Origin of the sequence: Flavobacterium chungnamense (genome assembly GCF_039539165.1) — a bacterium.
Taxonomy (GTDB): Bacteria; Bacteroidota; Bacteroidia; order Flavobacteriales; family Flavobacteriaceae; genus Flavobacterium; species Flavobacterium chungnamense.
The window spans coordinates 1-115,343 of sequence record NZ_BAABCS010000015.1; the positions used below are offsets into that span (position 1 = coordinate 1).

Consider the following 115,343-nt stretch of genomic DNA (forward strand, 5'->3'; position numbering starts at 1 on the left):
TTCAACACTATCTATTTCCGATTTGCCTTACTTTCTTTTTCTTTGTCTTGTCTTGTGGACAAGACGGCTGTCAATTCAATATGTCTATGAACGTGTCATTCTTTTTTGTGTCGCATCTCTCTCGATTAGCGGGTGCAAAAGTACATCTTTTTTCTTAACTCGCAAGTAAATCGAAAAAAAATATTTTTTTCTTTTTCCTTACTCAATTATATCAAAAAACTTATTCGTTTTGCGGATGGCATAGGTAAAACCTTTATCTATTCCTTGCAAATCTTTTTTTAAGTTTTTTTCAGTATTTATTAAAGAACGTCTGCCTTAATGCGGGTGCAAAAGTAGTCATCTTTTTCAATCTCGCAAACTTATTTAAACCCTTTTTTAAAACTATTTTTTAATACACTGGTTTTGTGATTGTTGTTAAACAAAGTTTTTTCTATCACTTATTGAAAACGGCCACTTTAAACATAAAATCTTTTGAAAAGCCTAAATCTATTCAATACAAAAACAACCTAGCCCCGATTGAAGCAGTTACCTTGTAACGCGGAAAGCAGGAATACCGACCGCAAGAAAGCGCTGATGGTTCGCTTCTAATTAATCAAAACGAATGGTTTTGGCAGGAGATATTTTAGTTATTAAGTAGGAAGGGATTAACAAAACCAACAAACAGACAAGGACTGTACCTATATTAAGAGCAAGGATATAGAGTATATTAATTTCTACAGGCGCTACATTTACATAGTAACTTTCTGGATTTAGTTTAATTATTTCAAATTTCTTCTGAATAAGCAACAATCCTATTCCTATAGTATTACCCCAAAACAAGCCTCTTAGAATTAGGTATAAAGAATTGTATAGAAATATTTTTCTTATTGACCAATTATCTGAACCAAGTGATTTTAGAATTCCTATCATTTGAGTTCTTTCTAATATCAAGACAAGCAATGCTACTACCATATTAATAGTAGATACGATTACCATTATAATAAGAATAACAATAATGTTAAAATCGAATAGTTTTAACCAGTCGAAAATACAATAATATTTTTCTACAATAGTTTGAGAATTAAGGGTTGAAGATATTTCTTTGTAAACTTGCTGACCTTTTTCGTCTATTTTGGTAAAATCATCAACAAAGACCTCAAATGAACCAACTTGACTGGTGCTCCATTTATTTAGCCTTTGAATGTGACGAATATCTCCTATTATATAAGTAGCATCAAATTCCTGAAAACCTGAATTATAAATTCCTACAATTTTAAATCTTCTACTTTTTGGCAACTTATTATCTCCTTCGTTTAGAAAAAAAGTATTGAAACTATCGTATAATTTCAATTTTAATCTGTTGGCTAAATATTGTGAAATTAAAACTTCTTCGTTTAAATTACTTTTTAGATTGGGCAATCCACCTTCAATTAAATACTCTTCCAAGTATTCCCATTTGTAATCTTTACCAACTCCTTTGAAAGTTATTCCTTCAAAATCTGTTTCGGTTCTAATTATTCCTAACTTGGTTGCAACTGCTTGAATATGATTTATACCTTCAACAGCATTGAACTTTGGATAAAACTTTTGGTTTGTAGAAACAGGCTCTATACTACCATCCGATTCATTTCCGTTAAAATTAGAAATTATTATGTGTCCGTTAAATGCTGATACTTTTTGGCGTATTTTTTGTTGTAAACCTATTCCTGTCGCTATTGAAACAATCATCATAACAATACCTATTGCAATAGCAGATATGGCAATTTTTATTATTGGAGCAGAAATACTACTTTTATGGTCTTTAGCAGTAATTAGTCTTTTGGCAATGAAATGTTCTAAATTCAAAAGTTTGGGTTTTGTTGCAAAGATATTTCTTTTTAGGACAAAGAGACAAAGTTAATTTAAATTATAAAATGATGAAATACTTATTATCGACTTGTATTATTTGTTTGGGATACCTAACAATATCTTCCTCATGCGGATTAAATAGACATTTTGAAAATTCAAGAAGAAATACTGAAAAAGAAGTAACTAATTCATCAATAAAAACTGGAGCCGATAGATATACTTTTTATTTACCTTTGTTAAAAGAGAAAAAAATTGGTGTAATTACAAACCAAACTGGAATTTTATCAAATAATGTTCATTTAGTTGATTTTCTTATCGAGAATAAAATTAGCATTCAAAAAATATTTGCTCCAGAGCATGGTTTTAGAGGAACTGCAGATGCAGGTGAACATATTATAGATGGAAAGGATTCTAGAACAGATTTACCGATAATTTCACTTTATGGAAATAACAAAAAACCAAAACCTGAACAATTAATCGGAATTGATGTAATGATTTTTGACTTACAAGACGTAGGAGCACGATTTTACACCTATATTTCTTCTCTACATTATATAATGGAAGCTTGTGCTGAAAACAATATAGAATTAATGATTTTAGACCGACCAAATCCTAATGGAACTATTGTTGATGGACCGATTTTGGAAAAAGAATTCACTAGTTTTGTTGGAATGCATCCAATACCTTTATTACATGGAATGACTATTGGTGAGTATGGAAGAATGATAAATGGTGAAAAATGGTTGAAAAATGGAATTCAATGTAACTTAAAAGTTATACATTGTGCAGATTACAATCGAGAAATGAACTATAGTTTACCTGTGAAACCCTCTCCTAATTTACCAAATAACCAATCAATAAACTTATACGCAAGTTTGTGTTTGTTTGAAGGAACAAATGTTAGTGTTGGTCGTGGCACGGAAATGCAATTTCAGATTTATGGTTCGCCATTTTTACCTAAAAGTGATTTTAGCTTTACTCCTATTCCAAATTTTGGAGCTAAAGAACCTATTTATAAAAACCAATTATGCTATGGAGAAAATTTAACTTCTATTCCAAAAGTAAATCAATTGGAGTTGAAATGGTTGATTAAAGCCTACAATTCGACTTTGGATAAATCTAAATTCTTTAATGATTTCTTTACCAAACTAGCAGGAACTAAAAAACTACAACATCAAATAATTGATGGTGTTTCAGAAATTGAAATCAGAAAATCTTGGGAGAAAGGGTTGAATGATTTTAAGGAAATGAGGAAGAAGTATTTGATTTATAAGTAGAAAATAGAGAAAAGAATATAGAAAATAGACTTCTAAAGTACTATTTTCTCTTTCATTTTTTCTACAATATTATATGCTGCTGGACAGATTTCAACATTCTTCAAAGTCAAATCAGATATCTGTTGGAACTTTTTTCTATCAGTATGCGGAAATTCTCGACAAGCTTTTGGACGCACATCATAGATAAAACATTTGTTATCTGATTCTAAAAACGTACACGGAACACTTTTTAAAACATAATCTTTGTCTTCGTCAATACGCAAATATTGATCAATAAATTGCTGTGGTTTTTGCCTAAAATGCTTTGAAATTCGCTCAATATCAGCTGAAGTAAACAGTGGTCCAGTAGTTTTGCAACAATTGGCACATTCTAAACAATCGGTTTTTTTGAATTCGACATCATGTAAATCTTGCATTACATAATCTAAATTTTTAGGTGCTTTCTTTTTCAGCTTATCGAAATACTTTTTGTTTTCGTTATGCTTATCTTTGGCAAGTTTTCCGAGTTCGTTTAATTGAGGCTTTAGCATTTAGTTTGATTTCTGATGCAAATTTAAACAACTTGAAACGTTAAACCTGAAACTTTACAAAAATGTTAGATTTATTTGGAAAAGCCATTCTCGATTTTCAAACCAACAATTCGCCTGAAGACATTATTACAGAAACCAACATATCGTCAGCTGATGAAATGGATGTTGCTTATCTTTTTCGTTCCTATAAAGAAATGCCGAAATTAGAAAAGAAAGCACTTCAGCTTAGTAAAGGTAAAGTTCTTGACGTAGGTTGTGGCGCTGGTAGTCATAGTTTACATCTTCAAAACACCAAAAAACTAGAAGTAACTTCCATCGATATTTCCGAAAATGCGATTCAAGCGTGTCAACTTCGAGGTTTGAAAAATGCTAAAGTTGAAAATATTTTGGATTTGAAAGTGTATTCTGAAGGTCATCAGAATAAATATGATACTATTTTATTATTGATGAACGGAACAGGAATTTTCGGAACATTAGCAGAAACTTCTAAATACTTGTTAAAACTAAAAAGTTTATTGACTCCAAATGGTCAAATTCTAATAGATTCTTCAGATATTATTTATATGTTTGATGAAGATGACGATGGTTCTAAATGGATTCCTGCTAATGGTTATTACGGCGAACTAATCTTTACTATTTCTTATAAAAACCAAACTGAAAAAGCATTTCCGTGGTTGTATTTGGATTATAATACGCTACAAAATGCGGCTTTCGCAAACGGTTTGCAATGCGAATTAATTGAAGAAGGAAAACATTTTGATTATTTGGCGCGTCTTTTTTAGAAGCTAATCCTACAATTCGTTGACTTGAATCAAATCGGTAGTTTTGATAATATCAGTAATCGCTTGGTAAAGAGCATTTAAATCTTCTTGAGAATTATACACATTAATCGAATAACGCATATAAATCTTATCATTCAAAGGCATAATTGGAATTTGGATTTTATATTTGGTATACAACAACTCTTTCAATTCCATAGGTTTTTCGGTTCTAATAGAAATACTTGCCATTTGACCAAAAAATTCCTCCGAAATTGGACATATTGGTTGTGTTCCAACCAAATCACAAAAACGTTGGTAATTATCTAAAACTATTTTTTTACAAGCTTTCGCCTTTTCTTTCCAATTGTTTTCTTCCAAAAACTGAATCACTTTAGGTGTACACAAATACGCCGAATGATCATTTGTACCTTGATATTCGTGATAATCTAGAAATTGACTATCGCTTGGCACTAAACTTTCGTAACCCCAACTTACTACTAATGGGTCAACATCGGCTTGAAATTCTTTTTTTACATATAAAAACGAACTTCCTTTTGGAGCCAACATCCATTTATGCAATGTTCCTGTATAAAAATCGGGATTCAATTCTTGAATATTCAAATCTATATGACCTGGAACATGAGCGCCGTCAACAATAGTAATTAATCCAAGTTGTTGTGCTTTATCGCAAATTTCTTTCACTGGAAAAATCAATGCCGTCGAACTTGAAATCTGATTCAAGAAAATTACTTTTGTGTTTTCATTATATCCTTTCCAGAATTCTTCTATAATTTGTTCTTTAGAAACAATGGGTAAGGAAATTTCTTGACGAATATATTTTGCTCCTGACTTTTTGCAATAGAAATTCCAAGTTCTGTCCATTGCTCCATACTCGTGATTGGTTGTTAGTATTTCATCACCAACTTGGAGATTCAAACTTCTCATTATGGTATTAACAGCAAAAGTTGGATTTGGTGTAAAAAAGAAATCTTCTGCATCACAACCTACAAATTTTGCTAGGGGTTTTTTGGCTTCTTTCAAATAAACAGGCAACTTCTTCTGAATAAAATGCACCGGTTCTTGCTCCAACTCCAATTGCAATCGTTGAAATTCTTCAAAAATAGGTTTTGGACAAGATCCAAACGAACCGTGATTTAAAAAAATAATGTTATTATCTAAAAGAAATTGTGATTTCATGTGTGTAATTTTATTCTTCTTTGGTTTAAAGGTTAATTGGAAGTATGTAACTACATCTCACTTTAGCTCCATTTTGTTCTGCCGGCAGCCACTTTTTACAATTTTTAAGAACTCTAACAACTTCATCACCAGTGCCATGACCTATATCTCTCAAAACTTTAACATCAGTAATTGAGCCATCTTTTTCGATAACAAAACTAACAATTACTTTCCCAGCTAATCCCTTTATATTGGGCACTTTATAATTTTTTTGTATGTACAAATAGAACTCTGACATTCCTCCAGGATATTCTGGTCTTACATCTAGTCCAGCAGAATTATATATTAAATTATCATCTTTACTATTTAATTTTTCTTCTGAACTTGAAAATTCATTTTTATCAATGTTTATATCTACAACATCATCTTTAAACCACATAGTTTTTGTTAAGCCTTTTACTTCTTTATTAGAAAAAAATAATTTCATTTTGTAACAAACGAATAAATTTTTATCCTTTTGATTAGACAAATCCCATTTTATTGCATTTTGTAAAACAAAAGCTATCTCTTTTTCAGCTTCTAAATTTGAACAAAAACTAACTTTTATGTGATTCATTGTACCATCATTTCCTAAAACAAAACCAATTATTACATCTTTTTCATTTTCAACTTTTGTATAATCGATAGTATTTGATAAATATTCATAAAACTTTTCTACGCCACCATTATTATACAAAGGTTCAACGGGTTTATATTTACTATAATCTTCTTGTCCAAAAATAAATTGACTTATCAATATAGTAAATAAAAAGATTGCTTTTCTCATAGATTTAAAATTTTGTTAGTTGATAAAAATAAAAAAATTCCAAACAACGAATGTCATTTGGAATTATATTTTAATTGAATCAACAATTATTGCATATATTTCATCATCATTGATTGAATTTCTCCTTGCAATTCCATCATTGATGCTTGAGATTTTTCCATGATTGCTGGAGCTTTCTCCGACATTTTTTTTCCTACTGGACTTTCATAAAAGGCTAACATTGCTTTAATATCCTCTTTTGAATATTCTTCCATGTAAATTTTTGCAGTTAAATCGTTAGCTTTAGCTATTAAACCATCAAACTCAACTGAAAAAGCTGCTTGTTTATCTTCAGGAATATTTGCTAAAATTTGTTTTTTATAAGAACTAAGCCCAGAGCCACTTCTTTCAATTACTTTCAATACATCTTTTTTGAAAGCTTCATCAACAGCTTGAGAGAAACCAAATTGAGCTACTAATAGCAAAGCGAACGTTAAAATAAGTTTTTTCATTTTTTTTGTGGTTTTAAAATTTTTTATAAATATATAATTTTTCAATTATTGTGCCAAAATAAATTTGATTAATTCTACACAATTTATAAGTTGTTTGATTTTCAAAAAAGTTACAAAAAAATAAGTTTTTTATTTTTATTCAGGAGGAGTGCTAATATTTATGGGCAAAGTAAATGTAGATTTTACATTTTTACCATCCTTCTTCGCTGGAGTCCATTTACCAGAAGTTAACTTTAATACACGGATCAATTCTTCTGCTGTTCCATGTTTTAAATCCTTAACAATTTTAAAATCACTTAAAGTTCCATCCTCATTTATAGTAAAACCAACAATGACCTGTCCTTTTAAATTTGGAACATCTGGTGTGTTATAATTCTTCTTTAAAAAATTATAAAACTTACTCATTCCTCCTTGAGTTTTATTATTTATAGAATCAGAAGGAAACTCATTTAATGGTTTATCTACTTTATTTGTATCCGTTTGTTCAGTTCTGTTTGAAAGCTTAAAGTCTAATGGAAACTTTATTTCAACACTTATGGATTTTCCACCACGTGTTGCTGGATCCCATTTTGGAGCACTTCTTAAGACTCTTACAATCTCGGTAGCAGTCTCAACATCTACAAATTGAACCACTTTAATATTTTTAATCTCACCAAGTTCATTAACTGTAAAAGCCGTAACCATTCTTCCCGGCTTGCTAACTTTAGAAAAATTAAAGTTTGCGTTTATATAATCATAAAATTTATCTAAACCACCTCCATTGAATTTAGCTTCTATTCTGTCTCCATTCAAATAGACTTCATCTTCTCCTCCAATTTGAGAAAAAAGACTTGATGAAAACAGTAAAAAAAGTACAATCCATTTCATTTTAAGGAATATTCAAATATTTATGAGTTTGCAATGAAACCCTCCATTTCGGATTTTTCATCACATAATCTACAATAAGCGGAGTCATTTCATCTTTTTTACTCCATTCTGGTTGAAGAAAAAGAATTGCATTTGGGTTAACTTTTTCTGCTTGTTCTTCGGCAAAAATAAAATCGTGTTTGTTGTAGATAATTACTTTAAGTTCATTAGCAATTTCATAGGCGCTTTCAACTGGCAACTTGTTTTTCTTGGGAGAAAGGCAAAACCAATCCCAAGTTCCTGTAACTGGATAGCATCCTGAAGTTTCAATATGAACACGAAGATCTTGTGATTTCAATTTTTGAGTAAGCGGATTCATATCCCAAGTTAATGGTTCTCCTCCTGTAATCACAACTGTATCTGCATACTTTTTGGCATTAGCTACAATGACATCTGTTGCTGTTGGAGGATGAAGTTCTGCATTCCAACTTTCTTTTACATCACACCAATGACAACCTACATCGCAACCTCCAATTCTTATGAAATAAGCTGCTGTTCCTGTATGAAATCCTTCGCCTTGTATAGTATAAAATTCTTCCATAAGCGGAAGCATTTCACCTTTATCGACAGCTATTTGTATGTTTTTTTCTAACATTTTTATTAAAAATACCTAAAAGATTTTGGAAATCTGTTAGTATAAAAATTATTTCTCTCTTATATAAATATCAATTGGCACACCAGAAAAATCCCAATTTTCACGAATTTTATTTTCAAGAAAACGTTTGTAAGCTTCTTTTACATATTGTGGCAAGTTGGCAAAAAACACAAACTGTGGTGTTGGAGTTGGCAATTGCATACAATATTTAATTTTTACATATTTTCCTTTCAATGCTGGTGGCGGATGATTTTCTATAATTTTCAACATATAATCGTTGAATTTTGAAGTAGAAATACGTTGTGCTCTGTTTTCGTATACCTTTACTGTTTCTTCTAATGCTTTCAGTAAACGTTGTTTTGTTAATGCCGATACGAAAATAATTGGCACGTCGGTAAAAGGTTGTAATTGTTCACGGATTTTTGCTTCATAATCGCGAGTAGACATGGTATCTTTTTCTACCAAATCCCATTTGTTTACAAGAATTACAACACCTTTTCTGTTTTTCTCAGCCAACCAAAAAATACTTTGATCTTGACCTTCAAATCCTCGTGTAGCATCTATAATAAGAATACATACATCTGAATGTTCGATGGCACGCACTGAACGCATTACAGAATAAAATTCTAAATCTTCTTTAACTTTGGTTTTTCGTCTAATTCCGGCTGTATCAACAAGATTGAATTCAAATCCGAAACGATCAAACTTTGTATCAATTGCATCACGCGTTGTTCCTGCAATATCTGTTACAATATATCTATCCTCACCTATTAATGCATTTATGAAACTAGATTTTCCTGCATTTGGACGGCCAACAACACAAAAACGTGGTAAAACGATTTCTTCTTTAGTTGGTTCTGGTTTTACTGGAAAAGCATCAATCAATGCGTCTAACAAATCACCTGTTCCACTACCTGAAATACTTGCAAATGTGTAATATTCGCCTAATCCTAGGTTATAGAATTCAACAGCGTCTTTTTCACGCATGGAGTTATCTACTTTATTTACGGCTAATAAAACTGGCTTTGTAACCTTACGAAGTAATTTTGCAACAGCATCATCCATTGGAGTAATTCCTTCTTCTACATCTACAACAAAAATAATAACATCTGCCTCATCAATGGCTAGTTCTACTTGTTTTCTAATTTCTCCTTCAAATACGTCGTCACTTCCTCTAACGTATCCACCGGTATCAATTACGGAAAACTCTTTTCCGTTCCATTCGCTTTTACCATAGTTTCTATCTCTGGTTACACCAGAAACTGAATCTACAATAGCTTCTCTTCTTTGTATCAGCCTATTGAAAAGGGTTGATTTCCCTACATTAGGTCTTCCTACTATCGCAACAATGTTATTCATAATGATTTTAAAATAAGCTGCAAAGGTACTACTAATTTTATTTTTTCTTACCTTAGTATGGTTGTAATACTAAAAAAACTATGTTTTAAAGAATTTGAATGTTAAAATTTAAGTAATGGAATTGGATAATACTATCGTGCTTCGTCCACGATTTCAAAAAAATGTTTCCATGTCAATGAATGAAATTATTGAACATGCAACAAAAATTAAAGAAGAAGTTAAAAATGATTATCGAGTAAAAATATCAGATCATCATATATTTTTATTCATCACTTTAGCCAAACGAAAGTATTATTCTCCACATTTACATTTGGAATTAGAAGAAAAAGAAGATAAAACAACACATGTAAAAGGACTTTTTGGACCAGACCAAACAGTTTGGACTTTCTTTATGTTCCTACATTTCTTTATTGCTGGTGTTTTTTTAGTTTTTATGATGATTGCATATTCGCATTGGACATTAAAACAATCTACTACTAATGACTTTGTAATTATGGGATTGATGGTAGTTTTTTGGTTTGCATTGTATTTTCAAGCTAGAGTTAACAGAAAAAAATGCCAACCTCAAATGCACAAACTTGAAGAATTAACCAACAGAATTTTGAAAGATAAAATTTAAGACTACTTTTGATTATATCCGAAACGTCTTAATTGAAATTGACTATTTCTCCAGTCTTTATTGACTTTTACAAACATTTCTATGTGAATTTGTTTTCCGAAGAATTTTTCTAAATCTTCACGAGCTTGCATTCCGACACGCTTTAGTGCCGCACCTTTGTGACCGATAATAATTCCTTTTTGAGTGTCACGTTCTACCATAATAACGGATCTAATTCGAATGATTTTATCATCTTCAATAAATTCTTCCGTTTCAATTTCTACTGCGTATGGGATTTCTTTATCGTAGTTTAAAAGGATTTTCTCGCGAATGGTTTCGTTCACAAAAAAACGTTCTGGTTTGTCCGTCAATGCATCTTTAGGATAATATGCTGGTGATTCTGGAAGAAGTTCTAAAATTCTTGCAAAAACTTCTTTTACATTGAAATTTTCTAAAGCTGAGATTGGATAGATTTCAGCATTTGGTACTTTCGCTTTCCAAAGATCGATTTGTTCCTCTAATTGCTCTTGATCTGATTTATCTATTTTATTAAGTAACAGTAAAACTGGGATTTTGGCATGAATGATTTTATTAAAAAAGGCTTCGTCTTTAAGCTCTTTTTCTCCAATTTCAACCATATAAATTAAGACGTCGGCATCTTCAAAGGCAGATTTAACAAAATCCATCATTGATTTTTGCATTTCATAAGCAGGCTTGATAATCCCAGGAGTATCAGAAAGTATTACTTGAAAGTCATCTCCGTTTACAATTCCGAGAATTCTATGACGAGTAGTTTGAGCTTTTGAAGTAATAATTGACAATCTTTCACCAACGAAAGCATTCATTAATGTTGATTTTCCAACGTTTGGGTTACCAATAATATTAACAAAACCTGCTTTATGTATCATGTTTATTTTTTAAAATTACATTTAATCTACCAAATGTCCACTGGACATTCTCCTCTTAATATCAAATCTATAATGTTTACAAAACCGGCTTTGTGTTACATTTATTTTAATTTAATTTGTTGCAAAGGTAGTCATATCAAGCTAATAGTAGAAATAAAAGATTTTTTTAATTTTTTTGTTGCGAGTATCGATATTCGTTGTATATTTGCACTCGAAACATCGCGGGATAGAGCAGTAGGCAGCTCGTCGGGCTCATAACCCGAAGGTCACAGGTTCGAGTCCTGTTCCCGCTACTAAGAGAAGCCATTCTGAAAAGAGTGGCTTTTATTTTTTAGCAAAAAATTATTTATGAAAAGAGTTGTTGAGTACAGAAAGTTACTTGAAGTTGACAAAAATGTAACTTTAAAAGAATTAAAAACCATTTACAGAAACAGTATGAAGGATTCACATCCTGACAAATTTGTAAATGATGAAGAAGGAAAATTAGCTGCGGAAGAAAAAAGTAAAAACATCATTAATGCCTATCATTTTTTGGTAAGTATCTCAAATGAAACTGTTGAAAAAAATCTTCCTGAATACCAAGACACTATCAATAATCATAATATTCTTGATTATTATTTCGAGAAACAAACTCTTTTTGTAACTCACGTTAATGGTGTTTCATATGAATATATTGGTGTTCCAAAAAACGTTTACATAAAAATGGTGAATTCTGAATCGCCTAATCGTTTTGCAAAACGTCACATTTATGGAAAATTCATTTACAGAAAAGCTGGAGAAGGAACTGAAGATTAATTTTCGATTCATATTAGAATAAAAAAATATATATTTAAAAATAAATATTAGAAAAAACCTTAACGAATATTCACTAAGGTTTGATTATATAAAAATATTTTTATTATAACTATTATTATTCTTCTGAAGCTACAGCTTTATCTTTATCCATTACTACTTTTAAAGTAGACGCTACACAATATTGATCAACCATAGTTAAACTTAACATATCTTTTTTAGCTAATTTTCTAGACACAAGTCCATTAAAGTTATTGTAAGAAATATTCATTTCTGTCAAATTAGATAATTTTTCTAAATTTAATGGCACTTGACCATTCATTTTATTATCAAAAAGACTTAAACTTTCTAAAGCAACTAAATTTGAAACTAAACTACTTAACTCACCAGAAAATTTATTGCTGTTTAATTGAAGAACTCTAAGTGATTTGATATTATACAATGATTCTGGTAAATTACCTGAAAACTCATTATTGTAAAGAGATAAAACTTGTAAATTTGTTAAACAACCAATTGTACTTGGCAATTCTCCAGTTAAGCTATTCATAAACAAATGAATCTCTTTTAATGAAACTACTTTAGTCAATTCTGATGGAAATGAACCCGACAATTTATTAAAAGAAAAATCAAGAACTTGAAGTGATTTTAATTCACCAAGACTCGTTGGAATTGAACCCTCAATATTATTTTTAAACAAGTTTAATTTTTGCAAAGATTTCAAATTTGATAATTCATTTGGCAATTTACCGGACAAATTATTATTTGACAAATCAATAGCAACAACTTTATCGTTAATCACTTTAACACCAAACCATGTATTCACAGGACTATTAAGATTCCATTTAGTAACCCATTGTTCTCCATTAGTTGCTTTGTTTAAACTAATTAATGCATTTTTTTCAAGCATAGAAACTTCTGCAAACATTGTTGCTGAAAAGAAAAAAGTAACTAAAAATGTAATTGTTGCTTTCATGATGGTTTGTTTTATTGAGATGTAAAACAATTAAATTTATCGTTTATAAGCAAATAAAATCGATGAAATGCATTATCTTTTATAATTTTAATATATTTTATAAATTTTATCTTACAAATAATATTTATTTTTTAATTTGTCTTTTTTTATATATTTGTTATATTAACCAATAAATATATTAATTATGGAATTTAATTTTTACGCAGTTTTTGCTGCAGCATTTTCTAGTTTAGTTGTAGGTTTTATTTGGTATAATCCAAAAGTTTTTGGAAGCATTTGGATGAACGAAACAGGAATGACCGAAGAACAAGCCCAAAAAGGAAATATGTTGAAGATTTTTGGATTGACATTTGTTTATTCATTGATGCTTGCCTTTTTGATGTCAGCCCTTGTAATTCATCAGTTTGGAGCATTAGGTATGATTGGAGGTCCTGATTTTATAGCAACAGCAAAACCATCATATGCAGCTTTTATGGCTGATTATGGTGACAATTTTAGAACTTTTAAACATGGAGCATTACATGGATTTATGTCGGGACTATTTTTAGGACTTCCGATTATTGCTATCAATAGTCTTTTTGAGCAAAAATCATGGAAATATATTGCTATTACAGCAGGATATTGGACCGTTATAATGACAGTAATGGGAGCCATCATCTGCGGATGGAAATAATTTAACATTTATTTATAATCGAATCGCTCTACTTTTGTGGAGCGATTTTTTATTGTGAAAGGACTTACTTTTAAAATATACAACCACATTAGAGAACTTCCAAATAATTGGGATGATGTAGCTGTATCCAATGTTTTTCTTCAAACACATTATTTAGAAGTTTTAGAAAAATCTGCTCCAACGAATATGCAATGTTTTTATATTGGAATATTTGAAAATCAAGAACTTATTGGTGTATCCTTGGCTCAATATTTAGACTTGAATAAGTTAGAATCTTTTGGAGAACGAGATAAATGTTTTAAGACATTTATCAGAAATTTTATTTTTAAAAACTTTGCTTCACATACTTTATTTCTTGGAAATAATATGATTACTGGTCAAAATGGTTATGCTTTTTCTAAAGAAATTGATTTTGAGCACATCAGTGAAATTTTAATGGAATCTGCTAAAGAGATTACTACTTATTTCAAGAATAAAAAAATTAAAATTCATTTGGTTTCATTTAAAGATTTCTATGAACATTGCTCAGTTGAATTGAAAAAATTTAGTCTGTCTAATACATACGAGTTTAATACGCAACCTAATATGATTTTCTATTTGGACAAAAAATGGAAAAATAAAGAAGATTATATTGCTACATTTTCTAAAAAATACCGTGATCAATATAAACGAGCTCACAAGAAATTTGACGGAATACATGTTAAGGAATTGAACTTAGATGAAGTTATTTTACATGAAGAAACCATATATGATTTGTATCATTATGTAGCTAAAAACGCACCTTTCAACACCTTCTTTTTGGCAAAAAATCACTTTTCTACAATGAAGAAGCAATGTCAAAATCACTTTCTGATATTTGGTTACTTTCTGAAAGATAAATTAGTTGGATTTCATACAATTCTTCTCAATGGCACTGTATTAGAAACCTACTTTTTAGGTTATGATTCGCAAGTTCAAAAAGAAAATATGCTGTATTTGAATATGCTTTACAACATGACAGAATATGGCATTGAAAAAGGTTTTGAAAAAATTATTTTCGGCAGAACTGCTTTAGAAATAAAGAGTTCTATTGGTGCAATTCCTATAAACATGTCGGGTTTTATTTATCATAATAACAAATTGATAAACAAATACATAGAATACTTTTTTAAGAAGTTAGAACCTGAAGCGGAATGGCAAATGAGACATCCTTTTAAGGAAGTTGGAAGTACGAAGTTAGAAGTACGAAATACAAAGTACGAAGTACGAAATACGAAGTACAATTTAAAAAGTTTTGAGTTTTAAACTGAAGAGTAGAATTAGCTTCTTAAAATCTACTTATTGTTTTGATTTTTTGAATTGATGAAAAGCGTAAAACCCTAGAGTTAATTCACCAACGGTTCCTAATAAAAATATTGTTGATGGAATTCCGTCGAAAATAATGCTTACTATTCTTCCGAAAGCTAAACCAAACATGAATAGAAAGTTAGAAATTGTAGCCGTTTGCCAAAATTTTTCCTTTATAATTCCGACAAACCATAAGAATGAAAAAGCATTGTAAACTCCCATAATTGCTTTAAAAATATTATGCTCATCAATGGTTTTTACTTTTACGTCAAAAAACAAATCTGGTTTAAAACCATATACAAATGCTACAATCATTACAATAAAAATTGAAATCGTTAAATGCAGATTTATTGGTTTTACAAAGTTGTTCATATTTGATTACATATTATCTAGTTCACCTTGAACTACTTCCCAATCTTCTAGCAATTTATCTAATTCGGCTTTTTTCTTGTTGTATGCTATAAAAAAATGGGCGTCTTCCAAATGCTTATCATAATTGGAAGCCAATGCTTTATCGTCATTTTGAATGTCTTTTTCGAGTTGTTGAATTTGACTTTCTATTTTGCTTAATCGATTTTGAAGTGACTTGTTTTTCTTTTGATCTTCATAAGAAGTTTTTGAATTTTCTTTTGGAGCTTCTTTTTTAGCAACATCTTTTTTCTCTACTTCGCGCATGTTTTCCATGTTACGTTGTTCTAAGAAAAAGTTAATATCGCCAAGATATTCTTTGATTTTTTGGTCTTTAAATTCGTAAACGATGTTTGACATTCCTTGCAAGAAATCTCTATCGTGAGAAACTAATAACAATGTCCCTTCATATTTTTGAAGTGCTGCTTTAAGCACGTTCTTAGACTTTATATCCAAGTGATTTGTAGGCTCATCCATGACCAAAACATTGATGGGTTGAAGCAATAATTTACACAAAGCCAATCGGTTACGCTCACCTCCTGAAAGTACTTTTACCTTCTTTTCTACATCATCACCACGAAACAAGAACGAACCAAGCATATCACGAACTTTAGAACGATTAGTGTCAGTTGCAGCATCTTCCATCGTTTGTAGAAGAGTGATCTCACCATCAAGATATTCGGCTTGATTTTGAGCAAAATAGCCTACTTGAACGTTATGACCTAATTTGATTTCACCTTGGTATTCAAACTCATTTACAATTGCTTTAATAAAAGTAGATTTCCCCTGACCATTTTGACCAACAAAGGCAATTTTACTTCCTCTTTCAACTAATAAAGAAATGTCTTTCAAAATGACCTTATCTCCATATGCTTTAGTTACATCTTCGGCTTCAATAACGACTCTTCCTGGAACTTTTGAAACTGGAAAAGAAATATTCATTACAGAATTATCGTCTTCATCTACTTCAATACGCTCAACTTTATCTAATTTTTTTATTAATGATTGCGCCATAGATGCTTTAGATGCTTTGGCACGAAATTTCTCGATTAATTTCTCTGTTTCTTCAATTTTCTTAGCTTGATTTTTTTGAGTTGCTAGTTGCTTTTCACGAATTTCATGACGCAATTCTAAATATTCAGAATAGGGTTTGTTGAAATCGTATGCTTTACCTAAAGAGATTTCGATTGTCCTATTGGTTACATTATCTAAAAACATTTTATCGTGGGAAACGATTACGACAACACCAGAAAAGTTTCTTAAAAACCCTTCTAACCAGATGATACTTTCAATATCTAAGTGATTGGTTGGCTCATCGAGAAGCAATATATCATTAGATTGCAAAAGTAGTTTTGCTAATTCAATACGCATTCTCCAACCTCCTGAAAAAGTATCGGTTTGGTCGTTAAATACCTCTCTTTTAAAACCTAATCCTAATAGAATTTTTTCTGTGTCACCAACATAATTATAACCACCAAGTAATTCAAAACGATGCGTATAATCAGATAAATCTTCGATTATTTGACCGTACTCTTCACTTTCATAATCGGTTCTTGTAACTAGAAGATGATTGATTTCTTCGAGTTTTTTTTCTACATGTTTAATTTCAGTAAATGCTTCGTAGGCTTCTTCAAGAACTGTTCTTCCATGTTCAAAATCGATATCTTGACGAAGGAACCCCATTTTAATTTCTTTTTCAGTAGCAATTTGACCTGAATCAGGTTTAAAATCACCAGCTAAAATCTTAAGCATTGTAGATTTTCCAGCTCCATTTTTTCCAACAAGACCTACTCTATCGCCTGAACCTAGGCGAAAGGTTACTTCTTCAAAAAGATATGAACCACCAAAAGAAACCGATAAATTGTGAATATTAAGCATATAATTTGTTACAAATGTTACATTAAGAAAAGTACAAAGATGTACCTTTGCTAAAAATTTTTGCAAATGTTAAAAAAAGGAACCGTAATAAATAGCATTTTAACAGGAAGTTGTCCAAAATGTCAAGAAGAAAGTATGTATGTGGAAAAAAACCCCTATAAATTAAAGACTATTTACAAAATGCATGAGACTTGTAGCCATTGCAAAACTCAATATGTAATTGAACCTTCTTTTTTCTATGGTGCAATGTATGTAAGTTATGGATTAACTGTTGCAATTGGCGTAGCAATATTTGTGATAACAAAATTAATTTTAGGATTATCTGTAAAGGTTTCTTTTATTTCACTAGGTATTGGAATATTTCTTTTAATGCCAGTTACAGCTAGACTAGCTAGAAATATTTACATCAACATGTTTATTCATTTTGACAAAAATTGGAGACAAAATTCTTGATTCTCAAGATATCAATATTTTTATCAAGAGGAATTTGATTTTCAATATGATTATATAAATTTTTAGCCATCGCTGGTGCAAGCATAACACCTCTTGTTCCTAATCCGTTTAAAACATGTAGATTTTTATGAACAGGATGGGTTCCAACTAAAGGTCTTCTGTCCTTAACAGTAGGACGAACACCTGCATAATGTTCTATCACTTCGAAATCGCATGTAATTAATTCTTTCAGATTGTCTATTAATTCTTTTTTAGCTGATTCGGTTGGAATATTTGTTTTGTCTTCCCAATTGTAAGTTGCCCCAACCTTATATATATCATTTCCAATAGGAAGAACGAAAATAGACGATTTCATGATTACTTCTAAATTCAAATTAGGCGCATTAATAAGCAATAATTCACCTTTAGTTCCGTCTAATGGTAATTTATTAAAAAATGGATTTAAAAGCATCCCAAATCCTTCAGCGAAAATAATATGTTTTGCTTTTATATCCTGATACGAAATAAATTCCTTTTCAATAACCAAACATGAATAATCAAAGGTATGCTCTAAGTAGGAATTTTGATTAATAAGAAACTGTTTGTATGAATCGACTAATAAATTTGTGTCGACATAACCAGAATATAGAACTTCACCAAAATTAAAAGGTGAAGGAATTGAATTCCATTTCTTGGTGATTAAATTAGTTGATAGAAACTTTGAAAGATTGGGTTTATCTGAAGCAGTGAACCAATTGTTTTGTTCTTCTACAGAATAAAATTTACGCAAAAGCGGTAGTTTATAATCCAGCTTAACCTGCAGCTTTTTTTCAAGATTTGCATAAAAGTTGTATAATAATTCTAATTGTTCTGAAGCTTGCCAAACCTCACTAAAGCGCTTTAAAATAACTGGATTATATAATCCTCCAGCAATCCTTGTTGAATTGTGAGATTGATTGTTTACAACCAAAATAGTTTTATTATTTTGAAGTGCAATTTCAGAAAAAGCAATACCTGCAAGACCAGAGCCAACAATAATATAATCTAACATAAAAAGTTACTTAGAGATTGTAAAGATAAATAATGGACATAAAAAAACTCTTATCTTTCGATAAGAGTTTTATATTATTTGAAAACTAATATTAGTAGTTCCACATGTCTTGTTCGAAATTACGAATCTTCTCTTTAACTCTTTCTGATTCTAATAATTGCATTTGTGCATTATCTTTCATGTAATCTTGAATAGTTCTGTCACCATAAACATTTTCTTCTTTGTAAATAACACCACTAAAGCGTCTAGAATTTAACAAATGGTCAAACGTTAAAGGCATTGCAGAATTTTTATCATTAAATGCTTTAGCTTCATGCAATACATCTCTTATTGATGGGAAATAAACCCAAAACAAATCAATTGTATCTGTATTTCCTTTAGCCTTGTCTCTTGCTTCAATTGCAATTGGACAAATTGCTAACAATCTATACTTTAATTCACTTTGACGCTTATCAAAATACCAGAAACCTTTAATTCTATATCCTGAAACATCTTTAGCACTTAAAACAGTTTCATTTATAAATTCAGCTGATAAAACTTTTGCTCCAGATTTGTAATCATCATAATAGTTATTAAATTCGTCAATACCAGCTTGAGTAGTATCTCTATATTTAAAAACAGATTCAATATCTTTCAAAGATTTTTTTGCATTAAAATAGTCATCACCATAAACTTCAGTAATTTTCCCTGATTTAATACCATTCAAAAGAACTTGAAAAAGTGATCTTCTTTCTTTACCAACAAAAGCAGTATCAATAGGATAATACAATGGAAAATTGATTCTTTCATCAACATCAATTAACTCCCAAGTAGTCTTACCCATCAAAACATCTCTGTCATGAACATAACCATAAGGTAGAGGTTTGTCATTATCAGACTCAAGTTGAGCAGCTGTTTTTTTACCTATCTCATCTGGTGTTTTAGCATTCAATAAATTGGATTGAGCAGAAGCAACATAAGTCCCTGCAACACTAAAAACAACTAACAAAAAGTTTTTCAATTTCATAATTTTTATTCTAAGTTATCTAAGTAGGTTTATAACGACAAACTTAAATTTTTATTGTATTTCGTAAATAGCTGGTGCTGCAGTTTTCATAGCAACACTTACACCACTAACTCTTGTTTTTATATCAGATACTGTGATTTGATCACCAGCCTTAGCTCTTGCTAAAGCAGCTTTACATCTTCCGTCAACTTTGTTTCCATTAACAACAATAGAAGCTTGACCTGGAACTTTAAATGCAAATTGAGTAACTTCAAAATTTAAATCATAAACAAAATCTGGTAACATTGCTCCAATAGTAGAAGCTTCTAAACGAGATTTAGCTCCTTTTTGGTATCCTGGAGTTCCTCCAATAGAACCAGCTGGTGCAGGTATGTTTTTAATTCTGAAAACTTTTTTATCAGAAACCACTTTACCATCAGTCATTTTTCCTGAAGCTGTAACAGTTACTTCCGTTCCAGCACCTGGAGTTAAATTATATTTACCTTTTCCTCCTGCTGAAGAAACACCAGGACCAGAAGCAGTTACATTGTTATCACCAATACCTGCAAATGAAATTGTAAGTGGATTTGGTAAACCTCTGTAAACAACATTCATCTTATCAGCAGAAATGTTAGCTGAATTCGGACGAGGCACAACAACGTATTTACCTGTAAATTTAAGTGGAATAGTTTTACCTTCTTCAACAAAAGTAAATTGACCACTAAGATTTTGCTCACCCACAGCACCAGCTGTAGTAGAAATGATAGCTTGTCCATTTACAAGTTTACCAGGTCCTTGGAAAGAAGTTGGTTTTGTATTTTCATCATAACGTCCTAAAACAACTTTACCAGTAACTGGCTCGCCTTGGAAATAAACATTTTTATCAAGAGCAACAATAGCTTGATAATTACTATAAGATGCAGCTTGTACCGCAGCTTTACCTAAAGCAGCACTAATAACATCAGATTCAGCTTTTTTTGCATCATTTTGCCAAGCAGTAAGTTTAGCTAAAGAAGCAATTGCTGGAAATCCTTTAAAGTGATAATCCAAATATTTAATTTTCACACCTTCTTTATTCGTAACTGGAGAAACATCAAATTTACCTGTAATTTCTTTTAAAATTGCAGCATATTTTTTTTCTCCTCCTAAAGCGCTATTAATTTCTGATTTAAATGCCTCAATTGCAGTTATAACTTCATTACCTCTTTTAGTATATCCATCACCTGTAAACCAACTATGATCTAAGTTATCAGCTTTATCCATTGCCTCATATGGTAATTTTCCGCCTTCTGACTCAACACCTTTAAGTACTTCAGCTTTTAAAGTACCAACAAAATCATAGAATTTCTTTGTAGCAGCTTCAACTTTGTGAGCAGTTACAGCAGCAACAGCAAACTGACCTTTAGCTTCAGTAGCTTTAGTGTCAAGAGCAAGCATCATTTGCTCATTAGTTTGTGTAGCAGATGCATTAGCTGCATCAAATTTTTCATTCATCAAACCGAAAGCCGAAAGGACTTCTTTTGACATATTCATTGCCAACATCGCGATAAAAACCAGATACATCAGGTTAATCATCTTCTGTCTAGGGGTTAATTTTCCTCCTGCCATTTTTTCTAATTAGTTTTAATTGTTAATTTAATAAAATATAGTTAAAAAAACTAATTATCCTTTATTACTCATTGCAGATAACATTCCACCATAAACATTATTCAATGTAGACAAGTTAGAAGTTAGTGATTGCATTTGATCTTTTAATTTTAAGTTGTTTTCAGCAACTTCATTATTAATTTGTGCATTTCTTTCAGCGCTTTGTAATTGAGCTTGGTATAAACCATTTAAAGCTTCCATTTGAGAGGCAGCTTTACCCATTTCTTCTGCATATTTCTTTTGACCAGCCATAGCATCTACAGTTGGAGAAATTGATTTTGCAGCACCTTCAAAGTTTTTAATGCTATTTCCTAAGCTAGCCATCAATTCACCATCGATTTTAGCTTCTTTCAACATATTATCTAATTTTTGAGAAAGTAAACCTTGTGCTTCTTTAGGATCTTCTTTTTTAGCTGATTTTGGTTGTGCTTGTCCACCTGCTAATTCAGGATAAACTAAAGACCAATCTAATTCTGCCGGTGGTGTTTCAAATGCAGATAAAGCAAAAATTAATGCTTCTGTTAATAATCCAATTGTTAACATCACAGTACCTGTTAAAGGTCCTAATTCAAAGTGAGCAATTTTAAATAATGCTCCAACAATTACAACTGCTGCACCCATACCATAGGCGAAATTCATAACTTTAGGTGATAATAATCCCATAATAATAATAATTTAGTTAGTTAAGTTTAATATAATTAAGTTAGTTAAAATACAATTTATCTTTTAATCTTTCCGTTTCCGGTTGTTTGAGTTCCCATGTAATCTTGAACAGTTCTGAAACCAATATAGCTTCTTGCTGTGTCTTGATATTCGAAATCTCTAGTTCCTACTTGAAGGAAGTAAGCAACATCTTTCCATGAACCTCCTCTAACAACTTTACGTTTGTTAGAAGTATCAGGAACATTTGGATTCATTGTTGAAACATACTCGTAAGCTGATGCATCATAAGATGAATCTGTCCACTCTGATACGTTTCCTGACATATTGTAAAGGTTGTATCCATTTGGCTCATAAGATTTAGCTTCTACAGTATATAATGACTGGTCTGCTGCGTAATCTCCACGATTAGGTTTGAAATTAGCCATAAAACATCCTCTGTCATTTTTAGTATAAGGCCCTCCCCAAGGATAATTACCTGATTCAAGACCACCACGAGCAGCATATTCCCATTCTGCTTCTGTTGGTAAACGGAATGAATTAATCAAATCTCTTCCTTTTTTCTTTTTAACGTAAATATTTTTGTTCAACGTTCTCCAAGCACAAAATGCTTTTGCTTGTTTCCAGTTAACTCCAACTACTGGATAATCTCCATAAGCTTGGTGCCAAAAATAATCGTTGTGCATTGGCTCGTTATATGAGTAAGAGAAATCTTTAATCCAAGTTGTTGTATCAGGATAAACTTTAGTATTTTCAGTTTTGATGAATTTACTTCTTTTTCCAACTTTAGCTTTAGCAGCAGCTTGGATGTCCATCCATGAATAGTGGAATTTCAATTTATCAACATCAATTGTTCTTAAACCATTGAATGATTCAGCAACTGGCAAATACATTGTATCCATTACCTCTACATAATATTCGTCTGGATATTTTTTTGTATCAGTAATCAATTTTGTCTTTTTATTTAATCTTCTTCCAGCATAAGGATCATCAGTAGTTCCAACGCTATAATAGTTCTCATACATGTACTTATCGTATGGAGTCATTTTAGCTGGATCTTGATCTGCAAAAGCGAAATCACCAATGCTACCTGCATTTTTTCCACCTTTACCTGAACCTGGTTTTTGACCAACTTCATCAGCAAGAATAGCTAAACGCACTCTAATAATAGAGTCCTTAACCCATTCAACGAATTGACGGTACTCGCTATTAGTAATTTCTGTTTCATCCATATAGAATGATCTGACAGTTACTGTTTTAGTTGGAGCATCTTGAACATTAGCTAAATCATCATCTGATTTACCCATAATAAAAGCACCACCTGGAACTAAAGTCATTCCGTATGGTTTTTCTGGATGCCATTTTTTTCCTTTTACTCCTACTAATTCTCCTTTGTCGTTAGACTTACCACAGCTAACTAGTAGTGTTAAAACAGATGCAAATGCAATGAACTTCTTCATATTAATTTGGGTTAATTATGTATTCTTATTTTAAGGGCGTAAACCTATCTATTATTTTTGAAAAAAACAATTATTTATATCTTAAAATTTTATTTTCTTGACCAAAAATACAATTATATATTTATTGACAAAATAAAATAATCGACAAAATGCAAATAATTGCGTTTATTAACGCTTTTTTGTTGTTTTTATATTTTTTTTCTTACAAATTTTATGTTTATAAGATTTTATAAGATTTTTATTTACAAAAACTCTTATAAAATGCTCTTACGTTGTGCTTTCCACCAACGCTCGGGAAACTCTTGGTTGCAAGCTGCCAAATAATCTTCGTGAGAACATGGTAATAACGTATTCTTTTTTAATTTATTGTGAGTATTTGCAAAAAATGGTATTTCAATCCACCAACGCTCTGTTTTATCACTTTTAAAAAACACAATATCCTCATCTTCAAAAGGAACTGTGTATTTTATGTAATTTTCTTTGCTTCCAAATGGATACTCATTGGAACGATAATGTATACCTTCAATAAAATACCAAATTATTTGAGCAATCAAAACTGATTCTTGCTTAGTATCATTGTGATTAAAAACGCCCAAACAAGAAACTTTATCACTAATTCCGGCATATCTAGACAAAGAACATATCTCTTTACCATTAAAACCATTTGGTTGAAAATTAGTAAAATTTCCAGAGTCAGATGATTTTACAGAAGTTAAATCGAAACTTACTAAATCGGCATCCCGAAAAACTGGTTCTGCAATTAAAATATTATTACAAACTTCTCCTAAACGATAAGCATCAAAGAATAATTTCTCCATCAAATCTATTTCTTCTTGCGAGTTGTAATAGGTTTGATAGCCAATATTACTATAATTGAAAAGATTATTTGGTTCTTCAATAATTATTTTAGACAAATAAGACTCTGAGCTAATTAAAGTTTCTTGTTTACCTAAATCGAATTTATTATCAATGGAAACCAAATTTACCATTTGTTCTAAATCATCATATCCTCGATACATTGCATAGGTTAAATCTTGTGAACCGCCAATAACAATAGGAATTACTTTATTCTTAACTAGTTTAGAAACTACTTTTTGCAATGCAAAGTAGGTGTCATCGGTTGAATTTCCTGCTAAAATATCACCTAAATCGGCAATAGTTTTACTCCAATTACCAGGAAATAAGCTATATAATTCTCTTCTTACATTAGATAAATCAACTTCTTTCGAATCTTTTCCACGATTTTCAAGAACTCCTATTATAGCAATATTAACTTTTGAAATATCTGGAAACTCCGCTTCAGTATGAAACACAACTTTACTAGACAAATGCTGAGATGACAATTGCTTAATATCAATAATCAAATCATTATCTAAAGGTGCAAGAAAATCGAATTCCATTTATTATTTCTTTTTGGTAGTTGTTTTTTTTGCTGGTGCCTTCTTAGCTGCAGGCTTTTTTGCAGGTGTTTTTTTGGCAATCATTTCTTGAACTTCAGCTAAAGTCAATTTTGAAGCATCAACATCTTTACTCAATTCAATTTTGATTTTACCTTTAGTAATTTCGCTTCTTCCCCAACGTGCTTTTTGAACTAAAATCCCTTCAGCTTCCCAATTGTGGATTACTTTATCGATATTTTTTTGAAGTTTGTCTTCAATTAATTCTTCAATATCATTTTGAGATAAATTATCGAAATTATATTTTTTTGAAACATTAATAAATATTCCATTCCATTTAATAAATGGTCCGAATCTTCCTGTTCCTTTTTGAACACCTTCGCCTTTGTAAACTGCAATTGGAGCATCCGCTTGTGTTTTTTCATCAATTAAAACCTTAGCTCTTTCTAAATCTACATCAAGTGGTTCTTCACCTTTTGGAAGTGAAACAAATACTTTCCCAAAACGTACAAACGGTCCAAAACGTCCCAAACTTACTTCAACCTCTTCACCTTTATAAGTTCCTAATGCTTTTGGAAGCAAAAATAAATTCAATGCTTCTTCTAAAGTAATATTTCCGATATTTTGTTCTGGACGTAAACTTGCAAATTTTTTATCTTCATCATCGCTATCACCAATTTGAGCCATCGCACCAAATTTTCCTAAACGAACCAAAACCGTTTTACCTGATTCTGGATGCTTTCCTAAAATTCTTTCACCACTTTCTCTATCGGCATTGGCTTCGACATCTTTAACATTGGGATGAAATTTATCATAAAACTCCTGCATCATTTTGGTCCAATTGATATTTCCTTCTGCGATTTCGTCAAAATCTTGTTCGACTTTGGCAGTGAAATTGTAATCTAATATTTTTTCAAAGTTCTTAACCAAGAAGTCTGTTACAATATTTCCAATATCGGTTGGAACTAATTTTCCTTTATCTGAACCTGTATTTTCTTTTAGAATTACATCCGATACTTTTCCTGATTGTAATGTCAATTGTGTATATTTTCGTTCTTGACCTTCAAGAGTTCCTTTTTCTACATAGCTTCTGTTGATGATTGTAGAAATAGTTGGTGCATACGTTGACGGACGACCAATTCCTAATTCTTCCAATTTTTTAACTAAAGAAGCTTCTGTATAACGACTTGGCGGACGAGAATAACGTTCTGTAGCCGTGATATAATTATTACTCAATTTTTCATTGACTTTCATTGCTGGCAACATTCCTTCTTGCTCTTCTTCATCCTCATCATTTCCTTCAAGATATACTTTCAAGAAACCTTCAAATTTAATAACTTCTCCAGAAGCTGTAAAAACCTCTGAATGATTGTTTGCCTCAATTCTCACATTGGTTCTTTCCAATTCGGCATCACTCATTTGAGAAGCTAATGTTCTTTTCCAAATTAAATCATACAAACGCGCTTGCTCTCTATCGATATTTACTGTATGACGCGACATATCCGTTGGACGAATGGCTTCGTGAGCTTCTTGTGCTCCTTTACTTTTATTGGTAAACGTTCTCGGTTTTGAAAACTCTTTTCCGTAAGATTTTATGATTTCTGCCTGAGCTGCATCCATTGCTTCTTTGGAAAGATTAACCGAATCCGTTCTCATGTAAGTAATCAATCCAGCTTCATACAAACGTTGTGCTAATTGCATGGTAATTCCAACTGGAAGATATAATTTACGTGCTGCTTCTTGTTGTAAAGTTGAAGTTGTAAATGGTCCTGTTGGAGATTTTTTAGTAGGTTTTGTTTCCAAATCCCCTACTTTATAATTGGAACCGATGTTTTTGTTTAAAAAATCTTCGGCTTCTTTTTTAGTATTAAAATTCTTTGGAAGTTTAGCTTTAAAAGCTCTTCCTGCTTCGTTTACAAATTCTGCCACAACAGAATAACTTGCAACTGGTTTGAAATTTTGAATTTCTCTTTCGCGTTCTACAATTAATCTAACTGAAACTGATTGAACTCTTCCAGCAGATAATCCACCTTTAATTTTTCTCCATAAAACTGGCGATAATTCGTATCCTACTAATCTGTCTAAAACTCTTCGCGCTTGTTGAGCGTTTACTAGATTGTAATCAATTTCTCTAGGATTATCAATGGCTTTTAGAATGGCATTTTTGGTAATCTCATGAAAAACAATTCTTTTAGTTTTGTTTTTATCTAATTTTAATTCTTCTGATAAATGCCAAGAAATTGCTTCTCCTTCGCGGTCCTCATCGGAAGCTAACCAAACCATATCGGCATTTTTAGCTAAACCTCTAAGCTTTGTAACAAGTGCTTTTTTATCAGCTGAAACTTCGTACTTTGGCTTGAATCCGTTTTCGACATCTACTCCTATCTCTTTGGAAGGCAAGTCGGCAATATGACCATAACTTGATTCGACTTGATAATCGCTACCAAGAAATTTTTCGATGGTTTTTGCCTTTGCTGGTGACTCTACTATAACTAAATTCTTTGCCATTATGTATTTTGTTTGTTCGGCAAAAGTATATTTTTTTTTTAGATTTTTAGTTTTTGAAATCATTTTTAAAAATTGCAAGTATAAAAATGGAATGAATTTTAGCCCTGATTACCTCACAAAATGTTTGATTTTTAACGGAGTTCTGTGAATGTTTCACATTTGAAATGGAAATCCTTTTCATTTGTTGCCTGAAGCAAACTCGAAGGCAACAAATGAAAAGATTGCAATGAAATGCAGGAATATGGATTGCTGAAAAATCCCAAACCATTCGCTACTTAATAAAAGAATGTTAAACATTATCTGCCATCTTGTCAGATTTTGTAATTTAGTATTATCTTTGTAATCCGATTCAATCGAAGATTATTTTATGGAAAAAGAAATTGATGAAAAAGCACAAGGACAAAGTTTAGTTCTTGAGAATAAACCTGAAAACACAAAGAAACTTTATATTGAAAGTTATGGTTGCGCTATGAATTTTTCTGATAGTGAAATTGTTGCTTCAATCTTGACAAATGAAGGTTATAATACTACTCAAATATTGGAAGAAGCCGATTTGGTTTTGGTAAACACATGTTCTATCAGAGATAAAGCCGAACAAACTGTTAGAAAACGTTTAGAGAAGTACAATGCTGTAAAACGTGATATTAATCCAAAGATGAAAGTTGGTGTTTTGGGTTGTATGGCAGAACGATTGAAAGAACAATTTCTTGAACAAGAGAAAATTGTTGATATGGTTGTTGGTCCTGATGCTTACAAAGATTTACCAAATTTACTAGCCGAAATTGAAGATGGTCGCGATGCTATAAATGTAATTTTATCTAAAGAAGAGACTTATGGTGACATTTCGCCTGTGAGATTGAATTCTAATGGTGTTTCTGCATTTGTATCTATTACTCGTGGTTGCGATAATATGTGTACGTTTTGCGTTGTGCCTTTTACTCGTGGTCGCGAAAGAAGTCGTGAACCACAGAGTATTATGATGGAAATTCAGCAACTTTGGGACACTGGTTATAAAGAAATTACGCTTTTAGGTCAGAATGTGGACAGTTACGTTTGGTATGGTGGCGGATTGAAAAAAGATTTTGATAAAGCAACCGAAATGCAACAAGCTACAGCAGTCAAATTTGAACAATTGTTAGAAATGGTTGCTGTTGGTTTTCCTAAAATGCGCATTCGTTTTTCGACTTCCAATCCACAGGATATGCACGAAGAAGTGCTGCACATCATTGCAAAATATCCAAATATTTGTAAACATATCCATTTACCTGTTCAATCTGGAAGTAATAGAATATTGAAAGAAATGAATCGACTTCACACACGTGAAGAATATATGAGATTGATAGACAATATAAAATCAATAATTCCGAATGTCTGTATTACACAAGATATGATTGCTGGTTTTCCAACAGAAACAGAGCAAGATCATCAAGATACCTTATCATTAATGGACTATGTAAAATATAGTTTTGGATACATGTATTCGTATTCAGAACGCCCTGGAACTTTGGCTGGAAGAAAACTGGAAGACGATGTTGCTGAAGAAACTAAAGCAAGAAGATTACAAGAAATAGTTGATGCTCAAAGAACACACAGTGCTTTTAGAACGCAAGAGTTTTTAGGTCAAACGGTAGAAGTTTTGGTTGAAAAAACCTCTAAAAAATCGGAAAATGATTTGTCTGGAAGAAATTCACAAAGCATAACTGTTGTTTTTCCTAAAGAGCATTATAAAATAGGCGATTTCGTAAATGTAAAAATAACGAATTGCACAAGCGGAACTTTGATTGGTGAAGCCGTTGAGTATAGTGAAATGAATTAAAAAAGTTAGCCACAGATTATTCAGATATAAATCTGTTAATCTTTGGCGAAAAAAAAATATGGAAACAGTACAATCTATAAAACAGCGATTTGAAATTATTGGAAATGATCCAAAGCTAAATCGTGCAGTAGAAAAAGCTATTCAAGTTGCTCCAACTGATATTTCGGTGTTGGTCGTTGGAGAGAGTGGCGTTGGAAAAGAAAGTATTCCTAAAATAATACATTCGCTTTCACACAGAAAACATGGTAAATATATTGCTGTAAATTGTGGTGCCATCCCAGAAGGAACAATTGATAGTGAACTTTTTGGACATGAAAAAGGTTCGTTTACTGGTGCAACAGGAACGCGTGAAGGTTATTTTGAAGTTGCTGATGGCGGAACCATTTTCCTTGATGAAGTTGGTGAATTACCCTTAACCACTCAAGTTCGTTTGTTACGTGTATTAGAAAATGGCGAATTTATAAAAGTAGGTTCATCACAAGTTCAAAAAACCAATGTTAGAATTGTAGCTGCGACTAACGTAAACATGTTTGATGCCATCGAAAAAGGAAAATTTCGTGAAGATTTATATTATCGTTTGAGCACCGTTGAAATTGGACTTCCTCCATTGCGCGAACGAAAAGAGGATATTCATTTGTTGTTTAGAAAATTTGCTTCCGATTTTGCTCACAAATACAAAATGCCAGCCATAAAACTAGATGATGATGCTGTAAAATATTTACTAAATTATCGTTGGGGTGGAAATATTCGTCAGCTTCGAAATTCAGCTGAACAAATATCGGTTTTAGAAACCAAAAGAGAAATTTCTCTTCAAACATTAATATCTTATTTACCACAAGAGGGAAGTCAATTACCGAGTGTTATTGGTGGAAAAAAAGCTGAAAATGATTTTTCTACCGAAAGAGATATTTTGTACAAAGTGCTTTTTGATATGAAAAGTGATTTGAATGATTTGAAGAAATTGACTTTAGAATTGATGAAAAATGGTGCAAAAGTGCAAGACATCAATCCAAATTTGATTCAGAAAGTATATGGAAAATCTGATGAAGAAACATTTTTTGAAGATCAACGGCGAAATACAATAATTCCAAAAGCAGAAGAAGTTGAGCAAGAAGAATTTGAAGATGACGAAGATGACAACAACTATTTATTTGCAGAAACTGTTGAAGAAGAAGAAATTTTGAAATTGGAACAAAAAGAAATTGAGCTCATCAAAAAATCTTTAGAAAAAAACAAAGGAAAAAGAAAAGCAGCAGCTGATGAATTAGGGATTTCTGAACGAACATTATATCGAAAAATCAAACAATACGATTTGTAATTCATTATAAAAGGATTAACAATTATTGAAATAAAAAAATATATCTTTGGCTTTTTAAATTCTGATGAATAAACTAAAATACATAGCATTCCTTCTTGTTGCATTGACTTTAAATAGTTGTGGACCCTACAATTTCACTGGTACTGGGCCAATTGACGCAAAAACAGTTCAAGTAAACTATTTTCAGAATAATGCACCATTAATTGAGCCAGGAATTGAAAGAACTTTTACTATCAAATTACAAGAAATATTACAAAACCAAACAAACTTAAATCTAACCAATAATAGTGGCGATTTACTTTATGAAGGTGAAATAACACAATATAATATCACTCCAATGACAGCTACGGCTGATCAAAAAGCGGCTCAAAGTAGACTTTCTATTACAGTTAATGTTAGATTTGTAAATAAAAACAAAGAAGCTGATAATTTTGAAAAGACTTTTTCTTTTTTTGTTGATTTTGATGCCTCTGAAAACCCAACAGGTGCAAAATTGAATACATATTTAGATGAAATTTTCACTAGAATAACACAAGACATTTTTAATGAATCTCTTGCTAAATGGTAATAATAAAGTTAGTAGTTATAAATGTATATTCATTACTAAACTTGAAAACTGAAAAAATTGAACTTAACTGACTACACCTACTTAATCAATAAACCCGACGCCATAAATGAGCGACACAATATTGCTTTAGAAAAAATTATTGAGGAATTTCCTTATTTTCAAAGTGCTCGAGTTTTGCGATTAAAACACTTGTACAATCAAGACAGTTTTAAATATAATTATGCTTTAAAGGTAGCAGCAGCATTTACTACAGATAGATCTATTCTGTTTGATTTTATAACATCAGACAATTTTGTAACAGTTCAAAATGGTTTATATGACCAAAAAGTTGCCGAATTATTAAATATTGATGTAGTTGGCAGCGAAATTGTTGAATATTCAAGCACAGCTGAATCTGTAAACTCTTTAGAGCAATCTATATTATCATCTATTGCTAAAGCATCTCCTGAAGAGGAAAGTATTAAAGAAAAATTAGAAATTGGAAAACCTTTAGAGTTCACAAAAGAAGAAAAGCATTCGTTTCAAGAATGGTTACAACTTTCAAGATTGAAACCAATTGAAAGAAAAGAAACACCAACAGAAGCAGAAATTGTTAGGAAGAAAAAATTGGAAATGATAGATAAATTTATTGAATCAAATCCGAAAATACCACCTGTAAATAAAGAAAGTAATCCAGTAATATCAATATCTATTACTGAAGATAAATCCTATTTAATGACTGAAACTTTGGCAAAAGTTTACTTAGAACAAAAAAAATATCAGAAAGCAATTCAAGCTTATGAAATATTAATTTTGAAATATCCAGAAAAAAGTAGTTTCTTTGCAGACCGAATTTCGGATATTAAGAATTTACAACAAAACAATAATAGTTAAGCAATGAGCACATTTTCAATTTTTTTAGTATTAATAACAATCGTTTGTTTCTTATTAATCATAGTAATCATGGTACAAAACCCTAAAGGTGGTGGTTTATCTTCAGCTATTGGAGGTTCACAACAATTAGGTGGTGTACAAAAAACAACAGATTTTTTAGACAAAAGTACATGGGTATTAGCAGGATCATTAATCACATTAGTTTTATTATCTAGTTTAAGTTTCACAGGAACTTTAAGCGATAACAAAAGTTTAATTGAACCAGCCGCACCACAAACAGAAGCACCTAAAACTGACAAAGCAGAAACTCCAGCCGCTAGCACTACTACAACTCCTACAAAACCTGAAGCTACACCTACAACTCCAGTGAAAAAATAAGAAATATATTATCAAAAAAAATCCCGACTCGTTCAAAAACGAAGTCGGGATTTTTTTTGTATAAACTTTACTAAGTACTATTATTTACATTTTTTATATGATTAAATTGTCAAGATTAAACAACAATAAATCGTCATACAATCTGTCAACTTTCAGTACCTTCGCTGAAAAATTGTCAGTTTTTAATCAATGGCACAATTTCTGACTATAAAATAGCAATATTAAAATTTTAATTAATACAAAATATACGAATTATGGCATTAAACATTAAACCGCTTTCAGACCGCGTAATCGTGGAACCAGCTGCTGCCGAAACACAAACTGCTTCTGGAATTATAATTCCCGATACAGCCAAAGAAAAACCTCAAAAAGGAACTGTTGTTGCAGTTGGAAACGGAAAAAAAGACGAACCAATGACTGTAAAAGTTGGTGATACCGTTCTTTATGGAAAATACGCGGGAACCGATTTAAAACTTGATGGAAAAGATTATCTGATCATGAGAGAAGATGATATTCTTGCAATAATTTAAATGTAAGAGGTACGAAGTTAGAAATACAAAGTATTAAGTTTTTAAAAATAAAATAAAATGGCAAAAGATATAAAATTCGATATTGAAGCACGTGATGGTTTAAAACGTGGTGTTGATGCACTTGCAAATGCAGTAAAAGTAACGCTTGGACCTAAAGGAAGAAATGTAATAATTTCAAAATCATTTGGTGGACCAACAGTAACAAAAGATGGTGTTTCTGTAGCAAAAGAAGTTGAGTTAAAAGACCCTTTAGAAAATATGGGCGCTCAAATGGTTAAAGAAGTAGCTTCAAAAACTAACGATTTAGCTGGAGATGGAACTACAACTGCAACCGTTTTAGCACAAGCAATTGTAAAAGAAGGATTAAAAAACGTTGCTGCTGGAGCAAATCCAATGGATTTAAAACGTGGTATAGACAAGGCTGTTGAAGCTATTGTAAAAGATTTAGGAAAACAAGCACAAGAAGTTGGTTCTTGTTCTGAAAAAATAAAACAAGTTGCCTCTATTTCTGCTAATAATGATGAAGTTATTGGTGATTTAATCGCTACAGCTTTTGGAAAAGTTGGAAAAGAAGGTGTAATCACTGTTGAAGAAGCAAAAGGAACAGAAACTTATGTTGATGTTGTAGAAGGTATGCAATTTGACAGAGGCTATTTATCTCCATATTTTGTTACCAATCCAGAGAAAATGAATGTAGAATTAGAAAATCCTTACATTCTTTTATATGACAAAAAAGTGTCTTCTCTTAAAGAATTACTTCCTGTTTTAGAACCAGTTGCTCAATCTGGAAAACCATTATTGATTATTGCAGAAGATGTTGACGGAGAAGCTTTATCAACTTTGGTGGTAAATAAATTGCGTGGCGCATTAAAAATTGCTGCTGTAAAAGCACCAGGTTTTGGAGACAGAAGAAAAGCAATGCTAGAAGATATTGCAATTTTAACAGGTGGAACTGTAATTGCAGAAGAAAGTGGTTACACACTTGAAAATGCAACATTAGAAATGCTAGGAACAGCCGAAAAAATTGCAATTGATAAAGACAATACAACTATTGTAAATGGTGCGGGAAATGCTGATTTAATTAAAAACAGAGTCAACCAAATCAAAGGTCAAATGGAAACTACGACTTCTGATTATGATAAAGAAAAATTGCAAGAACGTTTGGCTAAATTAGCTGGTGGAGTTGCAGTTCTTTATGTTGGAGCTGCTTCTGAAGTTGAAATGAAAGAGAAAAAAGACAGAGTTGATGATGCTTTACACGCTACTCGTGCTGCTGTAGAAGAAGGTATTGTTGCTGGTGGAGGTGTTGCTTTATTAAGAGCAAAAGCATCTTTAGCATCAATTAAAGCTGACAATGCTGATGAAGCTACTGGAATTCAAATTGTTTTCCGTGCGGTTGAATCGCCATTGCGAACTATTGTTGAAAATGCTGGACTTGAAGGTTCTGTAGTAGTAGCAAAAGTTTCTGAAGGAAAAGGTGATTTTGGTTATAATGCAAAAACTGACGAATACGTAGACATGCTAAAAGCCGGAATTATTGATCCTAAAAAAGTAACTCGTGTAGCTCTTGAAAACGCTGCTTCTGTTGCTGGGATGATTCTTACTACTGAATGTGCATTAATCGACATCAAAGAAGAAAACGCAGGTGGTGGAATGCCAATGGGTGGCGGAATGCCAGGAATGATGTAATTCATAAGTAAGAAGTACAAAATACGAAGTACGAAGTAATAAAAATAAAAAATCCGTCTTGTTGAAGAACTTGACGGATTTTTTTATTTAATAAATTTAATTTCTCTTTTTCAAAAACTTCATTAAGACCGGAATTGTTGTCACTAAAACTATCCCAATAACAATATATTCAATGTAATGTTTTAAATCAATATTAAACTGTGATAAGAACAATTCATACAAATAATGACCTGCAAAAATCATAGTAAACGACCAAAGAATTGAACCCAAAACATTGTAAAACATAAATTTCTTCTTTTCCATTTCTACAATTCCAGCAACTACAGGGGCAAAAGTTCTTACAACTGGTAAAAATCTTGCAAAGACAATCGCTTTTGTTCCATATTTATCAAAAAAATCTTTTGATTGAAACAAATATTTTTTCTTAAAAAAGAAACTGTCTTCTCTTTTAAACAAATAACTTCCACTTTTCTTTCCAAACCAATAACCTACCATGTTTCCTAAAATTCCCATTACTGAAACCAAAGCTGCTAAAAAAGAAACATCCAGAAAATCACTTCCAGTTGATAGTTCTTTCATCAACAACTGACTGTAAATTCCACATAAAAAAAGTAAACTATCACCTGGTAAAAAGAACCCTGCTAATAATCCGGTTTCGGCAAATACAATAAATAAAACAACGTAAAGTCCAATTTTTATTCCACCAAATTCTAATAGAATATAAAATTCTGGGTTAAGAAGTTGTTTCCAATCGAAATCATTCATAAAATGTGATAAATAAGTTAGTTTAGTTTGAGCACGTGAAAGTAACGATTATTTATTTAAGAGGCAATCTTATTCGCTTTTTTGACTTAAATATAACATAATCATCATTCTTTATACATTCTAAAAAATACAAAATAAAAACTCTCTAATTTCTTAGAAAATTTTTATAATCTATTTTCTTTCATAATGGCAACAACTATGAAGATTTTCATAATCCTCAATAGTAGCTTTTACTTCATCTGTATCATGTCCAACCTTTGCAATGGCTTTTTTAATATCTAAAACTGAACATTTCTCTTCGTTGATTATTAAATGTAAAATGTTATCATCTAAATGATATTCGGCACTTTTAACTCCTTTCACCGAAAACGCAGCTTTTTCAATTCTTTTTTTACATAAATCACAATTACCTCCAACTTCAATTTCGTATTTGGCATTTTTATTTTTTTTGTCTTGAGCTTGTGTTGAAAGTGTTACAAATAGCAATATCATTCCAATTAATATGTTCTTCATAATTTAATATTTTTATAATTATTTTATTTTAAATCTTAATCCTGCATAATACATTTGTCCAAAAATTGGAGCATAAACTATAGATGTGTCAAAATGCGTTCCAAAAGGATTATGCTCACCTAATATTGCATTTTGTTGTCGATAATTCCCAATATTTTCACCTCCAATATAAACTTCAAAAACACTAGAAAATGTTCGTGTAATTTGTGTATTCATAACAGAAAATGATGGTGAAAACTCTGGCAATCTATCATTAACTGGATTTGTTGACGTTGCTGGTAATTGTTGTTTCCCTAACCAGTTCCATGTAAAATCAAACTTCCATTGCTTTCCTTTTTCCTGAATGTGCGTTTCATATTCTAAATTGCCAAAAAACCTATGCTTTGCCTGAAGTGGCCTTTGAAAACTACCTGATAAATAATCGGTTGAAATATCATAATATTTGTAAGCTGTTCTTAAATTAAAGTGCTTAATGATTTCATAATTAAAATCTATTTGCAAACTATTAGCATAAGAAGCACCTTTTAAATTGTAGAATAATACTTGTTGCGGACTTTGCATCACGTCAACTATAGCTTGATTTTGAAAATCAGTTCTGTAAAAATCTAAAGTAATGTCGGCACTTTTACCAAATAACGTGAAATTTTGAGTAAAACTTATTCCGTAATTCCATGCTATTTCAGGATTTAACCCATAGACTCTTCCATTTGAATCTAAAACAGAAAAAACTCTTGAACTTCCAAAAAGCTGTTGATTTTCAGCATAAATATTTGCTGCACGTTTACCTCTTCCAGCAGAAAATCTAAAAACCGATTTTTCCCATGGATTATATCTTACGTGTAATCTAGGCGTAAAAAAAGCACCTAACCTATTGTGGTAATCAAATCGTCCTCCTAAGATGTAACTGAACTTATTGTTGTTATCAAAAGTATATTCGAAGAAAGCACCAACTGAATTATCAATTCTACTTAAATCAGATAAATTTACAAATTCAGAATACTTATCATATGTAAAATTCAAACCTGTTGCAAACTTGTGCATGGTATTATCTATTATCGAATTAAAAATTAAATTAGAATAGTAACTTTGCTGCTTGATATTGTATTGATTTAATCCGAAATAAGATTGTTGATTGTGATTGCTAAACGCATTTTGAAAACCAATACTTTGATACGGCATATCTTTAAAAACATAGCCAATTTTTGAAGTGAAATCAAAACGTTCTGTATTAATTTCTGAACCCCAATAATTGGTTGTCAATTTATCTCTCTTTGGATTGAAATCTAAATCGCCAGTCTGTTTTTCATCTTTCATAAATTTGAAATTAATAAATGAAACCCAACCAGTCTCTGGATTTGTATATTGCCAACGATTTACCAAATTAATCTGCCTTCCTAATGGATTATCTAAGAAATGGTCATGATTCATATCGTTTTTGGCAACCCTTGCATTTCCATGAATGTAGAAACTTGTAGCCCATTTATCAGTAATCTTTCTGTTGAAATGAGTATTCAATTCGAATCTAGAATCTGTTGAACCATAAGCATTAAGATAAAAAGGAATATCTTTCATTGGCTTAATAAGCTCTGTATTAATTTGACCCGAAATACTTTCATAACCATTTACAACACTTCCAGAGCCTTTTGTAATTTGAATACTTTCAACCCAAGTTCCTGGCGTAAATGACAAGCCATAAGCCTGTGAAGCACCTCTAACTGAAGGAATGTTTTCCTCTGTAATCATAAGATAGGGTGAGGTTAAACCCAACATTTTTATCTGTTTGGTTCCTGTCAAAGCATCTGAAAAATTTACATCAATTGATGGATTGGTTTCAAAACTTTCTGCTAAATTACAACAAGCTGCTTTAAGCAACTCTTTACTTGTAACTACCGAAGTATTGGCTGTTTTTGTAAATGATTTTTTTATTCCTTTTTGCTTGATATCAATTTTTACTTCATCTAATTTTTCTTGTGAAAATATAGCCGTAAAAACAAACAACATTAGCAATAATGTTATTTTTTTCATTGTTTAAAATTTAATCGTTATTCACATAAAATTTGATTTCTTATAACAAATAAGAAACCTAATGAATTTAGATTAAATCAAGCGTAAAAAGTGTATTGACAATAAAGTTGATACAATGGTGGTGCATTTGAATCACAATAATAAGTAAGGTATTGAGATTCTATACTTCTCTCTACTGAGTCAAAATAAATTTGTTTGAAAGATGTTGTATAAAAAAACATATCAAAATCAAAAGAAATTGATTTGAAAGCAAATTTTTCAGAGTTGTCTTTAAGATTTACTTCTTTATCTGAACAACACTTTTTATGGGTTACTTCTTTTTTTGCACAGCAAGATTTTTCCTTTTTTACAGGCATCTCGCAAACTTCCTCATCAGAAAAAACAGAAGAGATTGCCGCTATTTTCTCACCACAATAATGCACATTGAAAGCCAATCCTGAATTAGAAATCAATACGAAGAAGGCTAAAAGTAACGCTATGTTCTTCTTTATTTGCATGGTGCAAAGTTAATCAATAGTAGATAATTATCTGTAAAAGTTTGTTAAAAGTTTATAATTCAAAAGTTTGAAAAAAATCAAGGCAAATTCTGTTTCATTTTTTTTTGATAATAAAAAGCTGGAATAAAGAGCATTATAAAAATAGGTTGAATAATAAATCTTCTGATGTAAAAAAGATTCATTTTGTTAGTTTCCCCAAATTTTAATAGAACAAAAAAGAAACTCACCATTAAAATGATTCCCAAAATAGAATATAGAAAAATGGAGAACTTAATAATTCTAGCATCATTAAAAATCAATCGAAGTAATCCCAAGGAAATAATGGAGTTTAAATAAAATCTAAATCCTAAACTAAAAAATAATTTTATGGCATCTATTTTAGGCAATGGTAGATTATTATAATTCAATTTAAAATAATCTAAAAATGGATCATAAAAAATTATGTCTTCAAATGCCCTAATGGCAATCAGAAGAATTATCAAAAACAAAACAGCTGAAAACTTCAACTTATTTTTTAATAGATATTGTAGCATAAGAAGAATATTTATTAACCCAAATAACCCAAAGTAAAAAAACAATTCCGTAGATAAATAGCGGAAAGACAACACCATGCAGAATATGCTCATACTTCGGAAAGTGAAATATTGCCATACAAAGCAATGCAATTCGCAACACATTAAAAAAGTGAATTATTATAGTTCCAATTAATATAAAGGTCAATGTTTGCTTAAATTTTCCAGTAAATGCAATTACAAAACTTATAAATAGAATCATTACACTCACAGCATTACAGCCTTCAATAATTCTTGCAACCCATTTATCATGATAAAAAAGTTTTACACTTGATTCTTTCAAATTGGGAATAGTGTATGAATTATCATCAAAAATTGAAAGCATTTTTTGAGATTGATTGGCTACAATTTGTGTAAACCCATCAACTTCAAAGCTTTTCTCATCAAATTGATTTAAATAACTTTGATACAATAGCGTCAATACAAAATAAGAAAGTAAAAACTTGGCTAAAAAAACTAAAAATGGTTTAAACTGAACTATGTAATCTTTCAAAATATTATTTTTAACAAATTTTAGGTAAAAGTAAGAAATTGCAATGATTACTTTTGCAAAAAAAATAGAATATGAAATTTGATGAATTAAAAATAGAAGTGATTAGCATTCTGTCAAGTGAAAATGCTGATAGAGATGAAAAACTTAAAAGTCTTTGCCAATTTTTATCTGATAATGTTGATTACTATAATTGGGTTGGATTTTATTTTGCCAATCACGAAAACAAAACTTTACATCTTGGCCCATATGTCGGTGCTGAAACAGATCATACTCTTATTCCATTTGGAAAAGGAATTTGTGGTCAAGTAGCTGAATCTAATGCAAATTTTGTTGTTCCAGATGTTGCTGCTCAAGATAATTATATTGCTTGTAGTTTTACTGTTAAGTCTGAAATTGTAGTTCCGTTATTTGTAAACGGAATCAATATTGGACAAATAGACATTGACAGTCATGTAATTGACCCATTTACAGAAAAAGACGAACGCTTTTTAGAATTTGTAAATCAAGAAGTTGCAAAATTATTCTAATCAATACTTTTTTATTTGCCCAATCAAAAAAGAAGATTATCTTTGCACACGAATTAGGAAAATCCTTTTTCATACATAATAATCATTTAATATAATATTGGAATGTATTTAACTAAAGAAACAAAAGCTGAAATCTTCGCTAAACACGGAGGAAAAGCTGAAAACACAGGTTCTACAGAAGGTCAAGTAGCACTTTTCACTTTTAGAATCTCTCACTTAACTGAGCACTTGAAAAAAAATCGTCATGATTATAATACTGAGCGTTCGCTAGTTCTTTTAGTAGGTAAAAGAAGATCTCTTCTTGACTACTTGAAAAAGAAAGATGTTGTAAAATATCGTGAGTTAATTAAAGAATTAGGAATTAGAAAATAATTTCAAATAAGAGGTGCTTTTGCGCCTCTTTTTTTTGGCTTTTATATAAAAAAAGTTTGGTTTTTCATTGGAATACAACAACTACTATCCGACTTACTATCGGGACAAACAACACAACACAACTCTGCTGACAGGCAGAAACCAATGTAAAATTAAAAAGGAAAATTTATGATTCCACAATTATTTGTAGAAAGTATCGATTTAGGTGATGGAAGAAACATCACAATCGAGACAGGACGTTTAGCAAAACAAGCTGATGGTTCTGTAGTAGTAAGAATTGGTAACACTGTAATCTTAGGTACAGTTGTTTCCGCTAGAAAAGCAAGTCCAGGTATCGATTTTTTACCATTGACGGTAGATTATCGTGAAAAATTTGCAGCAGCAGGTCGTTTTCCTGGTGGTTTCTTCAAAAGAGAAGCGCGTCCAAGTGATAGCGAAGTATTAACAATGAGATTAGTTGATCGTGTATTACGTCCGCTTTTCCCATCTGATTACCATGCAGAAGTTCAAGTTATGATTCAGTTAATGTCTCATGATGATGAAGTTATGCCAGATGCACTAGCAGGTTTAGCAGCTTCGGCAGCACTTGCATTGTCTGACATTCCTTTTGAAACTTTAATTTCTGAAGCTAGGGTTGGAAGAATTGACGGTAAATTCATCATCAATCCATCTCGTGCACAATTAGAATTGTCTGATATTGACATGATGATTGGAGCTTCAACTGATTCTATCGCAATGGTAGAAGGTGAAATGAAAGAAATTTCAGAAGCAGAAATGGTAGAAGCAATTAAATTTGCTCACGAACATATTAAAGTACAAATTGCTGCTCAAGAAAGATTGGCGCAAGCATTTGGAAAAAAAGAAGTTCGTACTTACGAAGGAGAAAAATCTGATGAGGCTATTTACGCTAAAGTAAAAGCAGCAGCATATGATAAAATTTATGCTATTGCTAGCAAAGGTTCAGCTAAACACGAACGTTCGGCTGCATTTGATGCTGTAAAAGAAGAAGTAAAAGCATTATTTACCGAAGAAGAATTGGCTGAAAATGGAGATTTAGTTTCTAAATATTTCTACAAAACCAATAAAGAAGCAGTTCGTAATGTGACTTTAGATTTAGGAACTCGTTTAGACGGTAGAAAAACTACAGAAATTCGTCCAATTTGGAGTGAAGTAAATTATTTACCTTCAGTTCACGGTTCGGCATTGTTTACACGTGGAGAAACTCAAGCTTTGGCAACTGCAACTTTAGGAACTTCTAGAGAAGCAAACCAAATTGATTCACCATCAGAACAAGGAGAAGAAAAATTCTATTTACATTATAATTTTCCACCATTTTCAACAGGAGAAGCTCGTCCGTTAAGAGGAACTTCAAGAAGAGAAGTTGGTCACGGAAACTTGGCCCAAAGAGCATTGAAAAACATGATTCCTGCTGATTGTCCTTATACAATTCGTGTGGTTTCTGAAGTATTAGAATCTAACGGTTCGTCTTCTATGGCTACAGTTTGTGCTGGAACATTATCACTAATGGATGCTGGAATTCAAATGATTCGTCCAGTTTCTGGAATTGCAATGGGATTGATTACTGACGGAGAACGTTTTGCTGTTTTATCTGATATTTTAGGTGACGAAGATCATTTAGGAGATATGGATTTCAAGGTAACTGGAACTTCTGAAGGAATTACTGCTTGTCAAATGGATATCAAAATTGACGGATTAAAATATGAAATCATGGAACAAGCATTAGCTCAAGCTCGTGATGGACGTTTACATATCTTAGGAAAAATTCTAGAAACTCTTGATAAACCAAATGCTGACGTTAAAATTCATGCTCCAAAAATTATCATGAGAACCATTCCTGGTAACTTTATTGGTGCTTTAATCGGACCTGGTGGAAAAGTGATTCAAGAATTACAAAAAGCTACTGGTTGCACTATCGTTATTAACGAAGTTGACGAGCAAGGTGTTGTTGAAATTCTTGGAACTGATCCAGATGGAATTGCAGCAGTTTTAGCTAAAATTGACTCAATTATCTTCAAACCAGCAATGGGTGAGGCTTATGAAGTGAAAGTAATTAAAATGTTAGATTTTGGTGCTGTTGTAGAATACACTGCTGCTCCAGGAAACGAAGTTTTATTACACGTATCTGAATTAGCTTGGGAAAGAACTGAAAATGTTTCTGATGTAGTTAATATGGGTGATGTATTTATGGTGAAATATTTAGGTGTTGATCCAAAAACTAGAAAGGAAAAAGTTTCTAGAAAAGCACTTTTACCAAGACCTCCTAGAGAAGAGAAAAAAGACGCTCCAAAAGCGGAATAATTCAAAATTTTCAAAATATAGGAAACCCCAATTCAATTAGTTGATTTGGGGTTTTTGCATTTTCAAAAAAATATTTTAGTGTTAAAATTCAAATACAACATTAAAAATCTAAATATTCTAAATACTTTTACGTAAGAACATTCTTAAAATTTTTAAAATGACTGCAAGAAGATTTAATTTATTGAAATTTAATTTATATTCATTGATATTTCTTGTGACTTATACTTCTCAAAGTCAAAACGATACACCAACATCTCTACATGATTGGTATGACTCTAAAGTTGGCAAAGAAAATTTAGACATTAATAATGGTAAAATACTTCTAAACTACGACATAATTTTAAAAAACAACGACCGGTTTTATTTTCAAAATTACACATTAGGCTCTGTTGTTTATGATAACCAACTTTATAATAACGTTTTATTAAATTATGATATCAATAATGATGATTTAATAATAAAACCAAATGGTGAAAATGACAAAATGCCAATTGTATTGAATAAATCTAAGGTAAACTCCTTCTATGTCAATGGCAAAAACTACATCAATCTTGGTTATAACAAAATCTCAAATAATGAAGTTGTGCCAGGCTTTTATGAAGAAGTATTCCTAAATAATAATATGAATTTTTACATAAGACACATAAAAGACAAAAGACAAATAATCAATGAAAATCTGGTTTTTGATGATTTTACTGAAATTACATCCTATATAATTTTATATAAAAATCAATATTACAAAATCACAAACAAAAAAAGTTTGACAACAATTTTTCCAGAATTAAAGAAAAACATCAATGAATTTTATTCTAATAATAGCTCGTTTGAAAAATCTAATAAGGCTAAATTTTTAGAAGATTTGTTCAAATATTTAAACACAATCATCAAGTAATTTTTTGTATGAGAAAAATAATATTCGCCATTATTCTACTTTTTCAACTTTCAGTTTTCGCTCAAGAGGATAGTAAAAAATATTCATTTGAGTTTAATAATGTTGATTTAAAAACTGCAATTGAATCTATTGAAAAAGAAAGTGATTTCAAATTTTTCTTTCAAGAGGAATGGCTCGAAAACAACAAACAATTAATTACAGGAAATAATAAAAACATAAATATAGAAGAACTTTTAAATCAAATCTTCAACCCAACTGAAATCAATTTTTTCATTGATAAGAATAAAATCATTCTCTCAAAAAATAACATTATTAGAGACAAACTTCCTGATGACTTTTTTGGAAAATCAATTGCAAATGAAATAGAAAATGGTTTAAATAAGCCCGTATTTTACAAAGACAATGACACCTTAAGTAGCAAGCAAAAGAAAAATGATTTTGTAATAGTAATTGGAAAAGAATCTAAAAAATCTGACAAAAAAACATGCACTTTAACCGGCTACTTAAAAGATTCTAAAACCGGTCAAGCTTTGTCTAATGTTTTTATAAAAGTTCAAAATAAAAAAATAAGCACCACAACTGATACTGATGGTTTTTATAAATTAGAGGTTCCCATTGGTATAAATTATATAGAGACAGATTTAGTCAGTCATAACAAAATTGTCAAAAAAATAATTTTATATAATGATGGTACGATGAATATAAAACTTGATGAAAAGTTTAATGTTTTAGATGAAGTTGTAATCAATGCCAAAAAAAGTGAAAATGTTAAATCAGCAATTTCTGGTGTAACCAGTATAGATATTGAAGGAATTAAAAATATTCCTTTAGTTCTGGGAGAAAGAGATATTTTCAAAGTAGCCACAATTCTTCCAGGTGTAAAACAAACTGGCGAAGGTTCTGCTGGATATAATGTTCGTGGTGGAAAGGAAGATCAAAATCTAATTTTACTAGACAATGCTTTAATCTATAATCCGGCACATTTCTTTGGTTTTTTCTCTTCTGTAAGTCCGTACACAACTAAAAAAGCAAACATTTATAAAGGAAGTATTCCTGCTGAATTTGGAGGAAGATTATCCTCAGTATTTGATGTTACTTCAAAAAATGGAAACCCAACAAAGTTTTCTGGCGAAGGTGGAATTGGTCCTGTTACGAGCAATTTAGCTTTGAGCACACCAATAATAAAAGACAAATCAAGCATTTTAGTTGGAGGAAGAGCAACCTATTCTGGGTGGATTTTACGTTCATTAAAAGAAGAATCTTTAAAAAATAGTGAAGCTTCTTTTTATGATGGTATAGTAAAGTACAATCATAAGTTTAATGAGAAAAACAACTTCGAATCAACATTTTATTATAGCCATGATGCTTTCAGTATTTCATCTGATTCTTTATTTAAATATAGCAATCGATTGGTTTCATTAAAATATGAACACAATTTTAATGACAAACACAAGGGAGCTTTATTATTTACTAATAGTGAATATAGATTTTTTATTGATTATCAAGGAAATAACATCCTTACTGCTTTTGATTTTGGATACAAAATAAATGAAAACAATGTTATGATTAAGATGAATTATCTTCTTAATGACAAACATAAAATCAACTATGGTGTTGCATCAAAATTGTATGGAGTAAATCCAGGTTTTTTAAATCCAAAAAGTGATGAATCACAAATACTTCCTGTCAATATTGACAAAGAACGAGGTATTGAATCGGCAGCTTATATTTCTGATAGTTATAAAGTAAGTCAAAAGTTATTAGTTGATTTTGGGTTTAGATATTCTACCTTTTCAGCATTGGGAGCATCCTCACAAAGAATTTACCAAGAAGGAGTTCCTTTAAATGAAGGAACAATTACCGAGGTTAAAGAATTCAAAAAGAATGAAATAATTAAAACTTATGGTGGCTTTGAACCAAGAATAGCTGCTAGATATATCATTGCTGATAATTTTTCTGTAAAAGGTGGTTACGACAAAACCTATCAATACATTCATTTACTTTCAAATAATACTACTCAATCTCCAACAGACACTTGGAAGTTGTCTGATTTGAATGTTAAACCACAAGTTGCAGAACAATTTTCTTTAGGATTATACAAAAATATTTCTGCAAAGGATATTGAAATAAGTTTAGAAGGATATTATAAAAAATCTGAAAATTTCCTTGATTATAAAGTCGCTGCACAACTATTACTAAACGAAAATATTGAAACTCAACTATTACAAGGTAAAGGAAAAGCCTATGGAATTGAATTTCTATTAAAGAAAAATAGCGGAAGATTAAACGGATGGATAGGATATACTTATTCAAGAACTTTTGTGAAACTAGATAGCGAGTTTAATGATGAAAAAGTAAATGGTGGAAATTATTTTCCAGCCAATTTTGACAAACCTCATGATGTGAGCGTAGTTTTAAATTATAGATTTACAAAAAGATACAGCTTTTCAAGTAACTTTATCTATCAAACAGGAAGACCAATAACATATCCAATAGGAAAATACACTTATGGAAATTCTGAATTCACATTGTATAGCGATAGAAACCAATTTAGAATTCCAGATTATTATAGACTAGATATTGGATTTAATGTAGAAGGAACCCATAAATTAAAAAAATTAGCTCACGGTTTTTGGAATATTTCAATTTACAATGTTTTAGGTAGAAACAATCCTTATTCGGTGTTTTTTGTCACTGAAAAAGGCGAGGTTAAAGCTTATAAAACATCTATTTTTGCTATTCCAGTACCAACAATTACTTATAACTTTAAATTTTAAAAATTATGAAAAATTATATATTTAAAATTTTTATACTTGTCTTAACAGCATCCTTTTTTGGGAGTTGCACTGAACCTTATGCACTTCAAACAAAAAATTATGAAGAAGCATTAGTAATAGAGGCTACAATAAGTAACGAACTTAAATACCAAGAAGTTAAAATTACTAAAACCTATAAATTGGAAGAAAATTTTCCAACAATAGTGACGGATGCAGTTGTTATTTTGAAAGATAATCTAGGTAATACCTATGACTTTGCTGAACAAGGAAATAAATATGTTTCAGTGAATGAATTCAAAGCTGAACCAAACAGACAATATCAGTTAAAAATAATTACCGATGATGGAAGAAGTTATATTTCAACAACTGAAGTCCTAACACATGAAACTAGCATTCAAAGTATTGTACCAACAGTAACTAATGTTAATGGAGTAAGAGGTGTAGAAATGATTGTAAATAGTTTTGATCCAACTAACAGTTCAAAATATTACAGATTTGAATATGAAGAAACGCATAAAATAATTGCACCTAGATGGCTACCTGTAAAAGCGGTTGTTACTCCAACACCATCACCAGGTGTTATAGATTTAGTTCCAAGAACTGAAGAAGCTCAATTTTGTTTTACAACAAAAAAATCAGACAAAATAATTTTAACAAGTACTAATGATTTATCTGAAGATAGAGTCATTTTTCCAGTAAGATTTATTAAAGATAGTGACTATACAATTGCAAATAGATATAGTATTCTAGTTAAACAATATGTCCAAAACTTAGCTTCACATACCTTCTACAAGACATTGAAAGAGTTATCTGGATCCGAAGGAATTTTATCACAAAATCAACCTGGCTTTTTCTTTGGTAATATAAAAAGTGTTGAGAATCCTGATGAAAAAGTGATTGGTTATTTTGAAGTTTCATCTGTTTCTTCGCAAAGAATTTTTTTTAATTTTGAAGATGTTTTCCCAAATCAACTACAACCAAAATACCCTTACAAGTGCAATCCAGATCCTCTTTTGGGTAATGATGACCCAGAATTCTTTTTTAAATATTGCTTTTCACCATTTGATTTAAGCTGTGCAGGATATACCGTTTTAAGTGCTTTGGCAAATGGTAGTATGGTATATTTTAACTTTAGTGGTGGCAAATATGAATTATACCCTACTCCTTGCGGAGATTGCACCTCATTTTCATCTAACATAAGACCTACATTTTGGATAGACTAAAAAAAATATTAATTGTGGTCTTTATAATAGCTAGTTCAAATATTTGGGCTCAGAAAGACACACCTACAATTTCAACAAGTGAAACTGTATATCTTCACTTAAATTCAACCTCTTTTGTTTCTGGAGAAACTTTGTTTTATAAATTATATTGCTTAAATCCAGAAAATTACAAAGAAAGCAAAATAAGTAAAGTAGCTTATTTAGAACTTATTGGAGCAAACAATCAAGTACTTTTTAAACATAAGTTATTTTTAAACAATGGAATTACTCAAGGTGATTTTTTTATTCCATCCACAATAAAAACTGGAACTTATAAGCTTTTAGCTTACACCAAATGGATGCAAAACAAATTAGAATCAAAATCATTTGAATCTGAAATTACTATTATAAATCCATTTCAATCTGATTCTGAAAATAAAATAAGTTCAAAAAATAGTATTATAAATGAATCTTTAGAGGTTTTGAATTCTGGAATAACAATTAATTTGGATAAGAAAAAATTTACAATTAGAGAATTGATAAATTTAAAGTTTTCTTTTCAAGATGAGTTTCTAAAAAAAGGAAACTATTCCCTTTCAGTTAGAAAAGTTCAAGACTTACCATCTATCTCAAAAATCAACCCAACTGATTTTAAAAATTCAGATGCTGTCCAAAAAATAGTTCTTGATGAAAACAATTATATTCTACCTGAATTAAGAGGTGAAATTATAAGTGGAAAAATTTCAAGTAAAGATAATTTAAACTCGATTAGCAATATTTCTGTTTCGCTTTCAATTCCTGGAAAATCTTTTACAACCAAATTAGTTAAAACTAATGCTGATGGTAAATTTTATTTTTCTATTGACAAAGCTTATTTTGATTCAAACATAATTATTCAAATAGCAGATAAATCAAAAGATGAGTTTATTTTATATGTCGATGATTCATTTACTTTGAATAAATCAAATTTGAAATTTGAAAACGATTTCAGCCTATCATCCAATTTAAAATCAGTTATTGAAGAACATTCGATTGCTAGTCAAATAGATAATACCTATTACACAAAAAAAGCAGATACACTGGCCAAAATCAATTATCCTACTCTATTTTATGAACCATTTGTAAATGAATATATTTTAGACAATTATAATCGTTTTCCAACGATTAAAGAAACCATTATTGAAGTAGTAAAAGAGGTAAATTATGATAAAAACGATGGTAAGTACTCACTTCGATTAAATGATTATGATCCTAACACTCAAATTAATGAATCTCCATTGGTATTAATTGATGGATTGGTTGTTCAAGATATCAATGAGTTATTTGAGTATAAAGCATCTGATATTTATAAAATTTGCACCATTAATACAGGTTATGCCTATGGGAATAAACTATATAGTGGTTTAATTAGTTTCATCACAAAAAAACAAGATTTTGAAAGTAAACTAAACGGTGATTTTATTGTAAAAAGAAAAATTGAATTACCATTATTAAAGAAAAATTATTTCAAACCAAATTACACTGATAAATCCACCTTAGACAGAATACCAGATTACAGATATCAACTTCTTTGGTTACCAGAATTAGATATAAACGCATCAAATATATCATTTTATACTTCAGATAAAATTGGGAAATTTGAAATTGTTATTGAAGGCTTTTCAGATGAAGGTATTCCTGTGTATTTGAAAAAATATTTTGTTGTTGAATAATATTTATTTTTTACTTTTTTCGTATGCCTAATTGTAGACTGAATTTCATTTAATTTCAAAATTAGAAATCAAATAATAGATATATCTCTATTTAAATCTAAATTTTATTGTTACAAAACAATAAAAATTCATTTACTAGTAATAGATTTTGATTACATCACAATTTATAGCTAAACTGCAAAGACAAACTACTTTTACCAAAATCACCATCAATCCTCTTCGAAAACCAATTATATGGTGTAAAATTATAAGTCACTTGAACTCCAATTCTGCTTGATGTAAGAGAAACACCTTGAGCGGCATACAAACAGCTCAAAGCTTTAGTATTTGTATCAATGCGATACGTGAGATTTCCGTTTTCATCTGTATAATATCCACTATCGTTTTCAGGATTTTCCTTGTCCTCAAAAGAAAAAAAACTAGCTCCAAAAGTAGAACTCCACTCTATCGTTGCGCTTTTTTGAAAAATAGTAAAACCATATAGTTTATTCATTCTAAAAGCTACCATAACACTAATACCTTTTGGCTTGACATTAAAAACTGAATCTTTACCACGATAGACAAAACTATTTTTTATGGTTGGCACCACTATATTAAAACCCAAATCTAATAAATCGTTGTGTTCAATTCTTGTTCTATACCAAAAACCGTATTGCTGAGAGACATCAATTTTTGATTGTAAATTTCCCAAGGGTATTAAAATTCCGGTTTCAAATTTATATCGCTCATATTTTGTGGTATCTTTTACAAACTCTTGGGCGTTAGAGTTAATACAAATAAAAATTAAAATGAAATTTATTATTTTTCTCATAACTTACCAATTTAAAAAAGGCATCGACCTTTTACTATTTATATTCCACAAACCAATTTGCAATCCTTTTTGCTTTTTGGTTTTATTTATAACGCCAAGTTGAACTCCATAAAAATTTTCAGTTTTATTAAATACTCCAATTTGCAATCCGTTATTAATTTCAGAATAATTACTAAAAGACACGAATAATCCGTTTGATTTTTTTGAATAATTTAGAAGAAAACTTCCATGAACACCATTCATGTTTGTTGCATAATTATAAAATCCATTCAATGAAATTCCATTACAAGAATGACTTGTACTAAACAAAGAAAACTGTAAGCCATTATATACAATATCTTCATTTTGATTAGAATGCCCAGAACTAAGACTAATCCCATTAATTGTTGCTGTTGACGACTCAGAAAAACCTCTTCTTGATGGATCATCAAACATAAGTATAAAGATAGATAACGGATTAATTTCGATGTTTAATCCATTAATTTTGCTTAATGTATTTTCGTCACCCATATTGATACCTAAACCAATAGCTATTCCGTTAACCCTTATATCCTTATTACTTCTAGGAGTTAAACTAAAAACCGTTGAACTAATAGAATCATTTTGTGAAAAAACTGATAACGAAACCAGAAATAGAAAAATCAAAAATCTTTTCTTCATAATAATAGTTTTAAAATTATAGTTCAAAATTATTGCGATTAATACAAGTTCAATGGCGATATTTAATAAATAAAATTTATATATTTGTGATTATCACAAATTATGACGAATCAAGAACTACTTTTAAAAGAAATTAGAAAGCAACTTTCAAGTTCAGCTTCCTTAAATGATGAAATTTCTGCTATTCTAAATATTAGTTATGATGCCGCACACCGAAGAGTTTCGGGCAAGAGCAAGTTTTCAATTGATGAAACATTGCTTTTGGCAAATCATTTCAACATTTCGTTAGACAAATTGTTTTTAAAAAAAGATAAAGTAATTGTTGAAAAAACTATCGAAATTACTTCACTAAATGATATGCTTTCCTATTTTAAAAAATCGGCAGAGAGAATTGAACAGTTAGCAAATAAAGAAAGTGTAACCTTATATTATTCTGCAAAAGACATTCCGCTTTTTTATTTTATGGACGGAACAATTATTTCTAAATTTAAAGCCTATGTTTGGTTGACATTATTAAATCCGAATCAATCTAATGTGTCATTTGAGAATTTTATTATTGATGAATCGTTCATGGAACATACGCAAAAGTTGAAAAAAATTTATGAAAAAGTAGCTGTAAAAGAAGTCTGGAACGATACAACAATAAACAGTAGTTTACAGCAAATATTATATTTTTATGAATCAGGCTTACTCAATTTTAAAAGTGCTAAAGCATTATGTTTAGATTTAAAAAGAATTTTGAATTTGATAAAAGACAAATCAAACAAGTCCAATTCGAATTATTCTATATATTATAATGAGTTGATTTTGTTGAATAATAATATGCTTATTGAAACCGATGAAAAACTCACGATGTTCATTCCTTATACATTATTAGGCTATTTTATCACTGATAATAAGGAAAGTTGCAAAAATGTGCATCAGTTTTTCAATCAGCAAATTCTAAATTCTAAAGCATTGAATCAATCTGGTATTAAGGAACAAAACTTATTCTTTAATAGAGCCAACCGAAAAATTGAATACTACATCGAGCGATTAAATAATCAAGTTGATTTACTTTTTTAATGGTTAAATACCTACATTTGATTCATTCAAAACCAAAAAAACATGGAGTTCATTATTTTTATTCTAACGATTTGTATTTTCATTCTATTTAATAATTTTTATAGCTTAAAAAAGGAAAGTAATTTTATTAAATCTATTATTGAAAAATACAGTGAAGAAACGGCAACTTTAAAAAAAGAACTTGCTGAACTAAAAAAATCAATAGAAGGAAAAACAATCGCTTCTGAGCCAATTATTTCTCCAATTGAAGAAGTGAAATCTCAAGAGATTGAGACCGTAGTTCCGCCAAAGACAGAGGTTATTGAAGAATACAAACCTTACTTCACTCCTATTGCAGATGAAGATATGCCAAAACAAGCGACTTCAACTGAGGAAACTCCACAAATTGACGATGCATTTTTAAGTATAAATTCAGAAGTACAAAAAGAGGAACCAATAATTAGTTATAAAAGTCAATCGGTAGCACGAGCAGAAAAACAAGTGGTTTTTGAAGAAAAAGTATATGTAGAAAGTGCGTTTTCAAAGTTTATGAAATCTGCCGAAAAACAATTTGCCGATAATTGGACTGGAATACTAGGAACTGCGATTATGGTTCTTGGAATTGGGTATTTGAGTATTTATACTGCTTTGAAAGTGTCACCATTATTCAGAGTTTTAATTCTGTGGTTGTATGCTGGTTTATTAATTGGAGCCTATTATTTTTTACAGAAAAAAGAGAAATGGACAACAACTGGCTTATGGCTTAGAAGTGCCGGTGCAAGTTTATTTTTGTTTGGATGTTTTGGCGCATCACAAATTCCTGCATTATCGTTTATTTCAAATTCGGTTGCAGCTTATTCCTTGATTGCTTTTGGAATTGGGCTCAATTTATTAATTGGATACATCATTAAAAAGCAAACTTTTTTATCGCTTCATGTAGTTTTGAGTATCCTGATTTTGTGTGTCATACCAGAGAATACACTTACAACTTTTACACTCGCAGCCATTACTGCAACCATCGGAATTCTTTTATCTTATAAAGAAAAATGGGAATATCATTTGCTGATTGTGATTTCTGCTTTCATCATTTTTGACATTTGGTTTAATACTCAAGGAACAAAATTATCGGCAACAGAAAATAGTATTGCAATTCTCGGAATTATTTTGGTGGCAGTAAGTTGTATGATCATGCAATACCGAAATGTCTACGAAAATACTCGATTTGACAAAGCTGCATTTATCACGCATTTAACCAATTGGGTTTTATTTGCCACAGGATTAATTTTACACTCAACAGGAAGCCGATTTAAAACTTTTGTACTTTTTATTGGTGCAATAATTTGCTTTTTCATAGCGTTGAAAGCAAGAAAGAAACAGGTCTTTTGGTTGTATAATTTAGACGGTATGGTGTCGTTTGTTTTACTATCCTTAAGCATCATCATGCTAAACGATTGGAATGTTGGCATTGACATCATTGCATGTGTTTTATATTTACTTATTGTCATTTGCTTGTTTGTGGTTTATAAAGAAAAAGAAGTTTTATTACACAAAATCTTTCTTGGAATCAATCATATTGTGGCTTTAGCACTTTTGATTTTTTCTGTAGCAATGATTAGTAATTCGTTAAATGAAACTAAAACTACAAGTGCTTTGGTTTCAACAATTGTGCTATTAATAATTGCGATTTTAGTTACAATTTATACTTCAATTAAAAAAGAATTTGAATCAATTGATGCTTTCTTTGGAGACAATAATTTAAGTTTAAACGGATTGTTAGCAATTGTATTTTCGATTCTAGTGGTTATAAGAAGTAACGATGTTTTAACACACAATTTATTTGTTTGTGTTTTAATAGGACTTGGGTTGGTTTGGCTTTTATTACAACAAAAATTTGAGAACAATACGTTTGATATTGGCAGAATTATTTTTTATTTGCTGAGTATTTTTGCTGTTATTTTTATGATTAAAATTCAAGAGAAATCGTATTTCGATTTTATTTTTGGAATTGGTTTATTAATCTTGATTGCGTTTAATTGGAAGGTTGAAAACTTCTATAAAAACAATTTCATCATTCGCTTTATTGGCATAATTGGAGTCAATGCATTGTTACTAATTTTGGTATACAAATATTTACCTCATAATCAAATTATTCAAATTTTTAGTTTGTTTGGAATTGCATTGTTAAACCATGAATTTTTATGGTTTAATTTCAAGAAAAACAGTTTGACAACAGAAAATCAATCAGTTTTATACATCTTCTACTATTTCTTTGCAATTGTTGGAAGTTTATTACTTCTATGGCGTTCATCTTTACTTACAAATACCGAAATTGGATTAACTTGTTTAGGAATTTCGACTGTAGAATTATTTGTTTTATTCGCAAATAGAATCAGAAACAAATCGGAAGAAATAACAACTGATTGGAAAAACTTCAATTTCCTAAATTCAGAGTTATTATTGTTTAATACTTTGTTGTTTGGTTTTTCTTGTTTAGATATTGAATATACGTCTGTCTTCTTGTCGGTTTTAGCTTTGCTATCTGGTCTCGGATTTGAAAAGTTTGACGAATTCAAACGCTTCAATAATTACTCATTTGTACTAATGACTGGATGTGTCCTTCTGTCTGTTTTTCTTGCTTTAGACAGAAGTATTATGGATGACAAAACGTTGCTTTACATTACTCAAACTGCAAGTATTATTATTTCAATTGGATATTATTATTTACTGTTTAAAAGCAAAAAAGAAGAAACTAAAAACTACTTAAAAGTACTTCCTTATGTTCAAAATTTATGGCTAATGCTATTGCTTTTCATTCAAGTAGAACTTACTTATCTTCCAGTATTATTTATGCTTTTGGCGTTATTAAATTATTGGTTAATTACAAAAAATGCCGTCAAAATTGGAATTCACTTCGCTCCTATTGTTGCGTTCTTGGCAATAATCATTTCCATATTTTATAGTTTTGACAAACTCAATAATTTTGATGGTTTAGATTGGACCCTTCAACTTGGAAGTGTTAGTTTGGGTGTAATTCTTTCGATTCTATTAAATAAAAAAGAAGAAAATCAATCGTTAAAAACCAACTATCAAATTGTTCTTAATGCCTGGTTGTCAATAATTATGTTCACACAGCTAGAACACAAATGGCTTCCTGTTTTTTGGGTAATAACCGCAATTTTGAATTTATTATTATATCATAAAAAAATCAGTCAAGAAAAAAACATCAGTATTGTTTATTATTTATTGGCTAACCTGCATTTGGGATTTCTGAGTTTCAATTATTTTGAATCCAAATATTTAGCAATTTATTTACTAATTTTTGCACTTTTAGCAGCCTATATTTATTTGGCTTCCAAATGGATTGAAGATTTTAAATTGAAAAACAGTTTATTAATATATCCAGCTACTCTTAGTATTGGATGTTTCTTATATTTTACTTTCGACAAAGGAATTCTAACCTTCTTCTGGATATTGGAAGCTTTGGGATTATTGATTTTAGGAATAATTCTAAAAGAAAAATACTTTAGATATGTTTCATTATCGTTAGTAGGATTGTGTATTATTCGATTAATGTTCTTTGATTTATCCAATGCAGATTTCTTGATTAGAGCAGTTGTTTTACTAGGTGTAGGAGTTGTTTTACTAGTAATGAACAGCTTGTTTAAGAAATACAAAGATCGATTTGAGTAAAATAAAATACTTTGAAGTAAATTAATTTTAAAAAAAATGTAACTTTTTTGTAACTCATAACGTATAACTATCTGAACACTTTAAAGTAAAGGAGAAAAATATACATGAGACAACTTAAAATCACCAAGCAGGTAACCAATCGTGAAACTGCTTCTTTAGACAAATACTTACAAGAAATTGGTAAAGTTGATTTGATTACTGCTGACGAAGAAGTTGAGTTAGCACAACGTATCAAAGCTGGTGACCAACGTGCTTTAGAAAAATTGACTAAAGCTAACTTACGTTTTGTGGTTTCTGTTGCAAAACAATATCAAAATCAAGGACTTACCCTTCCCGATTTAATTAATGAAGGAAATCTTGGTTTGATTAAAGCTGCACAACGTTTTGATGAAACTCGTGGTTTCAAATTCATTTCGTATGCAGTTTGGTGGATTCGTCAATCGATTCTTCAAGCTCTAGCAGAACAATCTCGTATCGTTCGTTTGCCATTAAATAAAATTGGTTCTATCAATAAAATCAATAAAATGTACGCTTTGTTAGAGCAATCTAATGAAAGACCACCTTCTGCTGAAGAAATTGCAAAAGAATTAGATATGACTGTAAATGATGTAAAAGAGTCAATGAAAAACTCTGGACGTCACTTATCAATGGATGCACCTCTTGTTGAAGGAGAAGATTCTAACCTTTATGACGTATTACGTTCAGGTGAATCTCCAAATCCTGATAGAGAATTAATTCACGAATCATTACGTACAGAAATTGAGCGTTCGTTAGAAACTTTAACTCCAAGAGAAGCAGACGTAGTTCGTTTGTATTTCGGATTAGGTGACCAACACCCAATGACTTTAGAAGAAATTGGAGAAACTTTCGATTTAACTCGTGAGCGTGTGCGTCAAATTAAAGAAAAAGCAATCCGTAGATTAAAACATACATCAAGAAGTAAAATCTTGAAAACATATTTAGGTTAATACCTATAACAATAACAACAGTTTCAAAACTGTTCGTTTTTTGATTGATGATTGAAACTCCGGCTGATTACCGGAGTTTTGCTTTTACACAAACTTCAACATTCAAAATTCCAAGTTGAATATTCAACATTCAAAATATTTTTAATTATTGTATCTTTGCAAAACAACAATAAGGTTGAATATTCAATGTTGAACAACGAATTTTGAAATCTTAAAACACAACACAAACTACAAAATGAAGAACACACTTATTGCACCATCAGTTCTAGCAGCTGATTTTGCCAACTTACAACGCGACATCGAAATGATTAACAATTCTGAAGCCGATTGGTTTCATATTGACATTATGGATGGCGTTTTTGTTCCGAATATTTCTTTTGGAATGCCAGTTTTGGAAGCTATTTCTAAACATGCTAAAAAAACAATTGATGTTCATTTAATGATTGTCGATCCAGACCGATACATTAAAACTTTTGCTGATTTGGGTTCCAATATCCTTACTGTTCACTACGAAGCTTGCACACATTTACATAGAACTTTACAAGCCATTAAAGCAGAAGGAATGAAAGCTGGTGTTGCCTTAAATCCACATACCAATGTGAGTTTGTTGGAAGACGTGATTAAAGACATTGATATGGTTTGCATCATGAGTGTTAATCCTGGTTTTGGCGGACAATCATTCATTGAAAATACCTATAAAAAAGTAAGACAACTAAAAGAAATTATCACTAGAAACAATGCCTCAACTATCATTGAAATCGATGGTGGAGTAACTAGTAAAAATGCAGTTCAATTAGTTGAAGCTGGCGCTGATGTTTTAGTCGCTGGAAATTTTGTGTTTAAAGCCGAAAATCCGACAGAGACAATTTCTGAATTAAAGAAAATGACTTCGAAATAAATATTAAATGCTCCGATTGGAGCATTTATTTTTAGTATTGATCGATTAAATACTTTATTAAATCGGTTGTGGTTACAATTCCTACCAAAAGTTCATCGAGAACCACTGGCAAAGCATGAAACTCGCGTTTCGATAATATTTCAGCAACTTCTTTTATTGTGGTGTCTGGAGAAACTTTTACTAAATTTCTTGCCATAACCTGCTCTACAGAAAACATGTTGTAAACCGTTACATCAACTTCTAATTCGTCATCATCAATAGCATCTGCAAAGGAGATACGCAATAAATCGGTGTAACTTAACATTCCAACAATATGATTTCCGCTAACAACAGGAATATGTCTGATTTGATGTTTCTTAAATAAACTTTCTGCTTTAGTCAAATCATCTTTTAGATTTAACTTTATAACATTCGATGTCATTATAGTTGACACTGGTACATTTTTTTTCATAATCATTTAACTTTAAAATAATTGATTAAAGTTACTAATTGATACAAAATATAAACATGACAAAAATCAGATAGTTGATAAAAGATTATTAAGTTTGCACAACATCAAATTTCATGAGTTACGCCTTACTTTCATCACCTTTACAAGGATTTACTGACTTCCGATTTAGAAACGCTCAAAACAAGTATTTTGGAGGCATTGACACATTCTATTCGCCTTACATTCGCTTGAACGGAAAACTAGTTATTAAGTCATCTTATGAGCGTGATTTACTTCCTGAAAACAATAACACGCTAGAATGCATTCCGCAAGTAATAACTAACGATGCTGACGAATTTTTATTTGTTGCAAAATATGTTCAGGAATTAGGTTATAAGGAATTAAATTGGAATTTAGGTTGTCCTTATCCGATGGTGACAAAATGTGGAATGGGTTCGGGATTGATAAAAGAATCTGAAAAAATAGATGCAATACTTAATAGAGTTCATTCCGAATCTGACATTATTGTTTCTATGAAAATGCGATTGGGTTATGATACTACGGATGAAATTCTAGATGTATTACCAATTCTTGATAAATATCCAATTAAAAATATTGCCATTCACGCTCGTATTGGAAAACAACTTTACAAAGGTGGCGTTCATCTTGATGCTTTTCAAAAATGTATTGACAACACCAAACACAAATTGTATTACAATGGCGACATTACTTCGGTGACAAAATTTAGAGAAATGCAAGAACAGTTTCCTTCAATTGATCATTGGATGATTGGAAGAGGATTGATTTCGGATCCTTTTTTGCCAAGTATGATTAAAGAAAACACTTTAGAATATCCTAAAAACAAAATGGAATTGTTTAGTGATTTTCACGAAACACTTTATCAAGGCTATAGCGAATCGTTATCTGGTGCAACTCATATTTTATTGAAAATGCACCACTTATGGGAATACTTCTCTACCACTTTTGATAATCCACATAAAGTTGAAAAAAACATTAGAAAAGCAAAAAGCATTCGAAATTATGAGGAAACCGTAAAAGCGGTTTTTAAAAATGGTTGATTAAAATTGAAAAAATTTACTTTAAAATTAATGCTTATGATTTAGCATTTTACTCACATTTTCATAAAGCTTCGGGAATTCTTGTTTGAACAAATGAGGTGATTCAAAATAATGCTCGATAATAACAGCTAAAAATTCAAACTGATTAGTGTAAGCATAAATTCTAAAATAATCGGAATTGACTAATCTTTCTCTGTTTACAGGATGTTCAACCTCTTTTCGAATTCTATCATACATTCTTGAAAAAATTATGGCGCTTGTATCTTGACTATTCATTCCGTGAAAATGAAGTACGTGAGCAAATTCATGAATTCCGAGATTTAAATTATCGTTTTTAATTTCGTAACCTACTTTGAAATCTTCCCAAGAAAAAACAATAGCTTTCATTCGTGGATTAAACTCTCCTTTGTGATAAGCATCATTAATTTCCGAATAATAAACCGATGGATAAACTATTACTTTATCAATATTGGTGTACAAATAATTTCTCAAACCGAAGGTTAACATTACCGAAGTTGAAGCAATCAAAACTTGAACTTCATCAGTTATAATAAAATCTTCTTTTCCTATAAATTCATATCGTTCAATGAAAGTTGCAACGCGATGTTCGAAGTATTTTTTCTTTTTATCTGAAAGTGAATTGTAATAATCAAATTGCTTGTTTAAAACATAGGATTGATTGGCATCCAATGCTTTAATAGTTGGATAAAAATGAATGTAAAATGGTTTATTGAAAAGCACACCATATTTTTCCTCGATTACTGAATAAACAACAAAGAAAAAAAATGCTGCTACTCCAGCAAAAAGAAGGTAAAGTATAATCAAATGATTTTTGGTTTTTGTGACCGCGAAGGGATTCGAACCCCCAACCCTCAGAGCCGAAATCTGATATTCTATCCAGTTGAACTACGCAGCCAATTTGAAGTATGAGGTACGAAATACAAAGTTTTTCCTCGTACTTTGTATTTCGTACTTTGTACTTATAAATTAAACTAATAATTTTTTAACAATAGCTGAAATAGTTTTCCCTTCAGCTTGTCCGCCGATTTGTGCTGAGGCTAATCCCATAACTTTTCCCATTGATGCGATTCCTGATGCTCCGGTTTCTGCAATGATTTTAGAAACAATTGCTTCTACTTCAGCTTCTGAAAGTTGTGCTGGAAGGAATTGTTCGATTACAGCAATTTGAGCTAATTCTGGTTCTGCTAGATCGGGACGATTTTGCGTTTTATAAATTTCGGCGCTGTCTTTTCTCATTTTTACAAGTTTCTGTAAAATTTTGATTTCGTCAACTTCTGAAATTTCTTCTTTTGAACCTGTTGCAGTTTGTGCTAACAATAATTCTGATTTGATAGCTCTCAATGCTTCCAATGCCACGGTATCTTTAGAACGCATGGCATCTTTCATTACGTCCATTATTTTTGATTGTAAACTCATATTGATTTATGATTTAAGATTAACGATTTTAGAATTTTGATTTTATTCAAATGAATTGCTCTTTAGCCCTGATTGGAACATGTATCCTTTTATTTTGTTGCCTGAGGTTCTCGAAGGCAACAAAATAAAAGATACTGTGGAAAGCAGGAAAATGGATTACAAAAATGCGCAAACCATTCGCTACTGAAATTCTTCAGCATGCATCCAAAAAGCCACACAAAGGTAAAAAAAATAACCCAAAAATTACATGGAACTTTTGGGTTAGATTTAAAGATTAATTTGGGATTAATCCACGTTATCGTGTAGGAATGAATTGTTAGAACGTAACTGAATATCGTCGTTACTATCGGTTCCTAATGACATTCTTGAATTGTTGTTTAGGTTTTGATTTTCTGTTAAATCTACTCCTAATCTTTTGTATGCTGGTTCTCTTTCAAGTTCGTCAACTCTCGATGGATTGTTGTGAAACTTGTAATTGAATTCTTTTAATTTACGTCTTCTTTCGTCAGCACGTAGTTTTAAAGTTTCTTCAATAGTCATTTCCATTGGAGAAATATCATCTGAATGTGTAGCGTAAGTTGGTTTTGCTGGCTCAGCTACTTTCATTGTGAAATTTAATGACTCTTCAATTGGTTCTTCCAACTTAGCAGCTGGTTTAGAACTCAACAAATCGTTTTCAATTTCCATATATTCTTCAAGAGAATATTTGATTACTCCGTTTTGATTTACTTCAGTTACTGGAACAAATTCAACATGTTCGTTAACCTTGATGTCTTTAGTTTCGGCAGATAAATCGAATATAATTCTGTCTTCTTCAATTGTGTTTTCAACTGGCTTAGCAATTGGCAAATCGAAAGAGAATGTAATTTGCTCTTCTTCTTTAGCTACAACTTGTGGCTCAACAACTTTAATCTCGTTTACCGCTGGAGTTGTAAAAGTAAAATCGATATCTTTTATAGGAGAAACGATTTCGAAAGTTACATCTAAATTACGGATGAAGTCGTTCATCGCAATTAGTTCGTTTTCGTTAACTTTTGCTACAACTGGTTCTTGTTTTACTTCATCTTCGATTAATTCGAAAACAATTTTTTCTTCTTTAACTTCGGCAGTTACTTCAATTGGAGTCTCTACCTTCGGTTGAAAAAAATCAACTGGCTTTTGAGTTAAGTCATGAACTAACTTTTGCTCATCTTCTAGTGAATGAATGATTTTTTTAACTTCTGTATTTACGATTTCGTTTTGTTGTTCTACGTTGAAACCTGTTGCAATAATTGTAACTGCAATAGCATCACCATGAGCTTCATCTTCACCAACTCCCATAATAATATTGGCGTTGTGACCTGCTTCAGCTTGAATGTGGTCATTGATTTCTCCGATTTCGTCAATAGTAATTTCATTAGTACCCGAAACGATAAGCAACAATACGTTTTTAGCACCTGAAATTTTATTGTCATTCAATAATGGAGAATCTAAAGCAGAAATAATAGCATCTTTAGCTCTATTTTCACCACTTGCAATCGCAGAACCCATAATAGCTGTCCCACTGTTTGCCAATACCGTTTTAGCATCTTTTAAATCGATATTTTGAGTATAGTGATGTGTAATTACTTCAGCAATTCCGCGTGATGCAGTTGCTAAAACTTCGTCAGCTTTAGAGAAACCTGCTTTGAAACCAAGATTTCCGTAAACTTCTCTTAATTTATTATTATTGATAACAATTAATGAATCTACTTGTTTTCTTAATCTTTCAACTCCTGCCAATGCTTGGTCTTGACGTACTTTTCCTTCAAATTGAAAAGGAATTGTAACAATACCAACCGTTAGTATGTCTCTTTCTTTAGCTAATTGAGCTATTACTGGAGCTGCACCTGTTCCTGTTCCTCCACCCATTCCTGCGGTGATGAAAACCATCTTGGTGTTGCTGTCCAACATTTTTTCAATATCATCGATACTCTCAATCGCTGATTGTTGACCAACGTCTGGGTTTGCTCCTGCTCCTAAACCTTCTGTTAAGTTTACACCCAACTGAATTTTATTTGGCACAGGACTATTTTGTAATGCCTGAGAATCAGTATTACAAACGATGAAATCTACACCTTTGATTCCTTGTTTGAACATGTGGTTGATTGCGTTGCTTCCTCCGCCACCAACTCCGATAACTTTAATAACATTTGATTGATTTTTAGGTAAATCAAATGAGATACTTCCAAATTCTGAGTTGCTTATCATACTATTTTGGTTTTGTTTGATTTTATTCTGTATTCTTGTTTTGTTTTTCTCTCTAAATCTAATATCTGATATTATAAATCTAATATTAAATTATTCAGCGTTGTCTAAGAAATCTTTGATTTTATCAACATACTTATCAAAAAATGATTTTCTGATTTTTCCTTCAGTCGTTTCCACTTCTTTTTCAACTTTATTTTCAATTGGATCTTCTTGTTGTTGTATTACTTCTTGCACTTCTTCAACAACTGGTCTAGCAATTGGTCTTGGCTGCGGAATAGCTTGACTTACTTCTAATTTATAGGCACTTTGCGTATTGTTAGCAACACTATTCATCACTAATCCAACTGCTGTTGCAAATAATGGACTTGAAATATCTTCGCTAGAATTTCCTGCCAAATGTTCGTTAGGATAACCAATTCTAGTGTCCATTCCTGTGATGTATTCCACTAATTGTTTAATGTGTTGCAATTGCGCTCCACCACCTGTAAGAACTATTCCTGCAATCAATTTCTTTCTTGGATCTTCGTGTCCGTAAACTTTTATTTCTGTAAAAACTTGTTCAATAATTTCAACCACACGTGCGTGAATGATTTTAGATAAGTTTTTCAAAGAAATTTCTTTTGGTTCTCTACCGCGTAATCCTGGAATAGAAACAATTTCGTTGTCTTTATTTTCTCCTGGCCAAGCCGAACCAAATTTTACTTTTAATAACTCAGCTTGTTTTTCGATAATTGAGCAACCTTCTTTAATATCTTCTGTAATCACATTTCCTCCGAAAGGAATTACAGCTGTATGACGAATGATTCCGTCTTTGAAAATGGCTAAATCTGTTGTTCCACCACCAATATCGATTAATGCAACACCTGCTTCTTTTTCTTCTTGACTTAAAACGGCATCAGCTGAAGCTAAAGGTTCCAATGTTAATCCAGATAATTCAATTCCGGAACTTTGGATACATCTTCCTACATTTCTGATAGAAGCTGCTTGTCCAACAACAACGTGAAAACTTGCTTCCAATCGTCCACCATACATTCCAATTGGTTCTTTGATTTCAGATTGTCCGTCTATTTTAAATTCTTGTGGCAACACGTGAATAATTTCTTCACCTGGCAACATCGCTAATTTATTCACTTGATCAATTAACAATTGAATGTCTTTTCCACTAATTACTTCTTCTGGATTACTTCTACTGATATAATCCGTGTGTTGAATACTACGAATGTGTTGTCCTGCAATACCAACAACGCAATCATTGATTTTGTATCCTGAGTTTTCTTCCGCCTCTAAAACTGCTTGTTGGATGGATTGAATAGTTTGTGTAATATTATTTACAACACCACGAGCCACACCTAAACTTTTGGCTTTTCCAAGACCTAAAATTTCAAGTTTACCGTACTCATTTTTCTTACCAATCATCGCTACGATTTTCGTAGTTCCGATGTCTAAACCAACTGCAATGTTTTCTCTATTCTCCATATTGTCAACTAATTTGCTCGATACAATATTTATTCTATCTCTACTTTCTTGATTTTCTACTAGAAGTTATTTTGTACAAACAACTTGATGTGTAAATCTCAAATTTATTTTCTTGTAATTATTTAGCATCGTATCTGAAACTGCTTTCTGAAAAAATGCTTTATAATTTTTAAATTTCTTTTCTTCATTCATCATTTTGCCAAACTCGATTTTAAAATCGTAGTTCCTGTTGGTCATCATTAAGCTAGCATCAGGCAAAATTTGCACACCAATGATATTTTTTTTCAAAAATTCATCGTTGTAAATCATCTTCAAAACTTCGGATAATTTCTTCTTGTTTTTGTTGTCAATAACCCCCGAAATTAGCGGTACTCTAGCTGTACTTATATCAGAAAGTGGCATTCTGTTTCCCTCATAATCAATATAGAACGAACCTTCCTCACTAAACACTCTTGCTATGGGTGTTTTTTGTTTCACCACCGCTTTTAAAACACCATCAACACTTACAAAAACTTCTGATTTTTCAACCATAGGATGTTTGTTGATAGAATTTTCCAATTTGTTCAAATTTAAGTCCGATTTTTCAATGGTTTTTACATCTGAACTATTTTCTATTAACAATTTATTAACCGATTCTTGTTTAACAAAATTGTTGTTATCTCCAACAAAAATCACTTCTGATTTCTTTAATTTTCGATGTGAATTTCTATTTGACGTAAACGAATACAGAAAAACTACTAATGCAAACATTAGTATTAATCGGATATTGTTCCATTTTAGAAATTTCATAATTATTTATTTTTTTTCATCCAACTAAAGTTGGAAGTTATTCAGCTAAAGCAGTTTTTATTGATGGTACTAATTCGCCAATATCGCCTGCTCCTATCGTTACAATTATCTTCGCATCACTTTCTAAAATTGTGCCAATTAGCTCTTCTTTTGAAACTAATTTCTTATTATCATTTGTCATTTTAGACATTAACCAAGAAGTTGTTATTCCTTCCATTGGTAATTCTCTTGCTGGATAAATATCTAACAAAAGAACTTCGTCAAATTGCGATAAACTTTTAGCAAAATCATCTGCGAAATCTTTTGTTCTACTAAACAAGTGAGGTTGAAAAATGGCCAAAACTTTTTGATTTGGATACAATTCCCTCACTGCTTGATGTACCGCATTAATTTCTGTTGGATGATGCGCATAATCATCTATATAAACGCGATTTTCTGATTTTATTTGATACGAAAATCTTCTTTGTACACCTTTAAACGTAGCTAAAGCATTAGCAATGGACTCGGTTGGGGTTCCATAAGTTTTGGCCATTGCTAAAGCCATTAGCGCATTCATTAAATTATGATGTCCTGGCAAACCAAAAGCAATATCTGTTATTACTTCTGTTGGTGTTTGAACGTCAAAAACATAAGCACTATTTTCTATTCGGATATTAAACGCTTTAAACGTTGCTTCGTCATTAATTGCTATGGTCAAACCTTCTAAATCCAATCCTTTTGGAACAAATATTTTGGTTTTATCGGAAACTTTATTGGCAAATTCTCTAAATGATTCTTCGATGGCAGAAGCATCGCCATAAATATCTAAATGATCCGCATCCATTGAGGTTACGCAAGCAATATTTGGATGCAAATGCAAGAACGATCGATCAAATTCATCGGCTTCAACCACGGTTATTGTTTTTCCGCTTCCGATTAAATTAGAATGATAATTTTCTACAATTCCACCAAGGAATGCTGTAACATCAGCTCCACTTTCATACATAATATGACCTAAAATACTTGACGTAGTTGTTTTTCCGTGGGTTCCTGCAACAGCAAAACAGAACGTATCTTTTGTAATCAAACCAAGAACTTCAGCCCTTTTTTTAATTACATAATCTCTTTCAATAAAATAATTCCATTCTGAATGCGAAACTGGAACGGCTGGCGTAACAATTACTAAAGTATTTTCTACATAATAATCGGAAGGAATTGCCGCAATTGAATCTTCAAAATGAATGTTCATTCCGCCGGCAATCAATTCGTCGGTTAACATCGTTGGTGTTTTATCGTAACCCGAAACATTTTTTCCAATATTTTGGAAATAACGAGCCAAAGCACTCATTCCGATGCCTCCAATTCCGATGAAATAGACGTTATGTATTTGATTTAAGTTCATATTAAATTTCAATTTCAAAATTCAACTTCAAAATCAATCTCAAAATTCAAAATGTACAATTGATTTTTGAAGTTGCTATTGACATTGTTATTGTATTAGTTTTACTATTTGTTCAACTATATCTTTTGTTGCATTGGGTTTTGCTAATTTTTTCATGTTTTCGCTTAAACTCTTTTGCAAATTCTCGTCGTGAATTAGTTTATTGAAAAGTGATTCAAATTTTTCGTCTAACTCACTTTCTTTTATTAGTAAAGCACCATTTTTATCTACAATTGCTTTCGCATTTTTGGTTTGATGATCTTCGGCTACGTTTGGTGATGGAATAAAAATAGTCGGTTTGCCAACCAAACATAATTCCGAAACAGATGAAGCACCAGCGCGAGAAATCACAAAATCTGCAGCAGCATAAATCAAATCCATTCTATCAATAAACGAAACTACTTGCACATTCTCTGTCTCAGAAAAATGCTTGTAATCTGTCATATATAAATTACCACATTGCCAAAATATTTGCAAGTTATTATTGCGTAAAAAATCAATTTCTTTGGCAATTAGTTGATTGATTCTTCTTGAGCCTAAACTTCCGCCAATGATTAGTAATGTCTTTTTGTTTTCATCCAAATTGAAATAAGACATCGCTTCACTTCTTTTAGAATCAACATCTAAAATATCTTGACGAACAGGATTTCCTGTGAATACAATTTTATCTTTTGGAAAAAATCGTTCTAAATTTTCATAAGCAACACAAATGGCATTAGCTTTTTTACTCAATAATTTATTGGTAATTCCAGGATAGGAATTTTGTTCTTGTATTACTGTTGGAATGTTCAAACTGTTAGCAACTTGCAACAATGGTCCACTAGCAAATCCGCCTGTTCCGATTACAACATCTGGTTTAAACTTCTTAATTATTTTTCGAGATTTCCATAAACTATTAACTAATTTTAATGGAAACATGGCATTCTGCAACGTCAACTTTCTTTGTAAGCCTGCAATCCAAAGTCCTTCAATAGCATAACCTGATTGAGGCACTTTTTGCATTTCCATTTTGTCTTGCGCACCTACAAAAAGGAACTCAGCATCCGGGAAACGCGATTTTAATTCGTTGGCAATAGCGATTGCAGGATAGATATGTCCACCTGTTCCGCCACCACTTAATATGAATTTTAATTTTTTCATTTTTATCTTATTGCCTTAAAAGGCAGTTCAATTTATTTTTTTCGCATTCCTTTTATGGCTAGCATTGGATTTTCCTCTATTGAAAAATCTTCCTCCATTATTTTGCCTTTGATAGATGCTTTCATTTGATTAACCTTCTCTTGATTTTCATCTACTTCATCTTCAACTCCATTCAATTCTCTGTCGATGATTCTTTGTAAAACTTCGTCTCTTTTTTTCTTTTCTTCGAGTTCTTTTTCGGCTTCTTCGAGTTCTTTTGCAATTTCTTCTTCTTTTTTGGTAACGCTTAGAATAATTCCGAGAGCTATACACGTCATCCAAACAGAACTTCCTCCAGAACTAATTAATGGTAAAGTTTGTCCCGTAACTGGCAACAACTCGACCGCAACTGCCATATTGATTAATGCCTGAAATATTATTGGAAAACCGAGTCCGACGACGACTAATTTTCCGAAAAGCGAATTAGCTTTGTGAGATGCTACAACAAAACGGAACAACAATAAAAGATAAATTGAAATTATTGCAAAGGCTCCAAAAAGTCCAAATTCTTCTACAATTATAGCAAAAATAAAATCAGAAGATGACTGAGGCAAAAAATTCTTTTGAACACTTTTTCCTGGCCCAAGTCCGTATATTTCACCTGATGCTATTGCGATTTTGGCTTTCTCAATTTGATAATCATCTTCATCTGGTTTGTCGCTTGTGAAATTATCAATACGACTAATCCAAGTATCCACACGATTATGAAAAGCATCTGGAAATTTTTTAGCTATTAGAATGAAAAACAATCCGCAAAGCAATCCGGTTCCAAGAATGATTCCGATGTATTTCAATGGATACTTACCAATAAAAGTTAGCATAATAACCATTGAAAAAATTAATGCTGCTGTAGAAAAGTTCGCAGGAAAAATCAATCCGACAGTAACAAATACTGGCAACCAAAGTTCTAGAAACGATTGCTTAAAATCGGGTGCAACTTCTCTTTTTTTGGATAAATACCTCGCAACAAAAATATACAACACAATTGCTGCAAAGGTTGATGTTTGAAAGGATATTCCAATGAATGGAATTTGAATCCAACGACTGGCATTTGCGCCGTCAATTACGGTTCCTTTTACCAAAGTATAGACTAATAAAACCCATACAATTGGTAATGTAATTCTTGAAATTCCTCTAAAATAATGATACGGAATTTTGTGAACTTGATAAATTATTACAAATCCAATGGTGATATGAATGGCATGCTTTAGCAAATAGGTTAAGGCATTTCCCGACCCATGACGCATGTAAGCCAAATTACTACTCGCACTAAAAACAGGCATAAAAGAGAATAACGCCAAAAGAGCAACAAATGCCCAAATGACTTTATCTCCGTGTAGTCTGCTTATTAGTTGTTTCATTTTAATATTAGATATTTGATATTATAGATTCCTTACTTCTCTTTTAAATTGATTTCCTCTGTCTTCGTAGTTTTGAAATAAATCGAAACTAGCGCAAGCTGGAGATAATAAAACAGTGTCGCCTTTTTCTGCGATGTGTCTTGCTGTATTTACTGCATCATTCATATTATCTACTTCAACCATCATATCTACTACATTTCCAAAAGCGTCAATTATTTTCTTGTTATCAACACCAAGGCAGATAATTGCTTTTACTTTTTCGTGAACCAAAGGCATTAATTCGGCATAATCGTTTCCTTTATCAACGCCTCCGACAATCCAAACTGTTGGCGTTGTCATACTATCTAAAGCAAAAAAAGTTGCGTTAACATTGGTAGCTTTACTATCGTTAATGTATTGCACGTTGTGAATCTTCAGCACTTTTTCTAAACGATGTTCAACACCTTGAAAATTGGATAAACTTTCACGAATTGTTTGCTTTCTAATGCGTAAAATATTTGCTACAGAAGTTGCTGCCATTGCATTTTTCATGTTGTGTTTTCCTTCAAGTGCGATGTTTGCCGTTTCCATTAAAAACTCTTCTTGGTTGATGTTGATTTCCATAGTGTTGTTATTTAAAAATGCTCCGTTTTCAATTGCTTTTGATATCGAAAATGGAATTAATTGTGCTTTTACTTTGTTATTTTTTAACCAATTTCCGATAGCTTCATCATCTGCATCATAAATGAGATAATCTTCTTCGGTTTGATTCATTGTTATTCTAAATTTCGATGCGATGTAATTTTCATATTTATAATCGTATCGATCTAAATGATCTGGACTTATATTAGTAATTATGGCAATATGTGGCTTGTAATTTATAATTCCGTCTAACTGAAAACTGCTTAATTCTAATACATAAGAATCGTAATTTTCTTCAGCTACTTGCCAAGCAAAACTTTTCCCAATATTTCCTCCTAATCCTACATTTAATCCACCTTCTTTTAGCAAATGATACGTCAACATTGTTGTCGTTGTTTTACCATTACTTCCTGTGATTCCAATGGTCATTGCTTTTGTAAAATCATAAGCAAATTCAATTTCAGAAATAACTGGAATTCCCTTTTCGATAAGCTTTTTTACAATTGAAGCCTTTTCTGGAATTCCGGGACTTTTCATTACTACATCAGCATTTAGAATTTTATCTTCGGTATGCTGTTCGTCTTCCCATTGTATTTCATATTGATTAAGAACGTCTCTATAATTGTCTTTAATTTTTCCGAAATCGGATACAAAAACATCATATCCTTCTTTCTTACCTAGAATTGCTGTTCCAACTCCGCTTTCGCCTCCACCAAGAATTACTAATCGTTTCATTATCTCAATTTCAAGGTTACAATTGCAACAATTGCCAATAAAATGGTTACAATCCAAAAACGAGTTACAATCTTACTTTCATGATATCCCTTTTTCTGATAATGATGATGCAATGGTGACATCAAGAAAACTCTTCTTCCTTCGCCAAATCGCTTTTTTGTATATTTGAAATAGGTCACTTGAATAATTACTGAAGCGCTTTCGGCAAAGAAAATGGCACATAAAACCGGAAGTAGCATTTCTTTTCTTACCGAAATTGCTAAAACTGCTATAATTCCGCCAATAGTCAAACTTCCTGTATCACCCATAAAAACTGATGCTGGATAAGAATTATACCAAAGAAATCCAATTAAAGCTCCAACGAAAGAAGCAATAAAAATGGTCATCTCACCTGAATTTGGGATGTACATCACATTCAAATAATTGGACAAAATGATATTACCCGAAATAAATGTAAAAATACCGAGTGCAAGAACTGATATTGCTGATGTTCCTGCGGCTAAACCATCAATTCCGTCGGTTAAATTGGCACCATTTGAAACTGCTGTAATAATGAAAATTACAATTGGAATGAATACCAACCAAGCCCAATTTTGATAATCATCTGTAAATGGTTTTAGGATTTGAGCATAATCCAATTCGTTGTTTTTTGTAAACGGAATTGTTGTCGTAGTTGCCTTTATTTCTTTAGCAGGTTGTGAAATTGTATTTCCAGTTTGGTTGAAAGTGATAGGCGTAGCTGACTTTTCACGAACAGTAACTGCTGGACTAAAATACAATACTGAACCCACAATAATTCCCAAACCAACTTGACCTATAACTTTAAAAATTCCTTTTAAACCTTGTTTGTCTTTTTTGAATATTTTGATATAATCGTCAATAAAACCAATAGTTCCCATCCAAAGTGTGGTCACAATTAGAAGAATGATATAAATATTATTCAACTTAGTCAATAACAAAACAGGAATCAAGGTTGCAAAAATGATGATTAATCCACCCATTGTTGGAGTTCCTGCTTTTTGAGTTTGACCTTCCAAACCTAGCTCACGGACAGTTTCGCCAACTTGTTGATTTCTCAAAAAAGTGATGATTTTTTTTCCGTAAATAGTTGACAGTGTTAATGATAACATCAACGCTATAGCCGAACGAAACGTAATATATTGAAACACTCCAGCTCCTGGAATGTCAAGTGTTTTGTCTAAATATTCAAATAAGTAGTATAACATATTGGTTAGGTATATTGGGTTATTTGTTCATTTGTTCTAAAAATTCTTTAACAATTTTCATATCATCAAAATCATGGCGAACACCTTGAATTTCTTGATAGGTTTCGTGACCTTTTCCTGCAATTAGAATAATATCATTGGCGTTTGCTAATTGACAAGCAGTTTTTATAGCCTGTTTTCTATCTTCAATAGAAAGTGATTTTTTGAAATTTTGTGGTTCAACACCAGCTTCCATTTCGGCTATAATCGTTGACGGATTTTCAGTTCGTGGATTGTCAGAAGTTATTATAACCTTATCGCTCATTTGTGTTGCGATGTTTGCCATTATTGGTCTTTTCGTTTTATCTCTATCACCACCACAACCTACAACGGTTATCAATTGTTCGTTTTTTGTACGAATATCATTGATGGTTTTCAAAACATTTTCTAAAGCATCCGGCGTATGAGCATAATCAACAATGGCTGTAATTTTATCATTTGAAACAATAAATTGAAAACGACCTGAAACACTTTCTAATTCCGATAGTAATCTCAAAACTTCAAGACTTTCTAATCCTAATTCAACAGCTGTTCCATAAATTGCGAGTAAGTTATAGGCGTTAAATGTTCCGATAAGTTTTACCCAAACCTCATTTTCATTAATTTTAAGCAACAATCCTGAAAGTTGATTTTCAAGAATTTGCGCTTTATAATTAGCATACGATTTTAAAGCATAAGTCAACTTTCTTGCATTGGTATTTTGAAGCATTACTGCTCCATTTTTGTCATCAACATTAGTCAATGCAAAAGCTGATTTTGACAAATGATCAAAAAACGATTTTTTAACATCACGGTATTCTGCAAAAGTTGGATGATAGTCTAAATGATCGTGCGATAAATTAGTAAAAACTCCACCTTCAAACTGCAATCCTTCTGTACGTTTTTGATGAACACCATGCGAACTCACTTCCATAAAACAATAGTCGCAACTGATTTCAATCATTTCATTTAAAAAATAATTGATGGTTAAAGAATCTGGCGTTGTGTGAGTTGCTTTATGTTCAACATCATTCACCATAATTTTTACCGTAGAAAGCAAACCAACTTTGTACCCTGCTTTTTTGAATAATTGGTATAAAAGTGAAGCAATAGTTGTTTTACCATTAGTTCCTGTAATTCCAACTAAACGTAATTTTGACGATGGATTATCATAATAATTGGAAGCCATAAAAGCCAATGCCGAATTAGTATCTTTAACTTGAATATAAGTAATTCCTGTAATGATTACTTCTGGCAATGTATCACAAACAATCACAACGGCTCCAAGATTAATTGCTTTTTCGATAAAGTCGTGACCGTTAGAAACTGTTCCACGAATGGCTAAAAAAACGTCGTTTTCTTGAATTTTTCTCGAATCAAATTCAATTTTATTCACAGCAATTTCCGTTGAACCTTTTACAGCTTCAATTGCAACTTTATATAATATGTCTTTTAAAACGATCACGATAATTCTAGTGTTATAATTGTATTTTTTATAATAGGTTGTCCTGCTTGAATCGACTGATTTTTTACCTTCCCAATTCCTTTTACTTTTACTTTAATTCCTAAATTTTCCAAAAGTGCTACTGCATCCATTCCTGGCATTCCTTTTAGATTTGGGATTGTATTTTTTACATTTTGCGCCTTTGTAAAATATTCTTGATATTTTGTTTCTTGTTTAGCTACTTTTTTATCAAGATTTTTGATTTCATTTGTTGACGGTGCATCTGTAAAAATCTTTTGTGCAATTCTCTTGAAAACTGGTCCAGCAACGTCTGCACCGTAATAATTATTCATTGAAGTATTTGGTTTGTGAACTACTACAATGCAAGAATATTTTGGATGTTCAGCTGGAAAAAATCCAACGAAAGAAGAAATATAATGTTTCTCACTTCCTCCATTAGTCCCATAATTGGCTTGTGCTGTTCCTGTTTTTCCTGCCATAGAAAAATCTTTAGAATACAACTTTGCTCCAGTTCCTCTTTTTACAACATTCAACAACAATGATTTTAATTTTTTAATAGTTGCATCGGAACAAATCTTCGGATTGATAATTTGTTTATCATATTTCTTGATGGTTTTATTCCATTCTTTAATTTCAGAAACGAATTGTGGTTTTACCATTTCTCCGTTATTTGCAACAGCATTGTACAAAGTCAACGTTTGTAAAGGCGTCATGGCGACACTATATCCAAAAGCCATCCATGGTAAAATATTAGGATTCCAATTTTTATCTGATGTTTGATGAACTATAGGTTTTCCTTCTCCTTGAAATGGTAATCCAAGAGGTTTATTTAAACCCATTTTGTTTATTCTATCAATAAATTCTTGAGGATTATTTTTGTAATTTTCATAAACTGCTTGAACTAAAATTGTATTTGAGGAAACCTCGAAACCTCTTCCAAGAGAAATTTTCCCATATCCACCTTCATGCGAATCACGAACTTTATCACCTCTATACGTAATTATACCGCCACGACTATCATAAACCTTAGAAGTATCAACTTTGTTATCATCTAAAAGCGCAATCATATCAATCAATTTGAATGTAGAACCTGGTTCGTGAGATTCTGCAACAGCATAATTAATCGTTTCATAATAATTACCTGATTTTTCGTCTCTTCCTAGGTTAGAAATCGCTTTAACTTGACCTGTTTTGGTTTCCATTACAACAACACAACCGTGTTCAGCTCCATATTCTTCTAGCTGTTTCAACAAGGCGTGGTGTGCAATATCTTGAATATAAACATCAATAGTTGAAATTACATCGTACCCATCTTGTGGATCCACTTCATTTTGATCACGAATAGGTTTCCACTGACCTTTAGCGATTTTTTGCTTTAAAACTTTTCCGTCTTTTCCGTTAAGATATTTCCCGAAAGCTCCTTCAATTCCAACTCTTTTTAGTTGACCACTTTCGTCAATTCTTTCGTAACCAATAGTTCTCTCAGCAATTTTACCGATTGGATGTTCGCGAACAGTTTTTTGCTCCACGATAATACCGCCTTTGTAAGCACCTTTGTTGAAAAGTGGAAATTTTTTAATTTTTGAATATTCGGTATAACTTAAATCTTCTGCAATTAGAGTATATCTGCTTTTATTAGCGCGTGCTTTTCTCAATAATGATTGATAATGAGAAGTTGGTTTTCCTAGTAATTTTGACAAACTCATTGCTAAAGAATCGGCTTTGCTTTCGAAATCCTCTGATTTTGGAGCAACAGCATCAAAACGAATAGTATAATTAGGAATTGATGTCGCCAACAAACTACCATCTGACGAATAAATATTTCCTTTATTAGCTGGAATTACGAAAGTTTTTACCGTTCTATCTTTCGCTAATTTTCTATAATAGTCGCCTTCTACCCACTGAATATTAGTGAGTTTTATGGTTATCGCCAACGCCATCAAAAAGATGATGAACGCCATCAGATAAATTCTGTAAGAGATATTTTTATCTTCTACTGCCATATTTTTTTAAAGAAACTTTTTTCTTCTGGTTGTTTAACTTTTATTTTTTGTGGTGGAACCTGAGATGGAAATATATTTCTAGCTTCCATCTTTTTTGAAACCGTAGATTCCATTTTTAACTTCATTAATTCGGAACGTCTATCCACAAATTCGGAACGTAATTCTTTTACTTCATTAGTTAAATCAGCGATTTTGAATATTTTTTGTTCAAATCGATGCGTGTTAGCAATCATGATTATGGCAAGTACAATTAAAAACACAATGAAGCGCCAATTTTTAGTAGCGTCTTCATTGACAAGAAATCTTGCTTTTAATATGTTGTAAATTCCAATCTTCATATTATTTAGTGTTCAGTGCTCAGTATTCAGTGTTCAGTTGTTTTCAAACTGAAAACTGCAAACTATTTACTTTTTCTCTGCTATTCTTAGCTTTGCGCTTCTTGCTCGATTGTTTATTTTTATTTCCTCTTCTGTTGGAACAATTAGTTTTCCTATTAACTTGAATGGAACAGAAAAATTTCCAAAGAAATCGCGTTCTGGTTCACCTTCAAACATTCCGTTTTTCATAAATCTTTTTACCAATCTATCTTCTAAAGAATGATAGGAAATCACACTTAATCTTCCTTCGGGTTTTAAAATATCTAGAGATTGTTCTAAGAACTCTTTCAAAACATCCATTTCTTGATTCACCTCAATTCTAATAGCTTGATAGATTTGAGCTAAAATTTTATTTTTAAATTGATCTGGCAAAAAACGTTGTAAAACCAATTTCAATTCATCGGTTGTATCAATAGATTTTATTTCTCTTGCCTCAATAATTGTTCTTGCTAATGCTGGAGCAACTTTTAATTCACCATAATCAAGAAAAACTCTTTTTAAATTGACATCATCATATTCATTGATAATTTTGTGAGCATTCAATTCATTTCTTTTGCTCATCCTCATATCCAAATCGGCATCAAAACGCGTTGAAAATCCTCTCTCTGGAACATCAAATTGATGCGATGAGACTCCCAAATCAGCTAAAATTCCATCTACTTGTTTGATTCCGTGAAATCTTAAAAATCGCTTTATGTATCTAAAATTTTCTTTAATCAAAGTGAATCGTTCATCTGGTAAAGCGTTTTCCCAAGCATCTTCATCTTGATCGAAACCAAATAATTTTCCGTTTGAACCAAGACGATTTAAAATCTCTTTTGAATGTCCACCGCCACCAAAAGTGACGTCTACATAAACACCATCAGGAATACAATTCAAACCGTCAACTGTTTCTTTTAATAATACTGGATTATGATATTCCATTGTCGTCGTCATTTACATTTCCCATTACATCTTCTGCTAAATCAGCAAAATCTCCAACAGAATCATCTATAGCTTTTTCGTATAAATCTTTATCCCAAATCTCAACAATATTTACTGTTGAAGACAACACAACATCTTTAGTAATTTGAGCAAAATTGGTCAAATCTTTAGGAACAAGAAGACGTCCTAAAGCATCAATTTCAACCACTTTTACACCGGCTTGAAAACGACGAATAAAGTCGTTATTTTTCTTTACAAATCGATTGAGTTTGTTCACTTTTTGCATCATTAAATTCCACTCTGCCATTGGATAAAGTTCCAAACATGGCTGAAAAACAGAACGTTTCAAAACAAAACCGTCTTGAAGCGAAGCAGCAAGTTGTTTCTTCAAAGGCGCAGGCAAAAGCAGCCTTCCTTTGACGTCAACTTTACATTCGTATGTTCCGATTAATGAGTTCAACTAATTGTTATTTAATGATAATGAGCAAAAATATAAAATAATTCTCCACATTTTACCACAAAAATCCACTTTGTTAATAAGTTTTACCACTTTCTGATTTTTGTTAATTACTTTAAAACCAAACTAACTTTGAATAATTATTAACAAAACATTTAGAATCGTTGATTTAACGCAATAAATTGACAGTCAAACAGATTTAGTTGCGAAAAATTTAATAAAAAGTTGTTTTTATAAAATTAGAAAAGCAATAAAAATGAGTTGCAGAAATGTTGATAATTGTAAAATTTCATTAAGAGAAATAACATTAAGAAATTATGAAATTCATCCAAATAAAAGAGGATATGTTTTGAATTAATATTTAAAAAGTTATATTTGTAACAATTGAAAAAATGAGCCAAAGAATATGGATTTAACTGCAGTAAAAGACAAAAAATACAATTATATTGAAGTTGGGGAAGGAACTCCGATTGTTATATTGCATGGCTTAATGGGTGGATTAAGCAACTTTGAAGGAGTTGCAAAATATTTTTCTCAAAAAGGATATAAAGTTGTTATTCCTGAACTGCCACTTTACACACAAAATATTTTAAAAACTAATGTAAAAGCTTTTGCAAAATATGTGAAAGACTTCATTACTTACAAAGGTTTTGACCGAGTAATTCTTTTAGGAAATTCACTTGGTGGACACATTGCCTTATATCATACAAAAATGTATCCTGAAAAAGTTGCCGGACTTGTAATAACAGGAAGTTCTGGGCTTTATGAAAGCGCTATGGGTGATAGTTACCCAAAAAGAGGTGATTATGAATACATTAAAAAGAAAGCAGAAGCTGTTTTTTATGATCCAAAAGTAGCTTCAAAAGAAATGGTTGATGAAGTTTTTGACGTAGTAAATGATAGAATTAAAGTAATAAAAACACTTACCATTGCTAAAAGTGCTATTCGTCACAACATGGCAAAAGATTTACCAAAAATGCATGTGAAAACCTGTTTAATTTGGGGTAAAAATGATGCTGTAACTCCTCCAGAAGTAGCTGAAGAATTTCATAAGTTAATGCCAAATTCTGATTTATATTGGATTGATAAATGTGGACATGCTGCTATGATGGAACATCCTGATGAGTTCAATAGATTGCTTGAAATTTGGTTGACAAAAGAACATTTGTAAGATTAAATGATTCTGAGTGAATCAAAAAAAATATCATGAAAATTAATACCGCCGAATTTATAATTAGCAATTCAGATGTAAGTAAATGTCCTTTGGAACGTTTGCCTGAATATGCTTTTATTGGTCGTTCCAATGTTGGGAAATCATCCTTGATTAACATGTTGACCAATCATAAAAATTTGGCAAAAACATCAGGAAAACCTGGAAAAACTCAGTTGATAAATCACTTTAAAATTAATTCTAATTGGTTTTTGGTTGATTTACCTGGATATGGTTATGCAAGAGTTTCTAAAAAAACAAAAGAAGTTTTTCAGGAATTTATTACCGATTATTTTGAACAAAGAGAACAATTGGTTTGCGCTTTTGTATTAATAGACATTAGACTTGAAGCACAAAAAATTGATTTAGAATTTATAGAATATTTAGGCGAAACAGAAGTTCCTTTTTGTATTATTTTTACTAAAGCTGACAAAATTAGTAAAGGAAAAGTCGCTGCTCATATTGCTGCTTATCGTAAAGAATTGCTAGCAAACAATTGGGAAGAAATGCCACAACATTTTGTAACCTCATCTACAGAAGGTACCGGAAAAGAAGAACTTTTAGAGTTTATTGATGGTGTAAATCAAGATGTTTTTAAAGAAATGAATGAGTTTTAGATATTTTCATATTACATACAACAATATAAAAATGAGAAACATATTTCTGTTTATATTTTTTTTATCACTTTGCTCCTGTAATACAACTCATTATTTTACAGAAAATTCGAGTCGAACATCTGGAATTGATTTTTCAAAAGGAAAATGGTTGTTAGGAGACATTGAAGCAGATGCTGAAATTAAAGAAGAAATTACCAAGGTTTCTTTAAATGATTTTTCTGAACATCTTAAAAACCGCATTACATATTATTTGGATAATAAATCATTACTAATACCACAAAAAATAAATTTAAAACCAAACAGAACAACAATTTTAGATTTAAAAAAAGGAACTAATTATGATTTTTATATTAATATAAAATGTGAAGATGAAAGGAATGATTTGACAAATTTTAATGTAATAGATCATGCATACTATAAAAAACAAATGACTTTTGCTAGAGTTACAATTGAAGTTTATGATTTAAATAAAGGCGAAATAACTTATAGCCAAAGTATTATTGGTTCAATAGATGAATTCTCTAGTGTAACATTTAAACCAAAACATAAAGTAATTATGGGATGTTATAAAAAACTTATAAACCAAATCAATAAAAAATCAATAAAAATCACAAATTAAAAAAATGATTCGCATAGCAAACCATTTTTTTATCCTTTTAACTCTAATTTCTCAGCAAAATAATCAGTGAAATCTCTCATGGTTGATGCCATTTTTTCATCTTGCGTAGCTCTTTCAAAAGTATCAGCCATTGCTACTAGCGTTTGATGGAAAAAGATTTTCATCTCATCAACAGGCATGTCTTTTGTCCATAAATCAATTCGCAAAGTTTCTTTGGCGTTGCTATCCCAAATAGACAAAAGCATGGCTTTCGCTTCTTCAAGCTCTACACCACCGTCTTGAGCTGTCCATGTTAGTTTATCTGGAACACGATTTTCATCAAGTTCGACTACAAATTTTATTTCTGATGTGATTTTATTACTCATTCTTTTTTGGTTTGTATTTTGATAATTCGAAAATATCTTTTTCGTTCATTTTTATTAAATCTTGGATAGTAACTTTTGGATTGTTCTCCATAAAAGAGCGAACAATTTGCCATCCAAGCCATTGCCCAATTCTACCAGGAGACTCGTTATCTATTTCTAAATAAAACTTAGAGAATGGAGCTACATTTATAAAACGATTAGCCAATTTAGAATCAGAGCTATACAGCAATTTATCGTTTATAAAATATTCCCAAATGTAACTTTCGTTTTCTTTACTCCATTTTATTTGGTCTTCTGAATAGCCAATTCTTTCGGCATCTGAATATTCTGGAAGCAAAATATCTTTTAAATAAAGTTCTTTTCCAGAACTTATCATCATTGAAAGCAAATCTTTATCTTTTGGATTAGGCAAAACGCCAAAAGCAAAGCTAGAAACAATGTCGGGAAGCATCTGTCTTTGTTCGAAATTTTGTCTTAAGTAAGCTGGAAACTCACCATAAAACTTATGGTCTTTCCCTAAGTATAATTCTAAAGCAATAACTAATTTATCATTTGCATAAATAGCTTTACTATCATTATCCATTTCAGAAATCACCGTGTATATTGTTGGCGTTTTGATTGTTGGAAAATAATATTTGATATGTTTAAATAAATCTTCAATTTCAGATTGCTGCGTACCAAAATTTTTATATTTTTTTTCCACTTCTTGATACAATTCTCTCCATTGTGGATGTTGCATCTTATCAATCCAAACCGCATCTGGCGTACCTTCAGGGAAAAAATCTGGATATTCAGCTTTTACATCAGCCAAATTTTCAGGTTTTGCATCAAAGAAAGCCTGTTCGAAACGAACTACTTTCATTTCGACTGGAATTTCTTCAACTGCTTTTTCTACCTTACTTTTGTTATCACAAGAAAAAAGTAAAAGACCAATTGTTGCTAGATAAAAATATTTTTGCATGTTTTATTTTAATATTTTTGCAAATATACATTACGAATTCTTAATTCATCTCTAAACTATGCCTAAAAAAAGTACAATTCAGGTAGAAAAAGTAAACGAACACATTGTTAGTTGGTTAAAAACTTATGCTAATAACGTAAAAGTAAATGGTTTTGTTGTAGGAATTTCTGGTGGAGTTGATTCTGCAGTAACTTCAACTCTATGTGCGCAAACTGGCTTAACTACATTATGCATAGAAATGCCAATTCATCAAGCTCAAAATCAAGTTAGTAGAGGAAGAGAACATATTGAGCAATTGATGAAACGATTTCCGAATGTGAGTCGTGCTGAAGCAGATTTAACTCCAATTTATGAGAGTTTTAAAACCGAAATGCCTGTTGGCGAAAGTGATACAAAATATCATTTATCATTAGCCAATACAAGAGCACGTTTAAGAATGACAACATTGTATTATTTTGCTGGAATTCATGGATTATTGGTTGCTGGAACTGGAAATAAAGTAGAAGATTTTGGTGTTGGATTTTACACAAAATATGGCGATGGTGGCGTTGACTTAAGTCCGATAGCCGATTTGATGAAAAGTGATGTTTATGCTCTTGGAAGCTATTTAAAAATTCCTAATTCTATACAAAATGCAGCACCAACAGATGGTTTATTTGGTGACAACAGGACTGACGAAGACCAACTAGGCGCAAGTTATGACGAATTGGAATGGGCAATGCTTGAGGACGAAAAAGGAAGTAAATCGGAAGACTTTACTGGTCGAGAAAAAGAAGCCTATGATATTTATAAACGATTAAATTTCTTAAACCAGCACAAGATGAACCCAATACCAGTTTGTGAGGTTCCAAATGCATTGAAATAATATTTTAACATTGATTCACAATTGTTTGCATTTTTTTTTGTAACTTTACAATAGGGATTATAAATCTTTTCTTAAAAAAATTAAAATTATGATAAATGTTTGTCTTGCCGATAATTACCCAGTAGTTCATTATGGCGTAAAATCATATTTTAAAGATCATCCAGAAATTAGTGTGGTCTCAAATGTTGGAAATTTCTTTATGGTTCCGGATGCTTTAAGGAATAAAGAAATCAATGTATTAGTAATAGATCTAGAACTTGATGGTTTGAAAAGTATCTACGAATTAAAAGCTATCATAAAAAATTTTCCTAATACTAAAGTTTTAGTTTTTACAAGTTTGAATGAACAAATTTATGCGCCTAACGCCATAAAAGCAGGAGTTGCTGGATTTGTGCATAAATCTTCTAAGCTAGAAACTCTTGGAACAACAATTATTAGAGTTCACCAAGGAATTGTAATGCTTAGTGATAGTATTAAAAGAAATTTAGCATTGATTGCTAAACAAAATAAAAGCGAACGTCTTTACAGAAAATTATCTAACAGAGAAATTGAAGTACTGCGTTACTTGTGTGACGGAAAGAAAAATAATGAAATCTCTAAGGTTTTAGGACTAAACGAAAAAACAATTTCAACTTATAAACTAAGACTTCTACAAAAACTAAATGTTACTAATTTAGTAGATTTAGTTAATAAAGCTAAGACGTTAGATATCGTATAAAGAAATTCCAATATTTTAAATTCCAAATTCCAATTGATTGTTCGTTGGAATTTGGAATTTTTATTTTGAATACTTACTTAGTTATGTCTAGAAATTACTCTTCCTAATTTTTTGGAAAACATATTGGTTAATCCTAAATAGTCAACTACCATAGATAGTGTTTCTGAATTATCAACTTCGGTTTCTTGCGTTACAGATGATTTTAATTCATCTATAATTTTATTTACTAAAAACCATCTTAAGGTTAGAATGGTTTCTGACACGTATTGGCTTATGGTTTTGTCTTTGGCTTTTACAAATATGTTTTTAGCTTCCCAATTGTGCAATGCTTCTCGCTCGTCATTCATAAGAATTGACGTTACTTCTTGCGATAATTCTGGCGGTAATTGTGATAAATATTTCTCCAATTCAAAGGTTTCATTCTGATTAAAATAGGTAATCAAATCATCATAAATACTTTTGAATAATGGATTAGCAAGTTCGGTTTCATCTTCTTGTAAACTTAGAAAAATCCGTTGATACACTTTATATCTTTTCATTTCTTTTACCTCAACCATTTCGCCTTTTTCATTGGCTTTAAGCAAAACGTCTTCAAATTCATCTTCAACATTTCCGTAAATTAAAAGAATCTCAATGATTTTGTGTTCCAATTCATATTGAATATCAACATTGGCAGCTACAATTGGATTTTCATTTTTTACAACTTCAAAAGCGGTTTGTTCTTCTTTTAGTTTTTTGCCTAAATCGGAAATGTCTTTTTTTACTAATTGTGCTAAAGTATTAAAAAGTACATCTTCGGAAATATCCATAATTCTGGAGGTTTCTTTGATGTAAACTTCTCTTTTAATTCTATCTGGAATTTTGGAAATACTTGCCACCATATCTCGAATTAAATCGGCTTTCTTGATAGGATCATTCTTGGCATCTTTCATTAAAAGTGATGCTTTGAATTGGATAAAATCCATAGCGTTATCTTCAAAATACTGAATCAAATCTTGTAAAGGCGTTTTTTTGGCAAAACTATCTGGGTCTTCGCCATCTGGAAAAGTACAAACTCTTACGTTCATTCCTTCCTCCAAAATCAAATCAATTCCACGAATAGAAGCTCGCAAACCTGCAGCATCACCATCAAAAAGAACAGTCACGTTTTTGGTCAAACGATTTATTAATCTAATTTGATCTGGTGTTAAAGCGGTTCCAGACGAAGAAACTACGTTTTCAATTCCAGCTTGATGCATTTGAATTACATCAGTGTAACCTTCTACTAAATAGCAATTATCTTGCTTAGCAATAGCTTGTTTGGCGTGAAATATTCCATACAAAACTTTACTCTTGTGGTACAAATCACTTTCTGGTGAATTGAGGTATTTTGCAGCTTTTTTGTCGTTAGTTAAAATTCGACCACCAAAACCCAAAACTCTTCCGCTCATGGATTGAATTGGAAACATCACACGACCTTTGAATCGATCAAATTGCTTGTCTTCACCTACAATTGTTAGTCCAGTTTTTTCTAGAAATTCTAATTTGTAGCCTTTTCCGAGAGCTTCTTTTGTAAGCGCATCCCATTGATTTGGAGAATATCCTAAGCTGAATTTCTTTATAGTATTATTAGTAAATCCACGTTCTTTAAAATAAGAAAGCGCAATTGCTTTTCCTTCTTCGGAATTGAGCAAAATGTCTTGAAAATATTTAGAAGCAAATTCTGAAACTAGAAATAAACTTTCTTTTTCGTTTGCAACGACTTTATCTTCCTCTGAAAGTTCGGTTTCTTCAACTTCAATATTGTATTTTTTTGCTAAAAATCGAATGGCTTCAGGATAAGTAAATTGAGAATGCTCCATCAAAAAAGCAATGGCATTTCCACCTTTTCCTGACGAAAAATCTTTCCAAATTCCTTTAGCAGGAGAAACCATGAACGAAGGCGAACGCTCATCAGAAAACGGACTCAATCCTTTAAAGTTACTTCCGGCGCGTTTTAATTGTACAAAATCGCCAATAACTTCCTCAACTCGAGCAGCTTCGTAAACTTTATCTATGGTTTCTTTGGTTATCAATTTTGGATTTTTAGATTTTTATATTTTTGGAAAATCATAAAAATTGTATTGTGTAAAAATACATATTTTTTTAAATAAAAGAGACACGATAAATCGCGCCTCTAAAGATAATAACTAACCCAACATATTTTTAATTAAAATCGAAACGTATTCCTAAGGAAACATTATTTTGTTTCACAACATTATCTTGAAATATTGGATTCAAATCGTATTTAATGTATAAACTCGTTTCTTTATAACCAACGTAGGCACTCAATCCGTAGATGAAATTTGAGGCGTTGAAATCGCCTTTTGCTTTTTCATCATAATCTACATCGTCAATTTCGTATTCGATTTTTTGTTTCGATTTAATTCTTATTCCTGCATAACCTCCAACTCCTAAACGGAAACTATTATGAGTGTTAAAATAGGTTTTGCCTTCTTTTTCTTTTTTCTTAGTAAAATCAAATTCTAAATGCAATGGCGCTACTAAGTACACATTTCTAAATCGAGCACTTTTTAAATCAATTGTACTGGTTTGCAATGTTGTTTGATTTCCATTTACAGCAAAAACTCTGTTTTCTGTTGGTCTCAAATCGTTATACACAAGTGATGCACCATATTTCAAATGCAATAAATTGTGACTTTTATCAATTCTAGTATTGTATGAAACACCCCATTCGTAGAAGCGAGAACCTGCAAATTTAAAATCTGAATTCTCTACAGAACCATCCGTTACAACGTTGTTTAACCCAAGAGCAAAAACAAATTGTGACGTTGTTCTACGCTCACTATATTCCTTGTATTTTTTCTTGTAAACTCTTTTAATTCCATCAGCATCAATATAAGTACTATCTTTTACTTTAACAGAAATTGAATATTTTTTTCCATTATAAATCAGACTATCCTTTTGATTTAAAGGATTTTCAGAACTTGCAATTTTTCCGTTTACTTTTTGTTGAACCAATTCTTTTAATTCTTCTTGGGCAACAGCAACTCGGTTTTCAATAATTGTTGCTCTGGCTTGAGCAAGATCTTTCTTTTTTGTATCTGCCTGTTCTTTAGTAATTGAACCATTTTCTAATTGAACGTTGACTGCTTCAACCTCTGATTTAAGAGTTGCTTTTTCTTCTTTTGTAATGTTTTCGATTTTGTCAGCAATAGCTTTTGCTTTGCTTTCAAAAGAATTATCTACATATTTAGCTACGACTTCTTTTCTCTTCTCCTTAATTTGTTCTTTTCTTTCTTTAATTTGTTCTTTTCTTTCATTAATTTGTTCTTTTCTTTCATTAATTTGTTCCTTTCGGTCTTCTTGAGCTACCATTTTGCTCGCAAAAAGGCATAGTAATAGTGCTAAGTAAATTGTAAAATTTTTACTCACGCGATAATAATTGTCATTTTTGTATTCGTGAATCTTCGATTTCATGATTTCTAATTTGTTAAGTGATTAATTGATGATTTTATTCTTGATTTCTATTGGCAAGTGCCACTTTTAGTTCTTGGTAATTTTTACCGATTCTATTGATTACTTTTTGTCTGAATGTTTGTTCTAATTCTCCATCAACTTGAGAAAGTAAATTTTTAGCATCTACTTTTACATTCGATTTTTTGTTTACTGATTGTTTTGCAAAATTTTCAAGACCTGCTAATAATTCTTCATCTGACATAACTTCTTTATTACTTCCGCTTATAACTTGACTTCCCGTACTTATTTTGGGTAAATCTTTAAGAGCAATATCTGATGAGTTGATTAAATATTCAATTTCTTTGTTGCGATTAATAAGTGGATTTTGAATATTTGATTTTTGATTGCTGATTGAAACTCGTTGATTAGTGGTTGTCGGTTGTTGGTTGTTGGTTGTTGGTTGGTTTGAAACAACTTCCTGATTATTTTCTACTCTTGGGGTTGAAATTCCATTGATCATTTTTTGAATTGTATCGTTTTTTTCAGAAGTAACTACATCATTTTTAGGTTGAATTTCGGGGCCATTTTGTGTGAAAAATAACATCCCAACTGTTAGCAAAACCGTAATGCTGGCAGCAATAAATAAAAACCCAAAAGGCCGTCTTGTTTTTTTTTCTTCAGCTTCCGAAAGCATAGCATCCAATCTATTCCAAGCTTGAGTTGAGGGTTGAATTTCTCTAGAATGCAACTTTTCTCTTATTTGATTTTCTAATTTATTCGGTTCCATTGTTGTAGTTTTTTAGTTTACTAATATTCTCTTGAAGCATTTTTCGTGCATGATACAACTGCGATTTTGATGTTCCTTCATTAATTCCGAGCATTTCTGCAATTTCTTGATGCTTATATCCTTCAATCGCATAAAGGTTGAACACCATTTTATATCCGTCAGGTAAATTGTCTATTAAAAATTGAATGTCTTCAACAGAAAACTGACTTTCTATGTTATTGAAGCTTTCTTCAAAATAATTCTCATCCTCAATGAACTTTACTTTTTTCTGAACTCTGATATAAGAAATACATTCATTTATCATTATTCTTCTTATCCAACCTTCAAAACTTCCTTCGTGTTTGAAATTTTTTAAATTGGTGAAGACTTTCATAAAAGCAGTAATCATTATGTCTTCAGCTTGATGTAAATCTTTAATATACTGCCTACATACACTTAACATTTTTGGAGAAAATTTAGAATAAATCTTGTGTTGTGCATGACGATTATTCTCGACAGCCAATTCGATTAATTCTTTTTCTTCTTGATGTAAGTTGATTACTTTCATTTAGGTTTTTGATTGAAGATTACTGATTTTTGATTTCAGAACTTCAGACTTCTATTAGCATAGACGATTGTAGTTGCAAAAAGGTTGTATGATAATGTGAAAATTTATCAATTATTTAATATAGCAATTGTAAAACACTCAATTACAAATAATTAAATTGTTACATCAATCAATTGTTACATTAATTAATTATTACATTATTTCTTTCTTTCAATAACGTAGTTTACCATTAAGATCAAACTATCTTTATAAGTAGAATTTGGGAAGTTTTGAATTAAAGCAAGAGCTTCTTGTTGGAATTGTGCCATTTTTTGTTCGGCGTAAGTAAGTCCTTTTTTGTCTTTTACAAATTGAATAACTTCTTTAACTCGCTTTTTGTCTTTATTGTGGTTTTTTATAGAGTTGATGCACCAACTTTTTTCTTTATCAGAACAATTATTTAGAGCATAAATTAGTGGTAGCGTCATTTTTTGTTCTTTGATGTCAATTCCTGTTGGTTTTCCAATAGCTTCATCGGTGTAATCAAATAAGTCGTCTTTTATTTGAAAAGCCATTCCTATAAGTTCACCAAATTTACGCATAGTTTCAACTTGAGCTTCATCTTCTGAAACCGAACGAGCTCCTAGTGCACAACAAGCTGCAATAAGTGTAGCTGTTTTTTGGCGGATGATTTCGTAATAAATATCTTCAGTAATATCTAAACGTCTTGCTTTTTCAATTTGAAGTAATTCTCCTTCGCTCATTTCACGAACAGCAACAGATATTATTCGGAGTAAATCGAAATCGCCATGATCTATAGAAAGCAATAAACCTTTTGAAAGTAAATAATCTCCAACAAGGACTGCAATTTTGTTTTTCCAAAGTGCATTTATTGAGAAAAAACCTCTTCTACGATTACTATCATCAACGACATCATCGTGAACCAAAGTTGCGGTGTGAATCAATTCAATTACACATGCGCCACGATACGTTCGTTCTTCAACACTTCCACCTGAAATCATTTTTGCAGTTAAGAAAACAAACATTGGTCGCATTTGTTTTCCTTTTCTGTTTACAATATAATAGGTGATTCTATTTAATAACGCTACTTTAGAAGACATCGACTCGTAGAACTTTTTTTCGAAAAGTTCCATTTCTTGCAGAATAGGTTGTTTTATTTGCGAAGTGATATTCATTGGTTTCAAAGGTAGTTAAATTGAAAATACTTCACAAAAGATGGCGTTAAGCTTATAAAAAAATTATGATTTGTTGGCTAATTGACCACAAGCGGCATCAATATCTTTTCCACGACTTCTTCTGACTTTGGCTACTATATCATATTTAGAAAGCTCTTTGATGTAAAGATTTATAGCTTCGTCTGATGCTTGTTGGAATTCGCCATCGTCAATAGGATTATATTCGATAAGATTGACCTTACATGGAACATACTTACAGAATTTTACCAAAGCATCAACTGCTTCTTTATTATCGTTTATCCCTTTCCAAACTACATATTCGTAGGTGATTTTGCTTTTGGTTTTTCTGTACCAATATTCTAAAGATTCTCGTAAATCGGCTAATGGAAAATTCTTACTAAAAGGCATAATTCGAGCGCGAACCTCATCAATTGCTGAATGTAAAGAAACTGCCAATTTGAATTTCACTTCGTCATCAGCCATTTTCTTAATCATTTTAGGAATTCCTGAAGTTGAAACCGTAATTCTCTTTGGTGACATTCCTAAACCTTCATCAGAAGTAATCATGTCTATGGCTTTAATAACATTGTTATAATTCATCAAAGGCTCTCCCATTCCCATAAAAACTATATTTGAAAGAGGTCTGTTATGATAAATTTTACTTTCATTATCAATAGCTAGAACTTGGTCGTAAATCTCACCTGGTTCAAGATTTCGCATTCTTTTTAATCGAGCAGTCGCACAAAAATTACAATCCAAACTACAACCAACTTGTGAAGAAACACAAGCTGTAGTTCTTGTATTTGTTGGAATTAAAACCGACTCTACAATTAAACCATCGTGAAGTCGGACGGCATTTTTAACTGTTCCATCTTCACTGCGTTGCATCGTATCCACTTTGATATGATTGATTACAAAATTTGCTTCAAGCATAGCCCGAGTTTCTTTGGAAACATTAGTCATATCTTCAAAGGAATGTGCTCCTTTGCTCCAAAGCCATTCATAAACTTGATTTCCTCGAAAAGCTTTATCGCCATTGGCAACAAAAAATTCACGAAGTTGTTCTTTAGTTATAGTTCGAATGTCTTTTTTCTCAATCATGGTGCAAAGGTAAAACAATTTGTTGATTTGGTCATTTGTCTATTGTAATTTGTAATTTTGCATAAAATAGAGCATCATGCATTTCATATCAGAAGAATTAGAAAATTACGTTGAGCAACATTCACAAAATGAACCTGAATTGTTGGTAAAACTATTTAAAGAAACCCATCAAAAAATATTACAGCCTAGAATGTTGAGTGGCCATTTTCAAGGAAGAGTCTTGAGCATGTTGTCAAAAATCATTAATCCAAAAAACATTCTAGAAATTGGAACTTATACTGGTTATGCAGCATTATGTTTAGCTGAAGGAATGCAAAAAGAAGGCACATTAGACACAATAGACGTAAAAGAGGAATTGGTGTCTATACAACAAAAATACTTTGATTTATCACCTTGGAAAGGACAAATCTTTGCACATCTAGGTGATGCTTTAGAAATTATTCCTACGTTAAATAAGAAATATGATTTGGTTTTTATTGATGCTGACAAAGAAAACTACATCAATTATTTCAACATGATTGTTCCAATGATGAACAAAGGCGGAATTATTTTATCTGATAATGTACTTTGGAGTGGAAAAGTTTTGGAAGAACTGAATCCGAAAGATATGAGCACAAAAATACTTTTGGAATACAATCAAATAGTTAATAACGATGCAAGAGTTGAAACTGTTTTACTTCCTATTCGTGATGGTTTGACTGTTTCTAGAGTGCTTTAATCCTTTAGAATATACTTCTGATATATTTTATAGAAAACAAATCCGAAAGTAGCTCCAAAAGCGTATCCTGTTAGAATGTCTGTTGGAAAATGTAGTCCAAGATAAATTCTACTGAATGCAAATATTAGCGGAAATAAGAATAGCAACAAGGCATATTTGTAATATCTTCTAATTATTAAAAATACAAAAACAGTTGTTGCCATTGAATTCGTAGCATGACCTGAAAAGAAACTATAGGAATCACTTGGTTTCACAATTCTAATGATGTTTTTCAAATCTAAATCATTACAAGGACGCAATCTTTGAAAATGATTTTTAAAAAAATTGGAAGTTTGATCGCTTACTAAAATCAACAATGCGATGAATACCAATGCGATTAGAAAGTTTTTCCAACCTATTTTCTTTGCCAAAAAATAAAAAACAAGAAGAAAAAAAGGTGTCCAATATTCTTGTACAGTGATTGTCAACCAAAATCCATCAAAAAATTCGGAGCCTAATCCGTTTAAGAAAACCAATAAATCTTTGTCTATCGCAATGATTTTTTCGAGCATTACCTTTGTCTTTTTATAGGTCCGGTTAGACTTTCTAAATCTTCTTTAATTTCATTGATACCCGAAGTGGCATCAGTTAAAGTATTAGAAGTAAAATCTGGTGGAGTAACCGAAACGCTTTCTTTTACTTTATCTACTTCTTCAGTAAAAGAAGAGGTCACTTGCTTAAAAGAGGAATTTATTTCTTCAACATCGGCACTCTTTTGAATTTCAGTTTTAATTTCATTCGTGGCGTGCTTTAAATTAGCCATAACTTTTCCAAAGGTTCTTGCTGCTTCTGGTATTTTGTCTGTTCCAAAAAGCATAAGAGCTATAAAAATGATGAAAATTAATTCGCCTCCACCTATTCCAAACATATTCTTTTCTTTTTATTGATTTGCAAAGTTACAAAGTTCTTAGTCAAATTTAGATTTTACTTCTGCTTTTGGCCAAGTATTATTTGCTGTATCAACATCTGCAGTTTCTAATTTTGGATCGAGAACAATTTTAGTAATTACTTTTTGTGTTGCAAAAGTTCTACTTACTTCTTTATCATTCATTCTCCAAATTTGAGCCGGGAATTTTTGAATTTCAGTTGTACCATCTTCAAAAGTTAATTCAACAATAATTGGCATAACTAATCCTCCTGGTTTATCAAAAGTTACTTGATAGAAATACTTTGGATCTTTCAATTTTGCTTTCTCTTCAGCAGAAAAAGTTTTATTCACATACTCATCAAGAGCTTGAAAATCTTTAATTTGAAAAGGTTTGTTCATTTCTGGCTTGTAATCTTCACTTCCATCAGCAACCATATAAACCATTGGTCCAGAATTTGAATTTCTACGACGTCTTTTCTTCATGAACTCTTCTACTTCTTTAGTTGGTTCATTGCTAACAAAGAATTTTTTAACTTCTTTTATTCCGATGTCATTATTATCGGTTGTATAAAACCATCCTCTCCAAAACCAATCTAAATCAAACGCCGAAGCATCTTCCATAGTTCTAAAGAAATCTTCTGGTGTTGGATGCTTAAACTTCCATCTATTAGCGTAAGTTTTAAAAGCATAATCAAATAATTCTCTACCCATAATTGTTTCACGAAGAATGTTCAATCCAGCAGCAGGTTTTCCGTAAGCGTTATTTCCAAATTGACGAATACTTTCAGAATTTGACATAATTGGTTCAAGACCTTTTTGATCGCCGCTCATATAAGGAACGATATTTTTTGCCGGACCTCTATCTGCCGGAAAGTTTGGATCCCATTCCATTAAAGCCATATATTCCATAAAAGAATTTAAACCTTCATCCATCCAAGTCCATTGACGCTCATCAGAATTTACAATCATTGGAAAGTAATTATGTCCAACTTCATGCACAATTACACTTATCATTCCGTTTTTCACTCTATCAGAATATTTACCATCTGCATCTGGTCTTCCCCAGTTCCAACAAATCATTGGATATTCCATTCCTTGGTCTTGTGCGTGAACAGAAACCGCTTTTGGATAAGGATAATCAAATGTGTGATTAGAATAACTTTTTAGGGTATGCGCAACAGCTTTGGTAGAATATTCACCCCAAAGCGGATTTCCTTCTTTTGGATAAACCGAAACTGCCATTGCCGTTTTAGAATTTAATTTAACAGCCATTGCATCGTAAATGAATTTTCGTGAAGTAGCAATTCCAAAATCACGAACGTTTTCAGCTTTAAATTTCCATGTTTTTTTCTTGTCGGAGAAACCTTTCTCTGCTGCTTCAGCTTCTTCTTGAGTAACTACAACAACGGGTTTGTCAAAAGTTTTTTCTGCAATAGCTAATCTTGCAAGTTGTGCTGCTGTAAAAACTTCTTGCCTATTTAACAAAGTTCCAGTTGCTTCCATTATGTGGTCTGCAGGAACAGTGATATTAACTTCAAAATTTCCAAAAGGAAGTGTGAATTCTCCTGAACCCCAAAATTGTTGATTTTGCCATCCTTCTACATCATTATAAACTGCCATTCTTGGATAAAACTGCGCTAGAATATACAAGTTATTCCCATCTTTATCGAAATGCTCGTATCCTGAACGTCCGCCATCTAACAAATAGTTATTGATGTTGTACCACCATTTTATTGAAAAGGTAATTTTCTCTTTATGCTTTAAAACTTTTGGTAATTCAATACGCATCATCGTTTGATTGATAGTGTATTGCATTGGTTTACCTGTAGCATCTTTTACAAATTCAATATTGAAACCGCCATCAAATTTTTCTTCTAAGTATTTTCTTGAAAACCCTTGAACTCCTATTGCAGGATCCGTTTTTTCTCCGTTTACAAGTGGCGAAAGCGATTTTCTAGATTGTTGATTTTGATCCAATTGTAACCATAAATAATCTAATGATTCCTTAGCGTTATTTGTATAAGTGATAGTTTCTTCACCATATAATTTGGTATTTTTATCATCCAATTCAATATTGATTTTATAATCGGCTTGTTGCTGATAATATTCTGGACCTGGTGCTCCAGATGCTGTTCTGTACATATTGGGAGTTGCCAATAAATCATACATTTGTTTGAATTTATCTGGATTTCTCTCAGAAGATGGAGTTGCTTTTGGTGCTTCTTGAGCAAAGCTACCTACTGTGAACAACAATAAACCAACATTTAAAATAGCATAATTAAATCTCATATGTTTATATTTTATTTTTTAGAGGTAACATATGGTATCGCATTTTATTAATTGGTGTTTGCTTTCGCAAACGTGATGATAATAGCGATTTCATACCTAAAATAATTTAAGGCATAAAAGTAACTTTTTTTGATATAACTATAAGGTATTGGAATTATTTTAACATTCCTTTAAAGTTTTCTGAAGTAAGAAGCAAACTTTGCTTTTCTCCATTGATATTGGCTTGAATAATATTTTGTTGCTCCTCATTCAATTCCATCAAGGCACTATTCTCAATCGCTACTGAAGAAATTTTTGGCAAATCCTTTACACTGAAATAACATATTACAACATTGCCATCAATATCTTTACTTAGATAATTTAAAGCTTTAGAAACTCCATTTACTTTAATTATAAACTTTTCTGCAAAGTATTTTTTTAAGAAAACCTCATCTTCAGGAGTTTCGTTTTCTAAAGCAAAATAGGTTCTTTTTTTAAATTTTTTCTCCAAAGCATCGTTTACATCATCAATAAATAATCTGCTTGTAATTTGAATCATTTTCTTTTTTGGAGCATAATTCACTTGGTATATAGATACGTAAAATTTATGGATTGCCATTGAAGACAAACCAAAAAATAAAACCAAAAATAAAGTAGTTCTAAATGCTTTTATCATAATTCAAAAGTAGTGATTTTATCGTTCTATTTTTCTGAATGCTTCACTTTTTGCAATCATAAACTCCATTAAAGATAATGAATTGCTAATTTCAAAAAGTTGCTTTTCATTGATTTCCTCTGAAAAACAAAAATCTATAAATAGTAGTTTATCTGCTTTGGCTATTTTTAAAGTTTTTTCAAAAAAATCATCAGAAAATCTTTTCTTGATTTCGATTTGAAACTCCTCCAAATCTACTTTATTTTCATCATAAATCTTTTTTGAACTGCTTCCGAATAAATCGGCAATTAATTTTCCAACTTTAATCAAATCTACAGAAGCTACATTACTTGTAGGTGGCATAAACATATTTTCTGCTCTAGGTTTCACTCCAGTAATTTCAACATTTGACCAATCAATCGGTTCTAATTCAACTTTAAAAGCAGGTTTAACCTTTATTCTCTTGGCATCATAAACCAAATCACCTGAAAGTTTGTATGGACCAATTTTTACTTCATCTAATTGATTTACTTTTTCTGTAATATGAATTTTCAAAATCATTTCTTCAAAATCGGAAGATTTCACAACAATTTGTTTAGTTTCAAAAGCTACACCAGTAATCATAATAACATCGTCTTCTTTTGCAAAAATGGTAAACTGTCCTAAATCGTCTGTAATTACAACTGTTTCGGCAGTAATATTGGTAACAGTTACTCTTTCTACTGGAATTGAATCAGAAACAACTAAGGCTCTCAATATTTTAACCCTTTCTTTTTGCGAAAAAGAAACTAATGAAAATAAAAAAAATACAATTAGTAATTTATTTCTCATAAGCAGAAATTATGGTTTCACAGCTATCAATTCTTTATAGGTAACGGCTAATTCATTCATAATAAAAGTAGCCATTGTTTTATTTTTTGCTTTTAATGCTTCTACAAATTTAGCATCTTCAACTATATAATATTGAAATCCTTTGACAAAATCTTTAGGAATCTTTAGCGTTTCTGTAAAATATTCTGCTTCATACAAATTTTCAATTTTTGATAACATTGTCTCTTTTTTCTCCACTTCAACTTCCTTTTTAAGTTGTTTGGTTCTTCCTGTTATAGCATTCAATATTGGATTCAGCGGAACTAATCCTGAACCTGTTGTGGCTTCATGCAATTTTCTTTCTGCTGGAGTATAATGTTTAGTTTTAGAAGAAATTATACCAAGCGAAACTGCATTGATATCTTTATATTCATTGATCTTAACTTCATCTAAAACTCTAATAAAAGTTTCCATTTTAACAAATAAGAGCTCTTTATTGAAATCCTCTTCTTTCAAAGCAATTTTCACACTTTTAAACTGAACAGCAGTAAACATTAAAGTATCACCAACACTTGCATTAATTGAAAAATAACCGCCGCGTTCTGTTAAAGTTGATTTTTCTGTCTTCAAATTAACAATGTAAATACTTTCTAAATCATTATAATCTGCTGTAACTTTTCCATTGATTTTTTTAGACGCAGGAGTAACTTGCCCATTTGACAATTGCATCATTAACAAAAAGAGAAACAGTATTCTTATTTTCGACAAAACTATTATTTAACGTTAAATTCTTGGGTAAAAGTATTTTAAAGTCATCCAAAAAATTAGCCAACACTATTGTAAATTTATGTTAATTATTAATTTGTAAATTTGAGGAAAATTATTCTTTTTTAAAGAACCTAATCCAACAATAAACTTAAGTTAATACAATAAAATACTATGAAAAGCCTAATTATTGCAAGTACTTCAACGCTTCATGGAGGAGAATATCTAGACTATTTACTCCCAACTTTAGAAAATCATTTTAAAAATTGTGATACAATCATTTTCATACCTTATGCTCGTCCTGGTGGCATGACACATGATGAATATACAGAAAGAGTTGCGATTGACTTTTCAAAAATAAATAAGAAAATTATAGGATTACATACTTTCAAAAATCCAATAGAAGCTCTTGAAAATGCTCAAGGAATTTTTACTGGCGGCGGAAATACATTCCTCTTGGTAACGCAATTATATGAAAATGATGTTATGAAAACACTATCAAATGTTATTGAAAGCGGAACACCTTATTTAGGCTCAAGTGCTGGTAGTAACATAACAGGAATATCGATGCAAACTACTAATGATATGCCTATAATTTATCCGCCAAGCTTTAAAACATTAGGAGCTATTCCATTTAATTTAAATCCACATTATTTAGATCCAAATTTACAAAGCAAGCACATGGGTGAAACTCGTGAAACACGTATAAAAGAATTTCATGCTTTCAACACAACTCCAGTCTTAGGATTAAGAGAAGGTAGTTGGCTTGATGTTAAAGGTGAAAAAATACTATTGAAAGGGAATTTAACTGCTAGATTATTTAGGCAAAACCAAGTTCCTGAAGAAATAAATCCTGAAACAGATTTGGCTATTTTAGGAAATTAAAAGAATAAAAAAAACCTCTAACGTTAATTAGAGGTTTTACAGAGCGGAAGACGAGGCTCGAACTCGCGACAACCAGCTTGGAAGGCTGGAGCTCTACCAACTGAGCTACTTCCGCATTACAAAAACAGAATATGATGTTCCTATTTTGTGAGTGCAAATATATAGCATTTGTTTGTTTTGATGCAAATTTTTTTTGAAAAATTTTTGTGTAGAAAAAATTTTACAAATCTAAGCTGGTCTAAAAGTTTTATTATTAATTTGTTATCATTTAATTTGCATTGAAATTTTTTATGAAAGAGATTAAAAAAATCAGCTCAAGAGACACTTTTTTGGTTCGTCATCCTATTTTAAGAGAAGGAAAACCAATTGAAAGTTGTCAATTTGATGGAGATGATTTAGAAACAACAACTCATTTTGGATTATTTATTGACAAAAATATAATAGGAGTACTTTCTGTTTTTAAAAATAATAATGTTATATTTAATTCTGAAAATCAATTTCAAATAAGAGGAATGGCTATTCTAGAGGATTTTCAAAGGAAAGGCTTTGGTGATGAACTAATAAAACATGCTGAAGTATATATAAAAAGTCAGTTTGGAAAATTAATCTGGTTTAATGCTCGTGAAAGTGCTGTTCCGTTTTATGAAAAATTGGGTTACATTAAAATTGGAGAGCCATTTTCTATTGCCGATATTGGAATCCATTATAATATGAAAAAAGAAATTGGCTAATGCCTATGAATAAATTTTACATCTTAATTCTACTTATCGTTTTTTCAAGTTGCAAAAGAAACATTTCAAACGAATCTTCTGCAGAGGCCTCTTTTATTGACTTTTCTTTTTTTGGAGATGATAGAATTAAAATTGACTCCACTTTAATTAATACTTCTAAAGACGAAGATTTTAAAGCTTTTTATAAAAAATTCAACTACGAAACCGCTTGGAACACAAAAGAACACAGAGATTTCATTATTAATGAAATTAGCAAAGCCAAAAATGAAGGATTAGAATCAAAAGACTATAACTATGAAACTTTAAAATCATTTGAAACTAAATTTGAAGACCTTCCAGATTCCACAATTGTAAAATATGATTTACTTCTAACTTCTAGCACACAACTTTATGTAAATCACATCAGTAAAGGAAAGTTAAATCCGAAAAAACTGTATAAAGATTGGGATTTAGAAGAAAAAAAAGTAAATATAAATGAGATACTTTATGATTGTATTGACAACAATAACTTCAGTAAAGCCATTGAAAACTGTAAACCCAATCACATCATTTATAAAAAACTAAAAAACTGTTTAAAATTATTACAACAATTTCCAGAGGAAACAACCTATGAATTGATTGATCTTAGGGAAAGAATTGTGCCTAATAAAAAAAACAAATACGTGCCTATCGTCAAGAAAAGATTAATGTATTGGGGAGATATGGTTGAAAAAGACACTGTTTTGTCAACTGTTTATGATAAAAAAACACAAGAAGCTGTAAAAATATTTCAAGCTAGACATGGGCTAAGACCAGATGCTGTAATTGGAAGAAGCACTATTGATGCTCTAAATTATTCTAGAAATCAAAGAATAGAACAAGTCGTTGTAAATATGGAGCGTTGGAGATGGTTTGCTCACGATTTTGGAAATCATTATCTCTTGATAAATATTCCAGATTATAGTATTGTTGCCGTAAAAGAAAATGACACTACACAAACGCAAAGAATTGTAGTTGGAAAAGACACTCGCCCAACACCAATTTTAGAATCTAAAATATCTAATATCAATTTAAACCCTAATTGGACAGTTCCTCCAACAATTCTAAAAGAAGATATTTATCCCGAAGCAGAAAAAGACAGAGGTGTTTTTAGAAAAAAAGGATTGAAAATTTTTGACAGAAAAAATAATGAAGTAAGTCCTTGGTCTTGGAAAAAAGAAGACGCAAACAAATATAAATATGTTCAAGATCCTGGAAGAAACAATTCACTTGGATCAATGAAAATTAATTTCCCAAATAGATATTCTGTTTATCTTCACGATACTAACCATAGAGATTACTTTGCTTTCTCATATCGTTCTTTAAGTTCTGGATGTGTACGTTTAGAGAAACCATTAGAAATGGCAAGTTACATAATAAATGACACTACAAAATGGTCGTTAAAAAGAATTAAAGACACTACAGATATTAAATATTACTATAAACTACAAAAAGCTAAACAAAAAGAAATTGACAAAATCAATGCTAAAATACTGGCTAAAAACCCAAATTTTGTAATTGAAAAGAAAAACCTTCCGAAACCAGAATTAAAAACCATTGTTATTAAAATTGATGAAGATGTGTTTATTCATCAACTATATTGGACTGCATGGGAAACAGATGGAATTTTAAATTTTAGAGAGGATATTTATTGTCTTGATGCTAATTTGTACTCCAAATTAAGATATTAATTTAGAATTGTTTACATAACTTCTAGAAGGATGATAAATAAACAGACACGATTTGTTCTTTATTGTCTGAATAATTTTTTTACTCAATTCAATAGGAACTGCTGGACAACCTTGGCTTCTACCCAACCTTTTGTGATTTCTAATAAAAGTTTTAGACACATAATCTGCGCCATGAATTACTACAGCTCTTTTTCTAGCATTGTCATTTATTCCTTTTTCTAAACCATCTAATTTTAAAGACAAGCCGTGTTTTCCTCTATAAACTTCTCCAGTTGAAAAAAAACCTAAACTACTTCTGTAAGATTCATTCTTATTTGAAAATTTGCTAGCATAATCATTTCCTGAATTCTTACCATGCGCTACTAAAGTATTTAGTAAAATTTCATGAGTATTCATATCAATAATCCACAATCTCTTTTCCTTTGAACTCAGGCTAAAGTCAATAATAGTCAAGATATCTTTTTTGATCATTCCTTTATTTTTCAAAAGTTGATATCCTTCAAAAGCCCTAGAAAAACTTTCTAAATTTGGCAACTTAAAATTATTAGTTTCTAAAGAATTATAGACACTAGTAACTTTATTGACTCTAGAAATTTTCGCATATTTTTTGGGTGCAATTTCTTTTTTATGGGGCGATAAAAAAGAAACAACAACAAACAATGCTGTGTAAAAAACAGTAATAAAATTCATTCTTAAGTAGGTTATTTAAAAAGCAAACATACTAAACCTAATTTCTATTATCAAATTAATTTGACAAAAAATACCGATTAAATGCATTTTTTAACGATTAAAAAATATTTTAATAATAATTTGTAGTATTTTTCTTTTATTTATAAATTTTTCAAAATTAATATTTAATTAGATAAGAATTCTATTACAATTAGTATTGCGTAATAATTATAAAGATTTATATTTGCCTAATTAACAAGAATATAATGTTTAAAGAAAAGTTTACTTTTTCCTTTATATGTATACTAGCAACTTTTTTGAGCTTCTCGCAAGTTCAAAAAAAGACTTTGCAAACAAATTTTAGTGAAGAAAAAATAAGCATAGACGGTAAATTTGATGAACCAATTTGGAAAACAACTCCAATTGCAACTGACTTTGTAATGTTGGCTCCTGATAATGGGAAACCTGAGCAAAAAGAAAGAAAAACAGAAGTTAAAGTTGTTTACAATAATGACGCGATCTACATAGCTGCAACTTTATATGACAATGAACCTAGTAAGATTAGAAAAGAACTAACTACAAGGGATAATTTTGTTTCTGCTGATCATTTTGGAGTTTTTATTAATGGTTATAATGATGGTCAACAAGAATTTCGATTTTTTGTAAGTGCAGCAGGAGTTCAGCAAGATGTTTTATATACTGATGGACAAGGTGAAGATTCATCATGGGACGCAATTTGGAACAGCCATGTTGAAATTAAAGACTTTGGATGGGTTGTAGAAATGAAAATACCTTATGCAGCGATACGATTTTCATCAGAGAAAAAACAAACTTGGGGTTTAAATTTTTATAGAGAAATCTTCAGAGACCGTTTTCAGTATACTTGGAATTTAATAGACAACAAGATTTCCTCTGAAAGTAATCAAGCTGGAATTCTTGAAGGAATTGAAAACATTAAAACTCCAACAAGACTTTTTCTGATTCCTTATATTTCGCAATATTTAAACGCTAATGATTATACTAAAGCTAAAGGTGAATTTAAAGGTGGATTAGATATCAAATATGGTATCAATGATGCATTTACATTAGATGCAATTTTAGTACCCGATTTTGGACAAGCTGCCTTTGATAGAGTAATATTAAATCTTGGTCCTTTTGAACAACAATTCAATGAAAACAGACCTTTTTTTACCGAAGGAACTGATCTATTTAACAAAGGTAACATATTCTACTCTAGAAGAATTGGAGGAAGACCATCATTAAAAAGAAGCGATTTAAATACTAAATTAGATACTAACGAAGAAGTAATTGAATATCCGGGAAAAGTTAATCTTTTAAACGCATTAAAAGTTTCTGGAAGAACTAAAGGCGGATTAGGTATTGGAATTCTAAATGCTGTAACAGAGAAAACTTATGCCGAAATATCTAATAGTACAAATGGAAATACTCGAAGAGAGCTAATCGAACCACTTGCAAATTTTAATGTATTAGTTTTAGATCAACGTTTTAGAAAAAACTCTTCTATAGGCTTCATAAACACAAATGTGACTCGTGATAAAGAATATAAAGATGCCAATGTTTCTGCATTAGTTTGGGATTTAAATACCAAAAAAAACACATATAATTTAAATGGTGGATTCAAGTATAGCTATATTAATGAATATGCAGACAATAAGGACAGAAAAGGTTTTAATACAGATTTATATTTTGGTGACACAAGCGGAAAATACAGATATGGATTTGGAGGACAATATGTTTCAGACAATTATGACCCAAATGATTTAGGAATAAATTTTCAAAATCATTATCATGCCTATTACGGAAATGCCAGTTACAGAATTTTGAATCCATCTAAAAAATTTAATTCTTTTAATACCAACATCAATTATTATACAGAATTTGACAATAGAACTGGCAGAATTCAAGAGCATAGTATTAATTTAAATTACAATTCGGTAAGTAAAAAAAATAACTACTTTGGATTTGGCTTCAATGGCAGACCAACTGAAGTATATGATTTTTATACACCTCGTTCAACAGACCAAAGAAAATATGTTACAACCCCTCAAAGGTTTGGTGGTAATATTTTTATTTCAACCAATTATGCAAAGAAATTTGCTATTGACTTCAGGCCGTCAATGAGTTTCTTTAATGAAAAAGGAAGAAATTACTATGGCATACTATTTAGTCCAAGGTATCGTTTTTCTGACAAACTAGCATTTGTTTACGAGTTTAACTTTGAAAGACAAAACAACGACAAAGGATTCATAGAATCTGACGGAATAAAAACTGTTTTTGCAAACAGAAACATCATTTCCTATAGCAATTCAATTTCAGGAAAATACTCTCTTAACAATGTTATGAATATTAACCTTGTTGTAAGAAAATATTGGTCATATGTTACTAATCACGACTATTATTTACTTCAAAATAATGGTAGTTTATTATCCAATCCAACATATATTGGTAATAACGACGAAAACTTTGCAACATGGAATTTAGACCTTTCCTACACTTGGTGGTTTGCTCCTGGAAGTCAAATATCTATACTATACAGAAACAACTCATTTTTGAGTGACTATGGAACAGATTTTAGCCATAGTATAACTAAAAATACAGACAACCTTTTAAATCACGAAAAATTAGATCATATCTTATCGATAAGTATTCGTTATTTTATCGATTACAATTCAACCAAAAACTGGTTTTCTAAAAAATAATTTCTTCTGAAAACACTAAATCGTTTTCGTTATTTTTCAAATAAATTTACCTCCAACTTTTCATTTCAGGTATTGCAAATGCTTATCTTTGTGTAAAATACTATCACAATGAACAAAAAAGTAATACTGATGATTCTTGACGGTTGGGGAAAATCTCCAGACCCAAAAGTATCGGCAATAGATAACGCTAATGTGCCTTTTATAAACAGTTTGTATACAAAATATCCAAACGCACAACTTAGAACTGATGGATTAAACGTTGGCTTACCAGAAGGTCAAATGGGAAATTCTGAAGTTGGCCACATGAATCTTGGCGCAGGACGAATTGTATATCAAGATTTGGTAAAAATAAACTTAGCTGTTGAAAATAAAACATTACACAACGAACCAGAATTAGTTTCTGCATTGCAATATGCTAAAGAGAACAACAAAGCTGTTCATTTATTAGGATTACTATCTGATGGTGGAGTGCATTCGCATACTTCACACTTGCGCGGATTAATTGATGCATCACAAGAATATGGATTAGATAAAGTCTACGTTCACGCTTTCACCGATGGTCGTGATGTTGACCCAAAATCGGGTTCTTTGTATCTTGAAGACTTGAATAATTATATTTACAATACCAAAGCAAAACTAGCTTCTGTTGTAGGAAGATATTATGCGATGGACAGAGACAAACGTTGGGAAAGAGTAAAACTTGCCTACGATTTATTAGTTAACGGAACTGGAAAACATTCAACAGATGCTGTTTTGAGCGTTTTAGAAAGTTATAAAAATAATATTACTGATGAGTTTATTGACCCAATTGTAATGGTTGACAGCGATGACAAACCAATTGCTACCATTCAAAATGATGATGTTGTAATTTTCTTCAACTTCAGAACCGATAGAGGTCGAGAGTTAACCGAAGTACTTTCTCAAGAAGATTTCCATGAACAAAATATGCATAAATTGAATTTGTACTATGTTACAATGACCAATTATGATGATACCTATAAAAATGTACATGTGATTTATGACAAAGATAATTTGACAGAAACACTTGGAGAAGTTTTAGAAAAAGCAGGCAGAACTCAAATACGTATTGCAGAAACTGAAAAATATCCACACGTAACCTTCTTCTTTTCAGGCGGAAGAGAGATTCCATTTGTTGGCGAAACTAGAATTTTAAGAAGTTCACCAAAAGTTGCCACCTACGATTTGCAACCAGAAATGAGTGCTTTCGAACTAAAAGATGCATTAATCCAGGAACTTAAAAAAGGTGAAGTTGATTTTGTATGTTTAAATTTTGCTAATGGCGATATGGTTGGACATACTGGCATAATGGAAGCCGCAATAAAAGCTTGTGAAGCAGTTGATGTTTGCGTAAAAGATGTAGTTGAAACTGCTTTAGAAAACAATTACACCACTATAATCATTGCAGACCACGGAAATTGTGAAACTATGATAAATCCAGATGGTTCTCCAAATACAGCTCATACAACGAATCCGGTGCCAATTATTTTAATTGATAAAGATTTGAAAACAATACATGATGGAGTTTTAGGAGACATCGCACCTACTATTTTAGAATTAATGGGAATAGAAAAACCAGCAGTTATGACACAGCATTCGTTGCTATAAAATAAAAAAAACAAACCTTGTTTTAATTAAGAGATTCATTTTTTGAGTCTCTTTTTTTATGCCAAATGTTATAAATAAAAGTTAAAATTTCAATATTGATAGTATTACTATTATATTTGCACATAATTAAATTAAAAATTGTAATATGATAGACGCTTTAATACCTTTAATTTCATTAATTGCTCTCGAAGTAATCCTCGGAATAGACAACATCATTTTCATTTCTATTCTTGCCGATAAACTACCAGAAAGTCAAAGAAACAAATTGCGCTTTTGGGGAATTGGTTTGGCTATGGTAATGCGTTTAGCCTTACTTGCGTTTATTTCATGGATATTAAAATTAGATAAAACATTATTTTCATTGTACGAAATCGACTTCACTGGAAAAGGTATTATTTTGATTTTGGGTGGTTTGTTTTTAATATACAAAAGTACCAAAGAGATTTATCATAAAACAGAAATTGCTAATTCACATGAAGCCGAACTTCCAAAAAAAGGAAGTTTTGGGAAACTTTTAGGCGAAGTAATACTATTAGATTTAGTATTTTCTATTGATTCAATTATCACTGCTGTTGGGATGGTTGATGAACTTTGGGTCATGTATACCGCTGTAATTGTAACCGTTATAATTATGCTATTTGCATCAAAACCAATTAGTGAATTTATTTCTAAACATCCTTCGTTTAAAGTTTTAGCACTTTGTTTTTTAATGATGATTGGTGTTTCACTTATTGCAGAAGGCTTCCAGTTTGAAATACCTAAAGGATATATTTATTTCTCAATGGCATTTGCATTTTTAGTAGATGTAATCCAAATGAAAACAGTACCAAAAAACGCAACAAAACAAAATTAATAAAATGCAAAATATATTATCTAATATCATCATTTCAGTAAACGATAAACTCTACGTGAAAAATCCAGAGACTTCTGAATTGGGCAAAAAAATTATCGAACAAAGTATTCTACTAATTGACGAAATCGGATTTGAAAACTTTACTTTCAAAAAATTGGGCGAAAAAATAAACTCAAATGAAAGCTCTATTTATCGCTATTTTGAAAGCAAACATAAACTGATGTTGTATCTTTCATCATGGTATTGGGGTTGGATAGAATATAAATTAGCATTTGCTACAACCAATGTTTCAAATCCTATGGAACGATTGAAAAAAGGCATCACCATTGTTACCGAAAAGGTTGAAGATGATTCCACAACTTTGCATATTAATGAAGCAATATTAAACAAAATAATCATTCAAGAATTCACCAAAACATTGCTTACTAAAGAAGTGGATGAAGAGAATAAAATCGGCTTTTTTCTTGTTTACAAAAGAGTAATCAATAGAATAATAGAAATGATTAATGAAGTAAATCCAGACTATGCTTTTGCAAAAAGTTTAGCTTCGTCTATTGTAGAAGGTGCCTTGCATCAACACTTTTTAAAAGATCATTTAAAAACGATTACTAATTGTAACGAAACAGTTTCTCCTACAGATTTTTACATTAATTTAATTGAAAACACATTAAGATAATTATGGATCAATCACCTTTAAAACGTTATTTTAATTTACTTAAACTAGACAGAAGAGATATTTCTCAAATAGTTTTCTATGCTATTTTTGCAGGATTAGTAAGTTTATCATTACCCTTAGGGATTCAAGCTATTATAAACTTAATTCAAGCAGGACAGGTAAGTGTGTCATGGATTGTTCTTGTGGTAATTGTGGTAATTGGTGTAGCCTTAGTTGGAATTTTGTCCTTAATGCAACTAAGAATTACAGAAAACTTACAACAAAAAATATTTGTACGTTCCTCTTTCGAATTTAGTTATCGTTTGCCAAAAATTAAATTTGAAGAACTCTATAATCAATATCCTCCAGAATTAGCCAATCGCTTTTTCGATACTATTTCTATTCAAAAAGGAACTTCAAAATTACTAATTGATTTCTCAACCGCTCTATTACAAATTCTATTCGGAATAATTCTGTTGTCATTATACCATCCTTTCTTTATTTTCTTCGGAATTTTGTTGATAATACTACTTTATTCTATTTTTAAATTCTCATACAATTCTGGACTTTCTTCAAGTATGAAAGAATCAAAATACAAGTATAAAGTAGCAAGTTGGCTTCAAGAAATTGCTAGAAATAATTTCAGTTTTAGAAAACAAGACAACTTTGATTTTGCTTTAAACAAAAACAATATTTTAGTAGATGAATATTTAAATTATCGAGAAAAGCATTTCAAAGTAATCAAAAGACAATTTTCACAACTAATTGTTTTTAAAGTAATTATTACTGCTAGTTTATTGTTTATCGGTGGTTATTTAGTTTTAAATCAAAAGATGAATATTGGACAATTCGTTGCTGCTGAAATTATAATTTTATTGGTATTAAATTCTGTTGAAAAACTAATTGTAGGGTTAGAAAGTCTATATGATGTATTGACTTCTGTTGAAAAAATTGGTCAAATTGTAGATTTGAATATCGAAGAACCACAAACAAAGAATCAAGATTATTGTTTTACTAATATTACCCTAGAGGCAGAAAATCTTAGATTCAAGTTTCCAGATTCTATGGATGATGTTTTGGACAAAATTAATTTAAAAATTGATCAAACAGAAAAAATTTACCTTGAAGGCGATAATGGATCGGGTAAAACTACTCTTATACGAATATTATCAGGAGGAATGCAACCAACATCTGGCTCCTTTTTTATAAATGATGATACCTACCGTAAAATTGATTTGGCACAATATCGTTCACAAATTGGAACCATAACAAGTGGTGAAACACCATTTGAAGGTACTATTATGGAAAACATTACTTTCAACAATCCATTAGTATCTCATGAAGACATAAAATGGGCAATTGAAAGTGTAAAATTAGGAACGTTCGTCAAAACATTACCAAACGGATTGGAAACTAAAATTTTTCCAGATGGTAGACAGTTATCTTCTTCCAATGCTCAAAAAATTCTTTTAGCTAGAAGTATTGTAAATAAACCAAAAATATTATTTTACGAAGACCCTTTAGACAAAATGGACGAAAAAGCAACAAAAGAAATAATCAATTTTATTACAGATGCAAAAAACAAATGGACAGTAATTGTTTCTTCAAAAAATGAGTATTGGAAACAAAAATGCAATAGAAAAATAAAAATGAAAGACGGAAAAATAATTGCTGACACTAAAAAATAATTGCCATGCTAAATATTTCTAAAAAAAATCCTATCACCGAAAATATTGATCAATATAGTACTGTAAAAAGTCTTGCTAATAGACCACATTACAAAATATTGAACAAAATAATTCTATATGTTTCCATAATTGGAGTTGTAATATTATTTCTTCCATGGACGCAAAACATATCTGGTTCAGGTGCTGTTACTACACTAAAACCAAATCAAAGACCACAAACTATTCAATCTGCAATTGCTGGTAGAATAGAAAAATGGTACGTACAAGAAGGAGATTTTGTAAAAAAAGGTGATACCATTTTATTTATTTCCGAAATTAAAGAAGATTATTTTGATCCAAATTTAGTTCAAAATACTAAAAGTCAAGTTGATGCTAAAAAAATGGCTGGACAATCATATGGCGGAAAAGTAACTTCACTTTCGGCTCAAATCAATGCCATTGAAAACGAAAGAATTTTAAAATTACAACAAGCACAAAACAAAATTCGCCAAGGAGTTTTAAAAGTGAAAAGCGATAGTATGGATTTAGAAGCGGTAAAAACACAAATAAAAATCGCCAACACACAATTCAATCGTTCGGTAACATTAAATAAAGAAGGTTTAAAACCGCTAACCGATGTAGAGGAAAAAAGATTGAAATTGCAAGAAGTTGAAGCCAAAATCATCACGCAAGAAAACAAACTATTGGCAAGCAAAAACGAATTGATAAACGCCAAAGTTGAAGTAAATAGAATCAGTGCAGAATATGCAGAAAAATCATCAAAAGCACAAAGTGATCAATTCACGGCTTTAAGCAGCCAATATGATACCGAAGCTCAAGTCAATAAATTACAAAATCAATATGTAAATTATCAAATTCGAAACGGAATGTACTACATAAAAGCGCCACAAGATGGTTATGTAAACCGTGCTATTCAATCGGGAATTGGTGAAACTATTAAAGAAGGAACTCAAATTGTAAGCATCATGCCTGCTAAATATGATATTGCCGTAGAAACTTATGTATCACCAACCGATTTACCTTTAATTCACAAAGGTGAAAAAGTTAGAATTTGGTTTGATGGTTGGCCTACAATTGTGTTCTCGGGTTGGCCAAATATGAGCTATGGAACATTCGGCGGAAAGATTGTTGCAATTGAAAATTTTATATCTCCAAACGGAAAATTCAGAGTTTTAATTGCACCTGATGAAAAAGAAGACGCTTGGCCAAAGCAAGTTAGTATTGGCTCAGGTGCTCAAACATTGGCTTTGTTAGACAATGTTCCTATTTGGTTTGAACTATGGCGAACATTAAATGGTTTTCCTCCGAACTATTACCAACCAAAAGGTGAAACATCAAAAGAGAAAAAGTAATGAAATCGCCACAAACAAACTCGTTTGCTTGCAAACACCAATGAAAATAGCGATACATATGCACCAAAAAAAATAATATTTACATATGAAACAAGTTCAAATTATATTCTTTCTGTTTTTCTGTAGCTTTGTTTTTGGTCAAGATAAAAATCTTCAAGAACTCACTTACAATGAGTATTTGGGTTACGTAAAAAAATACCATCCAATGGTAAAAAGTGCCAATCTTGAAGTCAATAGTGCTCAAGCCAATTTGATGATGGCACGCGGTGGATTTGATCCAAAAATAGAAGTCGATTTTGACAAAAAACAATTTAAAGACAGCCAATATTATTCACTTTTAAACAGTAGTTTCAAAATTCCAACTTGGTATGGTATTGAGGTTAAAGCTGGTTTTGATAACAGTGAAGGCGTTTATTTAAATCCGCAGAATACTCTTCCAAATCAAGGATTGACTTCTCTTGGCATTACAATTCCATTAGGTCAAGGATTCTTGATTAACCAAAGAATGGCAGATTTGCGAAAAGCCAAAATCCAAATCCAATTAAGTCAAGCTGAACGAAAATTACAAGCTATTGAAGTTTTATACAATGCCTCGGTTGCCTATTTTAATTGGAAAAGAAATTACAGCGAAGTACAACTATATATCGAGTATTTAAAGAATGCCGAAATACGTTTTAATGGAATTGCAAGTTTAATAAAAAATGGTGACAAACCAGCAATAGATAGTGTTGAAGCTGGAATTATTGTAAGAAACAGAAAATTGAATTTAGAAGATTCACAGTTAAAACTCGCCAAAGCCAAACTAGAATTATCTAACTTTTTATGGTTAGAAAATAATGTCCCTTTGGAATTACAAGACACAATTATTCCAGAGATAAAACTTGAAAATACAATAAAAGAAACTTTAAAAACTAACGAACTTTTAGTAGAAAACATTTCGATAGAAAACCATCCGAAAATTAATTCATTACAAAGTAAATTGGATATTTTAGAAGTAGAACGTAAACTAAAAGCCAACAGTTTGTTGCCAAAAATTGATTTAGGGTATCACTATTTATCAGAACCGAATTATTTTAACAACACTAATTTTAATAATTACAAAGTAGGTATGAATTTTAGTTTTCCTATTTTTTTAAGAAAAGAACGCGGCGGATTGCAATTGGCAAAATTCAAAATTCAAGACACCCAATATTCTTTAGATTTAGAACGCGTTCAACTAAAAAATAAAATAAACGCACAACAAACCGAAATCAATTCGCTAGAAAGACAACGCAAACTAATTTCAGATTTGGTAAAAGATTACAACATCATGTTGAGCTCTGAAGAACGTTTGTTTTCGTTTGGTGAAAGTTCTATTTTCCTAATCAATTCCAGAGAAAATAACTTAGTTAGCTCAAAATTGTCTGAATTGAGTTTGGAAAATCGTTATTTAATTTCGAATGCCGAATTATTTAAAATCATGGCCAATCCTGATTAATAATTCAATTGCCTCGAGCTTAAACTCGAGGCAATTGAAAACTAAATATTATTTAGCATTTCATAATACTGTCTATCAATACTTTCTTGATGATTTGGATGTGCAATTTTTACCATTTCTGACACACGTTGACGAAGCGTTTTACCATATAAATCGGCAATTCCGTTTTCAGTAATTATATAATGAACGTGAGAACGAGTAGTCACAACTCCAGCACCTTGTTTTAAATAAGGAACAATTCTACTTTCACCTTTTTTAGTGATTGATGGCAATGCGATAATCGCTTTTCCACCTTGACTTAAAGTTGCTCCGCGAATAAAATCCATTTGTCCTCCAACGCCAGAAAACATTTTTGCACCAATAGAATCGGCACAAACTTGACCAGTTACATCAACTTCAATAGCTGAATTTATAGAAACCATTTTTGGATTTTTTCTAATTCTCGCTGTATCGTTTACCATTGATGATTCCTTCATTTCGATGAATGGATTATCATTAACAAAATCATACAATCGTCTTGAACCCATTAAAAATGTTGCCAAAACTCTGCCGCGCAATGTTCCTTTATAATTACAATTGATAACATCATTTTCAATTAAATCAATAACTCCATCAGAAAACATTTCGGTATGTAAACCTAAATCTTTGTGATTAGTTAATTTGCTTAAAGCTGCATTTGGAATAGAACCAATTCCCATTTGAAGCGTACTTTTATCTTCGATTAATGAAGCAACGAAAGAACCTATTTTTTCTTCTTCTATTGAAAATGGAACTGGATCATGACCATAAATTGGCACATCAACCTCTACCAAATAATCAATTTCAGACACATGAAGAATTCCATCACCAAAAGTTCTTGGCATTTGCGGATTTACTTGCGCAATTACAATTTTAGCGTTTTCAATGGCAGCAACAGTAGCTTCTACAGAAACTCCTAGCGAACAATAACCATGTCTGTCTGGTGGCGAAACGTGAATAAACGCAACATCTAATGGCAAAACATTTTTACGAAACAAATGAGGTAGTTCACTTAAGAAAACTGGTGTATAAGAACCATTTCCTGCTTTTAAAGTGTGACGAACATTGGCTCCAATAAAAAACGAATTTACATGAAAACTTTCTGCTAATTCAGGATTTGCATAGCGGGCTTCTCCTTCTACATGAAGATGACAAATTTCAACATCTCTCAATTCTGAAGCTCTCTCGGTTAGTGCGTTGGCTAATATAGTTGGCGCTGCTGCGGCAGCTTGAAGATAGACTCTATCTCCAGATTTTACGACTTTTACAGCTTCTGCTGCAGTAACATATTTACTCATACCTAATAAATTTTATGCAAAGTTAAAATCGGAATTTTTGAAAAAATATGATAAAACTCATATTGTAAATATAGCTATTTTTTATCGCAAGAATATTGTATTTTTGCAGACTGAAATTTAGAAAAATGATTATTCCAAAAACAAGAGAAGAGATTGAGTTAATGCGTGAAAGTGCATTATTAGTTTCTAAAACATTGGGCGAAATTGCAAAAGTGATTAAACCAGGTGTAACTACTTTACAATTAGACAAATTAGCTGAAGAATTCATTAGAGATAATGGTGGCGTTCCAGGATTTTTAGGTCTTTATGGATTTCCAAATTCGTTGTGTATGAGTCCAAATGCTCAAGTTGTTCATGGAATTCCGAATTCAAAACCTTTGGAAGAAGGTGATGTAATTTCAGTAGATTGTGGTGTTTTGATGAATGAATTTTATGGTGACCATGCGTATAGTTTCGAAATTGGTGAAGTTGCTCCTGAAGTAAAAAAACTACTTCAAGTTACCAAAGAAAGTTTGTATGTTGGAATAAGAGAATTTCGTGCAGGAAATAGAGTTGAAGATGTTGGAAGTGCAATTCAAAAATATTGTGAAGGTCATGGATACGGTGTCGTTCGCGAACTTGTTGGTCACGGATTAGGAAGAAAAATGCACGAAGATCCAGAAATGCCAAATTACGGAAAACGTGGTCGAGGAAAAATATTTGTGGAAGGCATGGTTGTTGCTATTGAACCAATGATAAACATGGGAACAAAAAACATAAAACAACTAAAAGATGGTTGGACCATTCTAACTGCCGACGGAAAACCAAGTGCGCATTTTGAACATGATGTAGCTTTAATAGACGGAAAACCAGAAATTTTATCGACTTTCAAATACATTTATGATGCTTTGGGAATTGTAAGTGATGAAGAAAAGGAGTTTAGAAATCATTATACATTATAAAGTTTATACAAATTTGCATCCAAAATAAATGAAAAAAATATTCAAATTTATATTAAATACTATTCCTCGTCCGATATTGATTCGTTTGAGTATTGTTGTGCGTCCAATTTTGGCTTTTTTATTAAAAGGGAGTCGTTTTACTGATCCTATTGACGGAAAAAGTTTTCGAATGTTTTTGCCTTATGGATATGGAAACCAAAGAAATAACGTGCTTTCTCCGAGCACCTTGTCATTAGAAAGACATAGATTGCTTTGGCTTTATTTACAAAATGAAACTGATTTTTTTACTACTACAGAAAAGAAAAAGGTACTACATTTTGCTCCTGAACAAGAATTTTATAAACGTTTCAAGAAGCAAACTAATATAGATTACACGACAACCGATTTACTTTCGCCTTTAGCAGATGTAAAAGCAGATATTTGCAATTTGCCTTTCGAAGAAAATCAATACGATATTATTTTTTGCAACCACGTTTTAGAACACATTCCAGATGACACTAAAGCCATGCAAGAATTGTTTAGAGTTTTAAAACCCGGAGGAATGGGAATCTTTCAAATTCCACAGGATTTATCAAGAGCAACTACTTTTTCTGATGATACTATTGTTGACCAAAAAGAAAGAACCAAAATTTTCGGCCAATATGATCACGTTCGCGTTTACGGTAGAGATTATTTTGACAAATTAAGAAGCATAGGATTTAGAGTTATCGAAGAAGATTACACTTCTAAACTTGCACCAGAATTAGTAGAAAAATATTGTTTAGCAAAAGGCGAAATTATTCCAGTTTGTTTTAAATAATTTATTGGCATAATTGTAGATAATAATATTTAGTATCTTTACGTTTGATAATAAAATGATTATGTTGAAAAAATATTTATCTATTGTACTTTTTTTATATGCAATTTCAATTTCCTTTTCACAAGAAAAAGAAATTAATCCTCCATATCATATCAAAACGATTTCGTTTGTTCAGAATGGACAGAATGCAATTCCATTGTTCCAATTGGGAGATTCATTTCAATTGCAGTTTGATGATTTACATGGAACTGAAGACAATTACTACTATAAGATAATGCATTGTGACTACGACTGGAAACAATCCCAATTATCCATCAATGAATATCTAACAGGTTTTGATAATCAACGCATTCAAGATTATACCAATTCTTTAAATGCACTGCAAATTTATTCGCATTATAGAATTCCATTTCCAAATAAACTTACACAATTAAAAGTTAGTGGTAATTATGTAATCAGTATTCTTAATGAAGACCAGGAAGTTGTTTTTTCAAGAAAATTTATTATTTATGAACCATTGGTTTCTGTTCCGATGCAAGTTAAAAGAGCTAGAAATGTTAAAGATGTTGAATACAAACATAACATTGATTTTGCAGTAAAATCTAATGCTATTACTTTTCAAAGTCCGCTTAAGAATGTGAAAGTACTTTTAATGCAAAACGGAAAATTCAACAACGCTATCAGTGATATAAAACCAATGTATACCATTGGTAATGATTTGATTTATAAATATGATTCCGAAACTCAATTTTGGGCAGGCAACGAATATCTATTTTTTGAAAATAAAAACATAAGAGCTGCTAACAATAGTATTGCTAGAATTGACACCGAAGGTGGTTTATATAATTGTTTTTTATACACCAGTAATGCTAGAGCTAAAAACCCTTACACATATTGGCCAGACATAAATGGTAATTTCAGTATTAAAAATATTAGTGCAGAAAATGATGAGATAGAAGCCGATTATGCTTGGATATACTTCTCATTATCAGCTCCATCCTTTTATCAAAATAAAGACATTTTCATCACTGGAATGTTTAATAATTATACACTTACAGATGAAAACAAAATGGAATACAATGCTAAAAAAGGCATTTATGAAAAAGCCTTGATGATTAAACAAGGTTTTACCAATTTTAATTATACTGTAGCAGATAAAAGTGGTAAGATAGATGAAGCCATCGCTATTGATGGTAATTTTTATCAAACTGAGAACAATTATTTTGCCATAATCTATTATCGTGAAAACAATCAAAGATATGATAGAGTTATTGGAAAAGGAGTTGCAACTTCAACAGACATAATCAATTAAAAAATCTTTAACATAAAAATCACATTGGATTTTTTATTATTTTTGTAACTTTACAAAAAGTTTCATTATGGTTTCTCAAATTACAAGAGGCATAAAAATATCAGTAATAACTAGTTTTGAAGGTACCTACTTCAAGAACTATAAGATTCATTTTGCTTTTTCTTACGAGATAACTATTGAAAATCATAGTAAAGATTCGGTTCAACTGAATTCTCGTCATTGGGAAATTTTTGATTCACTAAATGACATTGAAGTAGTTGATGGCGAAGGAGTTATAGGTAAAAAACCAGTACTAAAACCTGGTGAGTCACATACTTATAGCTCGGGTTGTTTACTTTCTTCTCCACATGGAGCAATGCGTGGTTTTTTTAACATGATTAACTTTACTACAACCAAAAATTTTAGAGTAATCGTGCCAACATTTCGTTTGAGCGCACCTTACGCTCTAAATTAATAAGTTTTTATTTTTTAAAAATACATCCGAAATTTCTCTCGAAAAGTTTCATAACATTTGTTATCAAAAATTTAAATTTTCCTTTGTACTTTTGTTACAAATTAAATAATTCGCATTATTTGAATTATCTATTTATCAAATTGTCTAATTTTCAAATTATAAGATATGCCTAAAGGATTCTTTCACGTACCAAAAGCGGTTAATGAACCTGTAAAATCATACGCTCCAAATTCTCCAGAAAAAGCAGCTGTCTTAGCTGCTTACAAGAAAATGTGGAACGAAACAATCGATGTGCCAATGTATATTGGTTCCGAACAAATTAAAACTGGAAACACACGAACAATGTCTGCGCCTCATGACCATCAACATATCGTTGGTACATATCATTTGGCTGAAAAATCACATGTTGAAAAAGCCATAGCTTCAGCATTGGATGCAAGAAAAAAATGGTCACAAATGCCATGGGAACACAGAGCAGCCATCTTTTTAAAAGCAGCTGAATTAATTGCTGGACCTTATCGTGCAAGAATCAATGCTGCAACAATGATTGCTCAATCAAAAACCATTTTTCAAGCAGAAATTGATGCATCGTGTGAATTGATTGACTTTTTACGTTATAATGTAGAATTCATGACGCAAATTTATCAAGACCAACCAACTTCAAATTCAGATGTTTGGAATAAAGTAGAATATAGACCATTAGAAGGTTTTGTTTATGCAATTACTCCTTTTAACTTTACTGCTATTGCTGCAAATCTTCCTGCAAGTGCCGCTTTAATGGGAAATACAGTTGTTTGGAAACCAAGTGATAGTCAAGTTTTCTCTGCTAAAATTATTATTGATGTATTTAGAGAAGCAGGAGTTCCAGATGGTGTTATCAACGTAGTTTTTGGTGATCCAGTGATGATTACTGATACTGTTTTAGCTTCACCAGATTTTGCAGGAGTTCACTATACGGGTTCAACATTTGTTTTCAAAGAAATTTGGAAGAAAATTGGAACACAAATTCATTCATACAAAACGTATCCTAGAATAGTTGGAGAAACAGGAG

General features: G+C 31.1%; 106 protein-coding genes and 3 tRNA genes (1 of these 109 running past the window's edge). 48 read left to right on the forward strand and 61 right to left on the reverse strand.

The features are described 5' to 3' along the window. Nucleotides 1-588: 588 nt before the first annotated feature. Nucleotides 589-1,824 (reverse strand): ABC transporter permease, encoded by a 1,236-nt coding sequence (locus ABD771_RS07080; RefSeq protein WP_345092686.1) that lies wholly within the window; start codon nucleotides 1,822-1,824, stop codon nucleotides 589-591. A 71-nt stretch (nucleotides 1,825-1,895) separates the two neighbouring features. Here ABD771_RS07080 and ABD771_RS07085 point away from each other — a divergent pair, with 71 nt between their 5' ends. Beyond that, nucleotides 1,896-3,104 (forward strand): exo-beta-N-acetylmuramidase NamZ family protein, encoded by a 1,209-nt coding sequence (locus tag ABD771_RS07085; RefSeq protein ID WP_425556460.1) that lies wholly within the window; start codon nucleotides 1,896-1,898, stop codon nucleotides 3,102-3,104. A 32-nt stretch (nucleotides 3,105-3,136) separates the two neighbouring features. Here ABD771_RS07085 and ABD771_RS07090 read toward each other — a convergent pair whose 3' ends face one another. Continuing rightward, nucleotides 3,137-3,634: a YkgJ family cysteine cluster protein gene (locus tag ABD771_RS07090; RefSeq protein ID WP_345092694.1), complete on the reverse strand. Its 498-nt coding sequence runs from the start codon at nucleotides 3,632-3,634 to the stop codon at nucleotides 3,137-3,139. Between the two features lie 62 nt (nucleotides 3,635-3,696). Here ABD771_RS07090 and ABD771_RS07095 point away from each other — a divergent pair, with 62 nt between their 5' ends. Further along, nucleotides 3,697-4,416 carry a class I SAM-dependent methyltransferase gene (locus tag ABD771_RS07095; RefSeq protein ID WP_345092697.1) on the forward strand — a complete coding sequence of 240 codons (720 nt, stop codon included), beginning with the start codon at nucleotides 3,697-3,699 and terminating at the stop codon, nucleotides 4,414-4,416. A gap of 9 nt (nucleotides 4,417-4,425) precedes the next feature. Here the strand turns inward: ABD771_RS07095 and ABD771_RS07100 are convergent, their stop codons facing one another. The 6 genes from ABD771_RS07100 to der form a co-directional block, all read right to left on the reverse strand. Beyond that, nucleotides 4,426-5,592, reverse strand: coding sequence for an aminotransferase class V-fold PLP-dependent enzyme (locus tag ABD771_RS07100; protein ID WP_345092700.1), 1,167 nt, complete (start codon nucleotides 5,590-5,592; stop codon nucleotides 4,426-4,428). Nucleotides 5,593-5,617: 25 nt separating this feature from the next. Further along, the gene (locus ABD771_RS07105; protein ID WP_345092703.1) at nucleotides 5,618-6,397 is read right to left on the reverse strand and encodes an energy transducer TonB; all 780 of its coding nucleotides are present in this window, start codon (nucleotides 6,395-6,397) and stop codon (nucleotides 5,618-5,620) included. Nucleotides 6,398-6,483: 86 nt separating this feature from the next. Then, complete coding sequence (locus tag ABD771_RS07110) at nucleotides 6,484-6,888, reverse strand: DUF2059 domain-containing protein (protein WP_345092705.1); 405 nt, start codon at nucleotides 6,886-6,888, stop codon at nucleotides 6,484-6,486. Between the two features lie 135 nt (nucleotides 6,889-7,023). Further along, nucleotides 7,024-7,755, reverse strand: a complete 732-nt coding sequence (locus tag ABD771_RS07115; protein ID WP_345092708.1) for an energy transducer TonB — start codon at nucleotides 7,753-7,755, stop codon at nucleotides 7,024-7,026. A gap of 1 nt (nucleotide 7,756) precedes the next feature. After that, nucleotides 7,757-8,389: a 7-carboxy-7-deazaguanine synthase QueE gene (locus ABD771_RS07120; RefSeq protein ID WP_345092711.1), complete on the reverse strand. Its 633-nt coding sequence runs from the start codon at nucleotides 8,387-8,389 to the stop codon at nucleotides 7,757-7,759. 48 nt (nucleotides 8,390-8,437) lie between these two features. Beyond that, entirely contained in the window at nucleotides 8,438-9,748 is a 1,311-nt protein-coding gene (gene der, locus ABD771_RS07125) for a ribosome biogenesis GTPase Der (protein WP_345092714.1), read from the reverse strand. A 115-nt stretch (nucleotides 9,749-9,863) separates the two neighbouring features. Between der and ABD771_RS07130 the strand changes: the two genes are divergently transcribed. Then, complete coding sequence (locus tag ABD771_RS07130; protein WP_345092717.1) at nucleotides 9,864-10,367, forward strand: hypothetical protein; 504 nt, start codon at nucleotides 9,864-9,866, stop codon at nucleotides 10,365-10,367. A 2-nt stretch (nucleotides 10,368-10,369) separates the two neighbouring features. On the opposite strand, the gene era is transcribed toward ABD771_RS07130, so the two are convergent. Beyond that, nucleotides 10,370-11,254, reverse strand: a complete 885-nt coding sequence (era, locus tag ABD771_RS07135; protein WP_345092721.1) for a GTPase Era — start codon at nucleotides 11,252-11,254, stop codon at nucleotides 10,370-10,372. Between the two features lie 220 nt (nucleotides 11,255-11,474). On the opposite strand from era, the gene ABD771_RS07140 reads away from it, so the two are divergent. Further along, nucleotides 11,475-11,547: transfer RNA gene (locus ABD771_RS07140), tRNA-Met, on the forward strand. 55 nt (nucleotides 11,548-11,602) lie between these two features. Continuing rightward, nucleotides 11,603-12,049 (forward strand): KTSC domain-containing protein, encoded by a 447-nt coding sequence (locus tag ABD771_RS07145; RefSeq protein ID WP_345092724.1) that lies wholly within the window; start codon nucleotides 11,603-11,605, stop codon nucleotides 12,047-12,049. A 115-nt stretch (nucleotides 12,050-12,164) separates the two neighbouring features. Here ABD771_RS07145 and ABD771_RS07150 read toward each other — a convergent pair whose 3' ends face one another. Next, complete coding sequence (locus ABD771_RS07150) at nucleotides 12,165-13,019, reverse strand: leucine-rich repeat domain-containing protein (RefSeq protein WP_345092727.1); 855 nt, start codon at nucleotides 13,017-13,019, stop codon at nucleotides 12,165-12,167. Between the two features lie 184 nt (nucleotides 13,020-13,203). Here ABD771_RS07150 and ABD771_RS07155 point away from each other — a divergent pair, with 184 nt between their 5' ends. Continuing rightward, on the forward strand, nucleotides 13,204-13,692 hold the full coding sequence (locus tag ABD771_RS07155) for a DUF1761 domain-containing protein (protein WP_345092730.1): 489 nt from the start codon (nucleotides 13,204-13,206) through the stop codon (nucleotides 13,690-13,692). Nucleotides 13,693-13,728: 36 nt separating this feature from the next. Then, nucleotides 13,729-14,976, forward strand: coding sequence for a GNAT family N-acetyltransferase (locus ABD771_RS07160; RefSeq protein WP_345092733.1), 1,248 nt, complete (start codon nucleotides 13,729-13,731; stop codon nucleotides 14,974-14,976). A 33-nt stretch (nucleotides 14,977-15,009) separates the two neighbouring features. On the opposite strand, the gene ABD771_RS07165 is transcribed toward ABD771_RS07160, so the two are convergent. Together ABD771_RS07165 and ABD771_RS07170 are read right to left on the reverse strand one after the other, a co-directional pair. After that, a complete protein-coding gene (locus tag ABD771_RS07165) occupies nucleotides 15,010-15,390 on the reverse strand; it encodes a DUF4345 domain-containing protein (RefSeq protein ID WP_345092736.1) in 381 nt (126 codons plus the stop codon). Between the two features lie 6 nt (nucleotides 15,391-15,396). Beyond that, entirely contained in the window at nucleotides 15,397-17,304 is a 1,908-nt protein-coding gene (locus tag ABD771_RS07170) for an ABC-F family ATP-binding cassette domain-containing protein (RefSeq protein ID WP_345092739.1), read from the reverse strand. 66 nt (nucleotides 17,305-17,370) lie between these two features. Here ABD771_RS07170 and ABD771_RS07175 point away from each other — a divergent pair, with 66 nt between their 5' ends. Then, nucleotides 17,371-17,757 carry a DUF983 domain-containing protein gene (locus tag ABD771_RS07175; protein WP_345092742.1) on the forward strand — a complete coding sequence of 129 codons (387 nt, stop codon included), beginning with the start codon at nucleotides 17,371-17,373 and terminating at the stop codon, nucleotides 17,755-17,757. Here ABD771_RS07175 and ABD771_RS07180 read toward each other — a convergent pair. The 7 genes from ABD771_RS07180 to topA form a co-directional block, all read right to left on the reverse strand. Beyond that, nucleotides 17,720-18,787 carry an NAD(P)/FAD-dependent oxidoreductase gene (locus tag ABD771_RS07180; RefSeq protein ID WP_345092746.1) on the reverse strand — a complete coding sequence of 356 codons (1,068 nt, stop codon included), beginning with the start codon at nucleotides 18,785-18,787 and terminating at the stop codon, nucleotides 17,720-17,722. The genes ABD771_RS07175 and ABD771_RS07180 overlap by 38 nt on opposite strands. Nucleotides 18,788-18,878: 91 nt before the next feature. Then, nucleotides 18,879-19,793, reverse strand: coding sequence for a type IX secretion system ring subunit PorN/GldN (gene porN / locus ABD771_RS07185; RefSeq protein WP_345092749.1), 915 nt, complete (start codon nucleotides 19,791-19,793; stop codon nucleotides 18,879-18,881). Between the two features lie 51 nt (nucleotides 19,794-19,844). After that, a complete protein-coding gene (porM, locus tag ABD771_RS07190; protein WP_345092752.1) occupies nucleotides 19,845-21,380 on the reverse strand; it encodes a type IX secretion system motor protein PorM/GldM in 1,536 nt (511 codons plus the stop codon). A 54-nt stretch (nucleotides 21,381-21,434) separates the two neighbouring features. After that, entirely contained in the window at nucleotides 21,435-22,082 is a 648-nt protein-coding gene (gene porL / locus ABD771_RS07195) for a type IX secretion system motor protein PorL/GldL (protein WP_345092755.1), read from the reverse strand. 56 nt (nucleotides 22,083-22,138) lie between these two features. Next, a complete protein-coding gene (porK, locus tag ABD771_RS07200) occupies nucleotides 22,139-23,539 on the reverse strand; it encodes a T9SS ring complex lipoprotein PorK/GldK (RefSeq protein WP_345092758.1) in 1,401 nt (466 codons plus the stop codon). A 254-nt stretch (nucleotides 23,540-23,793) separates the two neighbouring features. Further along, a complete protein-coding gene (locus ABD771_RS07205; protein ID WP_345092761.1) occupies nucleotides 23,794-24,939 on the reverse strand; it encodes a formimidoylglutamase in 1,146 nt (381 codons plus the stop codon). A gap of 3 nt (nucleotides 24,940-24,942) precedes the next feature. Further along, nucleotides 24,943-27,444 (reverse strand): type I DNA topoisomerase, encoded by a 2,502-nt coding sequence (topA, locus tag ABD771_RS07210; RefSeq protein WP_345092764.1) that lies wholly within the window; start codon nucleotides 27,442-27,444, stop codon nucleotides 24,943-24,945. Nucleotides 27,445-27,811: 367 nt separating this feature from the next. Here topA and miaB point away from each other — a divergent pair, with 367 nt between their 5' ends. The 7 genes from miaB to groL all read left to right on the forward strand — a co-directional run bounded on the left by miaB (nucleotide 27,812) and on the right by groL (nucleotide 34,616). Then, nucleotides 27,812-29,260 carry a tRNA (N6-isopentenyl adenosine(37)-C2)-methylthiotransferase MiaB gene (gene miaB, locus ABD771_RS07215; protein ID WP_345092767.1) on the forward strand — a complete coding sequence of 483 codons (1,449 nt, stop codon included), beginning with the start codon at nucleotides 27,812-27,814 and terminating at the stop codon, nucleotides 29,258-29,260. A 58-nt stretch (nucleotides 29,261-29,318) separates the two neighbouring features. After that, nucleotides 29,319-30,578, forward strand: a complete 1,260-nt coding sequence (locus ABD771_RS07220; protein ID WP_345092771.1) for a sigma-54 interaction domain-containing protein — start codon at nucleotides 29,319-29,321, stop codon at nucleotides 30,576-30,578. Nucleotides 30,579-30,642: 64 nt separating this feature from the next. Next, complete coding sequence (locus tag ABD771_RS07225) at nucleotides 30,643-31,146, forward strand: LptE family protein (protein WP_345092774.1); 504 nt, start codon at nucleotides 30,643-30,645, stop codon at nucleotides 31,144-31,146. Between the two features lie 57 nt (nucleotides 31,147-31,203). Beyond that, nucleotides 31,204-32,019, forward strand: a complete 816-nt coding sequence (locus tag ABD771_RS07230; RefSeq protein WP_345092777.1) for a tetratricopeptide repeat protein — start codon at nucleotides 31,204-31,206, stop codon at nucleotides 32,017-32,019. A gap of 3 nt (nucleotides 32,020-32,022) precedes the next feature. Then, the gene (secG, locus tag ABD771_RS07235) at nucleotides 32,023-32,397 is read left to right on the forward strand and encodes a preprotein translocase subunit SecG (RefSeq protein ID WP_345092780.1); all 375 of its coding nucleotides are present in this window, start codon (nucleotides 32,023-32,025) and stop codon (nucleotides 32,395-32,397) included. A 254-nt stretch (nucleotides 32,398-32,651) separates the two neighbouring features. Continuing rightward, entirely contained in the window at nucleotides 32,652-32,927 is a 276-nt protein-coding gene (locus ABD771_RS07240) for a co-chaperone GroES (RefSeq protein ID WP_344815414.1), read from the forward strand. Between the two features lie 57 nt (nucleotides 32,928-32,984). Next, the gene (gene groL / locus ABD771_RS07245; RefSeq protein WP_345092784.1) at nucleotides 32,985-34,616 is read left to right on the forward strand and encodes a chaperonin GroEL; all 1,632 of its coding nucleotides are present in this window, start codon (nucleotides 32,985-32,987) and stop codon (nucleotides 34,614-34,616) included. A gap of 96 nt (nucleotides 34,617-34,712) precedes the next feature. Here the strand turns inward: groL and ABD771_RS07250 are convergent, their stop codons facing one another. From ABD771_RS07250 to xrtF, 6 genes are all read right to left on the reverse strand, one after another. Further along, complete coding sequence (locus tag ABD771_RS07250; RefSeq protein ID WP_345092787.1) at nucleotides 34,713-35,381, reverse strand: DedA family protein; 669 nt, start codon at nucleotides 35,379-35,381, stop codon at nucleotides 34,713-34,715. Nucleotides 35,382-35,552: 171 nt separating this feature from the next. After that, nucleotides 35,553-35,894, reverse strand: a complete 342-nt coding sequence (locus ABD771_RS07255) for a heavy-metal-associated domain-containing protein (protein ID WP_345092790.1) — start codon at nucleotides 35,892-35,894, stop codon at nucleotides 35,553-35,555. 18 nt (nucleotides 35,895-35,912) lie between these two features. Beyond that, a complete protein-coding gene (locus tag ABD771_RS07260; protein ID WP_345092794.1) occupies nucleotides 35,913-37,919 on the reverse strand; it encodes a TonB-dependent receptor plug domain-containing protein in 2,007 nt (668 codons plus the stop codon). 77 nt (nucleotides 37,920-37,996) lie between these two features. Further along, nucleotides 37,997-38,416 carry an HYC_CC_PP family protein gene (locus tag ABD771_RS07265; RefSeq protein ID WP_345092798.1) on the reverse strand — a complete coding sequence of 140 codons (420 nt, stop codon included), beginning with the start codon at nucleotides 38,414-38,416 and terminating at the stop codon, nucleotides 37,997-37,999. A 77-nt stretch (nucleotides 38,417-38,493) separates the two neighbouring features. Then, nucleotides 38,494-38,949 (reverse strand): exosortase F system-associated membrane protein, encoded by a 456-nt coding sequence (locus tag ABD771_RS07270; protein ID WP_425556456.1) that lies wholly within the window; start codon nucleotides 38,947-38,949, stop codon nucleotides 38,494-38,496. After that, on the reverse strand, nucleotides 38,924-39,481 hold the full coding sequence (gene xrtF, locus ABD771_RS07275) for an exosortase family protein XrtF (protein ID WP_345092804.1): 558 nt from the start codon (nucleotides 39,479-39,481) through the stop codon (nucleotides 38,924-38,926). The genes ABD771_RS07270 and xrtF overlap by 26 nt, the downstream gene beginning before the upstream one ends. A 71-nt stretch (nucleotides 39,482-39,552) precedes the next feature. Here xrtF and ABD771_RS07280 point away from each other — a divergent pair, with 71 nt between their 5' ends. The 7 genes from ABD771_RS07280 to ABD771_RS07310 all read left to right on the forward strand — a co-directional run bounded on the left by ABD771_RS07280 (nucleotide 39,553) and on the right by ABD771_RS07310 (nucleotide 49,282). Continuing rightward, nucleotides 39,553-40,008 carry a GAF domain-containing protein gene (locus tag ABD771_RS07280; RefSeq protein ID WP_345092807.1) on the forward strand — a complete coding sequence of 152 codons (456 nt, stop codon included), beginning with the start codon at nucleotides 39,553-39,555 and terminating at the stop codon, nucleotides 40,006-40,008. 102 nt (nucleotides 40,009-40,110) lie between these two features. Continuing rightward, nucleotides 40,111-40,380 (forward strand): 30S ribosomal protein S15, encoded by a 270-nt coding sequence (gene rpsO / locus ABD771_RS07285; protein ID WP_345092811.1) that lies wholly within the window; start codon nucleotides 40,111-40,113, stop codon nucleotides 40,378-40,380. 168 nt (nucleotides 40,381-40,548) lie between these two features. Beyond that, nucleotides 40,549-42,699, forward strand: a complete 2,151-nt coding sequence (locus ABD771_RS07290; protein WP_345092814.1) for a polyribonucleotide nucleotidyltransferase — start codon at nucleotides 40,549-40,551, stop codon at nucleotides 42,697-42,699. Between the two features lie 157 nt (nucleotides 42,700-42,856). After that, entirely contained in the window at nucleotides 42,857-43,591 is a 735-nt protein-coding gene (locus tag ABD771_RS07295) for a hypothetical protein (protein WP_345092817.1), read from the forward strand. A gap of 8 nt (nucleotides 43,592-43,599) precedes the next feature. After that, nucleotides 43,600-46,368 carry an outer membrane beta-barrel protein gene (locus ABD771_RS07300; RefSeq protein WP_345092820.1) on the forward strand — a complete coding sequence of 923 codons (2,769 nt, stop codon included), beginning with the start codon at nucleotides 43,600-43,602 and terminating at the stop codon, nucleotides 46,366-46,368. Between the two features lie 5 nt (nucleotides 46,369-46,373). After that, nucleotides 46,374-47,591 (forward strand): DUF4249 domain-containing protein, encoded by a 1,218-nt coding sequence (locus tag ABD771_RS07305; protein WP_345092823.1) that lies wholly within the window; start codon nucleotides 46,374-46,376, stop codon nucleotides 47,589-47,591. Nucleotides 47,592-47,605: 14 nt separating this feature from the next. Next, nucleotides 47,606-49,282: a hypothetical protein gene (locus tag ABD771_RS07310; protein WP_345092826.1), complete on the forward strand. Its 1,677-nt coding sequence runs from the start codon at nucleotides 47,606-47,608 to the stop codon at nucleotides 49,280-49,282. Between the two features lie 157 nt (nucleotides 49,283-49,439). On the opposite strand, the gene ABD771_RS07315 is transcribed toward ABD771_RS07310, so the two are convergent. Both ABD771_RS07315 and ABD771_RS07320 read right to left on the reverse strand, forming a co-directional pair. After that, nucleotides 49,440-50,093 carry a hypothetical protein gene (locus ABD771_RS07315; RefSeq protein WP_345092829.1) on the reverse strand — a complete coding sequence of 218 codons (654 nt, stop codon included), beginning with the start codon at nucleotides 50,091-50,093 and terminating at the stop codon, nucleotides 49,440-49,442. A 3-nt stretch (nucleotides 50,094-50,096) separates the two neighbouring features. Continuing rightward, nucleotides 50,097-50,753 (reverse strand): LA_2272 family surface repeat-containing protein, encoded by a 657-nt coding sequence (locus tag ABD771_RS07320; protein WP_345092832.1) that lies wholly within the window; start codon nucleotides 50,751-50,753, stop codon nucleotides 50,097-50,099. A gap of 102 nt (nucleotides 50,754-50,855) precedes the next feature. Between ABD771_RS07320 and ABD771_RS07325 the strand changes: the two genes are divergently transcribed. The 4 genes from ABD771_RS07325 (at nucleotide 50,856) to rpe (ending at nucleotide 57,353) form a co-directional block, all read left to right on the forward strand. Next, the gene (locus ABD771_RS07325; protein WP_345092835.1) at nucleotides 50,856-51,818 is read left to right on the forward strand and encodes a helix-turn-helix domain-containing protein; all 963 of its coding nucleotides are present in this window, start codon (nucleotides 50,856-50,858) and stop codon (nucleotides 51,816-51,818) included. Between the two features lie 42 nt (nucleotides 51,819-51,860). Continuing rightward, nucleotides 51,861-55,487 carry a DUF2339 domain-containing protein gene (locus ABD771_RS07330; protein WP_345092838.1) on the forward strand — a complete coding sequence of 1,209 codons (3,627 nt, stop codon included), beginning with the start codon at nucleotides 51,861-51,863 and terminating at the stop codon, nucleotides 55,485-55,487. 104 nt (nucleotides 55,488-55,591) lie between these two features. Then, nucleotides 55,592-56,455, forward strand: a complete 864-nt coding sequence (locus ABD771_RS07335) for a sigma-70 family RNA polymerase sigma factor (RefSeq protein ID WP_007804760.1) — start codon at nucleotides 55,592-55,594, stop codon at nucleotides 56,453-56,455. A gap of 235 nt (nucleotides 56,456-56,690) precedes the next feature. Then, nucleotides 56,691-57,353, forward strand: a complete 663-nt coding sequence (rpe, locus tag ABD771_RS07340; RefSeq protein ID WP_345092843.1) for a ribulose-phosphate 3-epimerase — start codon at nucleotides 56,691-56,693, stop codon at nucleotides 57,351-57,353. Nucleotides 57,354-57,384: 31 nt separating this feature from the next. Here rpe and ABD771_RS07345 read toward each other — a convergent pair whose 3' ends face one another. Further along, complete coding sequence (locus tag ABD771_RS07345) at nucleotides 57,385-57,804, reverse strand: CBS domain-containing protein (RefSeq protein WP_345092846.1); 420 nt, start codon at nucleotides 57,802-57,804, stop codon at nucleotides 57,385-57,387. 113 nt (nucleotides 57,805-57,917) lie between these two features. Between ABD771_RS07345 and ABD771_RS07350 the strand changes: the two genes are divergently transcribed. Beyond that, complete coding sequence (locus ABD771_RS07350) at nucleotides 57,918-58,862, forward strand: tRNA dihydrouridine synthase (protein WP_345092850.1); 945 nt, start codon at nucleotides 57,918-57,920, stop codon at nucleotides 58,860-58,862. A 27-nt stretch (nucleotides 58,863-58,889) separates the two neighbouring features. Here ABD771_RS07350 and ABD771_RS07355 read toward each other — a convergent pair whose 3' ends face one another. The 16 genes from ABD771_RS07355 to mraZ all read right to left on the reverse strand — a co-directional run bounded on the left by ABD771_RS07355 (nucleotide 58,890) and on the right by mraZ (nucleotide 76,582). Then, nucleotides 58,890-59,687, reverse strand: coding sequence for a zinc-dependent peptidase (locus ABD771_RS07355; protein ID WP_345092853.1), 798 nt, complete (start codon nucleotides 59,685-59,687; stop codon nucleotides 58,890-58,892). Nucleotides 59,688-59,704: 17 nt separating this feature from the next. Continuing rightward, nucleotides 59,705-59,778 (reverse strand) — tRNA-Arg (locus ABD771_RS07360). 71 nt (nucleotides 59,779-59,849) lie between these two features. Continuing rightward, nucleotides 59,850-60,299: a GatB/YqeY domain-containing protein gene (locus ABD771_RS07365; RefSeq protein WP_345092856.1), complete on the reverse strand. Its 450-nt coding sequence runs from the start codon at nucleotides 60,297-60,299 to the stop codon at nucleotides 59,850-59,852. Nucleotides 60,300-60,584: 285 nt separating this feature from the next. Further along, entirely contained in the window at nucleotides 60,585-62,528 is a 1,944-nt protein-coding gene (ftsZ, locus tag ABD771_RS07370; RefSeq protein WP_345092859.1) for a cell division protein FtsZ, read from the reverse strand. A 90-nt stretch (nucleotides 62,529-62,618) separates the two neighbouring features. Then, the gene (gene ftsA / locus ABD771_RS07375; protein WP_345092862.1) at nucleotides 62,619-64,004 is read right to left on the reverse strand and encodes a cell division protein FtsA; all 1,386 of its coding nucleotides are present in this window, start codon (nucleotides 64,002-64,004) and stop codon (nucleotides 62,619-62,621) included. Nucleotides 64,005-64,070: 66 nt separating this feature from the next. After that, a complete protein-coding gene (locus tag ABD771_RS07380) occupies nucleotides 64,071-64,793 on the reverse strand; it encodes a cell division protein FtsQ/DivIB (RefSeq protein WP_345092865.1) in 723 nt (240 codons plus the stop codon). Nucleotides 64,794-64,830: 37 nt separating this feature from the next. Then, nucleotides 64,831-66,174: a UDP-N-acetylmuramate--L-alanine ligase gene (gene murC / locus ABD771_RS07385; protein ID WP_345092868.1), complete on the reverse strand. Its 1,344-nt coding sequence runs from the start codon at nucleotides 66,172-66,174 to the stop codon at nucleotides 64,831-64,833. A gap of 87 nt (nucleotides 66,175-66,261) precedes the next feature. After that, on the reverse strand, nucleotides 66,262-67,353 hold the full coding sequence (murG, locus tag ABD771_RS07390; protein WP_345092871.1) for an undecaprenyldiphospho-muramoylpentapeptide beta-N-acetylglucosaminyltransferase: 1,092 nt from the start codon (nucleotides 67,351-67,353) through the stop codon (nucleotides 66,262-66,264). A 32-nt stretch (nucleotides 67,354-67,385) separates the two neighbouring features. Next, nucleotides 67,386-68,753: an FtsW/RodA/SpoVE family cell cycle protein gene (locus ABD771_RS07395; protein WP_345092874.1), complete on the reverse strand. Its 1,368-nt coding sequence runs from the start codon at nucleotides 68,751-68,753 to the stop codon at nucleotides 67,386-67,388. A gap of 21 nt (nucleotides 68,754-68,774) precedes the next feature. Continuing rightward, on the reverse strand, nucleotides 68,775-70,109 hold the full coding sequence (gene murD / locus ABD771_RS07400; RefSeq protein WP_345092878.1) for a UDP-N-acetylmuramoyl-L-alanine--D-glutamate ligase: 1,335 nt from the start codon (nucleotides 70,107-70,109) through the stop codon (nucleotides 68,775-68,777). Next, the gene (gene mraY / locus ABD771_RS07405; RefSeq protein WP_345092881.1) at nucleotides 70,109-71,335 is read right to left on the reverse strand and encodes a phospho-N-acetylmuramoyl-pentapeptide-transferase; all 1,227 of its coding nucleotides are present in this window, start codon (nucleotides 71,333-71,335) and stop codon (nucleotides 70,109-70,111) included. Before mraY ends, murD begins: the two co-directional genes overlap by 1 nt. A 19-nt stretch (nucleotides 71,336-71,354) precedes the next feature. Then, complete coding sequence (locus tag ABD771_RS07410) at nucleotides 71,355-72,818, reverse strand: UDP-N-acetylmuramoyl-L-alanyl-D-glutamate--2,6-diaminopimelate ligase (protein ID WP_345092884.1); 1,464 nt, start codon at nucleotides 72,816-72,818, stop codon at nucleotides 71,355-71,357. Continuing rightward, nucleotides 72,815-74,821 carry a penicillin-binding protein gene (locus ABD771_RS07415; RefSeq protein WP_345092887.1) on the reverse strand — a complete coding sequence of 669 codons (2,007 nt, stop codon included), beginning with the start codon at nucleotides 74,819-74,821 and terminating at the stop codon, nucleotides 72,815-72,817. Before ABD771_RS07415 ends, ABD771_RS07410 begins: the two co-directional genes overlap by 4 nt. Continuing rightward, the gene (locus tag ABD771_RS07420; protein WP_298120636.1) at nucleotides 74,812-75,159 is read right to left on the reverse strand and encodes an FtsL-like putative cell division protein; all 348 of its coding nucleotides are present in this window, start codon (nucleotides 75,157-75,159) and stop codon (nucleotides 74,812-74,814) included. The genes ABD771_RS07415 and ABD771_RS07420 overlap by 10 nt, the downstream gene beginning before the upstream one ends. Before the next feature lie 66 nt (nucleotides 75,160-75,225). Then, a complete protein-coding gene (gene rsmH / locus ABD771_RS07425; RefSeq protein ID WP_345092891.1) occupies nucleotides 75,226-76,134 on the reverse strand; it encodes a 16S rRNA (cytosine(1402)-N(4))-methyltransferase RsmH in 909 nt (302 codons plus the stop codon). Then, nucleotides 76,109-76,582, reverse strand: coding sequence for a division/cell wall cluster transcriptional repressor MraZ (gene mraZ / locus ABD771_RS07430; RefSeq protein WP_345092894.1), 474 nt, complete (start codon nucleotides 76,580-76,582; stop codon nucleotides 76,109-76,111). The genes rsmH and mraZ overlap by 26 nt, the downstream gene beginning before the upstream one ends. Before the next feature lie 403 nt (nucleotides 76,583-76,985). Here mraZ and ABD771_RS07435 point away from each other — a divergent pair, with 403 nt between their 5' ends. Genes ABD771_RS07435 through ABD771_RS07445 form a run of 3 tightly spaced genes read left to right on the forward strand, consistent with a single transcriptional unit; the run spans nucleotide 76,986 to nucleotide 79,025 of the window. Further along, nucleotides 76,986-77,750 carry an alpha/beta fold hydrolase gene (locus tag ABD771_RS07435; RefSeq protein WP_345092897.1) on the forward strand — a complete coding sequence of 255 codons (765 nt, stop codon included), beginning with the start codon at nucleotides 76,986-76,988 and terminating at the stop codon, nucleotides 77,748-77,750. Nucleotides 77,751-77,785: 35 nt separating this feature from the next. Further along, nucleotides 77,786-78,406, forward strand: coding sequence for a ribosome biogenesis GTP-binding protein YihA/YsxC (gene yihA, locus ABD771_RS07440; protein WP_345092900.1), 621 nt, complete (start codon nucleotides 77,786-77,788; stop codon nucleotides 78,404-78,406). 31 nt (nucleotides 78,407-78,437) lie between these two features. Next, nucleotides 78,438-79,025, forward strand: coding sequence for a hypothetical protein (locus ABD771_RS07445; protein ID WP_345092903.1), 588 nt, complete (start codon nucleotides 78,438-78,440; stop codon nucleotides 79,023-79,025). Nucleotides 79,026-79,054: 29 nt separating this feature from the next. On the opposite strand, the gene gldC is transcribed toward ABD771_RS07445, so the two are convergent. Together gldC and gldB are read right to left on the reverse strand one after the other, a co-directional pair. Continuing rightward, on the reverse strand, nucleotides 79,055-79,390 hold the full coding sequence (gldC, locus tag ABD771_RS07450) for a gliding motility protein GldC (RefSeq protein ID WP_298304690.1): 336 nt from the start codon (nucleotides 79,388-79,390) through the stop codon (nucleotides 79,055-79,057). Further along, a complete protein-coding gene (gldB, locus tag ABD771_RS07455; RefSeq protein ID WP_345092907.1) occupies nucleotides 79,383-80,351 on the reverse strand; it encodes a gliding motility lipoprotein GldB in 969 nt (322 codons plus the stop codon). Before gldB ends, gldC begins: the two co-directional genes overlap by 8 nt. Before the next feature lie 58 nt (nucleotides 80,352-80,409). Between gldB and nadE the strand changes: the two genes are divergently transcribed. Beyond that, the gene (gene nadE, locus ABD771_RS07460; RefSeq protein ID WP_345092912.1) at nucleotides 80,410-81,216 is read left to right on the forward strand and encodes an NAD(+) synthase; all 807 of its coding nucleotides are present in this window, start codon (nucleotides 80,410-80,412) and stop codon (nucleotides 81,214-81,216) included. Nucleotides 81,217-81,304: 88 nt separating this feature from the next. After that, nucleotides 81,305-81,934: a response regulator transcription factor gene (locus ABD771_RS07465; RefSeq protein ID WP_298304682.1), complete on the forward strand. Its 630-nt coding sequence runs from the start codon at nucleotides 81,305-81,307 to the stop codon at nucleotides 81,932-81,934. Between the two features lie 77 nt (nucleotides 81,935-82,011). Here the strand turns inward: ABD771_RS07465 and dnaG are convergent, their stop codons facing one another. From dnaG to rlmN, 6 genes are all read right to left on the reverse strand, one after another. Next, nucleotides 82,012-83,988, reverse strand: coding sequence for a DNA primase (gene dnaG / locus ABD771_RS07470; RefSeq protein WP_345092916.1), 1,977 nt, complete (start codon nucleotides 83,986-83,988; stop codon nucleotides 82,012-82,014). A gap of 130 nt (nucleotides 83,989-84,118) precedes the next feature. After that, nucleotides 84,119-85,393, reverse strand: coding sequence for a hypothetical protein (locus ABD771_RS07475; protein ID WP_345092919.1), 1,275 nt, complete (start codon nucleotides 85,391-85,393; stop codon nucleotides 84,119-84,121). Between the two features lie 34 nt (nucleotides 85,394-85,427). Beyond that, complete coding sequence (locus tag ABD771_RS07480) at nucleotides 85,428-86,159, reverse strand: hypothetical protein (protein WP_345092922.1); 732 nt, start codon at nucleotides 86,157-86,159, stop codon at nucleotides 85,428-85,430. Then, complete coding sequence (locus ABD771_RS07485; protein WP_345092925.1) at nucleotides 86,146-86,706, reverse strand: RNA polymerase sigma factor; 561 nt, start codon at nucleotides 86,704-86,706, stop codon at nucleotides 86,146-86,148. Before ABD771_RS07485 ends, ABD771_RS07480 begins: the two co-directional genes overlap by 14 nt. A gap of 197 nt (nucleotides 86,707-86,903) precedes the next feature. Beyond that, nucleotides 86,904-87,881 (reverse strand): polyprenyl synthetase family protein, encoded by a 978-nt coding sequence (locus ABD771_RS07490; RefSeq protein ID WP_345092928.1) that lies wholly within the window; start codon nucleotides 87,879-87,881, stop codon nucleotides 86,904-86,906. Between the two features lie 63 nt (nucleotides 87,882-87,944). Further along, complete coding sequence (gene rlmN / locus ABD771_RS07495) at nucleotides 87,945-88,982, reverse strand: dual-specificity RNA methyltransferase RlmN (protein WP_345092931.1); 1,038 nt, start codon at nucleotides 88,980-88,982, stop codon at nucleotides 87,945-87,947. Between the two features lie 76 nt (nucleotides 88,983-89,058). On the opposite strand from rlmN, the gene ABD771_RS07500 reads away from it, so the two are divergent. After that, nucleotides 89,059-89,700 (forward strand): O-methyltransferase, encoded by a 642-nt coding sequence (locus ABD771_RS07500; RefSeq protein WP_345092934.1) that lies wholly within the window; start codon nucleotides 89,059-89,061, stop codon nucleotides 89,698-89,700. On the opposite strand, the gene ABD771_RS07505 is transcribed toward ABD771_RS07500, so the two are convergent. The 6 genes from ABD771_RS07505 to ABD771_RS07530 form a co-directional block, all read right to left on the reverse strand. Continuing rightward, complete coding sequence (locus tag ABD771_RS07505) at nucleotides 89,697-90,251, reverse strand: phosphatase PAP2 family protein (protein ID WP_345092937.1); 555 nt, start codon at nucleotides 90,249-90,251, stop codon at nucleotides 89,697-89,699. The genes ABD771_RS07500 and ABD771_RS07505 overlap by 4 nt on opposite strands. Next, nucleotides 90,251-90,607, reverse strand: a complete 357-nt coding sequence (locus ABD771_RS07510; protein WP_298304652.1) for a Sec-independent protein translocase subunit TatA/TatB — start codon at nucleotides 90,605-90,607, stop codon at nucleotides 90,251-90,253. Before ABD771_RS07510 ends, ABD771_RS07505 begins: the two co-directional genes overlap by 1 nt. A gap of 39 nt (nucleotides 90,608-90,646) precedes the next feature. After that, nucleotides 90,647-92,896, reverse strand: a complete 2,250-nt coding sequence (locus ABD771_RS07515; protein ID WP_345092942.1) for a M1 family metallopeptidase — start codon at nucleotides 92,894-92,896, stop codon at nucleotides 90,647-90,649. A 154-nt stretch (nucleotides 92,897-93,050) separates the two neighbouring features. Then, nucleotides 93,051-93,551 (reverse strand): DUF6702 family protein, encoded by a 501-nt coding sequence (locus ABD771_RS07520; RefSeq protein WP_345092945.1) that lies wholly within the window; start codon nucleotides 93,549-93,551, stop codon nucleotides 93,051-93,053. Nucleotides 93,552-93,569: 18 nt separating this feature from the next. Next, nucleotides 93,570-94,361: a hypothetical protein gene (locus ABD771_RS07525; protein ID WP_345092948.1), complete on the reverse strand. Its 792-nt coding sequence runs from the start codon at nucleotides 94,359-94,361 to the stop codon at nucleotides 93,570-93,572. 9 nt (nucleotides 94,362-94,370) lie between these two features. Further along, a complete protein-coding gene (locus tag ABD771_RS07530; protein ID WP_345092951.1) occupies nucleotides 94,371-95,108 on the reverse strand; it encodes a hypothetical protein in 738 nt (245 codons plus the stop codon). Between the two features lie 171 nt (nucleotides 95,109-95,279). Here ABD771_RS07530 and pepE point away from each other — a divergent pair, with 171 nt between their 5' ends. Next, nucleotides 95,280-95,990, forward strand: coding sequence for a dipeptidase PepE (pepE, locus tag ABD771_RS07535; protein ID WP_345092954.1), 711 nt, complete (start codon nucleotides 95,280-95,282; stop codon nucleotides 95,988-95,990). Between the two features lie 42 nt (nucleotides 95,991-96,032). Here pepE and ABD771_RS07540 read toward each other — a convergent pair. Then, nucleotides 96,033-96,105, reverse strand: a tRNA-Gly gene (locus ABD771_RS07540). Nucleotides 96,106-96,280: 175 nt separating this feature from the next. On the opposite strand from ABD771_RS07540, the gene ABD771_RS07545 reads away from it, so the two are divergent. Continuing rightward, nucleotides 96,281-96,721, forward strand: coding sequence for a GNAT family N-acetyltransferase (locus tag ABD771_RS07545; protein ID WP_345092957.1), 441 nt, complete (start codon nucleotides 96,281-96,283; stop codon nucleotides 96,719-96,721). 5 nt (nucleotides 96,722-96,726) lie between these two features. Continuing rightward, entirely contained in the window at nucleotides 96,727-98,430 is a 1,704-nt protein-coding gene (locus ABD771_RS07550) for a L,D-transpeptidase family protein (RefSeq protein WP_345092960.1), read from the forward strand. Here ABD771_RS07550 and ABD771_RS07555 read toward each other — a convergent pair. Next, nucleotides 98,419-99,120, reverse strand: coding sequence for a murein L,D-transpeptidase catalytic domain family protein (locus ABD771_RS07555; RefSeq protein WP_345092963.1), 702 nt, complete (start codon nucleotides 99,118-99,120; stop codon nucleotides 98,419-98,421). The two genes, ABD771_RS07550 and ABD771_RS07555, sit on opposite strands and share 12 nt — an antisense overlap. 326 nt (nucleotides 99,121-99,446) lie before the next feature. On the opposite strand from ABD771_RS07555, the gene ABD771_RS07560 reads away from it, so the two are divergent. The 7 genes from ABD771_RS07560 (at nucleotide 99,447) to ABD771_RS07590 (ending at nucleotide 109,470) form a co-directional block, all read left to right on the forward strand. After that, on the forward strand, nucleotides 99,447-101,819 hold the full coding sequence (locus ABD771_RS07560; protein ID WP_345092966.1) for a DUF5916 domain-containing protein: 2,373 nt from the start codon (nucleotides 99,447-99,449) through the stop codon (nucleotides 101,817-101,819). 108 nt (nucleotides 101,820-101,927) lie between these two features. Continuing rightward, on the forward strand, nucleotides 101,928-103,445 hold the full coding sequence (gene gpmI, locus ABD771_RS07565) for a 2,3-bisphosphoglycerate-independent phosphoglycerate mutase (protein ID WP_345092969.1): 1,518 nt from the start codon (nucleotides 101,928-101,930) through the stop codon (nucleotides 103,443-103,445). 145 nt (nucleotides 103,446-103,590) lie between these two features. Further along, nucleotides 103,591-104,298, forward strand: coding sequence for a TerC family protein (locus ABD771_RS07570; RefSeq protein ID WP_345092973.1), 708 nt, complete (start codon nucleotides 103,591-103,593; stop codon nucleotides 104,296-104,298). A 4-nt stretch (nucleotides 104,299-104,302) separates the two neighbouring features. Then, nucleotides 104,303-104,974 carry a TetR/AcrR family transcriptional regulator gene (locus ABD771_RS07575; protein ID WP_345092976.1) on the forward strand — a complete coding sequence of 224 codons (672 nt, stop codon included), beginning with the start codon at nucleotides 104,303-104,305 and terminating at the stop codon, nucleotides 104,972-104,974. A 2-nt stretch (nucleotides 104,975-104,976) separates the two neighbouring features. Beyond that, entirely contained in the window at nucleotides 104,977-106,641 is a 1,665-nt protein-coding gene (locus tag ABD771_RS07580; protein ID WP_345092978.1) for a peptidase domain-containing ABC transporter, read from the forward strand. Between the two features lie 5 nt (nucleotides 106,642-106,646). After that, nucleotides 106,647-107,993, forward strand: a complete 1,347-nt coding sequence (locus tag ABD771_RS07585; RefSeq protein ID WP_345092981.1) for an HlyD family secretion protein — start codon at nucleotides 106,647-106,649, stop codon at nucleotides 107,991-107,993. An 85-nt stretch (nucleotides 107,994-108,078) separates the two neighbouring features. After that, the gene (locus ABD771_RS07590) at nucleotides 108,079-109,470 is read left to right on the forward strand and encodes a TolC family protein (protein WP_345092984.1); all 1,392 of its coding nucleotides are present in this window, start codon (nucleotides 108,079-108,081) and stop codon (nucleotides 109,468-109,470) included. A gap of 41 nt (nucleotides 109,471-109,511) precedes the next feature. Here the strand turns inward: ABD771_RS07590 and ABD771_RS07595 are convergent, their stop codons facing one another. Next, the gene (locus ABD771_RS07595; protein WP_345092987.1) at nucleotides 109,512-110,786 is read right to left on the reverse strand and encodes an acetyl-CoA hydrolase/transferase family protein; all 1,275 of its coding nucleotides are present in this window, start codon (nucleotides 110,784-110,786) and stop codon (nucleotides 109,512-109,514) included. 125 nt (nucleotides 110,787-110,911) lie between these two features. Here ABD771_RS07595 and map point away from each other — a divergent pair, with 125 nt between their 5' ends. The 5 genes from map to pruA all read left to right on the forward strand — a co-directional run. Beyond that, entirely contained in the window at nucleotides 110,912-111,727 is an 816-nt protein-coding gene (map, locus tag ABD771_RS07600) for a type I methionyl aminopeptidase (protein ID WP_345092990.1), read from the forward strand. A 28-nt stretch (nucleotides 111,728-111,755) separates the two neighbouring features. Next, nucleotides 111,756-112,526 carry a class I SAM-dependent methyltransferase gene (locus ABD771_RS07605; protein ID WP_345092993.1) on the forward strand — a complete coding sequence of 257 codons (771 nt, stop codon included), beginning with the start codon at nucleotides 111,756-111,758 and terminating at the stop codon, nucleotides 112,524-112,526. A gap of 55 nt (nucleotides 112,527-112,581) precedes the next feature. Then, complete coding sequence (locus tag ABD771_RS07610; protein WP_425556458.1) at nucleotides 112,582-113,838, forward strand: type IX secretion system plug protein; 1,257 nt, start codon at nucleotides 112,582-112,584, stop codon at nucleotides 113,836-113,838. A 67-nt stretch (nucleotides 113,839-113,905) separates the two neighbouring features. Beyond that, nucleotides 113,906-114,292, forward strand: coding sequence for a Co2+/Mg2+ efflux protein ApaG (apaG, locus tag ABD771_RS07615; RefSeq protein WP_345092998.1), 387 nt, complete (start codon nucleotides 113,906-113,908; stop codon nucleotides 114,290-114,292). 165 nt (nucleotides 114,293-114,457) lie between these two features. Beyond that, nucleotides 114,458-115,343: the 5' portion of an L-glutamate gamma-semialdehyde dehydrogenase gene (pruA, locus tag ABD771_RS07620; RefSeq protein ID WP_345093002.1), read on the forward strand. It continues 743 nt past the right edge of the window; 886 of the gene's 1,629 nt are visible here — the first part of the coding sequence; its start codon is at nucleotides 114,458-114,460; the stop codon falls past the right edge of the window.

Bases quoted from the DNA above. Each gene is read 5' to 3' on its own strand.
- ABD771_RS07350 (WP_345092850.1), top strand. From the start codon at position 57,918: ATGAGTTACGCCTTACTTTCATCACCTTTACAAGGATTTACTGACTTC.
- porL (WP_345092755.1), bottom strand. From the start codon at position 22,082: ATGGGATTATTATCACCTAAAGTTATGAATTTCGCCTATGGTATGGGT.
- ABD771_RS07315 (WP_345092829.1), bottom strand. From the start codon at position 50,093: ATGAGAAAAATAATAAATTTCATTTTAATTTTTATTTGTATTAACTCT.
- ABD771_RS07485 (WP_345092925.1), bottom strand. From the start codon at position 86,706: ATGAAAGTAATCAACTTACATCAAGAAGAAAAAGAATTAATCGAATTG.
- ABD771_RS07320 (WP_345092832.1), bottom strand. From the start codon at position 50,753: ATGAAGAAAAGATTTTTGATTTTTCTATTTCTGGTTTCGTTATCAGTT.
- topA (WP_345092764.1), bottom strand. From the start codon at position 27,444: ATGGCAAAGAATTTAGTTATAGTAGAGTCACCAGCAAAGGCAAAAACC.
- rlmN (WP_345092931.1), bottom strand. From the start codon at position 88,982: ATGATTGAGAAAAAAGACATTCGAACTATAACTAAAGAACAACTTCGT.
- ABD771_RS07490 (WP_345092928.1), bottom strand. From the start codon at position 87,881: ATGAATATCACTTCGCAAATAAAACAACCTATTCTGCAAGAAATGGAA.
- ABD771_RS07295 (WP_345092817.1), top strand. From the start codon at position 42,857: ATGACTGCAAGAAGATTTAATTTATTGAAATTTAATTTATATTCATTG.
- ABD771_RS07595 (WP_345092987.1), bottom strand. From the start codon at position 110,786: ATGAGTAAATATGTTACTGCAGCAGAAGCTGTAAAAGTCGTAAAATCT.
- ABD771_RS07260 (WP_345092794.1), bottom strand. From the start codon at position 37,919: ATGAAAAAAATAACATTATTGCTAATGTTGTTTGTTTTTACGGCTATA.
- ABD771_RS07515 (WP_345092942.1), bottom strand. From the start codon at position 92,896: ATGAGATTTAATTATGCTATTTTAAATGTTGGTTTATTGTTGTTCACA.
- miaB (WP_345092767.1), top strand. From the start codon at position 27,812: ATGGAAAAAGAAATTGATGAAAAAGCACAAGGACAAAGTTTAGTTCTT.
- ABD771_RS07250 (WP_345092787.1), bottom strand. From the start codon at position 35,381: ATGAATGATTTCGATTGGAAACAACTTCTTAACCCAGAATTTTATATT.
- ABD771_RS07225 (WP_345092774.1), top strand. From the start codon at position 30,643: ATGAATAAACTAAAATACATAGCATTCCTTCTTGTTGCATTGACTTTA.
- groL (WP_345092784.1), top strand. From the start codon at position 32,985: ATGGCAAAAGATATAAAATTCGATATTGAAGCACGTGATGGTTTAAAA.
- porK (WP_345092758.1), bottom strand. From the start codon at position 23,539: ATGAAGAAGTTCATTGCATTTGCATCTGTTTTAACACTACTAGTTAGC.
- ABD771_RS07580 (WP_345092978.1), top strand. From the start codon at position 104,977: ATGGATCAATCACCTTTAAAACGTTATTTTAATTTACTTAAACTAGAC.
- murD (WP_345092878.1), bottom strand. From the start codon at position 70,109: ATGAAACGATTAGTAATTCTTGGTGGAGGCGAAAGCGGAGTTGGAACA.
- apaG (WP_345092998.1), top strand. From the start codon at position 113,906: ATGGTTTCTCAAATTACAAGAGGCATAAAAATATCAGTAATAACTAGT.
- pepE (WP_345092954.1), top strand. From the start codon at position 95,280: ATGAAAAGCCTAATTATTGCAAGTACTTCAACGCTTCATGGAGGAGAA.
- ABD771_RS07445 (WP_345092903.1), top strand. From the start codon at position 78,438: ATGAGAAACATATTTCTGTTTATATTTTTTTTATCACTTTGCTCCTGT.
- ABD771_RS07500 (WP_345092934.1), top strand. From the start codon at position 89,059: ATGCATTTCATATCAGAAGAATTAGAAAATTACGTTGAGCAACATTCA.
- ABD771_RS07165 (WP_345092736.1), bottom strand. From the start codon at position 15,390: ATGAACAACTTTGTAAAACCAATAAATCTGCATTTAACGATTTCAATT.
- ABD771_RS07585 (WP_345092981.1), top strand. From the start codon at position 106,647: ATGCTAAATATTTCTAAAAAAAATCCTATCACCGAAAATATTGATCAA.
- map (WP_345092990.1), top strand. From the start codon at position 110,912: ATGATTATTCCAAAAACAAGAGAAGAGATTGAGTTAATGCGTGAAAGT.
- ABD771_RS07505 (WP_345092937.1), bottom strand. From the start codon at position 90,251: ATGCTCGAAAAAATCATTGCGATAGACAAAGATTTATTGGTTTTCTTA.
- ABD771_RS07415 (WP_345092887.1), bottom strand. From the start codon at position 74,821: ATGGCAGTAGAAGATAAAAATATCTCTTACAGAATTTATCTGATGGCG.
- ABD771_RS07120 (WP_345092711.1), bottom strand. From the start codon at position 8,389: ATGTTAGAAAAAAACATACAAATAGCTGTCGATAAAGGTGAAATGCTT.
- ABD771_RS07345 (WP_345092846.1), bottom strand. From the start codon at position 57,804: ATGAAAAAAAATGTACCAGTGTCAACTATAATGACATCGAATGTTATA.
- mraY (WP_345092881.1), bottom strand. From the start codon at position 71,335: ATGTTATACTACTTATTTGAATATTTAGACAAAACACTTGACATTCCA.
- ABD771_RS07570 (WP_345092973.1), top strand. From the start codon at position 103,591: ATGATAGACGCTTTAATACCTTTAATTTCATTAATTGCTCTCGAAGTA.
- ABD771_RS07290 (WP_345092814.1), top strand. From the start codon at position 40,549: ATGATTCCACAATTATTTGTAGAAAGTATCGATTTAGGTGATGGAAGA.
- ABD771_RS07435 (WP_345092897.1), top strand. From the start codon at position 76,986: ATGGATTTAACTGCAGTAAAAGACAAAAAATACAATTATATTGAAGTT.
- ABD771_RS07105 (WP_345092703.1), bottom strand. From the start codon at position 6,397: ATGAGAAAAGCAATCTTTTTATTTACTATATTGATAAGTCAATTTATT.
- rpe (WP_345092843.1), top strand. From the start codon at position 56,691: ATGAAGAACACACTTATTGCACCATCAGTTCTAGCAGCTGATTTTGCC.
- ABD771_RS07090 (WP_345092694.1), bottom strand. From the start codon at position 3,634: ATGCTAAAGCCTCAATTAAACGAACTCGGAAAACTTGCCAAAGATAAG.
- ABD771_RS07130 (WP_345092717.1), top strand. From the start codon at position 9,864: ATGGAATTGGATAATACTATCGTGCTTCGTCCACGATTTCAAAAAAAT.
- porM (WP_345092752.1), bottom strand. From the start codon at position 21,380: ATGGCAGGAGGAAAATTAACCCCTAGACAGAAGATGATTAACCTGATG.
- ABD771_RS07330 (WP_345092838.1), top strand. From the start codon at position 51,861: ATGGAGTTCATTATTTTTATTCTAACGATTTGTATTTTCATTCTATTT.
- ABD771_RS07100 (WP_345092700.1), bottom strand. From the start codon at position 5,592: ATGAAATCACAATTTCTTTTAGATAATAACATTATTTTTTTAAATCAC.
- ABD771_RS07550 (WP_345092960.1), top strand. From the start codon at position 96,727: ATGAATAAATTTTACATCTTAATTCTACTTATCGTTTTTTCAAGTTGC.
- ABD771_RS07110 (WP_345092705.1), bottom strand. From the start codon at position 6,888: ATGAAAAAACTTATTTTAACGTTCGCTTTGCTATTAGTAGCTCAATTT.
- ABD771_RS07610 (WP_425556458.1), top strand. From the start codon at position 112,582: ATGATTATGTTGAAAAAATATTTATCTATTGTACTTTTTTTATATGCA.
- ABD771_RS07300 (WP_345092820.1), top strand. From the start codon at position 43,600: ATGAGAAAAATAATATTCGCCATTATTCTACTTTTTCAACTTTCAGTT.
- ABD771_RS07085 (WP_425556460.1), top strand. From the start codon at position 1,896: ATGAAATACTTATTATCGACTTGTATTATTTGTTTGGGATACCTAACA.
- ABD771_RS07380 (WP_345092865.1), bottom strand. From the start codon at position 64,793: ATGAAATTTCTAAAATGGAACAATATCCGATTAATACTAATGTTTGCA.
- ABD771_RS07465 (WP_298304682.1), top strand. From the start codon at position 81,305: ATGATAAATGTTTGTCTTGCCGATAATTACCCAGTAGTTCATTATGGC.
- ABD771_RS07420 (WP_298120636.1), bottom strand. From the start codon at position 75,159: ATGAAGATTGGAATTTACAACATATTAAAAGCAAGATTTCTTGTCAAT.
- ABD771_RS07240 (WP_344815414.1), top strand. From the start codon at position 32,652: ATGGCATTAAACATTAAACCGCTTTCAGACCGCGTAATCGTGGAACCA.
- ABD771_RS07395 (WP_345092874.1), bottom strand. From the start codon at position 68,753: ATGAAACAACTAATAAGCAGACTACACGGAGATAAAGTCATTTGGGCA.
- ABD771_RS07145 (WP_345092724.1), top strand. From the start codon at position 11,603: ATGAAAAGAGTTGTTGAGTACAGAAAGTTACTTGAAGTTGACAAAAAT.
- ABD771_RS07095 (WP_345092697.1), top strand. From the start codon at position 3,697: ATGTTAGATTTATTTGGAAAAGCCATTCTCGATTTTCAAACCAACAAT.
- ABD771_RS07115 (WP_345092708.1), bottom strand. From the start codon at position 7,755: ATGAAATGGATTGTACTTTTTTTACTGTTTTCATCAAGTCTTTTTTCT.
- porN (WP_345092749.1), bottom strand. From the start codon at position 19,793: ATGAAATTGAAAAACTTTTTGTTAGTTGTTTTTAGTGTTGCAGGGACT.
- ABD771_RS07220 (WP_345092771.1), top strand. From the start codon at position 29,319: ATGGAAACAGTACAATCTATAAAACAGCGATTTGAAATTATTGGAAAT.
- ABD771_RS07255 (WP_345092790.1), bottom strand. From the start codon at position 35,894: ATGAAGAACATATTAATTGGAATGATATTGCTATTTGTAACACTTTCA.
- ABD771_RS07170 (WP_345092739.1), bottom strand. From the start codon at position 17,304: ATGCTTAATATTCACAATTTATCGGTTTCTTTTGGTGGTTCATATCTT.
- ABD771_RS07175 (WP_345092742.1), top strand. From the start codon at position 17,371: ATGTTAAAAAAAGGAACCGTAATAAATAGCATTTTAACAGGAAGTTGT.
- gpmI (WP_345092969.1), top strand. From the start codon at position 101,928: ATGAACAAAAAAGTAATACTGATGATTCTTGACGGTTGGGGAAAATCT.
- ABD771_RS07590 (WP_345092984.1), top strand. From the start codon at position 108,079: ATGAAACAAGTTCAAATTATATTCTTTCTGTTTTTCTGTAGCTTTGTT.
- ABD771_RS07205 (WP_345092761.1), bottom strand. From the start codon at position 24,939: ATGGAATTCGATTTTCTTGCACCTTTAGATAATGATTTGATTATTGAT.
- ABD771_RS07305 (WP_345092823.1), top strand. From the start codon at position 46,374: ATGAAAAATTATATATTTAAAATTTTTATACTTGTCTTAACAGCATCC.
- der (WP_345092714.1), bottom strand. From the start codon at position 9,748: ATGAATAACATTGTTGCGATAGTAGGAAGACCTAATGTAGGGAAATCA.
- nadE (WP_345092912.1), top strand. From the start codon at position 80,410: ATGCCTAAAAAAAGTACAATTCAGGTAGAAAAAGTAAACGAACACATT.
- ABD771_RS07575 (WP_345092976.1), top strand. From the start codon at position 104,303: ATGCAAAATATATTATCTAATATCATCATTTCAGTAAACGATAAACTC.
- ABD771_RS07475 (WP_345092919.1), bottom strand. From the start codon at position 85,393: ATGAAATCGAAGATTCACGAATACAAAAATGACAATTATTATCGCGTG.
- ABD771_RS07545 (WP_345092957.1), top strand. From the start codon at position 96,281: ATGAAAGAGATTAAAAAAATCAGCTCAAGAGACACTTTTTTGGTTCGT.
- ABD771_RS07270 (WP_425556456.1), bottom strand. From the start codon at position 38,949: ATGCTACAATATCTATTAAAAAATAAGTTGAAGTTTTCAGCTGTTTTG.
- ABD771_RS07150 (WP_345092727.1), bottom strand. From the start codon at position 13,019: ATGAAAGCAACAATTACATTTTTAGTTACTTTTTTCTTTTCAGCAACA.
- ABD771_RS07335 (WP_007804760.1), top strand. From the start codon at position 55,592: ATGAGACAACTTAAAATCACCAAGCAGGTAACCAATCGTGAAACTGCT.
- ABD771_RS07605 (WP_345092993.1), top strand. From the start codon at position 111,756: ATGAAAAAAATATTCAAATTTATATTAAATACTATTCCTCGTCCGATA.
- ABD771_RS07155 (WP_345092730.1), top strand. From the start codon at position 13,204: ATGGAATTTAATTTTTACGCAGTTTTTGCTGCAGCATTTTCTAGTTTA.
- era (WP_345092721.1), bottom strand. From the start codon at position 11,254: ATGATACATAAAGCAGGTTTTGTTAATATTATTGGTAACCCAAACGTT.
- ABD771_RS07180 (WP_345092746.1), bottom strand. From the start codon at position 18,787: ATGTTAGATTATATTATTGTTGGCTCTGGTCTTGCAGGTATTGCTTTT.
- rsmH (WP_345092891.1), bottom strand. From the start codon at position 76,134: ATGACGACGACAATGGAATATCATAATCCAGTATTATTAAAAGAAACA.
- secG (WP_345092780.1), top strand. From the start codon at position 32,023: ATGAGCACATTTTCAATTTTTTTAGTATTAATAACAATCGTTTGTTTC.
- ABD771_RS07325 (WP_345092835.1), top strand. From the start codon at position 50,856: ATGACGAATCAAGAACTACTTTTAAAAGAAATTAGAAAGCAACTTTCA.
- ABD771_RS07555 (WP_345092963.1), bottom strand. From the start codon at position 99,120: ATGAATTTTATTACTGTTTTTTACACAGCATTGTTTGTTGTTGTTTCT.
- rpsO (WP_345092811.1), top strand. From the start codon at position 40,111: ATGTATTTAACTAAAGAAACAAAAGCTGAAATCTTCGCTAAACACGGA.
- ABD771_RS07280 (WP_345092807.1), top strand. From the start codon at position 39,553: ATGAAATTTGATGAATTAAAAATAGAAGTGATTAGCATTCTGTCAAGT.
- gldC (WP_298304690.1), bottom strand. From the start codon at position 79,390: ATGAGTAATAAAATCACATCAGAAATAAAATTTGTAGTCGAACTTGAT.
- ftsA (WP_345092862.1), bottom strand. From the start codon at position 64,004: ATGGAGAATAGAGAAAACATTGCAGTTGGTTTAGACATCGGAACTACG.
- ABD771_RS07480 (WP_345092922.1), bottom strand. From the start codon at position 86,159: ATGGAACCGAATAAATTAGAAAATCAAATAAGAGAAAAGTTGCATTCT.
- ABD771_RS07265 (WP_345092798.1), bottom strand. From the start codon at position 38,416: ATGCAAATAAAGAAGAACATAGCGTTACTTTTAGCCTTCTTCGTATTG.
- gldB (WP_345092907.1), bottom strand. From the start codon at position 80,351: ATGCAAAAATATTTTTATCTAGCAACAATTGGTCTTTTACTTTTTTCT.
- murC (WP_345092868.1), bottom strand. From the start codon at position 66,174: ATGAACTTAAATCAAATACATAACGTCTATTTCATCGGAATTGGAGGC.
- ABD771_RS07525 (WP_345092948.1), bottom strand. From the start codon at position 94,361: ATGAGAAATAAATTACTAATTGTATTTTTTTTATTTTCATTAGTTTCT.
- ABD771_RS07510 (WP_298304652.1), bottom strand. From the start codon at position 90,607: ATGTTTGGAATAGGTGGAGGCGAATTAATTTTCATCATTTTTATAGCT.
- ftsZ (WP_345092859.1), bottom strand. From the start codon at position 62,528: ATGATAAGCAACTCAGAATTTGGAAGTATCTCATTTGATTTACCTAAA.
- ABD771_RS07520 (WP_345092945.1), bottom strand. From the start codon at position 93,551: ATGATAAAAGCATTTAGAACTACTTTATTTTTGGTTTTATTTTTTGGT.
- murG (WP_345092871.1), bottom strand. From the start codon at position 67,353: ATGAAAAAATTAAAATTCATATTAAGTGGTGGCGGAACAGGTGGACAT.
- ABD771_RS07365 (WP_345092856.1), bottom strand. From the start codon at position 60,299: ATGAGTTTACAATCAAAAATAATGGACGTAATGAAAGATGCCATGCGT.
- yihA (WP_345092900.1), top strand. From the start codon at position 77,786: ATGAAAATTAATACCGCCGAATTTATAATTAGCAATTCAGATGTAAGT.